Source organism: Hyalangium gracile (assembly GCF_020103725.1).
Taxonomy (GTDB): Bacteria; Myxococcota; Myxococcia; order Myxococcales; family Myxococcaceae; genus Hyalangium; species Hyalangium gracile.
In genome coordinates, this window is record NZ_JAHXBG010000003.1 from 1 (window position 1) to 115343 (window position 115343).

Annotated in this window: 90 protein-coding genes and 1 pseudogene (1 of these 91 running past the window's edge); 40 read left to right on the forward strand and 51 right to left on the reverse strand. The window is 69.3% G+C overall.

The window, feature by feature from the left end; genetic code table 11:
- On the reverse strand, nucleotides 1–2855 hold a 2855-nt coding region (locus tag KY572_RS06635), incomplete at its 3' end, for an immunoglobulin-like domain-containing protein (protein ID WP_224241525.1).
- Nucleotides 2856–3685: 830 nt separating this feature from the next.
- Between KY572_RS06635 and KY572_RS06640 the strand changes: the two genes are divergently transcribed.
- A complete protein-coding gene (locus KY572_RS06640; RefSeq protein ID WP_224241526.1) occupies nucleotides 3686–4327 on the forward strand; it encodes a prepilin-type N-terminal cleavage/methylation domain-containing protein in 642 nt (213 codons plus the stop codon).
- 279 nt (nucleotides 4328–4606) lie between these two features.
- Nucleotides 4607–5248 (forward strand): prepilin-type N-terminal cleavage/methylation domain-containing protein, encoded by a 642-nt coding sequence (locus KY572_RS06645; RefSeq protein ID WP_224241528.1) that lies wholly within the window; start codon nucleotides 4607–4609, stop codon nucleotides 5246–5248.
- Between the two features lie 125 nt (nucleotides 5249–5373).
- Here the strand turns inward: KY572_RS06645 and KY572_RS06650 are convergent, their stop codons facing one another.
- On the reverse strand, nucleotides 5374–10035 hold the full coding sequence (locus KY572_RS06650) for an immunoglobulin-like domain-containing protein (protein WP_224241530.1): 4662 nt from the start codon (nucleotides 10033–10035) through the stop codon (nucleotides 5374–5376).
- Between the two features lie 246 nt (nucleotides 10036–10281).
- Nucleotides 10282–11862, reverse strand: a complete 1581-nt coding sequence (locus KY572_RS06655; RefSeq protein WP_224241532.1) for a sigma 54-interacting transcriptional regulator — start codon at nucleotides 11860–11862, stop codon at nucleotides 10282–10284.
- Between the two features lie 221 nt (nucleotides 11863–12083).
- Here KY572_RS06655 and KY572_RS06660 point away from each other — a divergent pair, with 221 nt between their 5' ends.
- Entirely contained in the window at nucleotides 12084–12638 is a 555-nt protein-coding gene (locus tag KY572_RS06660) for a peroxiredoxin (protein WP_224241533.1), read from the forward strand.
- Nucleotides 12639–12644: 6 nt separating this feature from the next.
- Nucleotides 12645–13169: a carboxymuconolactone decarboxylase family protein gene (locus tag KY572_RS06665; RefSeq protein ID WP_224241535.1), complete on the forward strand. Its 525-nt coding sequence runs from the start codon at nucleotides 12645–12647 to the stop codon at nucleotides 13167–13169.
- A 134-nt stretch (nucleotides 13170–13303) separates the two neighbouring features.
- Here KY572_RS06665 and KY572_RS06670 read toward each other — a convergent pair whose 3' ends face one another.
- The 5 genes from KY572_RS06670 to KY572_RS47715 form a co-directional block, all read right to left on the reverse strand.
- Nucleotides 13304–14644, reverse strand: a complete 1341-nt coding sequence (locus KY572_RS06670; protein WP_224241537.1) for a hypothetical protein — start codon at nucleotides 14642–14644, stop codon at nucleotides 13304–13306.
- Nucleotides 14641–16761, reverse strand: coding sequence for a hypothetical protein (locus tag KY572_RS06675; RefSeq protein WP_224241538.1), 2121 nt, complete (start codon nucleotides 16759–16761; stop codon nucleotides 14641–14643). Before KY572_RS06675 ends, KY572_RS06670 begins: the two co-directional genes overlap by 4 nt.
- Nucleotides 16762–16894: 133 nt before the next feature.
- Nucleotides 16895–17824 (reverse strand): thioesterase domain-containing protein, encoded by a 930-nt coding sequence (locus KY572_RS06680; RefSeq protein WP_224241540.1) that lies wholly within the window; start codon nucleotides 17822–17824, stop codon nucleotides 16895–16897.
- Nucleotides 17821–21201, reverse strand: coding sequence for a non-ribosomal peptide synthetase (locus tag KY572_RS06685; protein ID WP_224241541.1), 3381 nt, complete (start codon nucleotides 21199–21201; stop codon nucleotides 17821–17823). Before KY572_RS06685 ends, KY572_RS06680 begins: the two co-directional genes overlap by 4 nt.
- Entirely contained in the window at nucleotides 21198–25547 is a 4350-nt protein-coding gene (locus tag KY572_RS47715) for a type I polyketide synthase (RefSeq protein ID WP_224241542.1), read from the reverse strand. The genes KY572_RS06685 and KY572_RS47715 overlap by 4 nt, the downstream gene beginning before the upstream one ends.
- Nucleotides 25548–25944: 397 nt before the next feature.
- On the opposite strand from KY572_RS47715, the gene KY572_RS06695 reads away from it, so the two are divergent.
- The 4 genes from KY572_RS06695 to arsS are packed head-to-tail and all read left to right on the forward strand — an operon-like array spanning nucleotide 25945 to nucleotide 29527.
- A complete protein-coding gene (locus tag KY572_RS06695) occupies nucleotides 25945–26757 on the forward strand; it encodes a hypothetical protein (RefSeq protein WP_224241543.1) in 813 nt (270 codons plus the stop codon).
- 46 nt (nucleotides 26758–26803) lie between these two features.
- Nucleotides 26804–28081 carry a pyridoxal phosphate-dependent aminotransferase gene (locus tag KY572_RS06700; protein WP_224241544.1) on the forward strand — a complete coding sequence of 426 codons (1278 nt, stop codon included), beginning with the start codon at nucleotides 26804–26806 and terminating at the stop codon, nucleotides 28079–28081.
- Nucleotides 28082–28129: 48 nt separating this feature from the next.
- Nucleotides 28130–28468 (forward strand): arsenosugar biosynthesis-associated peroxidase-like protein, encoded by a 339-nt coding sequence (locus KY572_RS06705; RefSeq protein WP_224241545.1) that lies wholly within the window; start codon nucleotides 28130–28132, stop codon nucleotides 28466–28468.
- A 9-nt stretch (nucleotides 28469–28477) separates the two neighbouring features.
- Nucleotides 28478–29527 (forward strand): arsenosugar biosynthesis radical SAM (seleno)protein ArsS, encoded by a 1050-nt coding sequence (gene arsS, locus KY572_RS06710; RefSeq protein ID WP_224241546.1) that lies wholly within the window; start codon nucleotides 28478–28480, stop codon nucleotides 29525–29527.
- Here arsS and KY572_RS06715 read toward each other — a convergent pair.
- Nucleotides 29470–30252, reverse strand: coding sequence for a hypothetical protein (locus tag KY572_RS06715; protein ID WP_224241547.1), 783 nt, complete (start codon nucleotides 30250–30252; stop codon nucleotides 29470–29472). The genes arsS and KY572_RS06715 overlap by 58 nt on opposite strands.
- 437 nt (nucleotides 30253–30689) lie before the next feature.
- Between KY572_RS06715 and KY572_RS06720 the strand changes: the two genes are divergently transcribed.
- Both KY572_RS06720 and KY572_RS06725 read left to right on the forward strand, forming a co-directional pair.
- Nucleotides 30690–31919, forward strand: a complete 1230-nt coding sequence (locus tag KY572_RS06720) for an MFS transporter (protein ID WP_224241549.1) — start codon at nucleotides 30690–30692, stop codon at nucleotides 31917–31919.
- A 13-nt stretch (nucleotides 31920–31932) separates the two neighbouring features.
- Nucleotides 31933–32901, forward strand: a complete 969-nt coding sequence (locus KY572_RS06725; protein ID WP_224241551.1) for a lipase family protein — start codon at nucleotides 31933–31935, stop codon at nucleotides 32899–32901.
- 27 nt (nucleotides 32902–32928) lie between these two features.
- Here the strand turns inward: KY572_RS06725 and KY572_RS06730 are convergent, their stop codons facing one another.
- Together KY572_RS06730 and KY572_RS06735 are read right to left on the reverse strand one after the other, a co-directional pair.
- Entirely contained in the window at nucleotides 32929–33306 is a 378-nt protein-coding gene (locus tag KY572_RS06730) for a hypothetical protein (protein ID WP_224241553.1), read from the reverse strand.
- 15 nt (nucleotides 33307–33321) lie between these two features.
- Nucleotides 33322–34470 carry a zinc-dependent alcohol dehydrogenase gene (locus tag KY572_RS06735; protein ID WP_224241555.1) on the reverse strand — a complete coding sequence of 383 codons (1149 nt, stop codon included), beginning with the start codon at nucleotides 34468–34470 and terminating at the stop codon, nucleotides 33322–33324.
- A 145-nt stretch (nucleotides 34471–34615) separates the two neighbouring features.
- On the opposite strand from KY572_RS06735, the gene KY572_RS06740 reads away from it, so the two are divergent.
- Complete coding sequence (locus tag KY572_RS06740) at nucleotides 34616–35296, forward strand: phosphoribosyltransferase (RefSeq protein WP_224241557.1); 681 nt, start codon at nucleotides 34616–34618, stop codon at nucleotides 35294–35296.
- Here the strand turns inward: KY572_RS06740 and KY572_RS06745 are convergent.
- Genes KY572_RS06745 through KY572_RS06755 form a run of 3 tightly spaced genes read right to left on the reverse strand, consistent with a single transcriptional unit; the run spans nucleotide 35191 to nucleotide 38046 of the window.
- A complete protein-coding gene (locus KY572_RS06745) occupies nucleotides 35191–35961 on the reverse strand; it encodes a DNA-3-methyladenine glycosylase family protein (RefSeq protein ID WP_224241558.1) in 771 nt (256 codons plus the stop codon). The two genes, KY572_RS06740 and KY572_RS06745, sit on opposite strands and share 106 nt — an antisense overlap.
- Before the next feature lie 43 nt (nucleotides 35962–36004).
- Complete coding sequence (locus KY572_RS06750) at nucleotides 36005–36493, reverse strand: hemerythrin domain-containing protein (RefSeq protein WP_224241560.1); 489 nt, start codon at nucleotides 36491–36493, stop codon at nucleotides 36005–36007.
- Nucleotides 36490–38046: an FAD-dependent oxidoreductase gene (locus KY572_RS06755; RefSeq protein WP_224241562.1), complete on the reverse strand. Its 1557-nt coding sequence runs from the start codon at nucleotides 38044–38046 to the stop codon at nucleotides 36490–36492. Before KY572_RS06755 ends, KY572_RS06750 begins: the two co-directional genes overlap by 4 nt.
- A gap of 222 nt (nucleotides 38047–38268) precedes the next feature.
- Here KY572_RS06755 and KY572_RS06760 point away from each other — a divergent pair, with 222 nt between their 5' ends.
- From KY572_RS06760 to KY572_RS06775, 4 genes are read left to right on the forward strand one after another with little or no spacing between them, the layout of a single operon-like run.
- A complete protein-coding gene (locus KY572_RS06760) occupies nucleotides 38269–38478 on the forward strand; it encodes a hypothetical protein (RefSeq protein WP_224241564.1) in 210 nt (69 codons plus the stop codon).
- Between the two features lie 4 nt (nucleotides 38479–38482).
- A complete protein-coding gene (locus KY572_RS06765) occupies nucleotides 38483–40171 on the forward strand; it encodes a PAS domain-containing sensor histidine kinase (RefSeq protein ID WP_224241566.1) in 1689 nt (562 codons plus the stop codon).
- Complete coding sequence (locus KY572_RS06770) at nucleotides 40168–40560, forward strand: response regulator (protein WP_224241567.1); 393 nt, start codon at nucleotides 40168–40170, stop codon at nucleotides 40558–40560. The genes KY572_RS06765 and KY572_RS06770 overlap by 4 nt, the downstream gene beginning before the upstream one ends.
- A gap of 8 nt (nucleotides 40561–40568) precedes the next feature.
- Complete coding sequence (locus KY572_RS06775) at nucleotides 40569–41252, forward strand: GvpL/GvpF family gas vesicle protein (RefSeq protein WP_224241569.1); 684 nt, start codon at nucleotides 40569–40571, stop codon at nucleotides 41250–41252.
- A 6-nt stretch (nucleotides 41253–41258) separates the two neighbouring features.
- On the opposite strand, the gene KY572_RS06780 is transcribed toward KY572_RS06775, so the two are convergent.
- Nucleotides 41259–42095, reverse strand: coding sequence for an ion transporter (locus KY572_RS06780; RefSeq protein ID WP_224241571.1), 837 nt, complete (start codon nucleotides 42093–42095; stop codon nucleotides 41259–41261).
- A 67-nt stretch (nucleotides 42096–42162) separates the two neighbouring features.
- Nucleotides 42163–43041: a LysR substrate-binding domain-containing protein gene (locus tag KY572_RS06785; protein ID WP_224241572.1), complete on the reverse strand. Its 879-nt coding sequence runs from the start codon at nucleotides 43039–43041 to the stop codon at nucleotides 42163–42165.
- 140 nt (nucleotides 43042–43181) lie between these two features.
- Here KY572_RS06785 and KY572_RS06790 point away from each other — a divergent pair, with 140 nt between their 5' ends.
- Genes KY572_RS06790 through KY572_RS06805 form a run of 4 tightly spaced genes read left to right on the forward strand, consistent with a single transcriptional unit; the run spans nucleotide 43182 to nucleotide 46800 of the window.
- Nucleotides 43182–44081, forward strand: coding sequence for a DMT family transporter (locus KY572_RS06790; protein WP_224241574.1), 900 nt, complete (start codon nucleotides 43182–43184; stop codon nucleotides 44079–44081).
- 60 nt (nucleotides 44082–44141) lie between these two features.
- On the forward strand, nucleotides 44142–44543 hold the full coding sequence (locus KY572_RS06795) for a GFA family protein (protein WP_456077661.1): 402 nt from the start codon (nucleotides 44142–44144) through the stop codon (nucleotides 44541–44543).
- 33 nt (nucleotides 44544–44576) lie between these two features.
- On the forward strand, nucleotides 44577–45902 hold the full coding sequence (locus tag KY572_RS06800; protein ID WP_224241576.1) for a hypothetical protein: 1326 nt from the start codon (nucleotides 44577–44579) through the stop codon (nucleotides 45900–45902).
- Between the two features lie 31 nt (nucleotides 45903–45933).
- On the forward strand, nucleotides 45934–46800 hold the full coding sequence (locus KY572_RS06805; protein WP_224241578.1) for a CPBP family intramembrane glutamic endopeptidase: 867 nt from the start codon (nucleotides 45934–45936) through the stop codon (nucleotides 46798–46800).
- Here KY572_RS06805 and KY572_RS06810 read toward each other — a convergent pair.
- Both KY572_RS06810 and KY572_RS06815 read right to left on the reverse strand, forming a co-directional pair.
- Nucleotides 46712–47539: a helix-turn-helix transcriptional regulator gene (locus KY572_RS06810; RefSeq protein WP_224241580.1), complete on the reverse strand. Its 828-nt coding sequence runs from the start codon at nucleotides 47537–47539 to the stop codon at nucleotides 46712–46714. The genes KY572_RS06805 and KY572_RS06810 overlap by 89 nt on opposite strands.
- Nucleotides 47540–47618: 79 nt before the next feature.
- A complete protein-coding gene (locus KY572_RS06815; RefSeq protein ID WP_224241581.1) occupies nucleotides 47619–48293 on the reverse strand; it encodes an HAD family hydrolase in 675 nt (224 codons plus the stop codon).
- 76 nt (nucleotides 48294–48369) lie between these two features.
- On the opposite strand from KY572_RS06815, the gene KY572_RS06820 reads away from it, so the two are divergent.
- Nucleotides 48370–48942, forward strand: a complete 573-nt coding sequence (locus KY572_RS06820) for a tetratricopeptide repeat protein (protein ID WP_224241583.1) — start codon at nucleotides 48370–48372, stop codon at nucleotides 48940–48942.
- 227 nt (nucleotides 48943–49169) lie between these two features.
- Nucleotides 49170–50000 carry a hypothetical protein gene (locus KY572_RS06825; protein WP_224241586.1) on the forward strand — a complete coding sequence of 277 codons (831 nt, stop codon included), beginning with the start codon at nucleotides 49170–49172 and terminating at the stop codon, nucleotides 49998–50000.
- Nucleotides 50001–50031: 31 nt separating this feature from the next.
- On the opposite strand, the gene KY572_RS06830 is transcribed toward KY572_RS06825, so the two are convergent.
- From KY572_RS06830 to KY572_RS06875, 10 genes are all read right to left on the reverse strand, one after another.
- Nucleotides 50032–51720, reverse strand: a complete 1689-nt coding sequence (locus KY572_RS06830) for a sigma 54-interacting transcriptional regulator (RefSeq protein ID WP_224241588.1) — start codon at nucleotides 51718–51720, stop codon at nucleotides 50032–50034.
- Nucleotides 51721–51880: 160 nt separating this feature from the next.
- Complete coding sequence (locus KY572_RS06835; protein WP_224241589.1) at nucleotides 51881–52690, reverse strand: tetratricopeptide repeat protein; 810 nt, start codon at nucleotides 52688–52690, stop codon at nucleotides 51881–51883.
- Complete coding sequence (locus KY572_RS06840) at nucleotides 52687–54279, reverse strand: serine/threonine-protein kinase (protein ID WP_224241591.1); 1593 nt, start codon at nucleotides 54277–54279, stop codon at nucleotides 52687–52689. Before KY572_RS06840 ends, KY572_RS06835 begins: the two co-directional genes overlap by 4 nt.
- A gap of 181 nt (nucleotides 54280–54460) precedes the next feature.
- Nucleotides 54461–57013, reverse strand: a complete 2553-nt coding sequence (locus KY572_RS06845; protein WP_224241592.1) for a LamG-like jellyroll fold domain-containing protein — start codon at nucleotides 57011–57013, stop codon at nucleotides 54461–54463.
- Between the two features lie 127 nt (nucleotides 57014–57140).
- Nucleotides 57141–57368 (reverse strand): FmdB family zinc ribbon protein, encoded by a 228-nt coding sequence (locus KY572_RS06850; protein WP_224241593.1) that lies wholly within the window; start codon nucleotides 57366–57368, stop codon nucleotides 57141–57143.
- A 28-nt stretch (nucleotides 57369–57396) separates the two neighbouring features.
- Nucleotides 57397–58491: a hypothetical protein gene (locus tag KY572_RS06855; protein WP_224241594.1), complete on the reverse strand. Its 1095-nt coding sequence runs from the start codon at nucleotides 58489–58491 to the stop codon at nucleotides 57397–57399.
- A complete protein-coding gene (locus KY572_RS06860; protein WP_224241595.1) occupies nucleotides 58488–60344 on the reverse strand; it encodes a DUF4350 domain-containing protein in 1857 nt (618 codons plus the stop codon). Before KY572_RS06860 ends, KY572_RS06855 begins: the two co-directional genes overlap by 4 nt.
- Complete coding sequence (locus tag KY572_RS06865; protein WP_224241596.1) at nucleotides 60341–61063, reverse strand: ABC transporter permease; 723 nt, start codon at nucleotides 61061–61063, stop codon at nucleotides 60341–60343. The genes KY572_RS06860 and KY572_RS06865 overlap by 4 nt, the downstream gene beginning before the upstream one ends.
- Nucleotides 61060–62004 (reverse strand): ABC transporter ATP-binding protein, encoded by a 945-nt coding sequence (locus KY572_RS06870; protein WP_224241597.1) that lies wholly within the window; start codon nucleotides 62002–62004, stop codon nucleotides 61060–61062. Before KY572_RS06870 ends, KY572_RS06865 begins: the two co-directional genes overlap by 4 nt.
- Before the next feature lie 60 nt (nucleotides 62005–62064).
- Nucleotides 62065–63495 (reverse strand): TIGR01777 family oxidoreductase, encoded by a 1431-nt coding sequence (locus KY572_RS06875; RefSeq protein WP_224241598.1) that lies wholly within the window; start codon nucleotides 63493–63495, stop codon nucleotides 62065–62067.
- A gap of 63 nt (nucleotides 63496–63558) precedes the next feature.
- On the opposite strand from KY572_RS06875, the gene KY572_RS06880 reads away from it, so the two are divergent.
- Both KY572_RS06880 and KY572_RS06885 read left to right on the forward strand, forming a co-directional pair.
- Complete coding sequence (locus KY572_RS06880; RefSeq protein WP_317987824.1) at nucleotides 63559–64500, forward strand: L-threonylcarbamoyladenylate synthase; 942 nt, start codon at nucleotides 63559–63561, stop codon at nucleotides 64498–64500.
- 55 nt (nucleotides 64501–64555) lie between these two features.
- Nucleotides 64556–65527, forward strand: coding sequence for a hypothetical protein (locus KY572_RS06885; RefSeq protein ID WP_224241602.1), 972 nt, complete (start codon nucleotides 64556–64558; stop codon nucleotides 65525–65527).
- Here the strand turns inward: KY572_RS06885 and hemH are convergent.
- From hemH to KY572_RS06905, 4 genes are all read right to left on the reverse strand, one after another.
- Complete coding sequence (gene hemH, locus KY572_RS06890; RefSeq protein WP_224241603.1) at nucleotides 65472–66569, reverse strand: ferrochelatase; 1098 nt, start codon at nucleotides 66567–66569, stop codon at nucleotides 65472–65474. The genes KY572_RS06885 and hemH overlap by 56 nt on opposite strands.
- 4 nt (nucleotides 66570–66573) lie before the next feature.
- Nucleotides 66574–66957: a Co2+/Mg2+ efflux protein ApaG gene (gene apaG / locus KY572_RS06895; RefSeq protein WP_224241604.1), complete on the reverse strand. Its 384-nt coding sequence runs from the start codon at nucleotides 66955–66957 to the stop codon at nucleotides 66574–66576.
- A 124-nt stretch (nucleotides 66958–67081) separates the two neighbouring features.
- On the reverse strand, nucleotides 67082–67816 hold the full coding sequence (locus tag KY572_RS06900; protein WP_224241605.1) for an immunity 52 family protein: 735 nt from the start codon (nucleotides 67814–67816) through the stop codon (nucleotides 67082–67084).
- Nucleotides 67813–68130: a hypothetical protein gene (locus KY572_RS06905; protein WP_224241606.1), complete on the reverse strand. Its 318-nt coding sequence runs from the start codon at nucleotides 68128–68130 to the stop codon at nucleotides 67813–67815. The genes KY572_RS06900 and KY572_RS06905 overlap by 4 nt, the downstream gene beginning before the upstream one ends.
- 73 nt (nucleotides 68131–68203) lie before the next feature.
- Here KY572_RS06905 and KY572_RS06910 point away from each other — a divergent pair, with 73 nt between their 5' ends.
- Nucleotides 68204–68407, forward strand: coding sequence for a hypothetical protein (locus KY572_RS06910; protein WP_224241607.1), 204 nt, complete (start codon nucleotides 68204–68206; stop codon nucleotides 68405–68407).
- Nucleotides 68408–69363: 956 nt separating this feature from the next.
- On the opposite strand, the gene KY572_RS06915 is transcribed toward KY572_RS06910, so the two are convergent.
- Nucleotides 69364–70098 (reverse strand): immunity 52 family protein, encoded by a 735-nt coding sequence (locus KY572_RS06915; RefSeq protein WP_224241608.1) that lies wholly within the window; start codon nucleotides 70096–70098, stop codon nucleotides 69364–69366.
- Between the two features lie 9 nt (nucleotides 70099–70107).
- Nucleotides 70108–71721, reverse strand: coding sequence for a Tox-REase-5 domain-containing protein (locus KY572_RS06920; protein ID WP_224241610.1), 1614 nt, complete (start codon nucleotides 71719–71721; stop codon nucleotides 70108–70110).
- A 205-nt stretch (nucleotides 71722–71926) separates the two neighbouring features.
- Between KY572_RS06920 and KY572_RS06925 the strand changes: the two genes are divergently transcribed.
- A complete protein-coding gene (locus tag KY572_RS06925; protein ID WP_224241612.1) occupies nucleotides 71927–72148 on the forward strand; it encodes a hypothetical protein in 222 nt (73 codons plus the stop codon).
- 961 nt (nucleotides 72149–73109) lie between these two features.
- Here KY572_RS06925 and KY572_RS06930 read toward each other — a convergent pair.
- A complete protein-coding gene (locus KY572_RS06930; protein WP_224241614.1) occupies nucleotides 73110–73844 on the reverse strand; it encodes an immunity 52 family protein in 735 nt (244 codons plus the stop codon).
- A gap of 10 nt (nucleotides 73845–73854) precedes the next feature.
- A complete protein-coding gene (locus KY572_RS06935) occupies nucleotides 73855–75474 on the reverse strand; it encodes a Tox-REase-5 domain-containing protein (RefSeq protein ID WP_224241616.1) in 1620 nt (539 codons plus the stop codon).
- A gap of 688 nt (nucleotides 75475–76162) precedes the next feature.
- Between KY572_RS06935 and KY572_RS06940 the strand changes: the two genes are divergently transcribed.
- A complete protein-coding gene (locus KY572_RS06940; protein ID WP_224241618.1) occupies nucleotides 76163–77968 on the forward strand; it encodes a tetratricopeptide repeat protein in 1806 nt (601 codons plus the stop codon).
- Here KY572_RS06940 and KY572_RS48075 read toward each other — a convergent pair.
- The 3 genes from KY572_RS48075 to KY572_RS06950 all read right to left on the reverse strand — a co-directional run bounded on the left by KY572_RS48075 (nucleotide 77859) and on the right by KY572_RS06950 (nucleotide 81342).
- Nucleotides 77859–78257 carry an Imm52 family immunity protein gene (locus KY572_RS48075; protein WP_407659912.1) on the reverse strand — a complete coding sequence of 133 codons (399 nt, stop codon included), beginning with the start codon at nucleotides 78255–78257 and terminating at the stop codon, nucleotides 77859–77861. The two genes, KY572_RS06940 and KY572_RS48075, sit on opposite strands and share 110 nt — an antisense overlap.
- 80 nt (nucleotides 78258–78337) lie before the next feature.
- A complete protein-coding gene (locus tag KY572_RS06945) occupies nucleotides 78338–79285 on the reverse strand; it encodes a DUF2381 family protein (RefSeq protein WP_224241620.1) in 948 nt (315 codons plus the stop codon).
- Between the two features lie 104 nt (nucleotides 79286–79389).
- A complete protein-coding gene (locus KY572_RS06950) occupies nucleotides 79390–81342 on the reverse strand; it encodes a serine/threonine protein kinase (RefSeq protein WP_224241622.1) in 1953 nt (650 codons plus the stop codon).
- Nucleotides 81343–81739: 397 nt separating this feature from the next.
- Between KY572_RS06950 and KY572_RS06955 the strand changes: the two genes are divergently transcribed.
- Complete coding sequence (locus KY572_RS06955) at nucleotides 81740–81979, forward strand: helix-turn-helix domain-containing protein (protein ID WP_224241623.1); 240 nt, start codon at nucleotides 81740–81742, stop codon at nucleotides 81977–81979.
- Nucleotides 81976–82326: a helix-turn-helix domain-containing protein gene (locus KY572_RS06960; RefSeq protein ID WP_224241624.1), complete on the forward strand. Its 351-nt coding sequence runs from the start codon at nucleotides 81976–81978 to the stop codon at nucleotides 82324–82326. Before KY572_RS06955 ends, KY572_RS06960 begins: the two co-directional genes overlap by 4 nt.
- A gap of 49 nt (nucleotides 82327–82375) precedes the next feature.
- On the opposite strand, the gene KY572_RS06965 is transcribed toward KY572_RS06960, so the two are convergent.
- The 5 genes from KY572_RS06965 to KY572_RS06985 form a co-directional block, all read right to left on the reverse strand.
- Nucleotides 82376–83581 (reverse strand): serine/threonine-protein kinase, encoded by a 1206-nt coding sequence (locus KY572_RS06965; RefSeq protein WP_224241625.1) that lies wholly within the window; start codon nucleotides 83579–83581, stop codon nucleotides 82376–82378.
- Nucleotides 83582–83780: 199 nt separating this feature from the next.
- Entirely contained in the window at nucleotides 83781–84770 is a 990-nt protein-coding gene (locus tag KY572_RS06970; RefSeq protein ID WP_224241626.1) for a TerC family protein, read from the reverse strand.
- Nucleotides 84771–84862: 92 nt separating this feature from the next.
- Entirely contained in the window at nucleotides 84863–87013 is a 2151-nt protein-coding gene (gene glgX, locus KY572_RS06975) for a glycogen debranching protein GlgX (protein ID WP_224241627.1), read from the reverse strand.
- On the reverse strand, nucleotides 87010–90102 hold the full coding sequence (treY, locus tag KY572_RS06980) for a malto-oligosyltrehalose synthase (RefSeq protein ID WP_263451462.1): 3093 nt from the start codon (nucleotides 90100–90102) through the stop codon (nucleotides 87010–87012). Before treY ends, glgX begins: the two co-directional genes overlap by 4 nt.
- 179 nt (nucleotides 90103–90281) lie before the next feature.
- On the reverse strand, nucleotides 90282–90614 hold the full coding sequence (locus tag KY572_RS06985; RefSeq protein WP_224241628.1) for an SWIB/MDM2 domain-containing protein: 333 nt from the start codon (nucleotides 90612–90614) through the stop codon (nucleotides 90282–90284).
- A gap of 365 nt (nucleotides 90615–90979) precedes the next feature.
- On the opposite strand from KY572_RS06985, the gene KY572_RS06990 reads away from it, so the two are divergent.
- The 4 genes from KY572_RS06990 to KY572_RS07005 are packed head-to-tail and all read left to right on the forward strand — an operon-like array spanning nucleotide 90980 to nucleotide 98739.
- On the forward strand, nucleotides 90980–91645 hold the full coding sequence (locus KY572_RS06990; protein ID WP_224241629.1) for an HAD family hydrolase: 666 nt from the start codon (nucleotides 90980–90982) through the stop codon (nucleotides 91643–91645).
- 11 nt (nucleotides 91646–91656) lie between these two features.
- Entirely contained in the window at nucleotides 91657–93270 is a 1614-nt protein-coding gene (locus KY572_RS06995; protein ID WP_224241630.1) for a lactate racemase domain-containing protein, read from the forward strand.
- A gap of 28 nt (nucleotides 93271–93298) precedes the next feature.
- Complete coding sequence (locus KY572_RS07000; RefSeq protein WP_224241631.1) at nucleotides 93299–97714, forward strand: AMP-binding protein; 4416 nt, start codon at nucleotides 93299–93301, stop codon at nucleotides 97712–97714.
- On the forward strand, nucleotides 97711–98739 hold the full coding sequence (locus KY572_RS07005) for an NAD-dependent epimerase/dehydratase family protein (protein ID WP_224241632.1): 1029 nt from the start codon (nucleotides 97711–97713) through the stop codon (nucleotides 98737–98739). Before KY572_RS07000 ends, KY572_RS07005 begins: the two co-directional genes overlap by 4 nt.
- Nucleotides 98740–98760: 21 nt before the next feature.
- Here KY572_RS07005 and KY572_RS07010 read toward each other — a convergent pair whose 3' ends face one another.
- Together KY572_RS07010 and KY572_RS07015 are read right to left on the reverse strand one after the other, a co-directional pair.
- Nucleotides 98761–99846 carry an ATP-binding response regulator gene (locus KY572_RS07010; protein WP_224241633.1) on the reverse strand — a complete coding sequence of 362 codons (1086 nt, stop codon included), beginning with the start codon at nucleotides 99844–99846 and terminating at the stop codon, nucleotides 98761–98763.
- The gene (locus KY572_RS07015; RefSeq protein ID WP_224241634.1) at nucleotides 99843–101312 is read right to left on the reverse strand and encodes an ATPase domain-containing protein; all 1470 of its coding nucleotides are present in this window, start codon (nucleotides 101310–101312) and stop codon (nucleotides 99843–99845) included. The genes KY572_RS07010 and KY572_RS07015 overlap by 4 nt, the downstream gene beginning before the upstream one ends.
- 222 nt (nucleotides 101313–101534) lie before the next feature.
- Here KY572_RS07015 and KY572_RS07020 point away from each other — a divergent pair, with 222 nt between their 5' ends.
- Nucleotides 101535–102827 (forward strand): DEAD/DEAH box helicase, encoded by a 1293-nt coding sequence (locus KY572_RS07020; protein WP_224241635.1) that lies wholly within the window; start codon nucleotides 101535–101537, stop codon nucleotides 102825–102827.
- A gap of 18 nt (nucleotides 102828–102845) precedes the next feature.
- Nucleotides 102846–104048, forward strand: coding sequence for a pyridoxal phosphate-dependent aminotransferase (locus KY572_RS07025; RefSeq protein WP_224241636.1), 1203 nt, complete (start codon nucleotides 102846–102848; stop codon nucleotides 104046–104048).
- A 22-nt stretch (nucleotides 104049–104070) separates the two neighbouring features.
- On the opposite strand, the gene KY572_RS07030 is transcribed toward KY572_RS07025, so the two are convergent.
- From KY572_RS07030 to KY572_RS07040, 3 genes are all read right to left on the reverse strand, one after another.
- Nucleotides 104071–105024: a universal stress protein gene (locus tag KY572_RS07030; RefSeq protein WP_224241638.1), complete on the reverse strand. Its 954-nt coding sequence runs from the start codon at nucleotides 105022–105024 to the stop codon at nucleotides 104071–104073.
- Between the two features lie 2 nt (nucleotides 105025–105026).
- Nucleotides 105027–106337 carry a cation:proton antiporter gene (locus KY572_RS07035; protein WP_224241640.1) on the reverse strand — a complete coding sequence of 437 codons (1311 nt, stop codon included), beginning with the start codon at nucleotides 106335–106337 and terminating at the stop codon, nucleotides 105027–105029.
- Between the two features lie 114 nt (nucleotides 106338–106451).
- Nucleotides 106452–107333 (reverse strand): GGDEF domain-containing protein, encoded by an 882-nt coding sequence (locus tag KY572_RS07040; protein WP_224241642.1) that lies wholly within the window; start codon nucleotides 107331–107333, stop codon nucleotides 106452–106454.
- Nucleotides 107334–107482: 149 nt separating this feature from the next.
- On the opposite strand from KY572_RS07040, the gene glgC reads away from it, so the two are divergent.
- Nucleotides 107483–108823 carry a glucose-1-phosphate adenylyltransferase gene (glgC, locus tag KY572_RS07045; protein WP_263451465.1) on the forward strand — a complete coding sequence of 447 codons (1341 nt, stop codon included), beginning with the start codon at nucleotides 107483–107485 and terminating at the stop codon, nucleotides 108821–108823.
- Nucleotides 108824–108830: 7 nt separating this feature from the next.
- Entirely contained in the window at nucleotides 108831–109373 is a 543-nt protein-coding gene (locus KY572_RS07050; protein WP_224241646.1) for a GNAT family N-acetyltransferase, read from the forward strand.
- A 45-nt stretch (nucleotides 109374–109418) separates the two neighbouring features.
- Here the strand turns inward: KY572_RS07050 and KY572_RS07055 are convergent, their stop codons facing one another.
- Entirely contained in the window at nucleotides 109419–109871 is a 453-nt protein-coding gene (locus KY572_RS07055; RefSeq protein ID WP_224241647.1) for a hypothetical protein, read from the reverse strand.
- A gap of 188 nt (nucleotides 109872–110059) precedes the next feature.
- Here KY572_RS07055 and KY572_RS48325 point away from each other — a divergent pair.
- Nucleotides 110060–110241, forward strand: a pseudogene (locus tag KY572_RS48325) (AHH domain-containing protein); the annotation flags it as partial.
- 394 nt (nucleotides 110242–110635) lie between these two features.
- Nucleotides 110636–111199, forward strand: coding sequence for an imm11 family protein (locus tag KY572_RS07060; protein WP_224241648.1), 564 nt, complete (start codon nucleotides 110636–110638; stop codon nucleotides 111197–111199).
- 40 nt (nucleotides 111200–111239) lie between these two features.
- Here the strand turns inward: KY572_RS07060 and KY572_RS07065 are convergent, their stop codons facing one another.
- Complete coding sequence (locus tag KY572_RS07065; RefSeq protein WP_224241649.1) at nucleotides 111240–112664, reverse strand: RtcB family protein; 1425 nt, start codon at nucleotides 112662–112664, stop codon at nucleotides 111240–111242.
- Nucleotides 112665–112997: 333 nt separating this feature from the next.
- On the opposite strand from KY572_RS07065, the gene KY572_RS07070 reads away from it, so the two are divergent.
- Entirely contained in the window at nucleotides 112998–114677 is a 1680-nt protein-coding gene (locus KY572_RS07070) for a hypothetical protein (protein ID WP_224241650.1), read from the forward strand.
- 3 nt (nucleotides 114678–114680) lie between these two features.
- Nucleotides 114681–115343, forward strand: partial view of a murein transglycosylase A gene (gene mltA, locus KY572_RS07075; RefSeq protein WP_224241651.1) — the 5' portion only. Its footprint extends 534 nt past the window's final position; the window shows 663 of its 1197 coding nt (coding positions 1–663); its start codon is at nucleotides 114681–114683; its stop codon lies beyond the right edge, outside the window.

Sequence of the window (115343 nt, forward strand, 5' to 3'; positions counted from 1 at the left end):
TTCGGGTTGGCCGTGGTGGTGGCCACCGCCGGCAGCGCCCCGGCGCACGCGTCGTTCGCCGTCGCGCCCGGGTCCGTGTAGGCGGCACCGCACTCCAGCGGCACCGTCGTCGGGCCGTTGAGCGACACCGTCGGGGCCAGGGTGTCCTGCACCGTCACCTGGCGATCGGCCGTGACGCTGTGGCCGTTGCCGTCGCTGACCGTGTAGCGCAGCGAGTAGGGCCCCGGAGCCTGCGAGTTCACCGTGCCGGTCTTCGTAATCTGCGCCGTCAGGTTGCCGGCGCACTGGTCGCTGGCCGAGGCCCCCGGGTCGGTGTACGGCGAGCCGCACTCGAGCGTCGAGGGAGACGAGCCCAGCAGCGTCAGCGTCGGCGGCAGCGTGTCGCTCACCGTCACCGAGCGCGTGGAGGCCGAGGTGGCCTCGTTGCCGGACGGATCCTTCGCGCTGTAGGACACGGTGTAGTTGCCCGGCGCGTTGGCGTTGGCCGGCCCGTGGACGATGACGGGCACCGCACCGGCGCACGCGTCACTGGCCGTGGCGCCCGGATCCGTGTACGCGCCGCCGCACTCCACCTGCTGGCTCAGCGGGCCCGTGACGGTGATGTTCGGCGCGAGGGTGTCGCCCACCGTGACGGTGCGCGTCACCTCGGGGGCGGCGTTGTTCTTGGCGTCCTTCACGTTGTAGCGCAGCGTGTAGGGGCCCAGCGCCATGTTGTTCACCGTGCCGGTCTTCACGATGGCGCTGGTCAGGTTGCCTTGGCACTGGTCGTTGGCCGTGGCGCCCGGATCGTTGAAGGCCGTGGCGCACTCCAGCGGCATCGCGGCCGGGCCCACCAGCGCCAGCGTCGGCCCCTGCGTGTCGGCCACCGTCACCGTGCGGTTGCCCGAGACGCCCATGTTGCCCGACGGGTCGATCGCCCTGTAGTTGATGGTGTAGTTGCCCGGCGCGTTCAGGTTGAGGTTGGTGGAGTTGACCACCGCCGTCAGCGTGCCAGCGCAAGTGTCCGTCGCCGTGGCGCCAGGATCCGTGAAGGTGCCACCGCACTCGATCGTCTGGCTCGCCGGGGCCACGAGCGTCACGGTCGGCTTCACCCTGTCGCGCACATAGACGGTGCGCGTCTGCTCGATCGCGGCGTTGTTCTGCGCGTCCTTCACGTTGTAGCGAATGGTGTAGTCACCCAGCACCGCGGTGTTCACAGCTCCGGTCTTCACGACCGTGAGCGGGCCCTGGCACTGGTCATTGGCCGTGGCGCCCTGGTCGACGTAGTTCCCACCGCACTCCTGCGTCACCATCTCCAGGCCGAGGCGCGTGATGACCGGCGCCAGCGTGTCGGCCACGGTGACCCTGCGCGTCACGGTCGCGGACTGGTTCCCGGACGAGTCCTTGGCGAAGTAGGACAGCGTGTAGGTACCAAGCGTCCCCATCGTCACCGTGCCGCTCTTCGTGATGCTGCTCTGGGGCAGCGGGCCCTCGCACAGGTCGCTCGCCGTGGCGCCCGGGTCCGTGTACGTGCCGCTCTTGACGCACTCCACCGACTGGTTGGCCTCGCCGATGAGGGCCACCGTCGGCAGCACCTTGTCCGTCACCGTCACGGTGCACGGGGAAGAGGTGGCCACGTTGCCCTTCGCGTCGGTGCACGTCAGCGCCACCTCCGTGTCGCCGATGTTGTACGGGCCGGCCGGGCTCGCGGTGCAGCCCACCAGGTCGCCGTCCTCATCGTAGGAGCCGTTGTTGATGTCGGCGGCCACGCCGCAGGTGTTCGTCGCCTGCACCGTCACGTTCTGGCAGACCGCGACCGGCGGGTGATCGGCCGGAACGGGGATGTTGGGGATCTTGCAGAACGAGGTGCACGTACCGATGGCACCACTGGTGTCACCCGTGCGGCCGTTCTTGATGCCGTTGTCGCACTCCTCGCCGAAGTCCACGTCCACCTTGCCGTCGCCGCACCAGTCGTGGTGGCACGACCACGAGCAGAGAGACGCGGGGTTCTGGTTGCCGGTGTTGGGCTGGCCGTTGCCGGTGTCGCCCAGGTCGCATTCCTCACCCGAAGGCATCGCGGGCAGGCCGCACCCGGCGCCGACAGCCATGGCGCCACGCACCAGGACGTAGGGCGTACCCACGTAGTTCGTCTCGAAGCCCGGGTCGATGGTGTAGTCGATGAAGAGCTTCGCCCCGGGAATGGGCGTGGGGGGATCGTTGTAGCTCGTCGCGATGGCCACGAACGAGAAGGTGCGGTCCGGATAGGACGTGAACACTGTGCGCGTCGCGCACCCATCCTCGCCCACGAAGGCGCCGTCATAGGTGTCGCGGGACATCAGGTCGCCCTGCATCTGGAACGTGTGCTGCCACTCGGCGCACACGTCCATGCCCTGCACCTTGAAGTCACCGAACGGCTCGAGCAGGGTCACGTGCGTGTTGGCCGGAGCATCCTGGTAGGCGCAGCCCAGCGCGATGTACATGCCCGTCAGGTACTGCACGGAGTTGAGCACGTAGCGGACGCCGTTCTCCACCAGCTGCGCCGAGTTGGCGCTGGTCGGAGCCGCGGCGATGATCGCCACGTCGCCATCGACGATGGCGCCCCAGGTGTTGCGGTTCTCGATGGCCGCCTGGAACGCCGCCGTGCCGCTCTCGCACGCCGCGTCACCGATGATGATGGCCTTGTAGGACATGAACTGCTCGGCCGTCATCGCGCTCCACTGCGACGGCGTCACCACGTGGATCTCGGCCGTGGAGTAGTCCCTCACGGCCTGGGCCTCGCGGCTGTCGAGCCCGCCATTGACGCTGCTGCCCAGGATCAGCACCTTGTTGGTGCTGCGGACCTCCTGGCGTGTCGTATGAGCGCTCGCCGGGGTCACGTCAGGCGGTGGCGCACCATCCTCTTGGTCGCAGGAGCTGGCCGCCAATGCGACCAACACCAGCGATGCTCCCCATACGCCTTTGAGTTTCATGCTGTACATCCCCCACGGCTTGATGAACGACGCGATCGAAAGAACACAGTGCTCGGCATCCCACTGACGGCTTGTTACGGCGTGAAAGATTCACTCGCAGTCGGCGATGTGGGCGCAACCGGGTGGCCCGGTACCTCACGCCAGCATCTCCTAGCTGAAAGTTCCACTTCAGCCGCCTCGCAATTTTCCCTTTTAAGCGGAGCCAAGCAAGTAGATATTTTCTTGCTTTATTCGAATTCCCCGGATGTGTCGCAGGAACTGGGACATGGGCCTACTCTGTCCTAGCTCCTTCGGGCTGCAACCTCGAGGAGCGGTGCGTCATGAGCCACGGCCCTCGCGGTGTGTCTCCTCCTGGATGGAGTTGCGCGCAGCCCTCGAGTGTGGATCGCCCGGCATCGAGCGCTGAAGCACGTCACTGACGGCCCTTCATGAGTCGCGTGCTGGCTCCGGCGCGTTGATGCAGGCTGATGGCACCTGCACCGCAGTGGCATTTCCCAGCAGACGCCGCCTCCCGAGGATGCCATCCGCGGCTGCCATCAAGACGGACCATGCGCGGCATTCGCGGGTGAGTGCCCAGACACGTCACTGACTGCCGTGCTTCGTCGATCCGCTTGCGAGCGTCTCACGCCAACCTCTCGCAATCCTATGGCATCCCCCCTTTTTCTCGCGTGGCCCGCGACTTGCTCTGCTTCCTCCTCGTTGTCCTTCCCCTTCACTCACCCAACGAGGAGCACTCCATGTCCACGCGTCGTCGCCACTCTGGCTTCACCCTCATCGAGCTGATGATCGTGGTGGCCATCATCGGCATCCTGGCTGCCATCGCCATTCCCAACTTCGTCCGCTTCCAGGCCCGCGCCCGCCAGTCCGAGGTGAACACCAACCTCAAGAGCCTCTTCACCGGCCTGCGCACCCAGCAGCGCAAGCCCCCGTATGCCATCCGCAGCACCGGCTTCTCTCCCGAGCGCGGCAACCGCTACGGCTACCACCTCGAGGACAACTGCTCCTCCTACGAGGACCGCTCCGGCGTCGACGCCGTCCAGAACAACAGCGACACCTGCATCGGCGTGGACACCTTCAAGTTCAACAGCTTCCCCAGCACCTTCATCGTGGAGTCCCTGGGCGCCGCCGCATGGAACTCCAAGGCCGTCAACAACGGCATGACCGTCAGCGCTGGCATCTATGGCACCGAGGAGAGCTGGGACTTCCTGGCCTACGGCGCAGGTGATGTGGACAACAAGCCGGCCAATGACAAGGCCGACTCCTGGGTCATCTCCTCCTCGGATGGACAGCTCATGGCCAACTGCCCCGCGACCGGCGCCCCCGAGAATGTCGCCGCGGGCGAGCCGTTCAACACCTACAACGACGTCAACTGCGACTGAGCTGAGCGTCCGCGGATGAAGTCTGAACCCCCGAGTGCGGCGAGGCACTCGGGGGTTTCTCTTTGCGGGCCTCGCGGGCCAGCTGCTCGCGGCTCGCTACGCCCGCGCTGAAGTGCCCAGGCACGTCACTGACTGCCGCGCTTCGTCGCTCCGCTTCCGCGCCCCTCACGCCAACCTCTCGCAATCCGGTGGCATCTACCGTTCCTCTCGCGTGGCCCGCTGATTGCTCTGCTTCCTCTTCGTTGTCCTTCCCCTTCACCCACCAACGAGGAGCACCCCATGTCCACGCGTCGTCGCCACTCCGGCTTCACCCTCATCGAGCTGATGATCGTGGTGGCCATCATCGGCATCCTGGCCGCCATCGCCATTCCCAACTTCGTCCGTTTCCAGGCACGAGCCCGCCAGTCCGAGGTGAACACCAACCTCAAGAGCCTCTTCACCGGCCTGCGCACCCAGCAGCGCATGCCCCCCCCCACCATCCGCAGCACCGGCTTCGCCCCCGAGCGCGGCAACCGCTACAGCTACCACCTCGAGGACAACTGCTCCTCCTTCGAGGACCGCTCCGGCGTCGACGCCGTCCAGAACAACTACGACACCTGCATCGGCGCGGACACCTTCAAGTTCAACAGCTTCCCCGCGGTCTTCACCGTGGAGACCCTGGCCGGCGCCACCTGGAATACGAAGGCCACCATGAACGGCATGGCCGTCAGCGCCGGCATCTACGGGGGCGTGGATGATTGGGACTTCCTGGCCTACGGCGCCGGTGACGTGGACAACACGCCTCACAACGACAAGGCCGACACCTGGCTCATCTCCTCCTCGGACGGCCAGCTGATCGTCACCTGCCCCGCGACCGGCGTCAGCGAGCACGTCTCCGCCGGCGAGCCGTTCAATGTCTACAACGACGTCAGCTGCGACTGACAGGCGTCGTTCACATGAACGGGAAGCCCCCGAGCGCGGCGAGGCGCCCAGGGGCTTCTCCTGACGGAACGGCCCGTGCCCCCACCAGGGACACGGGCCGTCGTCCTCCACACCTCTTCCCGCGGCTACAGCCCCGTGCGGCGCGCCACCGGCGGAGGCGGCACCACCGTGTAGCCCGAGGCCGAGCCGCTGTCGGTGGCCAGGCCTCCCTCCGTGAGCGGCACATGCACCTTGCAGAGCCCCGTCCGGGCGTTGCCTGTCTGATCCTTCAGCTCGAAGAGCACCCCGTACACGCGGCCATCGCCATCGCTCCGGCGCTCCGCGCGCAGCTTGAAGGTGCTCTTGCCCGTGATGACAATGTCCTCGGTGGTGCTCCCATCGCTGGAGTCCACCGCATCCTCGGGCTCGTCGCTGTAGATGGAGAGGATGGTGCCGTTGTTGGGCAGCGCGAACCCATCACACGCGTCCGTGGCCGTGACACAGTCGGACAGCGAGAAGTTGCGCATGGCCTGGTCCGCCGGCCACACGTTGTTCTCACGGCACTCGAGCGTCGGCGCCTGCGTGTCCACCACCTGCACCGTGCGGGTGAGCGTCGCGGCCTTGAGCAGCGCGCTGTCCTGCACGTTGTACGTGAGGGTGTAGTTGCCCCGCGCCCAGGCGTTCACGCTGCCCGCCTTGGTGATGGCGCGCGTCAGGTCGCCATAGCACGCGTCCGCCGCGGTGGCTCCCGGGTCGACATAGGCGCCGCTGGCGCACTCGTGCCGCACCGTGGCCGAGCCCACCAGCGAGAGCGTGGGAGGCAGGCGATCCACCACCTTCACCGTGCGCAGCGCCATGGTCGTGTTGCCCGAGGCGTCCCACACCCCGTACTGGATGCTGTACGTGCCCACGGCGCTGGGGTTCGCGCCGCTGCCGTAGGTGTTGAGCTGGCTCGTCATGTCTCCCTGGCACGCGTCATACGCCGTGGCGCCCAGCTCCGTGTACGTGTCCATGCCGCACTCCAGCGTCATGTTGGCCTCGCCGCGGATCGTCACCACGGGCGCCTTCGTGTCCCGGACGGTCACGCTGCGCGTGACGCTCTCCGCCGCGTTCCCGGACGGATCCGTGACGTTGTAGGTGATGGGGTAGGTGCCTGGCGCGACGATGTTCTGCGTGCCCGAGATGGTGATGCGGTGGGTGATGTCCCCGGCGCACAGGTCCGTGGCCGTCGCCCCCAGGGCGACGAAGGCCTCCCGCGAGCACTCCATCACCGGCGCGGCCGCGCCCTCGAGGGTGATCGTCGGCTTGCGCGTGTCCACCACCTTCACGTCCCGCACCTTCTCCGAGGAGTTCCCATGGCCATCCGCCACGCGGTAGAGCAGCGGGTAGGCGCCCGGCACGTTCGTGTCCACCGCGCCCGTGACTTCGATGGAGCTCGTCCGGTTCCCCGCGCACAGGTCCGACGCCGTGGCGCCCGGATCCGTGAACGTGTCCACCTTGCACTCCAGCGCGATGGTGGCGGCGCCATTCAGGGTGAGCTGCGGCTCGAGGGTGTCCTGGACGATGACCTGACGCGTAGCGGTGATCACGTTGCCGCCGCTGGCCTGCGCGCTGTAGGTGACCTGGTACGTGGCCGGCGTGTTCGTGTCGATGACCGGCTGCTCGATGGTGACGGGGAGCGCCCCGGCGCACCCATCCACCGCCGTCGCGCCCTGCTCGGAGTACGTGTCCCGCCTGCACTCGAGCAGCACGGGGCTGGGGCCATTGAGGGCGATGACCGGGCCCTGGGAGTCACGCACCGTCACCGTGCGCGTCACCGGCGTGGCGGCGTTGCCAGAGGGGTCCGTCGCGCCGTAGGTGAGCACGTAGGAGCCCGCGTGCGTGGGGTCCACCGAGCCCGTCACCGTCACCCGGCTGCTCACGTCCCCGCGGCACGCGTCGATCGCGGTGGCTCCCGGATCCACGAAGGTGGCGGAGCAGTCGAGCGTCAGCGAGGCCGGGCCGTTGAGCGCCAGGCTCGGGCCCTGGGTGTCCGTCACCGTCACCGTGCGCGTCACCGACGGCGCCGCGTTGCCCGCCGGGTCGGCCACGCTGTAGGTCCGCGTATAGGTGCCCGGCAGCGCCACATCGACGGAGCCGGACGCCACCACCGCATTGCTCAGGTCGCTGGCGCACACGTCGCTCGCCTGCGCGCCAGGGTCGACGTAGGAGGAGCCACACTCCAGCGCCAGCTGGGCCTCGCCATTGAGGACCAGCGTCGGGGCCTGCGTATCGGACACCGTCACCGCGCGCGTCACCGAGGCGGAGGCATTGCCCGACGGATCCACCACGCTGTAGGTCCGCGTGTAGCTGCCCGGCTGCCCCGGGTTGACGGTGCCGGTGGCCACCACCTGGGCCGTCAGATCGCCCACGCACGCGTCGCTCGCCGTCGCTCCGGAGTCCACGTAGCTGGAGCCGCACTCCAGCGCCTGGCTGGTGGAGCCGAGCAGCGTGAGGGCGGGCGCCTGCGTGTCCGCCACGGTGAACGGCGCGGAGCAGCTCGCCGCGTTGCCCGAGGTGTCCGTCGCGGTCCAGGTCAGCGACGTCGTGCCCAGCGGGAAGCTGGCCAGCCCCGGCGCCTGCACCGTCGCCGGCGCGCACACGTCCGTGGCGCTCGCCGAGCCCAGCCCGCTGTTGGTGGCTCCACCGCCCACGCACTCGGCGGTGGTGGGAGCCGGACAGGTGATGGAGGGCGGCAGCGTGTCCTGCACCTGCACGAGGGTGGTGCAGGTGGCCGTGTTCCCCGCCGCGTCCGTCGCCGTGTACGTGACGGACGTGTTGCCCAGCGGATAGGAGGCCAGGCCGGGACCGCTCACGCTCACCGTCGAGCACGAGTCCGTCGCGTCCGCCCCGCCCGCCGACACCGTGGCCGACTGGTTGCCCGTGCACTCGGCCTGCACGGGCTCTGCGCAGGTGATGGCGGGCGGCTCGCAGTCGCGCACCCGCACGCTGGCGGAGCAGCTCGCGCTCAAGGAGGCATCGGAGACGGTGAGGCTCACCGCCCGTGAGCCGATGGCATACGGGCCCGCGGGCGACTGGGCCAGGGAGATGGCGTCTCCGTCCGGGTCATACGAGCCGTCGTTCACGCTGACCTGCGCGGTGCACGTCGGGCCCGCGCAGACGTTCTGGTCCTGGCACTGGGCCACCGGCGCCTGGTTGCCGGAGAGGATCGTCAGATCGCTGAGCACCGGGTCCGGGCCGAAGTTCTCGGAGCGCAGCGTGGCGCGGAGCTCGACATAGCGGCCCCGGATGTTGGACAGGCTCCCGTTGTTCGTCGCGGTGGCGAACGCCTGGGTGGCCAGCGCCTCGACCGTGTTGGCCGCCCTCACCTCCACGGTGATGCTGGTGCTCGCGGGCACGGTGCCCTGCGACTCCTGGTTCCAGCGAACCGCGCCCCAGCTCCTCCCCACCAGTCCGCTGTCATGCACCACGCTCCACGAGCCCTGGCGCACGACGAAGCGGTGGTGGTGGGAGCCCGTCATGTCCCCGTACGTGTACGGCAAGGTTCCCGAGACATGGGCCGTGACATCGTTGGGGACCGCTGGATCGATCACGGACAGGTTGTCCATCCCCGGGACAGTGGCCCAGATCTTCCCATCCGAGGCGACCGCGACGCCCTCGGGCCGCATGCCCACGTACCAGTAGCTCTTCGCGACGCCATTCGAGTCGAGACGCAGCACGCGGCTGTTGCTCCAGCACGCCGCCCAGATGTCCCCCGTGGCATCCACCGCGATGCCCTTCGTGCGGCCGCTGCAGCCGCCAGCGCCGCCCACCTGCTGGATCGAGTCCGCCGCGAAGTCCGCCCGCACCACGCCCAAGGCGGAGTCCGCGTCCGCGCCGAGCCACGCCACGCCGCTGCCATCCACCACGAGCCCGAAGGTCGGCACCGACGACGTGAGCGTGTCCACCACGTACGGTGCCGCCGTCCTCCTCGGATCGATCTTCCAGAGACGCCGCGTGGTGGCGTTGTCCGAGGTATAGAGATGGCCATCCGGCCCGATGGCCAGCGCATGGATGCCCGCGGACACGCCCGTCTCCGCGGACAGGTCGATGGTCTTCATGTGCGCGCCGGTCTGCCCGTTCAGCTGGTAGAGCTTCGACGTGGTGAAGCCCGCGGCCCACACGTTCTGTTGCGCATCCACCACGATGGCGCGGCCCGGGTCGCCCGCGGGCGCGAAGTTCTTCGTCCAGAGGATGCACTCGTCCGCCTGGCCCGGAAACTCGGCGGTGTCGCTCAGGTTGATGCTGCCGTCCGCGTTGACGTCGGTGGACGTGTCGATGCGTCCGTTGCCGTTGCGGTCCACGCAGTACGCCAGCGAGCCCGCGTAGCGGGTGATGGAGGCCGAGCCGCCCGAGCAGTTGGTGCGGTTGACGACATAGGCGTCGCCGCGCGCATCCACCGCGGTGACCACCGGGTAGTTGCACCCGTCACGCGGTGGCCGCACCGCCGGCACGCTGTTGTCCCAGTTGCGCGTGAGCACCGAGTCGTACCGCGCCACCTGGCGCCCCGTGCGCGTGTCCACCTTGGTGACGGTGCCGGTGCCTGCGTTGGCCATCCACAGGAAGGGCGGCACGCTCGCGCCGGTCTCGATGCGGAGCTCGCCCGCGCTGGGTGCTCCCGGCCGCGTTCCCGCGAAGGTGCCGAGCGCAAAGTCCGCGTCCGTGGTGAAGGTTCTTCCCTCTTCGCCTCCCAGGTCCTGCGCCAGTGCCACCGGCGAGGCCCAGAGCAGGCTGCTCAAAACGACGTACGTCGCTGCGCGAGTTCTCATACAGCGTGCCCTCAGGGTGGAGACTGCGTTGGCTGCCCCCCCGTGTGTCGGGCGTCCGGACGCTCGCTCCGCTACACGTGGAGCCGTTGCGAATTGTAGCGATACGTCTCGCGCGAAAGCAGCCACCCTTCTCACGCAACGCTGTGCGAAGAACGGTGTCGCGCTCTCACCGAATCACTACCGAGACAGGATTTTTTCGACGTCGATCTCTACGCGAGGCGTAGGGCCATCACCACCCACCCCGGGTCAGGTCGGACCTTCGATGGTGAAGTGTTCCTGCCGAGCGATTCGGAGCTTCTTCATGCGGCTCTGCAGCGTGGAGGGCTTGAGGCCCAGCAGCTGCGCCGCGCCACCCGGTCCGTAGATGCGTCCCTTCGTGAGCGTGAGCACGCGGAGGATGTGCTCGCGCTGCACCGCCTCGAGCGTGAGCACGGCCTCGCGCTTCGCGACGGGCGCGTGCACGCGAGGCTGCTCGGCCTGAGCGCGTGCGGGCAGATCGAACGCATCCGCGCCCAGCTCCACGCCGGGCGAGAGGATGGTGGCGCGCTCGAGCACGTTGGCCAGCTCACGCAGGTTGCCGGGCCAGCCATATGCCTCGAGCCGCTGCAGTCCCTCGGGCGTCACGCGCATGCCTCGCCGCCCCGTGCGCCGCGACTGCTCCTCGAGCAGGAAGGCGCAGAGCTGAGGCAGATCCTCGAGCCGCTCGCGCAGCGGCGGCAGGCGCAGCGGGAAGACACTCAGCCGATAGTAGAGGTCCTCTCGGAAGCGCTTCTGCGCGATGGCCTGCTGCAGGTCCACGTGCGTGGCCGCCAGCAGCCGCACGTCCGCGCGCACCGTGCGGTCGCTGCCCACGGGCTCGAACGTCTTCTCCTGCAGCGCGCGCAGGAGCTTGGCCTGCAGCTCCACCGGCAGCTCCCCCACCTCGTCCAGCAGCAGCGTGCCGCCGCTCGCCATCTGGAAGCGACCGGCGCGATCCTTGGTGGCTCCGGTGAAGGCGCCCTTCACGTGGCCGAACAGCTCACTCTCCAACAGCCCGGCGGGGATGGCCGCGCAGTTGATGGTGACGAAGGGCTGGTCCGCCCGCGCGCTCCAGCGGTGGATGGCTCGCGACAGGCGCTCCTTGCCGGTGCCCGTCTCGCCCAGCAGCAGCACCGGCGTGTCCGTCTCCGCCACCTGCCGCGCCCGCCGCGCCAGATCCCTCATGACGGGGCTCAGGCTCGTCTCGAGGATGCCCTCCGAGTCCCCGCCGAGCTGCGACTCCAGGAGCTTGGCGTGCTCGTGGTCCTGCCGGTGCAGCCGCTCGAAGGCGGCCTTCTGCTCCGCGTTCTGCAGCGCGGTGGCCAGCAGCTGCCCGTACACCTCCACCAGATCCACCACGGACTGCGGATACGTCTCGCACTCGGCGCGATCCAGCGTCAGCACGCCATAGCGGCGATCGCCCGCGCACAGCGGCACCACCATGCACGAGTGCCCTGGCGGTAGATCCAGCACGCCATCGAAAGGATCGCCCTCGCCGGTGTGGTCCTCCTCCGTGAAGGCGCGCGCCCGCCGCGTCTCCAGCGCCTGGCGCACCATGGGGAAGTTCGCGAGGTTCAACACATGCCCGCGCACCTTGGCGTTGGCCAGCGGGCCGCGCGCCGCCACGGCCACCAGCCGCTCGTCCCGCAACAGGAAGAGCGTGGCCAGGTCGAACCGGGTGATGCGAGTGAGCCAGTCCAACCCACGGCGTAGCAGCTCCGACACGGCCTCTTCCGTGCCCGCCAGCTCGACCAGATCCCTTGCTTCCTTGGCCAGCGACGGGCCGGCCGCCACGATTTCGTCCGCCATGGCCAACGAATAGTCAGTGCCCACCGAAATTGCAGTGGCGAAGCGCACCGAGATTTCGTTATTCACCCATCAGGCGGCGTCGTTCTGGAGGGTTGAATGGATAACCTCCTGAAAAGACTGGACCCGTTTTTCTGGCACGGCGCCTGCTCTAGTGGTAGCTGGCAAAACCCTTTCGGGCTCGTCCACAGGGGATGGGCCCCCTACCCCACAAGGAGTCGAGCATGCTGACCGTTGGCGACAAGCTTCCCAACTTTTCCGTGAAGGCCACCGTGAGCCTGGAGAAGGGCAAGGAGTTCACGACCATCAACCAGGATTCGTACAAGGGGAAGTGGATCATCCTGTTTGCGTGGCCCAAGGACTTCACCTTCATCTGCCCGACGGAGATCGCGGAGTTCGGGAAGAAGAACAAGGACTTCGGTGACCGCGACGCGGTGGTCCTGGGCCTGAGCACCGACAGCGAGTTCGTGCACCACGCGTGGCGCACGCACCACCCGGACCTGAAGAACCTGCCCTTCCCGATGCTGGCGGACATGAAGCACGAGCTGTGCAACGCGCTGGGCATCCTGCACAAGCAGGAGGGCGTGGCTCTGCGCGCCACCTTCATCATCGACCCGACGGGCATCATCCGCCACGTGTCGGTGAACGATCTGTCGGTGGGCCGCAACGTGTCCGAGGTGCTGCGCACGCTGGACGCGTTCCAGACGGACGAGCTGTGCCCGTGCAACTGGCAGAAGGGTGAGGAGACGCTCACCAAGAAGCTGGCGAAGGCGGGGTAACACGTCATGGCCTCGCTCGAAGTCGTCCGCGGTGAGCTGGCGGACGCCCACAAGGACACCCGCCTCAACCTCCAGGCAGTGCTGGAGGGCGGCAGCCTCACCCCCGAGCAGCGCTGGGGCGTGGCCGTCGCGTGCGCCTTCGCCGCCCGGAACGAGCGGCTGAAGGAGGCCATCCTCAACGAGGCGAAGAAGGCCCTGACCAACCCCGAGCCGGTCATCGAGGACGCGCGCGCCGCGGCGTCCCTGATGGGGATGAACAACGTCTACTACCGGTTCCGCCACATGGTCGGGAAGGAGAGCTACTCGACCAAGCGGCCGGGGCTGCGGATGAACCGGCTGGCGCAGGTGCTGACGAACAAGGTGGACTTCGAGCTGGTCTGCCTCGCGGTCAGCGCCATCAATGGCTGCGAGATGTGCGTGCAGTCCCACGAGAAGGTCGTCATCGAGGGCGGCCTCTCGGAGGACCAGGTGCACGACGCGGTGCGCATCGCGTCGGTCATCCACGCGGCGGCGGTGGGCCTGGAGTCGTAAGGACCACTGAAGCCCGGCGGTAACGAGCGCCCTCCGGTGAGCCCACCGGGGGGCGCTCTGTTTTTCGGGCTCGCCCCTGCGTGAGGCCTTGCTCGTCACGCCATCGGGGCGAGGTGACGTATCGGGCCACCTGCTCAGCCCCGGTGTCGCTCGGCCACTCGGTACAGCTGGGTGAGCGAGAAGTCCAGCAGCGACTGGCGAGAGCGCAGATAGCGCTGGGCGCGCAGGAAGGGCAGCCAGACACGCTGGCCCACACGCACCTGCGCCTCTTCCAGTTTCCCACGCGCCATCCACTGCCCGCCCAGGCGGCGTACGAGGACCTGCCCCAGGTAGGCGCCCACCGCCGGCACCGCGCGCGCATCGAGGTGGTGCCGCTCGAAGACTTCCGGGAAGTTCTCCGCCCAGAGCTGAGCATCCACATCGGTGAGCGACTCGGCCGTCTGCTCGAAGATGGAGGGCACCCGGGTGTGCAGCAGCGCCACCAGTTGCTCGGCCAGCAGCGCGTAGTTCTCCAGCGCTGCCTTCGTGTCGGGCACGTCCGAGGGCAGGGCCGCGCTGGCGGGCAGCCACTCCTCCGGCGCTGGTGGCTGGTAGGCATTCAGCTCCGCGATCCGCGTCTGGCGCTCACCGATGGCGACCGTGTCCGCCAGGCGTGCCAGCAGGGGTGCCACGTCCGGGTGAAAGTGGGGCTCCACGGGAACGAGGGCGACGCTGCGCGCATGCAGCGTGCGCAACACCGTGTCGAAGTCCAGCTCCGGGCGGAGATGAACGAGCGCGCGGGCCTGGGCCTGGCGTGCCTCTTCGCGAGAGAAGTCGGCCGCGGTAGGCCACGTCACCAGCAGCACCGAGCCGTTGGGCAGCTCCTCCACGCGGTGCGCTGGAGTGGACAGCATCCGCTCGCGGCCCACCGTGTCCACCAGCTTCGGACCAAACACGTTGAGCCAGAACACCTCGTAGATCTTGTCGAACCCATTCTGGAATCGGGTCTCGTCATCCCGGCCAAAGCTGGGAAAGTCCGCCAGCTGCCGGTCCGCCTTGCTGTGCGCCGTCGCGTAGGCAACCGGGTACTGCAAGGCCCAGGCACGCACCAGCTCCACGAAGGCACGACAGCGCTGCGCCTGCGTGAAGAAGGTGAGTGGCTGCACATGGAGGTCGACTCTCATCTCCCGGGGGAGCTGCGCGAGCAGGAGGTAGAGCGTCAGTGACACCGCGGGTGCGGCGGCGCGATGCATGCTGATCACCGAGCCGGACTCATCGAGTCGCTCTTCCACTGCCGTCCAGACGGCGGCCTGGGAGTACTTGCGCCTCCGCTTTCCCTTGACGGTGTCGGGCATCCACTCCCCAGCATGTACCTCCAGCGCCTGGAGAAACGGCTCCACCGCACGCTCGAGCGTCATCCGGGGATCGAAGGCCCCATCCAGGGAGAGGGCCAGGCTGTCCTCCACATTCAGCTCCCGCAGCTTCGACGCCTTCATGGAAACAGGACCTCCACGCCATTGATCTCCTGCCTGATGGTGTCCACGGCGCGCTTCAGATCGTCCCCCTTCATGGGAATGAGTTCCCCACCCTCGTAGACGAGGCGAACCCGCTGCACCCGCGCGCGGATCCTGAGTGAGGGCCGCAGAATGTCCAACGTCCCGCCGTAATAGGTCACGGCGGCACGCGCATCCATCCTCATCTGGGCCACGAGGTCCCCACCTTCGAGGGAAGCGAGGTAGCGGCTCTTGAAGCTGAAGGTCTCCACCCGGGGGCTCTGTCCCGCGGGTGGCTGCTCTTCGATGATGAGCACGTCCGCGAAGCGCATGCCGGGCACGCCCGGCTTCGACACGCCCACGTGCACCTCGACGCGTGGCTGGGAGAAGCCCTTGAGCCAGCGACGCCGCGCTGGCGGCAGGAGGGCATCCGCACGTAGCAGGGCCACCATGGCGCGCTCGAAGGACAGCCCTCGAGCGAATGCACTCCGCATCCGCTCGTACGGCTCCCACCGCAGTGGCCCTTCCGGCACCTTGCCTTGCCGCAGATCCGCCAGGCGCCTCTGCCGGTAGGAGACGTACTCGCTCCACAGGGCGGAGCCTTGCGGCACTCCTGGCGGCGGCGAGCTCAACGTGGAGCTCAGGCGCTGGAGCAACGCCACGTCCGCTGGCAGGCGTGGGCCCGAGGCGTCCAGTTCCGCCTGGTGGAGCCTGGCCTCCACGACTTCCGCGCTGTAGCCGGCGGCCTCATCCACCAGCGAGGCCAGCCCGCCCGGAGCCCTGCCGGTGCTGGCCCTGGGCTCCGCGGCTCCCACGCGCTCGGGTGGAGCCTCGGACAGCCATGCCTGTGCCCGCGCGACGTTTCCCCGCGCTTCATGCAACGCCACGGCAGCCGGCTCGCCCCCGGCAGCCACGAACACCGCCGCTTCCCGGCTGGCTCGAATGTAGCGCGCCAGCGTTCCCAGCCCCTCCACCCCCAGGCGCTCCCCCACCCTCCACGCCACCTGCTTCAGCGCCTCCATCCTCAGCGCCGGCGAGGAGCGCCACGCTCGCGCCTCGGCTCCTTCCACCCCAGCCAGGTACCGTGCTCCCCTGCCTCCCGCGTACAGCGCCACGAGCAGCGCCGCGGGCGCCAGCTCACGCGTGGCTTGCTCATACTGCCCTTGCGTCAGCTCCTTCACCCCATGCGCGGTGCCAGCCACCAGGTGGTAGAAACCCAGCGGAACACCGAACGTCAGCTGGTCCATGCCGCCCAGAGCCATGTTCCCGGCCGTGTAGTGCTCGCTCACCAGCGCCCGTTCCACCTCCTCCAGCGCCTGCTGGTAGGCCGGCGGCAGCTGCGCGCGCTGCGCGGACAACCGCTGGTAGCGAGCCCCGTCGCTCACCGGAGTGCCGCTCAGCGCGTCTCTCGCCGCGCGCTCCAGTCCCCGAAGGATGTCCTCTGCCCGTTCGTCTCGGTCCGAGTAGTCCTCCAGCTTCAGCCCGCGCTCCGCCAGTTCCTGGCGCACGGGCTCCAGCGGACCCAACGTCTGACCCAGCTGCTTGTCCCGCGCGAGCGCTCGCAGCAGCAGGTCCAGCTCGTCATCGTAGGCCGCGTGGATGATGAAGAAGGCGAACACCTGGGCGTAGGCCCCGTAGTCCTCCGTGGCCTTCAGCAGGAAAGAGACCCTCTTGCCGTTCAGTACCCGCGAGGCGCGCGCGTCCACCAGCGGTCCGAACGCGCCCAGCCGCACCGCGCTCCAGTCCCCCAGCCTCTCCACCACGCGCGCCATGTTCACGCCGCGCTGCGCCGCCAGGAAGTCCGCCACCGTGGAGCAGCCCAGCAATGGCGCCAGAAGCTCCGCGTCGCTCGCGGCCTCCTCCGGCCACCCTTCCGGCTTCCGAGGACAACCTGAAACCGGCAGCGCCCCTTGCTCCGCCTCCTGCCATCCCCTCTCCGTCACGAGGACCGCAGCCGGAGCAGGCGCATCTCCGGGAGTGCTCGGCCGGTAGCGCAGCGCCTCGAACATCATCATCCCGCCCAGCGGAGCTTGCGCTCTGCTGGTGGCGCACCCCGCCAACAACAGCCCCCACACCAACCCCCACCCGCTCCAGGCGGCACGGGATGCGAGCGGCTTCAAACGGCCCCCACACATGGCTCCTCCCCCTCCGCTCATCGGCCCAGGAGCGGAGACAGGGAGCAGTAGAGTCCGGCCCTCGGGGGGAAGACCACGCCCCCCGAGGTTGCACCGCGCCGATGAGGCTCGGACCGGGCTACTTGATGAACTCGGCCATGGCGCGGGAGATGGCTCCCGTGTCCGGCTCGCCGCCGCTGAAGAGCGTGCCGGCGTCCGCGTTCAGTCGGTGGTAGCGGATCTGCTCGGGCGGCAGCGCGCGCAGGTGCACCGTGTAAGAGGTGTTCATGTCCAGCTCGAGCTCGTTCTTCTCCTTGCGGCCCACGAGGATGACGTCCACGTGGCCACGCAGCCGGTTGCGCGGCTTGTAGTTGAGCATCGAGCTGAGCCCCGCCTCGTACATCTTCATCCGGTGCCGGAACAGGTGCTCCTCGGCGGGCCCCTTCAGGTAGCCCTCGTCACGCACCAGGCCCGTGACGTACTCGTAGCGCTCGGTCTCCGGCAGCGAGCGGATCTTCTCCATCGGCAGCGGCACGTGGATGCCCAGCAGGCGCTCGAAGATGAAGTGGTGATCCTCGATGGCCCGCAGCTGCAGCGCATCCGTCCCGGGCAGGCACGCCCACGGACGCAGGAACACCGGCATCACCTGCACCAGCACCGCCACCTCCTCGCCCTCCTCCTGGAGCCGGCACGCCAGCTCGTAGGACGGCAGCCCTCCCATGCAGAAGCCGCCGATGTAGTAGGGCCCGTGCGGCTGGAGCGCTCGCACGTGGCGCATCCCGTAGTCGACCACCTCCTCCACCGTGCGCAGGGGCTCGCGCTCCTCGTCGAAGCCGGGCGCCTGCACGCCGTAGAAGGGCCGGCGCTCGGGCAGGTACGGCACCATGTGACGGAAGTAGGAGACGCCTCCATCCGTGGCGGGGAAGAAGAAGAAGGGCGGTACCCCCGCCTCCCCCTTCCTGAACTGGATGAGGTTGGAGGGTGTGTCCTTGGATCCGGATTCGCGGTTCTGGATGAGCGCGCGAAGGAGATGCTGCTTGGCCTGCGAGAGGGGTGCTGATGCCGTCATGGACGTACCTCCTGGGTGGGAACGAGTCGGGAAAGCATGGACTGGGCCTCCTCTTCGCTGAGCTCCGCGACGGCGGCCTCCAGCGCATCCACGTCACCGCTGCTCGCCGCGGACTTCAGCCGTGCGAACTTGAGCGCACCGGCGAGGCCCTTCACGGTGGGATGGATGAACAGCTCGGACATGGGCACGGACACACCCAGCCGCTCGCGAGCGGCATACAGCAGGCGCGCCGCCATCAGGGAGTGGCCTCCCAGCGAGAAGAAGTCATCGCCGCGCCCAGGGCTTCGGCCCGGCAGCAGCTCGCCGAAGAGCGCGGCCACCGCCTCCTCCATGGCCCCCACCGGCGCCTCGTAGGCCATCTCGGCGGGCAGCAGGGCGTGTGAGGAGGGTGGCAGCGCCTGGCGGTGCACCTTGCCGTTGTGGGTGCGCGGCAGCTCGGTCAGCAGCACGAAGTGCGCGGGCACCATGTACGCCGGCAGCCGTCCCTTGAGCCAGCTGCGCAGCTCCTGCACCTTCGGATCCGCCCCCGGCGCGGGGCAGAGGCAGGCGATGAGCTCCTTCTCCCCGTCCGGCCCGACGCGCGCCACCACGGCCACCTCACCCACCTTCGGGTTCTGGCGCAGCACGTGCTCGATCTCCCCCGTCTCGATGCGGTAGCCGCGGACCTTCACCTGATCGTCCAGTCGCCCGAGGAACTCCATGCGCCCATCACCGCGCTGGCGCACCAGATCTCCCGTGCGGTAGCAGCGCAGGGGCTGGGGGAGCACGCCCCCGGGGTTGATCGTGACGAAGCGCTCGGCGGTGAGCTCCGGCCGGTTCCAGTAGCCCAGCGCCACGCCCTCGCCGCCGATGTACAGCTCCCCGGGCACGCCCGGCCCCACCGGCAGCCCCGACTCGTCCAGCACGAAGAGCTGCGTGTTCTCCAGGGGCAGCCCCGCGAGGATGGGGGCTGCCTCCACCAGCTTCTCCCGAAGCGACCAGATGGTGGTCTCCGTGGGGCCGTACAGGTTCCACAGCTCCGCGCAGCGCGAGGCCAGCCAGTCCACCAGCTCGCGCGAGGGGTGCTCGCCGCCGCACAGCGCCTTGAAGCGCGGGTTGCCCTGCCACTCGCACGCCCTGAGCAGCGACCAGGTGGAGGGCGTGCCCTGCATGGCGGTGACACCCTGCTCCGAGAGCAGCCGGGCCAGCCGCTCCCCGTCGCGCACGACATCGGTCTCGGCGATCACCAGCCGGGCCCCCGTCACCAGCGGCAGGAAGAGCTCCAGCACCGAGATGTCGAAGGACCACGTGGTGACGGCCAGCAGCACATCCTTCGCGCCGAGCCCCGGCTGGCGCGCCAGGGCCCACAGGCAGCTCACGACGTTGCGGTGGCGCACCACCACGCCCTTGGGCCTGCCGGTGGAGCCCGAGGTGTAGAGCAGGTACGCGGGAGCCTCGGAGGTCTGCGCCACGCGCGGGGGCTCCGCGGCACGCAGCGGCTCCAGCTCTCGCAGCGTCAGGACGGGAACACCCGCGGGCACGGCGCTCGGAGCCGACTCCTCGGCCAGCACGAGCCGGGCCTGGCTGTCCTCCAGCATGAAGCGCAGCCGGTCCTCGGGCAGGTCCGGATCCAGCGGCAGGTACGCCGCGCCCGAGCTCAACACTCCGAGCACCGCCGCGAGCAGCGAGGAGGAGCGCTGCCCCAGCACCCCCACGAAGTGGCCTGGACCGATGCCTCGCCGGGCGAGCTCCTGGGCAATGCCGTGCGCCCGCGCCATCAGCTCCACGCGAGGCAGGGTGCGGCCCGCGTACGTCACCGCGGGAGCGTCCGGGGCCCGAGCCGCCTCCTGACGCACCCACTCGTGAAGCGTGCGCTCACGCGGCCAGTCCGCCTGCGTCTGGTTCCACTCCACGAGCACCTCGCGCGCCCGCGCCTGGCTGAGCAAGCCCGCCGCGTCCACCGGCGCCTCCGGGGCCGCGGACAGCCGCGTGGCCAGGGTGGTGAAGGCCTCCGAGAAGCGCGGGCCGAACTCCTCCGAGAACAGCGACGTGCTGATGAGCAGCATGCCCCGGGTGCCCGTGGCGCTCGGGGTGAGGTGGCACTCCAGATCGAACTGGCAGAGCTGCGAGTCGAAGGGGTATTCCGCGCAGTCCACCCCCGACAGCCGCAGCGGGCGCGAGGCGTTCTGCATCCCGAAGAGGATCTGGATCAGCGGACTGCGCGAGGGATCCCTTCGCTGCCCGGCCAGCTGCACCAGCTGCTCGAAGGCCACGCCCTGGTGCTCGGAGGCCTCGAGCGCATGGCGGTGGACCGCTCGCACCAGCTCCGTGAAGGGCATCCCCGGGGAGATCTCCGTGCGCACCACCAGCGTGTTCACCATGCAGCCGATGAGCGGCTCCAGGCCGCGATCCCCGCGGTTGGCGTGCGGCGTGCCCACCACCACGTCCCGCTGGCGGCAGAAGCGCTGCAGCGTCACCATCAGCACCGCGAACAGCGCCGCGAAGGCAGTGGCCCCCGCCTCCGCCGCCACGCGCGCGAGCGCCGCGTCCACCTCGGGAGTCAGGCTGAAGAGGTGCTGCCGCCCCCGGTAGTGCGTGATGGGCGGCCGGGGGAAGTCCGTCGGCAGCTCCATGGACTGCAGGCGGTCCAGCCGCGAGCGCCAGTAGTCCAGCCCCGTGGAGGCGCGCTGCACCTCGCGCTCCCAGTCCACGAAGTCCGCATAGCCGAGCTTCAGCTCGGGCAGCGCCGCGGGCCCGCCCTCTCGCGCGGCGCGGTAGAGCGCCTCCAGCTCCGCGTTGAGCAGCCCGAGCGACCAGCCGTCCGCGACGAGGTGGTGCAGCCCGATGCCCCAGATGTGGTGCTCCGGCCCCAGCTCCAGCAGGCAGGTGCGCACGGGCGGCTCGCGCTCGAAGTCGAACGGCCCCGCCAGCGCCTCGCGCAGGGCCTGCTGCACCCGCGCCTCGGTGGGCGGGCCCTCCAGGCGGATGCGCCGCAGCGGCAGCACGTGGTGCGCGGCGAAGAACTGGACCAGGTGGCCCTCCAGCTCGCAGAAGGTGGCGCGCAGCGACTCCTGGCGCTCCACCACCTGCCGCAGGGCGCGCTCGAGCAGCTCGGGCCGCAATGGGCCTCGCAGCTCGAAGGCCTGCGAGACAAGGTAGGCGTTCTGATCCGGTGCCAGGCGCGTGAGGAACCACAGCCGGCGCTGCACGCTCGAGAGCCCCACGGCGGTGCGCCCCTCCAGCAGCGACAACAGCTCCGCCTTGTGCGTGCGCAGCGCCTCCTTGTCCTCGGCCGAGAGCACTCCACCCGCCGCCTTGAAGCGCAGCTGCCCCTCGGCGGCCCACAGCCGCACGCCCTTGCTGGTGAGCAGCCCCAGCAACCCCCTGGCAGTCGTCACAGACTTCCCTCCTCGAGCGCCTCGGCCATGGCCTCGGCATTGATGGCAGGCGCACTCGCCTGCCGCACGTGCGTGCACAGCGCCTGGGCCAGGGCTCGAAGGCTCCGGTCCTCCAGGTAGAGCGACACCGGCACCTCCACCCCCACGAGCGCCCGCATCCGGTTGTTGAGCTGCATGGCCAGCAGCGAGTCGAGCCCGAGCCGCTTGAGCGACATTCCCTCGGAGATCGCGGTCTCGGTGAGCTGCAGGATGGTGACGGAGTAGCGGCGCAGCAGGGACTCGACGAGCCCTGGCTCCGGCGTCGAGGCCGAGGCGCGCAGGGCCTGCTCCAGGCGGAGCAGCTCGGGAGGCTCGGGCGTGGCGGCCTGGGCCTCGGTCACGCTCGGCATGCCGGAGGCGGCGCCCTCCAGGCCCTCGGGCCAGCAAGGGATGCGCTGCCACGGGTAGGCCGGCAGGGAGATGATGCGCCCGCCCCGCCGCTGCACCGCGGCCCAGTCCAGCTCCACGCCTCGCTCGTAGAGCTGCGCGAGCGTCTCGTAGAAGTAGCGCTGCCCCTCGCCGCGCCGCAGCGAGTGCAGCACGCCGCCCTTCGAGCCCACCTCCGCCAGGGTCTGCTCGCAGGCCAGCCCCAGCAGCGGGTGAGGCCCTACTTCGAGCAGCAGATCGATGCCGTCGCGCACCAGCGCGCGCACCTGATCGTAGAAGCGCACCGGCTGGAGCACGTTGCGCACCCAGTGCCGCGCATCCAGCTCCGAGCCCTCCGCGATGTTGCCGCTCGTGGTGGAGTAGATCGGAATGGAGCCGACGCGCGGCGCCAGCCCCTCCAGCTCCCGCATGAGGGGCCCCTGGACGGGCTCCACCTGGGGGCAGTGCGACACGGGGAACTCGGCGCCCAGCACCCGGGCGAACAGGCCGCGAGCCTGCAGCTCGGCGGCGATGTCCTCCAGGGCCTCCCGCTCTCCCGCCAGGGCGAAGCTGCGCGGGCCGTTGCGCGCGGCCCGGCTGGCACGCCCCTGCCACCGCGCGAGCGCCGCCTCCAGCTCCTCGGGGGCGCACTCGACCACGGCCATCGTCCCCCGGCCTCGCACGGCCTCCAGGTGCCGGCTTCGAGCGCTGATGAGGCGCGCCGCGTCCTCCAGGCTCAGCGCGCCCGCCACGTGCGCGGCAGCCACCTCGCCCATGCTGTGGCCGACGACGGCCGCCGCCCTCACCCCCAGCGACTCCCAGAGCCGGCACAGCGCCACCTGGAACGCGAACAGCACCGGCTGGGCCACGTCGGCCCGCTCCAGGACGGTGGAGCCCTCGGCCAGCTTCGCCGCGACGGACCAGCCCGTGTAGCGGGCAATCGCCGCGTCGCAGGCCAGCAGCGCCTGACGGAAGACGGGCTCACGCTCCAGCAGCTCCCGGGCCATCCCGTCCCACTGGCCGCCCTGGCCGGGGAACACGAAGGCCACGCGCGGCGGGTGGGTGGGCGACAGCCGCTCCTCGCGGGGCTGCGCCAGGGCCGCGGCGAGCCGGTCCTTCAGCACGGTGCGCGAGGTGCCGACCACCGCCATGCGGTGGGGCAGGTGGCTGCGCCCGCAGGCGGCGGTGTAGCAGAGGTCGTCCAGCGCCACGGACGGCTGGGACTCCAGCATCTCCAACATCCCGGCCACCCGCGCCTGCAGGGCCCGGGGCGAGTGCGCCGACACCGCGAGCACGTGCGGTGGGCTCAGGGTCTCCTCGTGCGAGGCCCTGGGGCTGACAGGCACGCCGCAGGCCTGCAGCGCGCTGGCGGCCTCGAGCAGCGTCTCCCACTCCGAGCCCTGGCGATGGGTGGAGGTGACGACCATGCCGTCACGGCCCGCGTGCGTCAGGCACTGCTCCACGAAGCGGGCGAGCGCCGGCTGCGGCCCCACCTCGAGGAAGAGATCCTCGCCGCTCTGGGCGAGCATCTCGATGGCCGCGGCGAACTCCACGGGCTCGCGCAGGTTGCGCGCCCAGTAGTTGCCGTCCAGCTCGCGCCCTTCCATGAAGCGCCCCGTCATCGTGGACAGCAGCGGGGTGTGCGTGGGCTGCGGCGACAGCTCGCGCAGGCCCTGCACGAACTCGGGGAGGATGGGCTCGATGAGGGCGCTGTGCGAGGGGAACGCGGCGTCCACGAACGTGCAGCGCACGCCCGCGGCCCGCTGCTCGGCGGCCAGCTTCTCCAGCACCGGGTGCTCGCCCGCCACCACCGTGGAGGTGGGGCTGTTGCACACGGCGATCGACGCGCCGGGCGTGTGGGCGAGGATCTCCTCGACCTGCTTGCGCGAGCGCTCCATCAGCAGCAGTCCGCCATGCCCCACCAGCCGACCCGTGAGCTGCCCGCGCAGGCACACCAGGCGCACGGCATCCTCGAGGCTCAGCGCCCCGGCGACATGCGCCGCCGCCACCTCTCCGAGGCTGTGCCCGAGCACCATCCGGGGCACGACGCCCCACGAGCGCCACAGCTCCGCCAGGGCCACCTGCACGGCGAAGATGGCCGGCTGCACCACCTCCGGCTCGTGGAGCCGGGACTGTCCCGGGGGCGCCAGCAGCTCCGGCAGCAGCGCCCAGCCCGTCTGCGCCTGGATCTGCCGCTCGCAGGCCTGGAGGCTGGCGCGGAACAGCGGCGAGGCCATCAGCAGCTCGCGCCCCATGCCGACCCACTGCGAGCCATGTCCCGCGAAGAAGAACACCGGCTGGCGGCCCTCTCCCACGCCCTGGGAGACCAGCTCGCGCAGCAGCTCCTCCATCTGCGGGGTGGAGGGCGGGTGCGACTCCTCCAGAATCACGTGCGCGTTGGTGCCGCCGAACCCGAACGAGCTGACACCCGCGCGCGCCGGCCCGTCGCGCCGGGGCCACTCGGTCAGCCGGGTGTGCACCTCGAGCCCCAGGCCGGCGAAGTCGATCTGGGGATTGGGCGTGTGGAAGTGCAGGCTCGGCGGGAGCTGCCGGTGACGCAGGCCGAGCGCGAGCTTCATCAGCCCCGCGATGCCCGCCGCGGCCTCCGCGTGGCCGATGTTGCTCTTCACCGAGCCGATGCGCAGCGGGCGATCCGAAGGCCGGCCCTGGCCATAGACGGCGCCGATGGCGGAGGCCTCGATGGGGTCTCCCAGCCGGGTGCCCGTGCCGTGCGCCTCGACGTAGTCGACGGAGGAGGGCTCCACGCCCGCGCGCGCGCACGCCAGGCTGAGCACGGCGCGCTGGGCCCGAGGGCTCGGCGCCGTCAGCCCGTTGCTGCGCCCGTCATTGTTGATGGCGGTGCCGCGAATCACGCAGGCGATGGGGTTGCCGTCCGCGATGGCTCGCGACAGGCGCTTGAGCACCACGAGGCCCGCGCCCTCGGCCCGGACATAGCCGTCTCCGTCCGCGTCGAAGGAGCGGCAGCGCCCGGTGGGGCTGGTGGCGCCGAAGCGCGCCATCTGCACCATGCTGTCCGGCGCGAGGATGAGGTTGACGCCCCCGGCGATGGCCAGCGTGGACTCGCCGCTGCGCAGGCTCTCGCAGGCCTGGTGCACCGCGACGAGCGAGGCGGAGCACGCCGTGTCGATGGCCATGCTGGGCCCCTCGAGCCCCAGCGAGTACGAGATGCGGTTGGCGATGATGCTGTGGTGCAGGCCGGTGACGCTGTGAGGCGCGATGGCGCTCAGCCCCAGGCGCCCCAGCAGCAGGGCGAAGTCACTCCAGATGGCCCCCAGGAAGACGCCGGTGGCCGAGCCCGCGAGCGAGTACGGCGGAATGCCCGCGTCCTCGAGCGCCTCCCACGTCAGCTCCAGCACCACGCGCTGCTGGGGATCCATGTGTGAGGCTTCGCGCGGCGAGATGCCGAAGAACGCCGGGTCGAAGCCCATCACGTCGGGCAGGAAGCCGCCCTGGCGCATGGGGATGGTGCCGGGCCTGGAGGGGTCCGGGTGGTAGAGGGCCTCGACGTTCAGACGCTCCGGGGGAATCTCCGTCACCGCGTCCTGGCCCGAGCGCAGCAGCTCCCAGAACGCGGAGGGCGAGTCCGCGCCTCCCGGGAAGCGGCACGCCATGCCGACGATGGCGATGGGCTCCTGCGCGGCGGCCCGAGGCAGCTCGTGGAGGGAGGGAGCGCTCGCCTTCCCGCCCAGGTGCGCGGCGAGCTCGGAGATGCTCGGGTGCTCCCACAGCAGGGTGAGAGGCACCGGCCGTCCCAGCCACGTGGACAGCCGGGCGGCGAGTGCGCCCGCGCCCAGGGAGTCCAGGCCGAGCCGACGAAAGCTCGCATGGGCATCCACGCGCTCCGGAGGCACGCTCAGAGATTCCGCCAGCGCAGCGATGAGCCACCGGCGGATGCTGTCCTGTCCGTATAGGTTGGGCACGAAAGATAGGAGGTGGTGGAGCCTTTACAGCCCGCATAGCCCACCATGGATGTGAGGCGCGGTTCAACCTCACATGCGCGCAGTTGCACGCAGATGTGACTCTCCACCTCGGAGAATCACCCATGAAAACCTGTTTCACATGTTTCAAATGGCTCTCGGTCATCGCCGCGACACAGGCAGGGTGATGAGGGCAGCGGACGCGAAGAGCGCCCGTTAGTGATGCTCGACGAGCGCCTGGAAGGGACCTTCCCGTTTGTGCAGCTTCCTGCACGGAGGTTCACAGTCGAGCCTTACCCGGGGCTCCTTCTCTCGCGGGGTTGGCGCGGGCATGAGGGTTGCTGAACCGGATGTGCCTCCGCCGCCCAAGCGGCCGAGCCACTCCGAGGAGCCCCCCCACATGATTCGCCGCCCCCTGTCCCTCGCTGCCCTCACCGCTCTCGCCGCCGCCTGTGGAGGCGAGCCCCCCACGCAGGAGGAGATCGACGAGGCCCATGGCCGGGTCGACCTCGCGCTCAGCGTGGCGAAGCAGGCCCGCTCGGCGCTGGAGCTGCTCGGCATCCTCCCGGTGTACGAGTGCGGTGAGTCCCGGCGGAGCTTCGTGGGGCGAGCCACCGAGTCGCTCCAGGCGCAGGTGAGCTGCGTGAGCGCGCGGACCGAGGCCCTGGATGCCGCCACGGACGCGGTGGTGCTCTCCTTCGAGGAAGGCGGCTGCGAGGTTCGCGAGCACACCGTCACCGGCCAGACGGCCTTCAAGTACTCGGGAGGCCAGGACCGGATGGACATGAAGGCCGACCTGCGCGGGCTGCGGGTGGACGGCGACCCGCTCCAGGTGGAGGTGGGCTACGGCACCTGCGGCGACGAGTCCCGCTACTACGCGCTGGCGGAGGGCCCCCTGCCCCGCCGGCCCGAGTACTCGTACCGGGTGGACGGCCGGGTGGGAAAGCGCGACGGCCCGCCGCTGATCGGCAGCAGCTCGCTGGTGCTCGACGGCCCGGGCGAGTTCACCGGCCCCTCGGGCACGAACCGGCTCACCTTCACCGGGCTCGAGTACGAGCTGGGGGAGTACGCCCCGAAGGAGGGCGAGGCGCTGCTGGAGACGGCGGATGGCCGCTCCGTCAAGGCGTCCTTCAGCCAGACGCTCTGGCGCCTGGGGAAGATGGAGCTGACGGTGGATGATCGCGAGCCGGTGACGGTTCCCATCGTTCGCTGAAACCTGGGTGAGGCGCGCGGGCCCGACCTCCGGTAGGGTGCGCGCCGTGAGCGACGACTTCTCCATTCCAGCGTTCCGCGCCGTGCCCCGCACGGGCGTCATCTACGTCACCACCGAGGCCAGCCGCCGGGGTTACCGTCCAGGAGACCCCGAGTGGTGCAACCTGGGCCAGGGCCAGCCGGAGACGGGCGATCTGCCGGGGGCCCCGCCCCGGGTGGGCAAGGTGGCGGTGGACGTGGCGGACCTGGAGTACGCCCCGGTGGCGGGGCTGTGGGAGGTGCGCGAGGCGATCGCGGGCCTCTACAACAAGCTCTACCGCAAGGGGATGCCCAGCCAGTACAGCGCGGAGAACGTGAGCCTGTCCGGCGGTGGCCGCACCTCGCTGACGCGGGCGGCGGCGAGCCTGGGCATGGTGAACCTGGGCCACTTCCTGCCGGACTACACCGCCTACGAGGAGCTGCTGGACGTCTTCAAGGCGTTCACCGCCATCCCCATCCTGCTGGAGGGCGAGCGCGGCTACGCCTTCACCCACGAGGATCTGCGGCGCGAGGTGCAGGGGCGCGGGCTGTCCGCCCTGCTCTTCTCCAACCCGTGCAACCCCACCGGCAAACTGGTGCAGGGTGACGAGCTGGCGCGCTGGGTGGGCGTGGCGCGCGAGCAGGAGTGCACGCTGCTCATCGACGAGTTCTACTCGCACTACGTCTGGACGGGGCGCCCCGGACAGCTCCCGGTGGAGAGCGCGACGCGCTACGTGGAGGACGTGAACCGCGATCCAGTGGTCGTCTTCGACGGCCTGACGAAGAACTGGCGCTATCCAGGCTGGCGGATGACGTGGACGGTGGGGCCCAAGCAGGTCATCGAGGCCGTCTCCAGCGCGGGCAGCTTCCTGGATGGCGGAGGCAGCCGTCCCCTGCAGCGCGCCGCGCTGCCGCTGCTGGACGAGCAGACGGTGGTGGCCGAGACGCTGGCCATCAACGCGGCGTTCCGCGAGAAGCGGGACCGGTTCCACTCGCGGCTGGAGCGGCTGGGCATCCGCAGCGATCGCCCGCCGGATGGGACGTTCTACGTCTGGGGCAACCTGGCCGGGCTGCCGGCGCCGCTCAACGACGGCATGGGCTTCTTCCGGGCCGCGCTGGAGCAGAAGATCATCTGCGTGCCGGGCGAGTTCTTCGACGTGAACCCGGGCAAGCGCCGCGCCCGCTCCTCGCGCTTCCGGCAGTACGTGCGCCTGTCCTTCGGCCCTTCCATGGATGTGCTGGACAAGGCGCTCGAGCGGCTGGAGGCCCTCATCCTGCGCCACATGCAGGCGCCCCCGCAGCCGTGATGCGGGCCCCTCCTCATCCGTATCCACCCGAAGCAGGAGGTCCCCACCATGGAGCACCCGCACTACTACCACTCGCATGATCTGGCCCGCTTCCCCGAGATGGGGAAGAACCGGCCGGAGCTGGCGCAGAAGTTCTTCGACTGGTACGGCGCCGTCTTCGCGGAGGGCGCGCTCTCCGCGCGGGAGAAGTCGCTCATCGCCCTGGCGGTGGCGCATGCCGTCCAGTGCCCGTACTGCATCGACGCCTACAGCAAGGACGCGCTGGAGAAGGGCTCGGACCTGGACCAGATGACGGAGGCGGTGCACGTGGCGGCGGCCATCCGGGGAGGCGCCTCGCTGGTTCACGGCGTGCAGATGCGCAACCACGTGGACAAGGTGGGCATGTAGGGCCCCACCATGGCTACGAACACGCCTCCCTCCCTGCTGTCGCGTCGAGCACCGCTCGCCTCTCCGGCCACCCAGCTGGAGACGCTGCACCGGCTGAAGCTGCCGCGAGAGTTCGACGACGCCCTCCGGGAGGCGGGGCTCCATCCGCTACGGCCCATGCGGCTGGACATCCTCCAGATGAACCTGGGGAAGATGTGCAACCAGACGTGCCGCCACTGCCACGTGGACGCGGGGCCGGACCGGCGCGAGGTGATGAGCCGGGAGACGATGGAGCAGTGCCTGGCGGCGCTGGCGAAGACGGCCATCCCCACGGTGGACCTCACGGGCGGCGCGCCGGAGATGAACCCGCACTTCCGCTGGCTGGTGGAGGAGGCGCGGAAGCTGGGGCGGCACGTGATGGACCGGTGCAACCTGACCATCCTCGAGACGGCGCCGCACGCGGACCTGCCGGAGTTCCTCGCGCGGCACCGGGTGGAGGTGGTGTGCTCGCTGCCGCACTACCGGGCGCTGAACACGGACAAGCAGCGCGGCGAGGGCGTGTACGAGAAGTCCATCCGCGCGCTGAAGCGGCTCAACGCGCTGGGCTATGGAGACGGCCAGAGCGGGCTGCGCCTGGTGCTGGTGACCAACCCCGTGGGCGCGTACCTGCCCGCGGGCCAGGCCTCGCTGGAGGCGGAGTGGAAGCGCGAGCTGCTGAGGAACCACGGCGTCCGCTTCGACGCGCTCTTCACCATCACCAACATGCCCATCAGCCGCTTCCTGGAGTGGCTGGAGCAGTCAGGCAACCTCGCCGCGTACCTGGAGCGGCTGGTGACGGCGTTCAACCCGGCGGCGGCCCCAGGGGTGATGTGCCGCAACACGCTGTCGGTGGGCTGGGACGGCCAGCTCTACGACTGTGACTTCAACCAGATGCTCGACCTGCCGGTGGAGGCCGGAGCACCTCGGCACATCCGGGACTTCGATCTGGCGAAGCTGGAGGCCCGGAGCATCGTCACGGAGCGTCACTGCTTCGGATGCACCGCCGGGGCGGGCTCGAGCTGCGGCGGCGCCACCACCTGACCTTGCGGTGACTTGGAGAAGACCGAGCTGGCGGCTCGCGGCGAGATGCGCTGGTAGCGGGCATAGGCGTCCACCAGCGCGGAGCGGATCGCCCCCGCCTCCTCAGGCCCGTGGCGTGCCACGGCCGCCGCCAGCTCTTCGAGGAGGTACGCCTCGGGAGCCATCATCGTTCGAGTGAGCACGATCGGCCGTGCGCCGACGGCTCGCAGCACTGGCCCGAAGAACTGCTCGCTCATGCAGGCCAGGACCACGACGGGACGGGGCGTGGCGTCGGTACCGGGCCGCGTCTCGGGCGGTGTCCGGTCCATGAGTCGATCATGTCCGGCCCAGACCACGAGATCCGCCGAACTTCCCCCCGCCGCCGCGCGCAGAAAGTCCTCCAGGGCGGTGTCGATCCGGTCCCCCGCGTAGGCGTGGAGTGAGAGCCGCACGGCCCGCTCCCCATGGGCGGGAGCCCGCTCGAGGACGAGCTCGCGCAGCACCGCGGAGTCAGACGCGCCGTCTCGGCGGCTCCGCACCTGGAAGCCAGGGGCTCGGCGCAGGAAGCGCTCCGCGCCATAGGCCGCGCCCCAATAGAGGTTCGCCTCCAGGGAACGGGGATCGCCCGCAGCCGCGCGACCACAGGCGATGAGGGAGTTGTCGCACAGGGGCACGAACACCTCGATCTCTACCGCCTGCGCCGGCGCCGCGGCGAGCAGGCTCAGCAGGCTCAGCGTGAGCACCATGAGAAGCCTCCAGGAACGACCTCCTGGGACGCCGATGGGGCCCGAGGCGTTCCCTTCCCTCGCCACCAGGCGCTAAGCAGGTCCGAAGAAGTCTTTTCACGCCCCCATCAGAGGCTGCGCCACCTGAAACCAGCACAGGGTCCGAGTCCGCCCCCGCGTCCGGTGCCCCCTCCTGCCGGGCGCACTTTGCCCGTACTGGTCTGCTTGTCATACCAGTTGGTACCGGTTCGCTCACAGAGCGCCTCCCCGGCCAGACCGTAGCCTTGGCACAGGAGCCTCTCTCTGGTGTGGAGCTGAAGCGCCGTGGGCTCTGGCACCTTGTGCGTCTTCGTGTGCGGTCGCCACGGCGGGCGTCTCCAGGTTCTCCAGTGATGGCCTCTCCATGGGCACTCCACGATAATGCGTCCCGTGATGGCGTTCATGCCCCCCGGCCAGCCTTGAAGCTCTCTCCCCGCAAGCTCGGCCTGCTCAGCGCGCTCTACTTCGTCCAGGGAATGCCCTTCGGCTTCCAAGCCATCGCGCTCCCGGTCTACCTGCGCACCCAGGGCGTGTCCGTCCTGGCCCTGGGCTTCTTCCTCCAGCTGCTTGCCCTGCCCTGGCTGTTCAAGGCCCTGTGGGCCCCCCTGGTGGATCGCTACGGGTCGACCCGGATCGGGCGGCGCAAGTCGTGGATCCTCCCCCTCCAGCTCTCGCTGGCCGCCACCTGTGTCGTCGCGGCTTTCGTCCCCGCCCAGGGGGCACTGCCTCTGCTGCTGGGGCTCATCCTGCTGATGAACCTCATCGCGGCCACGCAGGACGTCGCGGTGGACGGGTTCGCCGCGGACTCCTTGCGGGCCGAGGAGCTGGGTCTCGGCAACACCGCGCAGGTGGCCGGCTACAAGCTGGGGATGATCACGGGCGGAGGCATCCTCGTGTGGGCGAGCCAGTTCATCGGCTGGAAGGGCTTGTTCCTGTCCATGGCGGCGCTCTGCCTCGTCGTGTTCGGGGTGATGCTCTTCGCACGCGAGTCCGCGCCTCGGGAGCGCGCCTCCCCCCGCACGAACTGGCGCGAGGTGCTCGGCCAGATCAAGGAAGCGCTGCGGCTGCCGGGGACGGTGTGGCTGCTCCTCTTCATCGGCACGTACAAGTTCGGAGAGACGCTGTCGGACGTGCTCTACAAGTTCTTCCTCGTCGACGCGGGCATCCGTCCAGAACAGATCGGTCTCTGGGTGGGGACGTGGGGTACGACCACCTCGTTGCTGGGCTCCGTGGTGGGCGGCGCTCTCGCGACCCGGATGCCGCTGCTCGGAGCGCTCACCCTCACCGCGACGCTGCGGGTGTTCCCACTGGTGGGACGGTGGTGGCTGGCGACGGCGGGCGTCACGGACGAGGGCGTCATCGGCGTCACCATGGCCGAGGAGTTCTTCGGTGGAGCGCTGACCACGGTGATGTTCGCCTTCATGATGTCGCGCGTGGACCGCCGCATCAGCGCCACCCACTTCACGCTGCTGGCCAGCGTGGAAGTCGCCGGCAAGTCTCCGGGAGGCCCGCTCGGAGGACTGCTCGTGGAGAAGGCGCACTGGAGCTATGCCCAGGCCTTCCTCCTCGGCGTGGGGCTCTCCGTGGCATTCCTCTTCCTGCTCCTGCCGCTGAGAAGGAAGGCAGACTCCCCTACCCCGCAGCCCTGAAAGGTACGCACAAATGACGCAGCCCACCCTCCCAGCCATCGCCATCCCCATGGGCCAGGCCAACGTCGCCGCCTTCGCCGCCTTCCAGAAGAAGTCCTGGACCGCGCCGTCCGGCTGGAAACAGGTCGACCAGGTCACCGGCTGGGACACCATCTTCAGCGTCCTGGGCTCCGAGGAGCTCTACGCGTTCCTGTGGCAGTCGACGTCCGACTCCTCGCAGTTCCTCATCGGCTTCCGCGGCACCGCCAACCCCACGGACCTGGAGGACGACACGTTCTACTTCACCACCTCGTTCTCGGCATGGAATGCGTCGAGCACGCCGACCCCCACGCCGCAGGTGGCCAAGGGCTGGTACGGCATCTACACGAAGACGGGCGGCTCGATGACCGCGTCGATGCAGGCGCAGCTCTTCGCGCTCATCAGCAAGTGGAACATCCAGACGCTCTACATCAGCGGCCACAGCCTCGGGGGCGCGCTCGCGGAGCTGTTCGCGCTCGATCTGGCCGTGAGCCTGCCCTCGGTCTCCGCGACGATCCTCACCTATGCCGCGCCGATGGTGGGCATCGAGTCCTGGACCAGCGCGTACGCGGCCAACTCCACCACCGCCGCCACGATTCGCGTCGTCAACCAGTACGACATCGTCCCCGCGCTGCCGCCGAGAACGGTGGCTCCCAACTATGGCCAGGTGGGTCAGGAGTTCGACGTCTCGTTCCGCGACCCGAACGAGAGCATCCTCCACGAGCTGCGAAACCTCGAGATCCGCCACGAGATGTTCAACTACCTCACCGTCGTCACCACCTTGCTGCTGAACCCGCCGCAGCAGTGGCCCTTCTCGTTCACCGATGGGGTGTACAACGGCCAGAACGGCCAGCCCCTCATCACCGACGAGGCCTACCAGCCATCCAGCGCCGCGGTGCAGAACCGCGACGCGCTGCTGGCGGCTCGGCGGCAGTCCAAGGCCAGGACCGCCGCCGCGAGCTGAACCTCACGCGTCCGAGCCCCCCGGGGCTCAGCGCTTGAGCAGCTTCACCGCGAGGCCGCCGGCGACGACGACGGCCGCAAGTGGAAGGATCCTCCGCAGGTTGTGCTCCCAGGAGTCCACCCGGTCCGCCATCAGCAGCATCATCCAGTGGCGGGCCCAGTGGTCGGGGTAGTGGTAGGCCGCCTTGCGCAGCACGCCGCTGAGCCCCTTGGGCGGCGCCGCCGTGCCGAACACCGGCGGCATCTTCTGGCTGCCACCGTGCCGGAACACCGGGTAGTCCGACTGCTGCGGCGTGATGGGCAGCTCCGCGCCCGCCAGCGGCTGCGGCTCCAGCTCCATGGGGATGCCGGGGCGCTGGCTCGGGTCCAGGTCCGCTCCCCTGCCCTCGATCAATTGCTCGTTCATGGCTGTCTCCTCTCGTCAGGCGTGGCCGTGGGGAGCGAGGACGCACTTGATGCAGCCGTCCCGCTTCTGGGCGAACAGGTGGTAGGCGTGCGGCGCGTCCTCGAGCGGGAAGCGGTGGGTGATGATGCCCTTGGCGTCGATGCGCCCCGCGCGGATGTGCTCCAGCAGGTGCGGCATGTACCGGCGCACGTTGCACTGGTTCATCCGCAGCGTCAGGCCCTTGTTCATCGCCGTGCCGATGTTGATCAGGTTCCACGGCGGGCCGTACACGCCGATGATCGACACGTTGCCGCCCTTGCGCACCGCGCTGATGCTCCAGTTGATCGCCGTGGGCGCGCCGGCCTCCAGCTTCGCCAGGCCCAGCATCTTGTGCATCGTCGAGCCCTCGGCCTCCATGCCCACCGCGTCGATGCACACGTCCGGCCCGCGGCCGTTGCACATCTCCCGCAGGTGCATCACCACGTCACCCACCTCCTTGAAGTTCACCGTCTCCACCTTGGCGTACTGCTCGGCGAAGGCCAGCCGGTAGGGCAGGTGGTCCACGGCGATGACGCGCCCGGCCCCCATCAGCCACGCGGACTTCATGGCGAACAGGCCCACCGGCCCGGCGCCGAACACCACCACCGTCTCGCCGCCCTTGATCTCCCCCATCTCCGCGCCCTGGTAGCCCGTGGGCAGGATGTCGCTGAGGAAGAGCACGGACTCGTCGTCCATGTCGTCGGGGACCTTCATCGGCCCCACGTCCGCGTAGGGCACGCGCACGTACTCGGCCTGGCCTCCCTCATAGCCGCCGGTGGTGTGCGAGTAGCCGTACACTCCGCTGGCCAGATCGCTGGACGGGTTGGAGTTCTCGCAGAGCGCCGTCAGCCCTCGCTGGCAGTAGAAGCACCCGCCGCAGGAGATGTTGAAGGGCACCACCACGCGGTCGCCCTTGCGCAGGCTCTTCACCTCGCGGCCCGTCTCCTCCACCACGCCGACGAACTCATGTCCGAAGGTGCAGCCCACGCGGGTGTCCGCGATGAGCCCGTGCAGCAGGTGCAGGTCCGATCCACAGATCGCCGAGCGGGTCACCTTCAGGACGACGTCCTGCGGGTGCTCGATGGTCGGATCCGGCTTGGTCTCCACGCGAACCCGATAGGGTCCCTGATACGTCAGTGCGCGCATAGGCAATGAGCTCCTTTGCCTAAGGGGTGCGGACGCCTGCGCTTCCGGGCAAGGCATGCACCCCTGCCCCCCACTGGGCGCTAGGCCGGCCGAGCGGCCAACCTGCATTTGCAGACAGCTGTCCGGCTCCTCACGTTCCGCCCAAATGATCACTCCCTTCTCCCACCGGGCTCACGCGGGTGAGGTGCTCGCCCGCTCGCTCGCGCGGTTCGCAGGACGGCACGACGTCACCGTGCTCGGCGTCCCCAACGGCGGGGCCGTCGTCGCCTTCGAGGTCGCGCGTCACCTCGCCGCGCCGCTGGATCTCTGCTTCCTGGAGCCCATCAGCCCCGCCCAGGGAGAGGCCACCCTCGGGCTGCTCGGCTGGCCGCCGGCGCAGCAGCTCCACGAGCCCGTCATCAACGCGCTCGGAATGAGCGACGAGCCGCTGCGGCAGGCCACCGCCCGGGCCTGGCGGCGGCTGCGCCAGCGGATCCACGCCCTGCGTCCTCCCTCGCCCCCACCCTCGCTCCATGGGCGCACGGTGATTCTGGTGGACGAGGGCGCGGCCCAGGGCGTGCTGCTCCAGGAGCTGGCGGGGCTGGTGCGCCGCACGGGAGCGCGCACCGTGGTGGCCGCGGTGCCCGTGGGAGCTCGCGAGGGGCTGCGGCTGCTCGCCCCGGACTTCGATGACGTCGTCTGCCCCTGGCAGCCCGTGCCCTTCGACGTGCTCCCGTCCTTCTACGGCGACTTCCGGCCCGTGACGGAGGAAGAGGTGCGCGGCTTGCTCCTCCGGGCCTGGGGCGACTGGGGACGCCTGGACGCCGCGACGCTCGACGTCTCCTGAGCCGCGGGCGTATCCAGGGAGCGCCAGAGGTACCAGCTCGCCACCGTGCGCCAGGGCCGCCAGCGCTCGCCGTACTCCAGCACCTCGCGCGGGCGCGGCGACTCCTCCAGGCCCCGCATCAGCATGAAGCCCTTGCGGATGGCGAAGTCATCCACCGGCAGCACGTCCGGCCGTCCGAGCCGGAAGATGAGCAGCATCTCCACCGTCCACTGACCGATTCCACGCACCTGCGTGAAGCGCTCGATGAGCTCCGCGTCGCTCAGCCGGCGGACCTCGGCCAGCGTGGGCACCGCGCCCTCTCGCGTCTTCCGCGCCAGGTCCTTCACCGCCGCGGCCTTGGCGGCCGACAGCCCCGCCTCGCGCAGCGCCGTGTCCGGGGTGGCCAGCAGCGCCTCGGGCGTGAAGCCGGGCCCCTTGCCCACCCGCTCGCAGAGCCGGCCGAAGATGGTGGCCGCCGCGCGGCCGTGGAGCTGCTGGTAGACGATGGACTCGGCCAGCGCCGCGAACGGGCTGTGCAGCGGCCGCAGCTCGAGCCGGAAGGGCCCCACCCGCCGCATCAGCTCCGCCAGGTGGGGATCCGCGCGGCCCAGCGCCCGGCGGGCCGCGGGAGTGAAGGCTTCAGGAAGCAGCGGAACAGCGGCGACTGCGCGCGAGGTGGCGGACATGGCGAGCCATGCTGCCACCCCGGCGCGAGGACTGCACGCAAGTTCAGATGGGAGCCGCCTCGTCCGTCTGCATCGGCACTTCGTTGCGCGGCTCGGTCTTCATCAGCTCCTCGAACTCCGCCTTCATCTGGACGCCGAGCGCCAGGAGCTGGTCGTCGTTGAGGATGCGCCGCACCATCGGGAAGAGCTCCTCCTCCTCCTCCTCGACGTGGTGCTCGACGTTCTCCTTGAGCACCTTCATCTTCGCGTCGAAGTTCTCGTCGGTCGGCGCCATGTCGAGCAGGTCCGCGATGAAGCGCTTGACGCCCAGGTGCTCCTCCAGGGCCTCGCGGACGAGAGCCTCGCTCTTGTCCGTCTTGATGGAGGGATAGAAGTACTGCTCCTCGATGGTGGCGTGGGCCGAGAGCCGGTCGGCGATCATGATGAAGAGCTCTCGGCGCTCGGCGGAAGCTCCGTCGTCCAGCTTCTCGAACTTCTTGAAGAGCTTGCTCACCTCTTCGTGCTGTTCCTTGAGCAGATCAAGCGCGTTCATCGGTCGTCTCCGTGCGTGGTGTTGGGTGAAGCATTCGAGGCCTCCGCGGGCAGCTTCTTGGAGGCGAGATCCTTGACGGCCGGGCCGTTGAGCACCTTGCCGGTGGGGCTGTAGCGGGCGCCGTGGCAGGGGCAGTCCCAGGAGCGCTCGGCGCGGTTCCAGTGCACGTGGCAGCCCAGGTGCGTGCACACCGGCGAGACGGCATGGCAGGCGCCGCCCTCCTCGCGGTAGACGGCCACCTTCCGCCCCTCCACCTCGAGGATCTTCCCCTCGCCCGGCGCCACCTCGGACAGCGCGTGCCCGGCCGGCCGCGAGAGCCGATCCGCGACGAAGTGGAAGGCCACCTCCGCGTTCTCCTGGATGAAGTCCCTGGCGCCCGCCCTCACCTTCACGCGCGTGGCGTCATGGAGCGCGGCGTACGGGTTCTCCCGCCCGAGGATGAGATCCGAGAGGATCATCGCGGACAGCGTGCCCCACGTCATGCCCGTGCCGGAGAAGCCCGTGGCCACGTACGTGTGCCGCGAGGCGCTGTTCCGGCCGATGTACGCCAGCCCGTCCGCCGGCTCGATGACCTGGCCGGACCACCGGTGGGTGATGCGCGTGACGGGGAAGAGCCGGCGCGTGTACGCCTCGAGCGCCGCGAAGTGCCGCTCCGTGTCCTCCTCCGTGCCGACCTTGTGGTCCTCGCCGCCGACGATGAGGTAGTCCGCCCCGTCGATGCGCTGCGTGCGGATGTAGTGGTACGGGTCCTGGCTGTCGTAATAGAGGCCCGGCTCCAGCGGCGCGTTGAGCGGCCCCGCCACCGAATAGGTGCGGTAGGGGTAGAGCTTGGTGTGCATGAACACGCGGTTGAGCGGCGTGGTCGTCGCCTCCACCACGTCCGTGGCCAGCACGGTGCCGTGCTCGGTGACGACGCGGCAGGGCGCGCCGTCCTGCACGTCCACCACGCGCGTGTCCTCGTAGATGAGGCAGCCTTCCTTCTCGAGGCGCTCGGCCATCGCGAGCAGGTAGGACCGCGGGTGGAAGAGCGCCTGGTTCTCCAGTCGCAGCGCGCCCTTCACCGGGTACGGCAGCGGCACGTCCCGCGAGAAGCTGGCCTGCAGCCCCAGCTCGCGCGCCGCGGCCACCTCCTTCTCGATGTCTCGCAGCTGACTGTCCGTCTCCGCGTAGCGGAACATCGGCACGCGCTGGAAGCCGCAGTCCACGCCCAGCTCCTCCACCAGCGCGGCGATCTGCTCGATGGACGCGCGGCTGGAGGCGGCCGCCAGCCGCGCCCCCTTCTCCCCGAAGTCCGAGCGCAGCGTGTAGTAGGGGGTGTCCAGCAGCTCGGTGAGGTGCGCGGTCGTCTGTCCGGTCTGCCCGGTGAGCAGCCGGTTCATCTCCAGCACCACCACCTTCTTGCCCGCCCGCTGGAGGAGCCACGCCGTGGTCAGGCCCGCGATGCCAGCGCCCACCACCGCCACGTCCACCGTCAGGTCCCCCGCCAGCGCCGGAAAGCGGCGGCCCGGGGCCGTCGTCGTCCAGAGCGATTTGTGGATCCGCTCTTCGGTCATGCCCCAAGGCTAGGGATCCCCCCAGGGGCTGGTAAGCCAGCAGCCATGGCTCGCACGCCCGCCTGCCCGGCGGGCCCGACATTGGACAGGGTGTGTGCGAGGCAACAGACTGAGACAGGAGCTGTTGGCAATTCACGCGCTTGCGCCGAAACCCTGGAGTGGCTGGGGGGACGACGCGGTATGAAGGAGACGGGTGGTTGGCCCCACCGCCAGGAGTGCAGGATGCCTGTCGCGAGAAACCCAGGAAGCACCAGTCTCGTCGATATCCTGGATCGGGTCCTGGATCAGGGCATCCGGTTCGAGGGCGGGGTGCGCCCCCCGCTGATGGAGGGCCGCACGCCCGAGGAGCAGGGCCGCATCGTCGTCGCGGCCGTGGAGACCCACCTGGAGCATCCCCAGAGTGCACCGGGGAAGACGGGAACCGGAGCCTAGCGCCTTGCCGTCCACCGCCCCCCTGACGCCCCCCTCCGCGCCTGGGCTCGAGGCGCGCTCCGAGTCGAGCCCCGCCGGGTCCGATCCCGAGCGGGCCTTGCTGCGGCACCTGGTGGACGCGGTGTCGGACCCGCTGCTCTTCACCGGCCCCGAGGGGAAGATCCTCATGGCCAATGCCCGCGCCCGCGAGCTGCTCGTGGCGAGCGAGGGAGCCAGCGAGGGCCGCCGCCGCGCCGTGGAGCTCAACCAGCAGCTGTTCCACACCGCGCTGGTCAGCGCCGCCACCGGGGGCGCCTCGCCCGTGCGCCGCAGGGACCTGTCCCTGCTGGACCCCATGGAGGGCACGGATCTGCTCTTCGAGCTGGACTGCACCCCGGTCCAGGAGCCTGGCAGCCCTCCGGGGCGGGTGTGCGTGCTGCGCAACGTGACGGACCTGGGCCGCGCCACCCGGGCCCTGGGCGAGAGCTACCGGCGCCTGCGGGCCTCGGAGCAGGAGGCGCGCTCGGAGCGGCTGCGGCTGGATCTCGTCCTGGACTCGGTGGCAGACCCCATCATCCTCACGGATCCTTCCGGCGGCACGGTGCTGATGAATGATCCGGCCGAGCGCCTCTTCGCCGCCTCGCATGACAGCGGCGAGGCCACGCGGCGGCGCGCGCACACCAACGACGCGCACCTGTCCTCGTTCCTCTCGCACCTGCTCTCCCCGGGGGGCATGCGGCGCTGGCGGGGCGAGCTGACCCTGGTGGAGCCGTCCACCGGCGCGCCGCTGCCCATGGAGGCCGTGGCCACCCAGGTGCTGTCGGACCAGGGCGAGCCCACCTCCATCGTCACCCTGCTGCACGATCGGACCGAGGCGCGAGAGAAGGCCCGGCTCCTGGAGCAGCTGACGACCGCCTCCAACGAGCTGGAGGCCAAGGTCCACACGGCCACCGCGGAGCTGGCCGAGCAGAACGAGAAGCTGCGGCGGCAGGCGCTGCAGCTCGAGCAGGCCAGCGCGGCCAAGTCCCAGTTCCTGGCCAACATGTCCCACGAGTTCCGCACCCCGCTCAACGCCATCCTCGGCTACACGAGCATGCTCCTGCAGGGCGTCAACGGAGAGATGACGCCCCAGCAGAAGCGCAACCTGGGGCGCATCGACTCCAACGGCCGGCACCTGCTGCAGGTCATCAACGAGATCCTCGACATCACCCGCATCGAGGCGGGGCGGATGCCGCTCAACGAGACCGACTTCATGCTCCCGGAGCTCATCCAGGAGGTGATGGCGGAGATGGACCCCATCATCGCGCGCACGAAGCTGGCGGTGAGCACCTCGCTGGAGCCCGAGCTGCCGGAGCTGCACAGCGACCGGCAGAAGGTGAAGCAGATCGTCCTCAACCTGCTGTCCAACGCGCTGAAGTTCACCCACGAGGGGTCCGTGCAGGTGATCGCCGCGTATGAGCTGGCGACCTCCACCGTCACCATCTCCGTGAAGGACACGGGCATCGGCATCGCGCCGGAGCACCAGGAGAAGATCTTCGAGGACTTCCAGCAGGTCGACAGCTCGCCCACGCGAGCCTACGGGGGCACGGGCCTGGGTCTGTCCATCTGCCGACGTCTCGCCGCGATGATGGGGGGCCGCGTGACGGTGCAAAGCGGCCTGAGCCAGGGTTCCAACTTCACACTGCACCTGCCCCGTCGTATGAGGCGCCCATGACGAATTCTCCGGCTGGAGACAAGCCGCTGGTGCTGGTCGTCGACGACTACCAGGACGCCCGGGAGATGTACGCGGAGTACCTGGAGTTCTCCGGCTTCCGCGTGGCGGAGGCGAAGAACGGGGCCGAGGCGCTGGACAAGGCCTTCGAGCTGCTGCCGGACATCATCCTGATGGATCTGTCGCTGCCGGTGATCGATGGCTGGGAGGCCACGCGCCGCCTGAAGAACGACGAGCGCACGAAGAAGATCCCCGTGGTGGCGCTGACCGGCCACGCGCTCGGCCAGAACGAGGGGGCGCAGGTGGGCTGCGACGCCTTCGTCATCAAGCCGTGCCTGCCAGACACGCTCGTGGCGGAGGTGAAGCGGGTGCTGGCGACACGGGCGGGGTGAGCGCGCTCATGGATCCCTGGGCCGAGCCCTCGGGCTCTCGCGGCGTCTATGTCTATGGGGTGCTGCGCTCACGAGAGGACCTGAGCTTTGGCGCCATCGGCCTCGGCACACCTCCGGCGGAGGTGGGGACGGTGTGCGAGGGAGGCCTGGCGGCGGTGGTGTCCGCGGGGCCGGCTGGCGTGCCGGACCCGACGCGGGACAACGTGCTGGCCCACCACCGCGTGCAGGAGGCGGTGATGCGCGAGCACACGCTGCTGCCCACGGCCTTCGGCCTCACCGTCTCCGGGCGCCAGCAGGTGGTGGAGCTGCTGCGCTCGGCCCATGACGCCTTCACGGACGTGCTGGCGCGGCTGGAGGGGCAGCTGGAGCTGGGCCTGAAGGTGCTGTGGGATCGCGACCTGATTCCCATGGAGGCGGCCCGGCACGACGCGCAGACCATCGTGGAGGCCCTGAGGCCGCACGCCACGGCGACGCGGGTGGTGAGCCCCATCGGGGAGCGGATGATCCTCAACGTGGCCTTCCTCGTGGCGCGAGAGCAGGCGGTGAGCTTCGACGCGAAGGTGCGCTCGCTGGCCGCGCGCTTCGAGCTGCTCACGTTCCAGTACACGGGCCCGTGGGCGCCCTACCACTTCACGGACATCCGCCTGCGGCGCGAGCCCGGGGCGCCAGCCCTCCCGTCCGCCTCGGACTGAGGGCGCTCAGCGCGGCCCCAGCGCCGTGCCGCAGTGCTTGCAGTACACGGCGTCCTGATCGTGGCCGTACGCGGCGCAGCCGGGGCAGGCCTGGGTGTCCACGTGCCTGCGGGAGGCCGCGGCCAGCTCCACGGAGACGATGCCCGTGGGCACCGCGAGGATTCCGTAGCCGGCGACCATCAGCAGCGACGCGATGAACTGCCCCACCACCGTCTTGGGGGTGATGTCGCCAAAGCCCACCGTCGTCATGGTCACCACGGCCCAGTACATGCCGCGCGGGATGCTGTCGAAGCCGTTCTTCTCGCCCTCCACCAGGTACATGAGCGCGCCCATGATGACGACGGTGCTCATGACGCCGCAGAGGAAGACGATGATCTTCTGACGGCTGGCGCGCAGCGCCGTGAGGAGGATCTCCGCCTGCCCCAGGAAGCTGGCGAGCTTGAGCACCCGGAAGATGCGCAGCAGGCGCAGCACCCGGATGACCAGCAGCGACTGGGCCCCCGGCAGCAGCAGGCTCAGGTAGGTGGGGAGGATGGCGATCAGGTCCACCACCCCGAAGAAGCTGGTCGCGTACCGCCAGGGCTTGAGGACGGACACCAGCCGCAGCAGGTACTCGAAGGTGAAGAGGACGGTGAAGCCCCACTCCGCCGCGCGCAGCTCCTCCCCGAAGCGCTCGCGGATGGGGGCCACGCTCTCCAGCGCCACCGTGGCGACGCTCAGGAGGATGGCGCACAGCAGGACGACATCGAAGAGCTTTCCAGCGGGTGTGTCCGCCTCGAAGACGATCTCGTGGAGGCGGTGCCGGAAGCCGCTGGGAGGACTCTGCTCGGAGTGCGTGGCCACGGGTCCAGTCTACCCGGAGCCGGTGGCGGGCCACGCATTCCTCTGGAGGCGTGGCCTCGCGGGCAGCTCAACGCAGCGTCATCAGCCAGTCCACGAAGACTCGCGCCGATGCCCGCAGTCGTCGATGGGAGGGATACACCACGTAGTACCCGAACCTTGCCTTCACCGACGGCCCCGGCAGCCGCACCAGCCGCCCCTCGGCCAGATACGGTGTCGCGATCTTCTCTCGAGCCAGCGCCGCGCCGAGCCCGAAGGCGGCCGCGTTCAAGGCATCCGTCGTGTCGCTGAATCGGTAACGCTCGTCGAGTTTGACGCCATGCACGCCGACGGCGCGGAACCAGTCGTGCCAGCCCTGCCGCGAGAGATCAGCGATCAACGGCAGCCGCGCGATGTGCTCGGGCTCCGTGATGCTGGCCAACCCCGGCAGCTTCGGCGAGGTGACCGGGAACAAGGTCTCGTCCATGAGGTGATGGGCCGTCAGCCCCGGCCAGTGCCCGGCCCCATGGCGGATGGCCAGATCAGGTCCCCCATCCTCGAAGCGCGTCAGCGCCGCCTCGGTATCCACGGTGAGCCGGATGCGTGGCTGCGCGGCCATGAACGCCGGCAGGCGCGGCAGCAGCCAGCAGTAGGTCAGCGAGTGCAGGGTGGAGATGCGCACGACATCCTGCTCCTCTCGCGCCGCGCGCAGGCCCCGCAGCACGCTGTCCACGTCGGCCAGCGCGGTGCCGGCGGCGTCGGCGAGCTGGCGCCCCTCGGCGGTCAAGGTCACCCCCCGCGCGTGGCGCTGGAACAGGGGCACCTCCAGCTGCGCTTCGAGCCTGCGCACATGGTGGCTGACGGCGCTCGCCGTGAGGTGCAGTTCCTCGGCGGCGTGGGCGAAGTTCTGGTGGCGGGCGGCGGCTTCGAACGCCGCAAGGGCTGGGAGCCAGTCGGGACGCAGGGCCATGGATGAGCCTCAAATCTGGTTTGTGTCTGACCTCAATAGGATGCGCTTGTGCCTCTAATTCGCGCCGACTAATCAGTACGCAGTCTAGCCACAAAGCGAATGGTTGCCGCAGCCTTCGCTCATCTCACCGGAGTCCTCCCATGCGCTCGATCGATGCAGTCCCGGTTCCCCTGGACGCGCCCAACACCCAGGCCTGGAGGACCCCGCTGGAGCTGGCCCTGCTCGGCGCCATCTGGGGCGCGTCCTTCATGTTCATGCGCGTGGCCGCCAAGGACTTCGGCGCCGTGCCGCTCGTCGAGCTCCGGCTGGGGCTGGGGGCGCTGGTGCTGATGCCGTTCCTGTGGCGCGCGCGCGCCTCGATGACCCTGAAGCACTGGCCCATGCTCGTGCTGGTCGGCGCGATCAACTCGGCCATCCCCTTCGTGCTGTTCGCCTGGGCCGCTCAGCGCGCGCCAGCGGGCGTCGGCGCGATCGCCAACTCGATGGCGGTGCTGTTCACAGCGCTGGTGGGCTTCCTCTTCTTCGGGGAGAAGATCGGCACGCGCCGCGCGATCGCGCTGGCGGCCGGCTTCGTCGGCGTCGTGGTGCTCGCCAGTGGCAAGGCCGCGGGCGCGAGCGTTGGCTCGGCGGTGGCCGCGGGCGCGACCGCGGCGTTCCTGTACGGTATTGGCGGGAACCTGGTGCGCAGGCACCTGAGCGGTCTGCCGCCGTCCGCGGTGGCCGCCGCCACGCTCGGCACCGCGGCCTTGATGGTGCTGCCGTTCGCCATCACGCAGTGGCCGCAGCATGAGATCCCCGCCAGGTCGTGGTTCGCCGCGGGGATGATCGGCGTGCTCTGCACGGGCGTCGCCTACGCCATGTTCTATCGCCTGATTCAGCGCATCGGCGCCGGCAGCGCGGCCACCGTGACCTACCTCGTCCCGCTGTTCGGCGTGGCGTGGGCGTGGCTGCTGCTCGACGAGCCTTTGACGTTGACCATGGGCATCGCCGGCTCGATCATCCTCGGCAGTGTGGCGCTGAGCCAGCGCTCGACGCGCTGACTCGCCGCGCCGCCTTCCCGGCGCACCCATGGCGTGCGCCTGAAGCGCTCCGAGGAAGAGATGACCTTGCGTCGTGCATCCTGCAGTTGCGGTCAGTTGCAGGTGGTGTGCACCGGCGAGCCCGTCCGGGTGTCCATGTGCCACTGCCTCGCATGTCAGAAGAGGACGGGGAGCGTCTTTGGGACCCAAGCGCGGTTTCGCCGCCAGGACATCTCCTCCATCGAAGGGCGCTCCACCTCGTTCTCCCGAGTGGGGGACAGCGGAAACACCGCCACCTTCCATTTCTGCCCGACATGCGGCGCCACCGTGTACTGGGAGCTCGGCGCCATGCCGGACTTCGTCGCCGTCGCTGTTGGCGCCTTTGCCGACCCCAGCTTTCCTGCTCCGAAGATCTCCGTGTACGAGGAGAGGCGCCATGCCTGGGCGCTGCCTACGGGGATCGAGCTCGAGCACATGGACTGAGCCGAACCAGGCGAGTGGCATAGAGTCACGGCCGTGACGGCGATCATCTACTCCGACCGCGCTGCAACCTCTCCCCATGGCCGGTTCCTTCTCGAGGCCCGCTCGCCTCACAACGGGACGATCCCCGATCAAGAGGGGCGATGGGCGACCGAGAGCGACTTCTCGTTCCGGTACCGCCAGCACCAGAGAAACTTCCGCTACCGCCTGCTCGAGCCTTCACCCGGGAGTGTCGAGCCTCGTGTCATCTGGACGCGGTGGCAGGGCGAGGAAGAGGACTCGCCAAACGAGCTCGTGGTGTCTGACGCGGGGTGGTCGGCCCTCCGGACCCACGGCTTCCGCCCCGAAGTGATCGTGGTGTCCCCATCCGGGCAAGACGTCGCCCGGGTGCGGATCCTCGACACGCGCGGCAGGCTGGAGGACGACGAGGACGACGAGAAGCCGAAGCCACGGGAGGGACGACAGCTCGAATGGCGAGTCCGGCATCTCGTCCTGTCGACCGGGGGGACGTTCTGGGCGAACCACTCGTGGCCGTACTTCTTCGAGCATGACGCCACGGCCTTCTTCGTCTGGCGGACGTACTCGGGGCAGCGACTGCTCCTCGACCTCACCCATGCGACCCTCATCCCGGAGGGCGACCCGGCATGGGCCACCCTCGAGCGCTCGATGATCGACGCCGAGAGGCGGAGCGCGTACGAGCTGCTGGCGAGCTTGTCGACGCGGATGGATGAGGTCCAGAAGCTCCTGGCGCCACGCGACTCCGAGGAGGAGGAGCAATCGCCTCTCCCGCTGAGGGAAGAGCTCGGACGCGTCGTGGCCGCCCTCCACCTGGTGGGAGTGCATCGCATCCAGGAGGGCCTGCCCTTCCTCCGGCAGTGGGAGGCGATCGATTGCCCGCTCTACTCCACGGGCAGTAATGCCTTCGGAGATCGCATCTCGGCCTGGATGCAGGTCCAGAACTTCCGCCCCATCGCCCAGCACTCCCTTCGACTGCTCGGCGAACGGCCCCAAGGGTATGCGGCGTACCACTTCCTCATCCGTGGCCAGGGACGGTTCCCGGTGCCCGAGCTGATCTCCGATAGGCGCCAGCGAGCGGCGGAGCTGGACTCCAACATGTCGGCGGAGCAGGTCCTCCGGTTGCTCGGCTCGCCGGACCACATCCGGCGACGGTCGCGCCCGGTGGGCAAGCTGCACCGCTCGTCGGAGGAGTGGGAGTACGACTTCCAGGATGGGGAGCACTGGCTGACGCTGCGCATCACCTGGGAGGAGCACCGGAGGCAAGGCCGGATCACCTCCATCGAAGAGGTGCCCGCCGATTGGCTCCGGACCGATGAGCGCGTACTGGAGTTGCTGGGCCACTAGTCCTCGTGCCGTTACAGTGGTGGCAGACACCATGCCCCCTTCCCCCGCCGCAGCTCCTTCCGACACGACACCGGGCAAGCGCTTCCTGCAATTTCCGCTGACTCGAATCGTGCTCGCCACGTTCGTCACAGCGCTCTCCGTGGGCCTGGCCGTGTCACTCGCCAGCGCCGTTGCCGGTGAGGCCGAGCGCAGCATGTGGCCGCAGTTGCTGGGAGCCGGCGCCGCGCTGGCGTCCTATGCCCTCTACGTGCGCCTCGTGGAGAAGCGGCCCGTCTCAGAGCTCTCCCCGACAGGAGCGTGGCGTGAACTCGGCATAGGGCTGCTGCTCGGGGCATTGCTGGTCGTGGTGGTGATAGGCGTGCTCGCGGGGCTCGGCGCCTACGAGGTGGTCGGCAGCAATGGCTGGAGCATGAAGCTCCTCAATCCCCTGGCGGAGATGACCCTCGTCGGAGTGCTCGAAGAGCTCCTGTGCCGCGGCATCCTCTTCCGGATCACCGAAAAGGCCCTGGGAAGCTGGATTGCGCTGGGGATCTCGGCGGTCCTGTTCGGTGTGGCCCACCTGCCGGGAGCCGGTGCCGGGATGCTGGCCATCGGGATTGCGGTGGTCGCGGGCGTGTTCTTCGCCACGGCGTTCATGGTGACACGCCGCCTCTGGCTGTGTATCGGCATCCATGTCGCGTGGAACTACACCCTGGGCACGATCTTCTCCGTCGCGGTCTCCGGGCATGAGAGTACCGGGCTGCTGCAGGGAAGCCTGACCGGTCCGGACTGGCTGGTCGGCGGCCGGTGCGGCCTGGAAGCCTCGGTGCTCACCTTGCTCGTGCTCGTCGTGACAGGGGCCTGCTTCTTGTGGAGAGCCTGGGCGAAAGGACATTTCGTTGCTCTGTCGTCCCCATGAGGACGATGCCGCTGGGCGCGTAGCCGAGCAGGCGGCGGCACGTGCGCGAGAAGTGGGCCTGGTCCGAGAAACCCGCCGCCACCGCCGCCGTGGTGAGCGAGACGCCCGTCAGCGTGATGCGCAGCCCGTGCACGAGCCGGTTCCACAAAAGCCAGGCGCGCGGCGAGATGCCGATGTCACGAAGGAAGAGCGCACGGAAGTGCTGAAGCGTCACGCCCAGATGCGACTCCAGCCCGAGCTCCTCGCCGTCGGGATCATCGAGCCGGGCGCGGAGGCGCTCGATGGCACGCTCGACGCGCATGTCGAAATCCACGCGGAGGCGGGTGCTCGGAAACGCGATGGCTTGCAGCTCCTCACCGAGCCCATCCAGGTGCAACGGGCTCTCGAGATGGCACCGCGCCGACCAGACCGCTTCACGGAGCCGGAGCGCCAGGGCCGGCTCGATCGGCGCCGCGGCACCCAGCGCCCGCGTGCGCGCGTTCGGCTCGCGATTGGTCTCCGGATCGAGCAGTACCGTGATGGCCGGACCTTGGCACACCACGCTCGAGGCGATGTCGCTGGGAATCACTACCGCCGGAGAACATACGCGGCGGCCGGAAGGCTCGAGCACTGATACATCCGCGTCGAGCCCGATGAGCAGCTTGATCACGTGCGATTGATGAAGGCTGGTGTCGACATCGAGCGAGAAGCGGGTGCCGCGAGCGTGGTTGATCGTGATGAGGGGCTGTTGTTCGATCATGTTTGCCACTGTCTCTGCCTCTCCCGGTTTTCCCGCGTGTCGATGCCAGATTAAGGACCACGGCTGACACAGGGAGATGTCAGGACTCGAGCAGCGCGGGGAGCTCCGCCATGTCGGTGAAGATCCGCACCGCGCCGGCCCGACGCAGGACTTCGGGCGCATCGTGGCCGGCCTCTGGAGGGCTGTAGCCGAACACCGTGGCGCCTGCTGCCACGCCGGCCGTCACGCCGGTGCGGGTGTCCTCCACGACAGCGCAGCGCGCCGGTTCCACGGACAGGGCGCTCGCCGCCGCCAGGTACACGTCCGGAGCGGGCTTGGAGCGCGGCTGCTCGACGCCGCTGAAGATCCGCCCGTCGAAGTACTTCATGAGGCCGACCTTGCGCAGCTGAAGCTCGATCTTGCCGCGGTCCGCGCCCGAGGCACAGGCGATGCGTCCCTCGTACCGCTCATGGATGGACTCCACCGCCGCGTGGATGTTGCGGATCGCCACCAGGTCGCGCTCCAGGGCCTCGTTGCGCCGCTGCCGGAACCGGGCGAGCCACTCCTCCGTCAACGGCTTGCCGGTGCGCGCCTCGATGATGGCCGCCTCGTCCTTCACCATCTTGCCGATGAACAGCGCCATGCACTCCAGCAGGCTGAGCTTCCAGCCCTGCTCCTCGAGCATGTCGCGCAGGACGCTCAGGGTGATGGACTCGGAGTCCACCAGGACGCCGTCACAATCGAAGAGGACTGCCTCGAACCGCCGTGAAGTCATGAGCACCAATTCATCCCATGGAATCGACAGAAGCGATTCTGATAATATGGAGCCGCCAGATACGAGGAGGACTGCCATGGGACGGTTCAAGCTGTTGCTCGGCACCATCGCGCTCGTTGGAGCGACCCTCGTTCCCGCGCATGCGGAAGCCTCCATCAAGGTGCTCGGCAACGGGTTCGGTCGCATCTGCTACGAACACGCCAAGGCCGGCCAGGCCTCGGACTCGGGGCTCGAGGCTTGCGACCGGGCGCTCACCGAGCAGCGCCTGACACCGAGCGATCGCGCCGCGACCCTCGTCAACCGCGGCATCCTCCAGATGCATGCCAGGAAGCACGCGCTCGCGCTCGCCAGCTACGAGGAGGCGCTCAAGCTGAATCCAGACCTCGCCGAGGCCTACGTCAACAAGGGCGTCGCGCTGGTAAACCTCGGCCGGGACGCCGAGGCAGTGGAGGCGATCGGCAAGGCGCTGGAGCTGAACACCGAATGGCCCGAGATCGCCTACTACACGCGAGGCATCGCCCACGAGATGCTCGGCAACGTCCGCTCCGCCTACAACGACTACCGCCAGGCCGCGGCGCTCAAGCCCGAGTGGCAGGAGCCGCAGCGGCAGCTCCAGCGCTTCTCGGTGGTTCCCAAGGGCCGGGGTTGATGCCGCGGGTGGGAGTGATTGCGCGCAAGGCTCGCGCCCTCCTGCTCGCACTGGGGCTGGCCGGGTGTACTTCGGGCTCCGCCCAGCAGGGTCCGCTGACGGATGTGCCCGCTGCGTTACGCGGGACAGCGCCGGAGCAGGCCGTCACCCTCCTACCGCTCGGTGGTCCTCTTCGAAGCAATAGCGCCGAGCTCTCCGGACTCGCCTGGTACCGAGAGCACCTCGTCATGCTGCCGCAGTATCCCGACTGGGAGGATGACGACGCCCCCTGCCTCTATACCGTCTCGAAGGCAGACATCCTCGCGCGGCTCGAGCGCACCACCTCGGAGCCCCTGACGCCCCGCTGCATTCCCTTCGACAGCGCCGGCATCGAGAAGCGCATCCCCGGCTTCGAGGGCTACGAGTCCATCCAGTTCGCCGATGAGCAGGCGTACCTGACCGTGGAGACCCGCAAGAGCACCGGAAAGGCCTTCCTCGTCACCGGACACATCGCGCCGGACCTGAGCGTGCTGAAGCTCGAGCCGTCGCCCCAGGCCTCGCTTTCCCTGCCGTCCGACGTTTCCAACGCGGGCTTCGAGGCGCTGGTGGTGAGCGAGGATCGCGTGCTGGCCCTGTACGAAGCCAACGGCGTCAACGTGAACCGCGCCCCTGCCGCCGAGAGCTTCGATCGATCGCTCTCCCCTTCCGGGAAGCTGGCTCTCCCCTCGATCGAGCACCGCACCACCGACGCCACCTCCATGGATGCGGCGGGCCGCTTCTGGGTGATGAACTACAGCTTTCCGGGGACCTCTGCCGCCTACAAACCAGCGTCGGATCCCCTCCTGGCCCGTTACGGCACCGGCCCCACCCATGCCCGGATGCCCCAGGTGGAGCGGCTCATCGAGCTACAGGTGCAGCCCTCTGGCATCGTGCTCACCGATCGGCCGCCCCTCCAGTTCCAGCTCTCCAGCGAAGCGGCACGAAACTGGGAAGGAGTGGTGCGGCTGGACGAGCGCGGCTTCCTGCTCGTGACCGACAAGTTCCCTGGGACGCTGCTCGGCTTCGTGCCAGGGCCATGACCGGCCGCGGCGAGCGCGGGTGCCCAAAGGCCTACTCGGGCTTCTTCACGCCGAGCACCTTCAGCCGATACGACAGCGTCCGCACCGCCATGCCCAGCTTCTTCGCGGCTTCCGCCCGATTCCAGCCGGTCGCGGCCAGGGCCTCCTGGAGCACCCGGGCCTCGAACTGCTGCACCCGGGCACGGGCCTGCTCCGGCTCCTGAGCAGCGAGAGCCGAGGCCTTGCTCGACCCCGCCTCGGGACGGTGCTCCCCGGTACGCAGCCGCACGGGCAGATCCTCCGGCCTGATGAGCCCTCCCTGGGAGACCACCACCGCGCGCTCAATCACGTTGCGCAGCTCGCGGACGTTGCCGGGCCACGAGTAGGCCTCCAGGAGCGCGAGCGTCTCCGGGGAGATGCCCTCCACCCGGCGCCCATTGGCCTTGTTGGCGGCCAGCAGGAACCTGCGTGCCAGGGGCTCGATCTCGTCCCGGCGCTCACGCAGCGGTGGAATCTCGATGACCACGCCGCTGAGCCGGTAATAGAGATCCGAGCGGAAGGAGCCCTCCTCCGCCATGGTCTCGAGATCGCGGTGCGTCGCGGCCACGATGCGCACGTCCACTTCGAGCTCACGGTTGGAACCCACGCGGTTGAAGGTCCCCACCTCGAGGACTCGCAGCAGCGAGACCTGCGCCGCGGGGGGAAGCTCGCCGATCTCGTCCAGGAAGACCGTGCCGCCGTCGGCCTCCTCGAACACGCCTTTCTGCTGCTGCAGGGCGCCGGTGAAGGCCCCTCGCTCGTGCCCGAAGAGCGTGCTCTCGACCAGGTCCCTGGGGAGCGCTCCACAGTTGACGCGGACGATGCGGCGGTCCTTGCGAGGGCCGCTCTCGTGGATCAGCTGCGCGAGCACCTCCTTGCCCGTGCCTGTCTCTCCGTGAAGGATGACCGGGATGCGCGAGGTGGCAACGCTCGCCACCGTCTCAAGCACCGGGCGCATCACCCGCCCCACGACGAGCGACCCCTCGGGGCTCTCCCCTCGCGCGAGCCTCGCGGCCGGGCCGCTCTCCACCGGGTGCTCGGGCGAGGCCCGGTGAGCCGCATCGCGAGCGGCCTCGAGCAGCACGTCCGCGGTGCCGCCGGAAGCGGGATAGAGGGCAAGGCCCACGACCAGCGGGCGGCTCCCACCCGCCCGAGAGGCCGCCATGGCCCGGGCAATGCGATGGGCCTCCTCGGCGCCCGTCTCCGGCAGCAGCACCTCAAGCGCGCTGGAGCCGTAGAGCGCCATGAGATCGACCGGGCGGAGATGACTGCGCACCTCCTCGATCCAGGTCCCCTCTTCCGACTCTGGCGGAGCGGCTCCTCCCGCGGAGAGCACTCGCACCATGAGCAAGGCGAAGGGACGGTTGAACTGCCGGGCGCGCGTGAGCTCCTCCTCCAGGTGGTGGTGGATCAGCTCTTCCCGAACGAGGCCGAGGGAGTCACCCCGGGCCCCGAGGGCCTGCACCTGCAGGGCAACGCCGCCCAGGACGATCTCATCTCCAATCGTGAGTTCGATGCGGGCGACGCGGCTGCCCAGGAAGTGGGTACCGTTCTTGGAGCCGAGGTCCTCCACCAGGACCCGCGAGCCGGAGAGCACGAAGCGGGCGTGCTCTCGCGACAGGGTCTGGTCATCGATTCGGAGCCCCGCCTCCGGAGCGCGCCCCACGATGAGAGGCGTGTCCGGCGAGAGCAGGCGCGTCACCTTGTTTCCAGCGTGGTTCGCGATCAATGCGACACGCAGCCTGACCGTCGGTTGGTACGCACGAACCAGGAGCCCCTCCAGGCTCGCGGTCTCCTGGGAGTCACCCTGCGCTGATGGGTTCCTGGGCATGGGCTCTCTTCCATTCGCGGCAGGGCTGCTGTCACGGCACGGGTAGAGAGAAACCGAGCCCCGCCTGGGCTGTGACGGCGAAGCGGTAGCGACTATTCGGGCGGGTGAAGAAGTAGTCGGCTCCGAAATCTACCACGCCCACGAGACCCGCTGGCAGTGCGATACGGCCCCCCACCACGGGCCCCGCGCCATAGGTATCGATCCCAGGAAGCAGGCTGGCGCGTAGGCCCAGGAAGGGCCTGAAATCGCCCTGGCCTGGCAGCACTCCGCCTTGGAGCTGGAAGACCGGCGGATCACCCAGCATGACGCGGACACTGCCCTCCAGGGACTTGCGCCGGAAGGCGAACCCTGCTCCCACGGTCCATTGCCGATCCAGGGCCTCAATGAGGCCGAGCACCTCGGGCCTCAGCTCGATGGAAGCGGCCTTGGCGGCACGACGCCGCTCCTCCTCTCGCGCCTGTTGAAGCTCGGCCTCTCGCGCCGCGAGCTGCCGCTGCTCGGACTCGACCTGCTGGCGGATGAGCTCGGCGAGCACGACCAGCTCTGGCGGGAAGCGCACGGGATCCACCCTCTCCTCGGGGTGCTCGCGCGCCAGCGCCTCGAGCGGTTTCCGAGCCTCCTCCACCTGGCCCAGGGCGTACAACGAGGCGGCCAGGTACATCCGGGTCAGCGCCCGACGCGCTGGGGGCAGGTGGGAAGTGGCCAGCTCCTGCTCGAAGAGCCGGGCCGCTGCCTCGAAGTCTCCGTACTCGTAGTGCTCGATGCCTGTCGTCTGCGCCCAGGCGGCCCCGGACACGAGCAGGAGCGCCACCAGCAGCCACAGCCCAGGCCGGAGCTTCATGGCGAGACGGACTGAGCCTCGGCGCTCAGGTCCGCCACGTGCTGAAGCTTGCCGCCAGAGGGGATGACGAGTGTTCTCCGATAGGTCGCGAAGGCCGGGTTGCGAAGCTCGAGCGAATGCTCGCCCGAGCTCAGCGTGTAGCTGTGCAGAGGGGGCACACGCCCGAGCTTCTGCCCATCCACCCAGACATCCGCCCAGCTCCCTCTCATCACCAGATGGAGGGTACCGGTGGCCACGGGCAGCGCAGCGGGCTCGGGCGCAGCGGGCTCGGGATCCACGGGAGTTGCCTGGGCAGTGACGATAGGAGGAGCAGCAGGCGGAGGAGCCACGAGCGCCTTCTTGCGGCGCGTGGCTGGCGCCGGGGGCACAGGGACGGGAGCCTGAATCGGCTCAGGCTCGACGCTCGGCACATGAACCACCGGCCTGGCAACGGAGGTGCTCGTCTCGGGCTGGACCACGGGTGGCGGCGCGGGGTTGATGGGGGCAGGCTGCCTGGGCCCGCGAGCCATGACCGCGCCTACCCCGAGGACCAGGGTCAGGACGCCGCCTGCCACCGCGCCCCGCTGCCAGAGCGTGCCGCGCCTGGGAGACGCTGGGAGCGGCGTGACCATGGGGCCCGGCATGCCCGCGGGTGATTGCAGGGTCGCGGTGGGAGGCAGAGCGGGTGTCTCGGCCGGTGGAGCCTCGAGGAGGGCGGACACCTGGGAACCACGCATCCCCGAGGACAGGCTGGAGCCGTCCCGCGTCAGGAGCATGCCCCTGAGCTTGCGCGCCACCTCGCTGGCCGAGCCTGGACGCTGCCGGGGCTCCTTGGCGAGAAGTTGGAGGATGAGGGCATCCACTTCGGAGGGCAGCTCCACGAACAACGAGGGAGCGGGCGGCGCCGTCCTCAGATGGTGCGCGACGATCTCCATGGGAGAGCGGCCGGTGAAGGGCCGCTGCCCGGTGAGCAGCTCGAAAGCAATGACACCCACCGCATACAAATCAGTCTGGGGCCCCACGTCCTCGCACAGGGCCTGCTCTGGCGACATGTACTGAGGAGTGCCGACAACCACGTCCGAGTGCGTCTGGGGAGAGGTGCCCTGGGGCGTCGCACTGCGCTTGGCGAGCCCGAAGTCGAGCACCTTGATGGACTCGGTCCCATCGGACTGCCGGGCCACGAAGATATTGCTCGGCTTGAGGTCCCGATGGATGACCCCCACGGCGTGCGCGGCGGAGAGCGCGTCGAGGACCTGGCAGAGCAGCGCCAGGGCCTCGGCGAGGGGCAGGGACACGCGCGCCCGGAGCAGCTCGCTGAGGGGAATGCCCTCGAGATACTCCATGACGAGATACTGGCCGACGCCCGGCTGCTGGCCGATGCCGAAGATGTCGATGATGCCGTGATGACGGATGGCGCTGGCGGCGCGAGCCTCAGCCAGCAGCCCGCGGGCCTGGGGCCCCTGGGAGTGCTCCTCGCGGATGAGCTTGATGGCGACCTTGCGGCCGATCGTCAGGTGCTCACCCTCGTAGACCAGGCCCATGCCGCCGCTGCCGATGTGCCGGCGCACCACGTACTCGCCGAGGTGCTGGCCCACCAGGGCGTCGGGCACGAGCGTCCCATCGTGAGGACACGCCAGCGCTCCCTGGGACACGGCCTGACCACAGGTGCTGCAGGAGCGAGGTGCGCGCGCGCTCATACGTGACGTGGAAGAGAGGGCCTCATCCAGGTCATATCACGGCGATGCGTCCCCCGATGGCGGGTGGGGTGCCTGCTCGCTCGGCATTACCGCCTCAATGTAACGACCCTCCATGGAACGGACGGGAGCGCGGGCGCAGCAGCCCGAGCAGCAACAGGGCCCATGGCCAGGAGCCCTGCCAGGAGGAGGCGTGGGTGGAACACCCCAGGCCGTAGGCGCTGCGCCGGGAGGTGGAGAAGGGCACGGCGGAGAGAAGGTCGCTGGTATTGCCCGCCTTGTCGGTGGCCAGCGCCGTGGCGCGGTGCTCGCCCCAGGGGAGCGGCGACCCGGGTTGGCTCCACCAGACGCCTCGCTCATCGGCTCGAGCCGAGCCAGCTTCGACGCCGTCGACAAAGAGGGACACCGTCGCGCCCGGCTCCGCCGTACCGAAGAAGCGTGGCCTGTCCGTGAAGAGTTTCTGGCCGGCGGCAGGCTCCTCGACGACGGGCTCCAGGGGCGCCACGTTATCCACCCTCCAGGAATAGCGGGCGGCGTCGGGGTCCACGTTGCTGGCCTCATCGCGCGCCCGGACGACGAGCTGGTGGTCACCATCGGCCATCGCGGGGAAGACGCCAGGACACTCGGTGAAGGGGGCCTGGTCGAGGCTGCACTCGAAGGTGGAGCGCGGCTCGTTGGAGGAGAACATGAAGGAGGGCACTCGCTGGCGGGTCTCCAGCTCGGGAGTCGAGGCGAAGCTCGTCTCGGGCGGTGTCTTGTCCACCCTCCAGGAGAACTCCTTGGGCGAGCTCTCCACGTTGCCCACCGAATCGCGAGCCTGCACACGAAAGGTATGGCTGCCTTCGGGAAGAGACTGGGGGATGAACGGCGAGGTGCAGGGCTGGAAGGTGGCCTCATCCAGGCTGCACAGGTAGCGGAGCCCCGTCCCGTTGGCGCTGAACACGAATGGAGCGCTGTCCTCGTTGGTGGGGTTGGCCGGCCGATCACTGAAGCTCGTCTCCAGCTCCCGGGGGGCGGCTCCCGCGTTGAAGTGGGCGGCGATGAGGCTCGGCGACAGGACCGTCCGGTAGATGCGGAACTCCGAGAAGGCGCCCTTGAAGGGGCCGCCCAGCTGCCATGGGTGGCCCAGGTAATTGCCCAGGTAGGCGCCCAGATCGGCCGGAGTGGACTTCGAGGCCTTCCGCCCCACCTCCAGGCCATTGACGTACAAGCGAGTGAGCTCTTCCCTGGAGTCGATGGTCACCACCACATGGGTGAGCACTCCCTTCGGGAACGAGCGGTTGAGCGATTCCACACTCACCTTTTCCATGGAGGAAGAGATGACGAAGAGGGACGTGGAGTCCGCGTGCACCAGCAGCAACATGCCGCTCCCGTTGGTCCTGAAGTCGAAGAGGGTGGTCGTGGTCTTCGGCTCGAGAGTGTCCCACCTCACCCAGGCTTCGAAGGTCGCGTCATGGAGGGTGGCCAGGGTGCCGCTGATGGGCAGGCTCACGTAGGCGTCCTCTCCATTCAGGGCCACCTCGCCCTGGGTGATTCTGGCGCCCCCCTCGAGCGTGCCATGCGCGCCGCCCACCGAGTCTTCCGCGCTGGTGGTGAAGCGATAGTTGTGGACCAGCTCTGGAGCGGGCGCCACGGCGGATCGCCAGTTGAGCCGCAGGAGACCGCCGAGGACGCCCATGCCACCGCAGTACCCCCCTCCCTCGAGGTTGACGCTCTGGCTGCCGCTGAAGGTGGCCGAGCCCGCCGCTCCAGATCCCGCGAGCACGAACTGCCCGGGAACGATGTCGAAGGGGGTGCCCGTCAGGTCGACGTTGGCGTGACCGCGCTGGGAGTTGTCGGCCACACAGTCCCCCGCGCTCGCCAGCGGGCGGGCGTCACTCAAGATATCTCCGAACTTCACCCAGCCCTGGGTCGTGGAGAAGGTGACGTCATCCACCAGGAGCGCGAGCATCGCGGGATCGAGGCGCGCCCGGGTGAACCACGTCGTCTGCCCGCCAGGAGACGTGTTCGCCCCCTCGCCGTAATGGGAGTAGTTGGTGGTGCTGCCCGTCCTGGGCAGGGCGAGAAACTCCCGAGGCGTGCCAGCCATGTCATGGCAGTACACGGACACCGACCGGCCGCCGAGCGTGAGGGGGTAGGTGCCATCTCCAGCCGAGGGGTCCTGCTTGCGAAGCTCGGCACAGGTGGCAGCGGCGAGGCTGGTGCCAGGCAGCACCAGCAAGGCCGCGGCGGTCAATGCCAGACATAGCGGCTTCCAGTCGGAGAAGGAGCGAGCCAGGAATGGCATGTCGAGGAATCCTTTGAGCAGGTCCGCATGATACGGGCTTGCCGCCGTTCCAGAGCATCCTCCATGCCAGCGACCCGAGGGCCTGCTTGGGAAGCGGCCGTCACGGTCCTCCCGGGGACTCGAGCTTCGGCGGCAAGTTCCTACCAGCGGGCAGCTACTCCCCGGCAACTTCTTGCCGTGGCCAGCGGCCTCCAGCGCGGGGACATAGGTCGACTCATCGGCGGAGTTCGCCACGGCGACGATGATGTCGATGATGGGCTTCGCCATCAGCCCGGGGACCGACGTCGAGCCGGCGTGCTCGATCATCAGCGCTCGGTCCCCCAGCGCCGCGCGGATCCTCGCCGCCTCTCGCGCGAACAGCACCGGCTACTCCGGATCGTAGTCGACGATCCGGATCTGCCCGTTGACCGGGGTCGGGGCACCGATGGTCGCCTGCCGCAGTTCTTCTTCGGTCGTCGGCTACTTGGACCTGTCTCGCCCGGTCATGCCCTCAATTTAGCGCGCAGGAGCCGGGGCCGCGCGGGTCTCCACATGAGCCGCAGGGCCCCGCGGCCATCTTCGGCGCCGGCTCGGCGCCCGAGGCGTTCACGGCGAAGACGGAGAAGAGCTTCTCCAACGACTCGCCCTGGCAGGACGGGCACCGGGCGCGGTCATCCCCGCGCACCAGCGCCTCGAACTTCTTGGAGCAACCCTGGCAGCGATACTCGTACAGCGGCATGACGCTCTCCCTCCGTGCCTCGCCGGGCTCAGGTCCCCGTGGCGACCTTGACGGCCTCGTTCACCACCGTCTCCAGGCCGCTGTGGAAGCGGACCCACCCCGCGGAGTGCTCGGTCTTCGCGTAGAACTCGCCCTTGGCGCCGCGCGCGACGGTCAGGAAGCCCAGCACCTTGTCGCCCTTGCGGTACTCCACGCGGAACACCTCCTCCGGCACTCCGCCCTCGGGCTCCTCACCCCGCCCGAGCACGTCCATGGCCAGCATCCGCCAGATGCGGTCGTGCCAGTTGTGGACGAACTCGTCCGGCTTGTCCGGCGCGGTTTGCGGCGCCACCGTCACCGCCCCGGGAGGCTTGCCGCTCACCACGAAGGTGCGCGCGTTCTTCCCCTGGGACACGGTGAAGGTGTCGAAGTCCTCGCCCTCGAAGGTGTGCAGCCGGCGGTCCACCAGCCGGTTCATCCCGCCCTCGAAGTCCGGGAGGATGGCCGAGCCCAGCAGGAAGACCTTGCCGTCCCCGCGCAGCGCGTAGGGGCTGCCCCAGCCGATCCCGATCGGCGCCGCCAGCGTGAGGACCTCCTCCCGGCCGTCCACCGTGAACGTCAGCTTGCGCGGGCTGTTCACCAGCCCCAGCTCCTCGAGCTTCTTCGCGTCCAGCTCGCCCAGCGACCGGGTGCCCTTCAGCGGCGCCAGGCGGTTGAAGAGGCTCTCCGCGTTCTGGTTGGCGCGCAGCTCCTTCGGAGGCGCAGGCGGCGCGGGCGGAGCCGCGGGCCCCGGAGGCACCCCGGCATCGCTGGCGCCCGCCGTGGCCACCACCGCGGGCCCCGCATCGGACGCTCCCGCCGCCACGCCTCCATCCATCACCCCACCGTCGGCCGTGGCCCCGGCGGGCGCGGGCGGCTTCGGCTTGTCGCCGATGCGCACCCAGAGCTCCCCGTCCTTCTCGCGGAACACCTCCACGAAGCGCGTCGCGTCGTCGAAGCGCGCCCGCTGGAGCGCCCGCTTGGAGATGTCCAGCACCGTCACCTCGCCGGGCAGCCCCTCCGGCTCCCGCTGCCAGGTGAGCAGGGCCGCCAGCAGCCCCAGGGCCGCGAGCCCTCCCTGCAGCGCTACCCCTCGCGCGTTCATCGCGCACCTCCTTCCGGCACGGCCGGCGCACGCCGACCCCGCCGCCGCGTCACGAAGAAGCCCGCTCCGAGCACCACCGCCGGCGCCAGCAGCACCGTCGCCCAGAACCAGATGACGTCCTGCTCGCGCGTGTGCTGGATGGCCACGTCCTCCTCGGTGGACACGGTGCCGGAGATGGCCTCCTCACCCGTGAGCCAGCGCAGCGTGTCCAGCGCCAGGTAGGCATTGCCCAGGTTCGGCAGCACGCCGTCCGCCAGCGCATCCGAGTCTCCCATCACCACCGCGCGTCCCGGATCCTTTCCACCCGTGTCCTTCTTCTGCACCGCCACTACCAGCGCCCAGGAGTTCCGCTCCTCGCCCTGATCGCCGTTGAAGTTGTGGTTGGCGTCCGGGAACGTCGCCTCGTGCGAGCGGATGGACACGTCGTGGGTGATGCCCTGCGGCGGAGGGACGCGCGGCTCGATGGCGCCCGCGTTCAGCATGGCCACCGGCGCCTGCTGGCCCAGCTGCGCCAGCGTGGAGATGGACGGGTGCGAGGAGTAGTTCGCCGTCCCCAGGTTGGCGCGATCGCTCTGCTGACGCGTAGCCCGGAAGTACACCTGGTCGTTGGCCAGCGTCGTGTTCAGGTACTTCACCCCCAGCGCCTCCAGCAGCGAGTCGTACGACGGTCCGTCCGGGTCCAAGGCGATCCACAGCCGCCCGCCCTTGTTGAAGTACTCGCGCAGGGCCGCCACCTCCTCCGGGAGGAACTCCTTCGTGGGGCCGACGATGACCACCGCCGCCGCGTCTCGCGGCACCTCCGAGCCCAGGCCCTGGGCCGCGCTCGTCGTCTGCACCTCCACGTTCTGCCCGCGCAGCAGCTCCTTGAGCTGGGAGACTCCGGGGCGCGGCGTCTGCCCTGGCGCCGCCCGATCATCGCTGCGCTCGCCATGGCCCTCGGTGAGGTAGATGACGCGACGCGGCCGGGCCACCGTGAGCATCCGCTTCTGGACCTCCTGATCCAGCCGCGCCAGCTGCCCGCGCGCCCGCTCGATGTCCAGGCCCGCCGTGTACACCTCTCGCTGCTCGCCGCGAGACAGGACGACGACGCCGTTGGTGGTGACGCCCAGCGTCCGTGCCCGGGCCGGCTCCACGGCCTGGTCCAGCTGCTCCACCTGGAGCTGCGGGGACTCCTGGCCCAGCTCGCGGAAGTACTGCGCCACCGCCTCGCCCACCTCGTTGGCCGGCGGGAAGAAGAGCGTCACCTGCAGCGGCTCGGTCAGGCCCTGGACGATCTTCCGGGTGGACTCGCCCGGCCTCGCGGTGCGGAAGTAGGACAGGTCCCACGACTCGTCCCGCTGCGTGGCCACGTACATGATCGAGAAGGAGAAGATGAGCACGAAGGCCGTCCCCAGGCCGGAGAACAGCGCCCCGCGCGCCCGATCCGTCTCCATCACCGGCGCGCGCACCATGGCCGCGGCCGACGCCTCCAGCAGCGCCAGCGGCACCAGCGACAGCACGAGCAGCGCCGGGAAGAGCACCTGGAACGTCACCGCCAGCTTCGGCGAGGACTGCGACAGCGGGGTGTCCAGCAGCCGCGCCCCCAGCTCCGACTGGGCGGTGAACAGCAGCAGGCCCACGAAGCCCACCACGTAGCAGGCCAGCACCCAGCGCCACAGCACGCGGCGCTCGGCGGTGGCCTGGGCCATCTTCAAGCCACCCCAGGCGATGATGCCCAGCAGCAGCACGGTGCGCACAGCCACGGTGACGGTGAGCGCGGTGCCCGCGCCGGCGATGCGCTCGGCGATGAGGCCCACCACCACCACCACCGCGAAGGCGATGCTCAGGAAGAGACTGCTCGCACGGGAGTTCATCGCCACCTCCGCGCCTCGAGCACCCGGGTGGCACCGAACAGCGCCACGTAGGTGAGCACGAGGTAGTAGGCCACGTCTCGCACGTGCACCACGCCCGCCTGGAAGGGCGGGAAGTGCTGGTTCCACAGAGACATGGCACTGAACACGCCCGCCAGCGGCTGCTCGGTGATGCGCGCCAGCAGCCAGCAGAGGATGAGCGCCACCAGCATGACGGCGGTGAGGATGGCCGCCATCACCTGGTTGCGCGCCAGCGCCGAGCCGAACGTGCCCACCGCCAGCGACGCGCTCCCCAGCAGCAGCAGCCCCAGGTAGCCCGCGAAGATGTGCCCCGCGGACACCTTGCCGTGCACCGCGATCAGCAGCGGCATGTACAGGGTGCACACCAGGTACACCGCCAGGAACACCAGCCCCGCCAGGTACTTGCCCAGGACGATGTCCCTGTCCCTCAGCGGAGAGGAGTACAGCAGCGGCAGCGTGCCCGCCTGACGCTCCTCGGCCAGCAGGCGCATGGAGATGAACACCGAGGCGACGATGGTGAAGCCGCTCGAGTAGTAGAAGAAGTTGGACAGCACCGTCGCGGAGCGCTCGGCCGCCTTGCCCAGCGCGAACGCGTTGAAGAACAGCCCGTTCAACGCGAGGATCGCCGCGATGATGATGTAGCCGCTGAGCGTGCGCAGGTAGCCCGCCAGCTCGCGGCGTGCGATCAGCAGCGCCTTCACGATGCCACCTCCGGGGCCCTGGCCCCACCGCCCGTCTGCGTCAGCCGCAGGAAGATGGACTCCAGCCGCTGCGCGCCTCTATCCAGTCGCAGCAGCTCCAGCCCCGCGCCCACCAGCGCCTGCGCCACCCTCGGCCGCATCTCCGGCGAGGCCTCCACGTGCAGCGAGAGCACCCCGCCGTCCTCGGAGGCGACGCTCACCGGGCCCACGCCCGCCAGCGCCTCCAGCGCCTTCGCCTTGTCCCCGCGCACCTCCACCTCGATGGAGCCGCCGCCCATCTTGCGCGCCAGCTCCTCCTCCGCGCCCTGCGCCACCAGCTGCCCGTTGTGGACGATGAGCAGCCTGTCACACGTCTCGCTGATCTCCGGGAGGATGTGGCTGGAGACGAGCACCGTGTGCGTGCCCTTCAGGCCGCGGATCAGCTCGCGCATGCCGCGGATCTGCGCCGGATCCAGCCCGCTGGTGGGCTCGTCCAGGATGAGGAAGGCGGGCCGGTGCACCAGCGCCTGCGCCACCCCCACACGCTGCCGGTAGCCGTGGCTGAGCGTGGAGATGAGCGCCCCGTCCATGTCCCGCAGGGCCGTCTTCTCCTCCGCCTCGGCCACCCGGGAGCGCGCCTCGTTGGGCGGCACCCCGCGCAGCTGGGCGACGAACGCGAGGTACTCCCCCACGGTCATCTCGTCATAGAGCGGCGGCGTGTCGGGCAAAAACCCGATGCGCTTGCGCACCTCGTGCGGATCGCGCACCGCGTCGTACCCGTCGATGACGACGCGCCCCGAGGTGGGCAGAAGCACACACCCCAGGATCTTCAACGTCGTCGACTTCCCGGCGCCGTTGAGGCCCAGGAAGCCAATCACCTCACCCTTGCTGATGGTGAAGGCGAGATCTCGAATCGCCACGTGCTCGCCGTAGTACTTGGTGAGCCCTTCGACCTGGATCATCGGGGACCTTCTGTGCCCTGCGAAAAAAGCGGGTCTTAATTCAAACAGCTGGGAAATTTGTCAAGGCGCAACCTGCGCCGGCCCATGGGTGAACTGGGGCCCCTGCGTGGTGAGGCCCAGCGTGAAGCGCAGGGCGGACTCCAGCTCGGGGAGCATGAAGTGGAAGCCCTGGCGCTCGGCGGCCTCGGGGCGGACGTGGGCGCCCTCCAGCACGGTCTCCTGGCCCATCTCTCCAAAGAGGGTGCGCACCGCCACCGCCGGCAGCGGGAACACCGCCGGACGGGAGAGCACCCGCCCCAGCGTCCGCGCGAAGTCCCCCTGGCGCACCGGCTGGGGGGACACGGCATTCACCGGCCCGCGCAGCTCCGGGGTGAAGAGGGCGAAGTGCGTCAGGCCCACCACGTCCTCGAGCGAGATCCAGCTCATCCACTGCCGGCCGCTGCCCAGGGGCCCGCCGCCGCCCATGCGGAAGGCCGGCGCCATCTTCGCCAGCGCCCCTCCCCGCGCGTCCAGCACCACGCCGGTGCGCAGGTGCACCACCCGGATGCCCGCCTCCTCCGCGGGCGCCGTGGCCGCCTCCCACGCCCGGCAGACGGTGGCCAGGAAGCCCTCGCCCGGGGGGCTCACCTCCGTCACCACCTCGTCCTGGCGGTTGCCGTAGAAGCCGATGCCCGTCAGGCACACCAGCACCCGAGGCTTCTTCTGGAGCCGGGCCAGCCCCTCGCACAGCACGCGCGTGCCGTCCGTCCGGCTGCGGAGGATGGTCTCCTTGGCCTGGGGCGTCCACCGCTGGGCCACGTTCTCGCCCGCAAGGTGCACCACCGCGTCCACGCCCTCCAGCGCCGCCACGTCGAGCTCGCCCTTGGCGGGGTTCCACGCCACGTCCCCCCGCGCCGCGTTCGGGCGGCCTCGCACCAGCCGCCGCACCTGGTGCCCGCCCGTGGTGAGGAAGGGCACCAGCGCGCCTCCCACCAGCCCGGTGGCTCCCGTCACCGCCACCGTGAGCGGCCCCTGCCCGGCGAAGGCCGCGTGCCGCCGCAGGTCCTCTCGCGTCAGCGCGTGCCGGTACGCGAACATCCGCTCCAGCCGGCGGCGAATCATCCCGCCACCGAAGGCCCGGCCCGCGGCGCCCAGCGGCGGCGCGTACACCACCTCGTCCTCCAGCACGGAGGAGTCCGGAGGCTCGGGCCACACCCGGTGGGTGTGCACCCAGCTCGCGAAGGGCCCGGACACCTGCTCGTCCTGGAAGAGCGAGCCCTCGATGTACTTCGTGTGCCGCGCCTCCCACCGCTGGGCCACGGGCCCTATCCGGATGCGCACCACCACCCGTGCGCCCTCCTGGATGCCGTCCCCGCTGCGCTCCAGCACCTCGGTCGTCTCCCAGGGAGGCGTCAGCCGCTCGAAGGCTCCCTCCCGGGCATGCCAGGAGAACAGCTCCGAGGCAGGCACTGGCATCCGGCTGCGTGCGTCGAACATCAACGACTTGCCCATGACCCCTCCAGGCCGCGACAGTGAAGGCCGCGCATGCTTACTCCGGAGCTTCTGAAACGCGCAGTGGAAATCCTCCGCCAGGGAGGCGTCGTCGCCCTGCCCACCGAGACCGTCTACGGCCTGGCCGCCAATGCCGAGGACGAGCTGGCGGTGCGCCGCGTCTTCGCCATCAAGGGGCGCCCTGCCACCCACCCCCTCATCGTCCACCTGGCGGGCGTCGACGCCCTGCCGGACTGGGCCCGCTCCATCCCGGAGGAGGCCCGGCGCCTGGCCGCCGCCTTCTGGCCCGGCCCCCTCACCCTGGTGCTGCCGCGCACCTCCCGCGCCACGGACGCCGTCACCGGAGGCCAGGACACCGTCGCCCTGCGGGTGCCCGCCCACCCGGTGGCCCTCGCCGTGCTCCGCGAGCTCGGGGGTGGGCTTGCGGCCCCCAGCGCCAACCGCTTCGGCCGTGTCAGCCCCACCACCGCCGAGCATGTGCGCCATGATCTCGGAAACGACGTGGACCTCGTCCTCGACGGAGGCCCCTCCATCGTGGGCGTCGAGTCCACCATCGTCGATCTCAGCTCCGGAGCCCCCGCCATCCTCCGCCCCGGAGGCCTGGCCGCCGAGGAGCTGGAGCGCGTCCTCGGGTACCCCGTCCCGGTACGCACCGCGTCAACGGTGAGGGTTTCCGGTACTTTGGCCTCCCACTATGCCCCCCGGGTGGGCGTGGTGCTCGTCGAGCCCTCCGAGGCGCTCGCCCGCGTCGAGGCCCTGCGCCTGCAGGGGCTCCAGGTGGGATTCCTGGGCCCCTCCACCCTCTCCCTGCCCAGGGAGCTGATCCGCCTGGACATCCCCGAGGACCCGGCCGGCGCCGCCCGGCTGCTCTACCTGCGCCTGCGCGAGGCGGATGTGGCGGGGCTGGACGTGCTCGTCGCGTGCCTGCCGCCGGCCCAGGGGCTGGGGCTGGCCGTGAGGGATCGCCTCTCCCGCGCCGCGGCGCCGCGCACCCCTGAGGCTTGATGCGCCGCTCGCTCTCCGATATCCCGCCACTGCCTGCTCCAAGGAGCGTATCGCCGTGACGCGACGTCTGCTCAGTCTCTTCCTCACCCTGGGTACCCTGGCCGCGTGCAACGACAAGCCGCCCGGTCAGCTCGAGCCCATTCCCCGCCCCGCCGACTACAAGGAGCCCGCCAAGGCTGAAGCGCCCAGGCCGGCCCCGAAGGCGCCTCCGGCCGATCCCAACAAGGTGATGCTGCGCTGGAACCTGGCGCCGGACGCACCCGTCGCCTACCGCCTGGATGGCACTCCGACCACGGCCACCTTCTATGCCCTCCAGCGGCCCAAGCAGGGAGACCTGCGCGTGCGCATCGGCGTCCAGGGCGCCAAGGACGCGCTGGACCAGGGCACCTTCAGCGAGCGCGGCTTCATCCTGGACGGCCTCGGGGGCGTGCACCGGAACGTCGCCACGCTGCTGCTGGAGCTACCCAAGGAGGCCGTGGGCGTGGGCGACACCTGGTCGCTGGGCGCGGACCTGGTGGACACCACCCTCCTGGGGCGCTCCTTCGTCGAGAAGAAGGCGGACCGGCGCAACACCGTGAAGCTGGTGGCCATCGCCCCCGAGGGGGACGATCGGGTCGCCACCATCGAGTACGATCTCTTCGAGAGCCTCAGCGGCAGCTTCCCCCCGGCCCTGGTGACCAGCGCGGAGGAGCCCGCGGAGGAGCCCGCCGAGACATCCCCGCTCAAGCCCGCGAAGGACAAGGGCAAGGGCAAGGGCAAGGACAAGGAGCCCGCCAAGGCCGCCACGAGCGTCTCGCCGGAGCGGCCCCTCACCGCCGAGGCGACGTTCACCGGCAAGGGAGAGTTCCTGGTGAAGGCCGGCCGCTGGCGCTCCTGGGAGGGCACCCTCTCCTCGAAGCTGGAGGGCTATACCCCGCCGTCCCCGGAGAAGAGCCCCACGCAGGTGCCCCCGGGTACGCTCCAGCTGAAGCTCACCGCGCTGGACGCGGTTCCCCCGGCGCTGCAGGAAGCCGAGGCGAGGAAGTAGCAGGGACCGCGGCCCCGTCCGCCTCGCGCACGAGGCGGACCACCGCGTCCACCCACGTGGGGTGGGCATTGAGCGAGGGCACGAGCGTCAGCGACTCGCCTCCGCACGCGAGGAACTGCTCGCGGGCGCGCATGCCCACCTCTTCCAGCGTCTCCAGGCAGTCGGCGACGAAGGCCGGGCACATCACCGCCAGCCGCTTCACGCCCCGCTTCGCCAGCTCGGGCAGCACCAGATCCGTGTACGGCTGGATCCACGGCGTGCGGCCCAGGCGGGACTGGAACGAGACGGTGTGGGCCTCCGGGGACAGCCCCAGCCGCTGGGCCAGGGCGCGCGTGGTGGCGAAGCACTGCGCGCGGTAGCAGTGCCGGTTCACGTCCGTGAGCACGTCACAGCAGCCGGCCGAGGCCAGGCAGTGGCGGCCGGACGGATCGCTCTTGCGCATGTGGCGCTCGGGCAGCCCGTGGTAGCTGAAGAGGACGTGGTCCGCGCGAGCCTCGGCGATGACGGGCCGGGCCACCTCGGCGAAGGCGTCCAGGAAGCCCGGGTGGTCGTGGAAGGCCGGCACCACGCGCACCCCCGCCACGTCCCAGGCGTCGGCCAGCACCTCGTAGGCGCGCGCCAGGGTGGAGCTGGTGGAGCTGGTGGCCTCCTGCGGATAGAGCGGCAGGAGGATGAACTCGCGCACCCCGCGCGAGCGCAGCGCCTGCACGGCGCTGGGCAGCGACGGGTTGCCGTAGCGCATGGCCAGCTCCACCTCGTACTCGCCCTGGAGACGCTCGGTCACGGCGGCCGCCAGGGCCTTGCTGTGGACGAGCAGCGGCGAGCCCTGCTCCGTCCAGACCTTGCGGTACGCCTCGGCGCTGCGGGCCGGGCGGACGGGCAGGATGATGAGGTTGAGCAGCATCCAGCGCCCCACGGGGTGGATGTCCACCACCCGCGGATCATTGAGGAACTCGCGCAGGTAGCGGCGCACCGGCCCGGACTCGGGGGCATCCGGCGTGCCCAGGTTCACCAGCAACAGACCCTTCTTCGGAGTGGGCATGGGCTCAGTGCAGGGCGTTGGGCAGGGTGAGGGCGAACTCACCGATGCGGGCCTCGAACTGCTGCCCGTTGGTGCGGACCATCTGGTAGCTGCCGCGCATGGAGCCGAAGGGGGTGCGGAGCATGGCCCAGCTGGTGTACTCGAAGCGCTCACCGGGCCCGAGCCGGGGCTGCTTGCCCACCACGCCCTCGCCCTTCACCTCTTCCACGCGTCCGTTGGCGTCGGTGATGACCCAGTGGCGGCTGCGCAGCTGCGCGGGCTGGGTGCCCACGTTGGAGATCTCCACCGTGTACATGAACGCGTAATGCCCGGACTCCGGAGCGCTGCGCTCCGGCCAGTAGGCGGGCTTCACGGTGATCCGGATGCCCTCGGTGGTCGTCGTGGACATGCGCTCCACATTTGGCCGGGATAGGCCCGGGTTGCAAGGAAAACGCCTGGGGTGACTCCGAGCTCCGAGGTCCAGGCAGTTCGACAGCGGCGGCTCGGACTCTACCCTGCATCCGCGAATGGGCCTACTTCGCAGGGGGCGGCTTGCGTTGGAGCAGGCCGGCCCGCTCCAGCAGCTCGCGGACGCGATCGGCCAGCGCCACGTGCTCCGGGTTGGCGGCGGTGAAGCGTTCGGGGGTGAGGATGACGAGCGTGCCCTGGTCCTCCACCGGCTCGATGCGCACTGGCGCTGGCAGAGGTGGCACCCGGCCCAGCCGCCGCGAGAGGTACGTCACCCAGCCTGGCCACACCTCCGGGTACTTCGGCTCGATCATTTCCCGGTGCGCACGGGAATTAGCCACGCCCCAATCTGGGTCCCACGCCGTGGCGAGCGCTCGCAGCGCTTGGACCTGGAAGGAAGTCGTCAGCACCCGCTCCGAGCCAGGCCCCTCATCAGGAGCCTCCAAGATACAGTTGTTACCCACCCACTCCGAATACCCTCCGCAGCCCATCCGCAGCCAGGCGTCATTCCCCGCCTGCCTCCCGTTCCACAGCCAGATGCTGAAGCCCAGAGCTTCCATGGGCTGGCGCCTGTCGTCGCGCATGACCTTGCTTTGGACGTACTTGATGAGAACGGGAAGATCGAGCTCCAGTGGGCGTTTGAGGGACTCCTTGAGGGACTTTGCGCTCTTGAACCAGCTGGCGAAGAGTGGATCCACCGGTTGCAGCAACTGAACCACCGTCGCCAGGCGCCGCGCGCACTCCTCCGCGTCCTCCTTCCTCGCTCCCCAGTACGCACCGATGTAGTACGTCTCGATCATCGGGCCTTTCTTATGGCAACGCTGGACACCACCTCCAGCCCTCGGCCTGTCGCCCCCACCGTGCGCGCCGTGCTTGCCGCCGTCCCGTACGTGCACAGCAGCGTCGTGCCCAGCTTCGACAGCACTCGCAGCTGCTCTCCTCGCGTCATCCACCGGAAGCGCTCCAGGTACTCCGGCGAGCTCTTCAACAGCCCCACCACCGCCGTGGGCAGCTGCTCCAGCTCCGCCATGCTCCTCAGCGGATGGCTCACCAGACTTCCCATCGCCACCGCCAGCTCCACCACGGCCTCGATGCACACCGGCGCTGACCGCATCGGCGTGGACGCTGCGCCAGCCGGTTGTTAGCGTCGCCGGGCTTCGCGGGAGGCACGCATGCGGTGACGCCACGTGGCGGTAGGAATCCTTTCAGCCCTGGCGCTGACCGGCTGCCCCTCGGAGTTCGGCAAGGACGGCCGCGTGGCCAAGGCCGTGCACAAGGACGCGGAGGAGCAGGTGCTGGAACTCACGCGTTGCTCGGAGGCGCGTCGCAGGGAGGTCTGCGCCCCGGGCAAGCAGTCCTCGGACGAGTGTCGTCGGTGCGGAGGGCCGTGAGTGCGGAAGGAGAACTGGCGCAACCTCGTGGCTGTCTTCGCAGGCGTCCTGCTGCCACTGCCGCTGCTGTTGCTGTGGGGGCTGCTGAGGCCAGCGCTACCAGCGAATGCGCCAACCGGAGTGCGCATCAGCCCCATCCTCACCCAAGCGCAGCGCATGCGGCTGGTGACGTACGGGCGGCGCTGTGGTCCGAACAACGAGAAGTGTGAGCCACCCCTGGGCTGCTTGTTCGACGTCCGCTTTCCACGGACACCCTGCACCGACAGCGAGTGCTTGACGGATGCGCAGTGTCTGGAGGGCGAGGTGTGCCGAAACCTTGCCACCTGGGGAGACACACCCCAGGTTCGCCGCTGCATCCCCATTGGCCCACGCCAGGAGGGAGAGGGCTGCGTCGAACTTCCGCGCGACAAACGCAACTCCTGTGCTCCTGAATGGCTATGCAGTGGCCGTGATGAAGCCTGGTGCGCCCGGCCCTGCCGCCTGGGCGACAGCGAGGATTGTCCCGAAGGCTTCTTCTGCGCGGACACCGTTCCACAGCCCGCCTGTCTGCCCACGTGCGACAAACGCGGATGCCCCCCAGGTCAGCAGTGCATCCCGTTCGGGGAGGGCACCTCGATGTGCGCGCAGGTGTATGGCCCCGACTGCCGGACGACTCCCTGCCCTGAGGGTCGCAAGTGCGACGTTGCCAGAGAGCCACCCTATCCAGGCAAGGTGTGGATGGAATGTGTCCAGGAGTGCGGCGAAGACTTGCCCCCCTGCGGCACCGGCAACGTCTGCGACGGCTGGCATTGCCTGCCGGCCTGCGACCCTCACGGCCCTCCGGACGCGTGTGGCGAGGGCTATCACTGCAGCCGCAGCTGGGAGCAGGGCCCCTTCTCATGCCAGCCGCTCTATTGGGATTGGACGATGGGCATCTGAAGCACACTCACCTCTGGATTGCGCACGGCGGCGCAGCCCTACTTCGCGGGGTGCGGCTTGCGTTGGAGCAGGCCCGCCCGCTCCAGTAGCTCGCAGACGCGATCGGCCAGCGCCACGTGCGCCGGGTTGGTGGCGGTGAAGCGCTCGGGCGTGAGGATGACGAGCGTGCCCTTGTCTTCCACCGGCTCGATGCGCACTGGCGCTGGCAGCGGCGGCACACGTCCCAGCCGCCGCGAGAAGTATGTCACCCAGCCTGGCCACACGTCCGGGTACTTCGTCTTGATCATGTCACGGTAGGCGGATGAGACGGCCGCGCCCCAGTCCGGTTCCCATGCAGTGGCCAGGGCTCGCAGCGCCGCGACCTGGAAGGACGTCGTCAGAACGCGCTCCAACCCCGGCCCCTCGTTCGGCGCATCCAGCACACACCGGTTGGTCCCCTGCTCCCAATATCCCCCGCAGCCAATACTCAACCACGCGTCGTTCCCCCCCTGATGTCCATTCCACAGGCTGAAGCTGAACCCCAGGTCTTCCATGGGCTGGCGCCTGTCATCGCGCATGAGGTGGCGCTGGATGTACTGCTGGAGGCTGGAGACTTCGAGCTCCAACGGGCGCGTGAGGGCCTGCTTGAGCGACTTTGAACCCTTGAACCAGCTGGCGAAGAGCGGATCCACGGGCTGAAGCAACTGGACCACCGTCGCCAGGCGCCGCGCGCACTCCCCCGCGTCCTCCTTCCTCGCTCCCCAATACGCGCCGACGTAGTACGTCTCGATCATGGGCCGTTCTTATTGCAGTGCGGGAGTGTGAACCACCTCGATCCCCTTGACCTTTGCGTCCTCCAAGAGCTTTCGGATGGCGGCTGCCGCCTTCTCCTCCGCCACATGCCACCGAATGGGAACCCCCGGGATAGCTCGGAGCTGGCGTTGAGCCTGCTCGACGAGTTGCTTGGCTCCCGAGTCCTTGAACCAGCGTTTGGGGGCAAGGTTGTCGGTGAACTTGTTGGCGTAGCCGGGCCCCTTGGCCTCCAACAGCACTCCCTCCTCGAAGCCGTCGAGCTTCACCCCTCCGCTCTTCATGTCCTTGCCTCCCACCCAGTACGCCTCGCTCGCCGCGTGCCCACTGATCTGCTCCTGGTAGCGCGCCGCGCGCCTGCTCATCACCTCGTGCGCTGGCCCCCACTGCCCAGGACCTTCTGGCGCCGCCGGCTGTCCTCCTCTCGCCGCGTCGTTGGCTCGATGAAGGATGAGGGCCGCTCCGGGCCCGCCGCGCAGCGCCGTCACCACCCGCCCCACCGGCACCGCCACTCGCTCCACCGCCAGCGCTCCCTCGGCCGTCAGCCTCAGCGCCGGTACCGACACCACCTCCAGCCCTCGGCCTGTCGCTCCCACCGTGCGCGCCGTGCTTGCCGCCGTCCCGTACGTGCACAGCAGCGTCGTGCCCAGCTTCGACAGCACTCGCAGCTGCTCTCCTCGCGTCATCCGCCGGAAGCGCTCCAGGTACTCTGGCGAGTTCTTCAGTAGCGCCACCACCGCCGTGGGCAGCTGCTCCAACTCGGCCATGCTCCGCAGCGGATGGCTCACCAGCCTTCCCATCGCCACGGCCAGTTCCACCACGGCCTCCTCCGCCCCCTCCATCACCCGGCTGAGCACATCCGCGTCGTCGTACACCTCCGCCAGCACTCCGCCCTGCCTGCTCTCCCTCAGCTCCTCATCCACCTCGAAGAAGGCCATGCCGTTGCGCCCCGAGTAGAAGCGCCCCACCTCGAAGCCACGCGCTCGAAACGCTCCCTCCTTCCACTCCACAGGCGCCACGCGCTGCTGCGTCTCTCCCGTGAGCGCCCACGCCAGGTACCCGTCCGGCCTCAGCACTGCCAGCCCCCGGAAGCGCTTCACTCGCTCCAGCAGCTCCTCGCGCCCTGGCTCCTCTTCCCCCTCCATCACCTCTCTCAACAAGTAGCTGGCCACCAGCCGTGGGCCAAAGCCGGCCAGCGTGACGGGCTTGCCCAGCAGCACCTCATACAGCTGCGCCGCTTCCTCCGGCGTCAATGGCTCCCCTCGCGCCGGCAGCTCGTTGAGGTTGTCCAACCCGCCCAGCAGCAGCACCGCCTCGAAGCCATCCACCTGCACCAGCCCGCCCATCACCGCGCGCGCCACCAGCCCCGCGGGGCCACTGCTGCCTTCGCGGCCCGACGGCTGCGCCTTCTCTTTGCTCGCGGCCACCGGGCCTGGCGCGTCCTGGGGGGTGGCTGGCCGGTAGCGCAGCCGCTCCAGCATCGCCACCCCTCCCAGCGGCGGCCCGCCCCGGCCGCTGGCGCAGCCCGCGACCACCGCCCACAGCACCACCACCGCCCATCCCTTCGTGGCTCGGGGCACGTGCCGCTTCTCTCGGCTCTCCTTCATCTCTCCTCCCCCTCCGCTCTCCGGCTCCAGCGCGGATTCAGCACTCAGTAGAATCCTCTGCCGCAGGGGACTCCATGCCCTCCCGCGTGAGAATGCGAGCGTGCTCTGCTCCTCCACGGCCTCGATGCGCACCGGCACTGGCAGCGGCGGCATGGACGCTGCGGCAGCCTGTTGTTAGCGTCGCCAGGCTTCACGGGAGGCACTCATGCGGTGGCGCTACGTGGCGATAGGAATCCTTTCAGCCCTGGCGCTGACCGCCTGCCCCTCGGAGTTCGGCAAGGACGGCCGCGTGGCCAAGGCCGTCCATCAGGATGCGCAGGAGCAGGTCATCATCATCAGCAAATGCGAGGAACGTTACCGCAATCGGGTCTGCGCCCCTGGCAAGGAGACCTCGATGGAGTGTCTCGAGTGCGGAGGGCCGCCTTAGGTGCGGACGGGGAGTTGGCGCAAGTGGGTGGCTGTCTTCGTGGGAGTGCTGCTGTTGCCTCTGCCCCTGCTGGTCCTGCTGTGGGGGCTGCTCAAGCCAGAGGTGCCAGCGGATGGCCCCCCAGGGGTGCGCGTCAGCCCCATGCTCACTCACGACCAGCGCATGCGCTTGGTGACGTACAGGCGGCGCTGCGGTCCGAGCCAGGAGAAGTGTGAGCCCCCGCTGGGCTGCTTGTACGACTCTCGCTACCCACAGACCACCTGCGTCGACAGCGAGTGCCTGACGGATGCACAGTGTCTGGAAGGCGAGGTGTGCCGCCGCCTTGCCACCTGGGGAGACACACCCCAGGTTCGCCGCTGCGTCCCCGTGGGCCCGCGTCAGGAGGGAGAGGGCTGCGTCAGGCTTGCATGGGACAAAGTGAATGCTTGCGCTCCTGAATGGCTGTGCAGCGGCCGTGACTGGGAGTGGTGTGCCCGGCCTTGCCGCCTGGATGACAGCAAGGGCTGCCCTGAGGGCTTCTTCTGCGCGGACACCGTTCCCCAGCCCGCCTGCCTGCCGACGTGCAAGGCACGCGGATGTCCCCAGGGTCAGCAGTGCATCCCATTCAGTGAAGGCGCTTCCGTGTGCGCTCGGGTCTATGGCCCCCAGTGCCAGCAGACTCTCTGCCCGGATGGCCGCAAATGTGAAGTGATCCACGAGCCGTCGCATCCAGCCCAGGTGTGGATGGAGTGTGTCGAGGAGTGTGGTGACGGTTTACCGCCCTGCGGCGCTGGCAAGGTCTGTGATGGCCGGCATTGCCGGCCGGCGTGCGATCCCCATGGCCCAGAGGTGTGCGGCGAGGGCTATCACTGTAGCCGCCGTGGGGAGGACAGGCCCTTCGCATGCCAACCCCTGTCCTGGGATGAGACGATGGCGAACTGAGCGAGGCAGTGGCTTCTGCTCGCGGCTTCCATGTATGGGCCTACTTCGCGGGGGGCGGCTTACGTTGGAGCAGGCCGGCCCGCTCCAGCAGCTCGCAGACGCGATCGGCCAGCGCCACGTGCTCCGGGTTGGTGGCGGTGAAGCGCTCGGGCGTGAGGATGACGAGCGTGCCCTGGTCCTCCACCGGCTCGATGCGCACTGGCGCTGGCAGCGGCGGCACACGGCCCAGCCGCCGCGAGAAGTATGTCACCCAGCCCACCTTCGCCCCCAAATATTGCGTCTTGCTCATGTCACGGTAGGCGGTGGAGATGGCCGCGCCCCAGTCCGGGTCCCATGCGGTGACCAGGGCCCTCAGCGCCGCGACCTGGAAGGGCTCCGTCAGGACGCGCTCCACCCCCGGCCCCTCGTTCGGCGCGTCCAGGACACACCGGTTGGTCACCTGCTCCCAATACCCCCCGCAAGCAATGCTCAGCCAAGCGTGGTTCTCCCCCTGCTTCCCATTCCACAGACCGAAGCTGAAGCCCAGATCTTCCATGGGCTGGCGCCTGTCGTCGCGCATGAGGTAGCGCTGGATGTACTGCTGGACACTGGAGACTTCGAGTTCCAGCGGGCGCGTCAAGGACTGCTTGAGCGACCTGGCGCTCTTGAACCAGCTGGCGAAGAGCGGGTCCACCGGCTGCAGCAACTGGACCACCATCACCAGGCGCCGCGCGCACTCCTCCGCGTCCTCCTTCCTCGCTCCCCAGTACGTGCCAATATGGTACGTCTCGATCATCGGGCCTTTCTTATTGCAGCGCCGGGGTGTGGACCACCTCGATCCCCTCTACCTCTGCATCCTTCAAGAGCTTTCGGATGGCGTCTGCGGCCTTCTTCTCCGCCACATGCCACCGGATGGGGACACCCTGCGCTACCCTGAACTGGCGTTGAGCCTGCGCGATGAGTTGCCTGGCTCCGGAATCCTTGAACCAAGGTTTGGGTGCGAGATCGTCGGTGAACTTGTTGGCGTAGCCGGGCCCCTTGGCCTCCAGCAGCACTCCCTCCTCGAAGCCGTCGAGCTTCACCCCGCCGCTCTTCATGTCCTTGCCCCCCACCCAGTACGCCTCGCTCGCCGCGTGCCCGCTGATCTGCTCCTGGTAGCGCGCCGCGCGCCTGCTCATCACCTCGTGCGCGGGCCCCCACTGCCCAGGGCCTTCTGGAGCCGCCGGCTGTCCTCCTCTCGCCGCCTCGTTGCTTCGCTGGAGGATGAGGGCCGCTCCAGGCCCGCCGCGCAGCGCCGTCACCACCCGCCCCACCGGCACCGCCACTCGCTCCACCGCCAGCGCTCCCTCGGCCGTCAGCCTCAGCGCCGGTACCGACACCACCTCCAGCCCTCGGCCTGTCGCTCCCACCGTGCGCGCCGTGCTTGCCGCCGTCCCGTACGTGCACAGCAGCGTCGTGCCCAGCTTCGACAGCACTCGCAGCTGCTCTCCTCGCGTCATCCGCCGGAAGCGCTCCAGGTACTCCGGCGAGCTCTTCAGCAGCCCCACCACCGCCGTGGGCAGGTGCTCCAGCTCCGCCACGCTCCGCAGCGGGTGGCTCACCAGCCTTCCCATCGCCACGGCCAGCTCCACCACGGCATCCTCCGCACCCTCCATCACCCGGCTCAGCACATCCGCGTCGTCGTACACCTCCGCCAGCACTCCGCCCTGCCTGCTGTCCCTCAGCTCCTCATCCACCTCGAAGAAGGCCATGCCGTTGCGCCCCGAGTAGAAGCGCCCTACCTCGAAGCCATGTGCCCGAAACGCTCCCTCCTTCCACTCCACCGGCGCCACGCGCTGCTGCGTCTCTCCCGTGAGCGCCCACGCCAGGTACCCGTCCGGCCTCAGCACCGCCAGCCCCCGGAAGCGCTTCACTCGCTCCAGCAGCTCCTCGCGCTCAGGCTCCTCTTCCCCCTCCATCACCTCTCTCAACAAGTAGCTGGCCACCAGCCGCGGGCCAAAGCCGGCCAGCGTGACCGGCTTGCCCAGCAGCACCTCGTACAGCCGCGCCGCTTCCTCCGGCGTCAATGGCTCCCCTCGCGCCGGCAGCTCGTTGAGGTTGTCCAACCCGCCCAGCAGCAGCACCGCCTCGAAGCCATCCACCTGCACCAGCCCGCCCATCACCGCGCGCGCCACCAGCCCCGCGGGGCCACTCCCGCCTTCACGGCCAGGCGGCGGCTGCTGCGCCTTCTTCTTGCTCGCGGCCACCGGGGCTGGCGCGTCCTGGGGGGTGGCCGGCCGGTAGCGCAGCCGCTCCATCATCGCCACCCCTCCCAGCGGCGGCCTGCCCGGGCCGCTGGCGCAGCCCGCGACCACCGCCCACAGCACCACCACCGCCCAGCCCTTCGCGGCTCGGGGTACGTACCGCTTCTCTCGGCTCGCCTTCATCTCTCCTCCCCCCTCCGCTCTCCGGCTCCGGCGCGGATTCAGCGCTCAGTAGAATCCTCTGCCGCGGGGAACACTACGCCTTCCAGCGTCACATGGCGTGCCACCCGCCGCATACAGAGGCCATCCATCAAGACGCGCAGGACCAACTGGGTATCGTGAGTTGCTCGGAGGCGCGGAACCAGAGGTATACGACGGCCGCAGAGGTGTTCCTTGTCGCCTTTGTTGGTGGTCATCAAAAGGCGCGGAAATCTGGTCATGGTCGGTTCGGGGTCTTGACATTGACCTGGCGCCCCTCGGGCGCCAGACGATCAGCCCCAGCCGCCGTGCGCCCGACGAGTCATAGGGGCGCCTTGGAGGCGCCGAGCGAAGCGAGCTTGCCCTTGACGCGGCGGGCGTGCGGTGGCCCGCCAATCCCGGAAACCCGGTCGAGCGATGACCCAGTTCCCGCGCTTTCTCATGTCGGCCAACACGCCTTGCCGGGTCGCCGTGTAGTTTGCACGGACGCACCATGCACACCCGCTTCTCCTCTCTGCTGGAAGTCCCTCTGTTCCTCTCAGCGTTTACGCGGTGCCCCCCTCTTCTGTGGGTGGTGTGTCTCGGCGTCCTCTGCTCGCAGACGGCCATGGCAGAGCGGACGTCCTCGTCTGGGGATGCTGCAACCCTTGCGGACCTCCAGCACGAGGTCGCCATGCTCAAAGAGACGAGCACGTTACGATTGGAAGCACAAAAAGAAAGCCTCCAAAAAGACTTGCAACTTCTGCAAAAAGACCTGCAGACCTTACAAGCAAACATCGACAAGCAGAACCAGCGGATAGAGGACATCAATGCCGCGACAAATCGGTTCTCGATAGCGCTGACCGGATTCGGGATCCTCATCACCCTGGTTGTTGCGATAGCAGGTGCGGCCGCTTGGTATAGCGCAGGAACAAAAGCAAAGGAGGCTGCGCAGGACTGGGTCAGAAGCCATGAAACGGAATTGCTTGAGCAGGTGAAGCGGGCACAGGCGGAGGTGGAGGCCAAGGTCGGCATCTTTGAGACTGCGGTGGCCCAAGCCAGCCAGCATCTTCAAAGTCAAATTGATGCCATCAAGGCCACGGTTGATGCCATTGGCGAGAAAGCAGCGCAAGTCAGTCAGCGCATGCAGACACATGAAGACGCCGTCAAGCAGGAGGCGGAAGGTGCGAAGGCTCAAATTCGAGCGGCGGTCGCTGCCGCCACTCCCGCTGCGCCAACGGCGGAGCAGAAGAGTGCGCTAAGGGAAGAGGCAAAGCGGATCACGCAGAAACCCGAGGCTGATTATACATTCAAGGATTGGGAGTCTCGTGCCCTGAATGCCTATAATGAAAGCGATTGGGATACCGCTGCACTGTTCTTTGGCAATGCCGCTAGATCCATTTCCGCGCCCCCTCTCGGAGTTGCACGGTCGTTGTTTGGCCGAGCCATAGCGCTTGGCCTGAAAGGCCACAGCGGGGAGGCGGTGGCCAGCTACGAGGAGGTGGTGCGGCGCTTTGGCGAGGCCGCGGAGGTCCCCCTGAGGGAGCAGGTGGAGGTCCCCCTGAAGAAGCAGGTGGCCATGGCGCTGGTCAACAAGGGCGTCACGCAGGGGCAGTTGGGGCGCGCCGAGAAGGAGGTGGCCAGCTACGAGGAGGTGGTGCGGCGCTTTGGCGAGGCTGCGGAGGTCCCCCTGAAGGAGCAGGTGGCCAAGGCGCTGGTCAACAAGGGCGTCACGCAGAAGCAGTTGGGGCGCACCGAGGAGGCGGTGGCCAGCTACGAGGAGGTGGTGCGGCGCTTTGGCGAGGCCGTGGAGGTCCCCCTGAAGGAGCCGGTGGCCACGGCGCTGTTCAACAAGGGCGTCGCGCAGGGGCAGTTGGGGCGCGCCGAGGAGGCGGTGGCCAGCTACGAGGAGGTGGTGCGGCGCTTTGGCGAGGCCGCAGAGGTCCCCCTGAAGGAGCAGGTGGCCATGGCGCTGGTCAACAAGGGCGTCACGCAGGGGCAGTTGGGGCGTGCCGAGGAGGCGGTGGCCAGCTACGAGGAGGTGGTGCGGCGCTTTGGCGAGGCCGCGGAGGTCCCCCTGAAGAAGCTGGTGGCCATTGCGCTTAATAGTTTGGGTTTTGATTTGTTACTAAAAACCAAGCGCTCTTGGTCTGATAGTGGCTCTCGCAAGCGGGATTTGGGACTTGCCGAAGCACGATTCCTCAGCGCACATGAATATGCTTCAAGCAACTCCATGGTGATGGGAAATCTAGCGTATGTTTATTTCCTGAGTGGGCGGAGAGAACTTGTGAGCGAAATGCTTCAGCGCGCCCTGCAAGCGGGTGGTGAGGAACTCTACAATGCTACGATCCAAGACACCAAGACGGACTCTGTGCCAGAAGATGCTGAATTCAGAGCAATCGTAGAAAAGACATGGGTTCAATTACAGACGCAGGCCGCCAAAAAGGTGGTCCCGCGTCCCTCAGAGGAAGGAACGGGGGGCCTTCCCTCCTCTGAGTGATGAGGACAGTGGCGCGGGCTACGCCTTCGCCGCCGTCGGGCTGCGATCTGACTGGAGGCAACCATGAGGAAGCGCGGCGTAGCGATCGCGGCGACGAAGTTCGGTGCTTCCGGCAGATCGTCTCCACTTCGAGTTCCAGCGGGCGCGTCAGGGACTGCTTGAGCGACCTGGCGCTCTTGAACCACCGGGCGAAGAGTGGATCCACCGGCTGCAGCAACTGGACTACCTTCACCAGGCGCCGCGCGCACGCCTCCGCGTCCTCCTTCCTCGCTCCCCAGTACGCGCCGATGTACTACGTCTCGATCATCGGGCCTTTCTTATGGCAGCGCTCGGGATGTCTCCTCCCTCCTCATCGGCACCGGCGCGGAATCAGCGCGCAGTGGAATCCGGAGCCGCAGGGAACACTACGCCCTCCAGCGTCACACTGCGCGCGCCACCCGCCTCCCACAGCCTGAGGGTGTATGTGCCCTGGAGTTCCCGCTCAGACGCTTCGGCTTCCACCACCACACTCCCGAACTTCCCCAACGCGATCGGTGCGGACTGCCACAGCGGCAGCACCTGCACCTCTCTCCCATGCGCATCCGCCAGCGTGGCGCCCTCGGCCCCCCATGGCTGCGCTCCAGACAGAAGATGTAGCTGCAATTCCACCGCCCCCCGGGTACTCGCTCGGTAACTCCACACACCCGTCGGACTCAGCGCGCTGCCCTTACGCACGATGAAGCGCGGCGTAGGCCAGGAGAGGTTCTCGGACGCGACACCTCGGCTTTTCGTGCCCATGATCCCCGCGCTCACCAGGCCCCGCAGCCCCTCGGGACTGCCCTGAGAGGCGCGCAGCTGGGCGTTCTCCTCCTGGCAGCGCCGCGCCGCTTGTCTCTGCTCGACCAGCTCCCGCTGGTAGGACTCCGCCGTGCGTGCCTGACGGTGCACCTCCACCTGCCGCGCCGCTCTGGCTGGGTGCACGTAGAGGAGCACGGTGGCCACGGCTGGCGCCACCCCATCCCCGAAACGCACCGTCAGCTTGCGCCACTCGCCGGGCAGCAGGAGCGCCGTGGGAAGGAGTGCCACGAGCTGCCGGCCCTGCACCCGTTGCACCTCTTGCTCCGTGGCCTGCACCTCCACCGCCCCGGGCGCCAGTGGCGTGTCGAAGAGCAGGGTGGTGGCCGTACCCGGGCTGAGGCAGAGCACGGGCGGTGCGCTCGGCTCGGCGGAGAGCTCCAGGGGCCGGGGCGCGGCTTCACAGTCGGGTGGGTTGGGCGAAGCCTCCAGGCCTGGCGTGGCGGCGAGCACGGCGGACAACAGCGGCAAAGCGGTGAGCACGGCGAGGTGACCTCCGAGGGTGGCAGGCGGCGGCGTGTCCTGGCACGTCGCCTCTACCACGCCTCACCCGTGCGGCGTGCTCACCTCTCGCGATGCGCGGTGTCTCACTCGAACTTGCGAACAGCTTGCAGGGGAACGTAGGAGGAGACTTCGCCCTCGTCGTTGCGTGGGTGCCGATACGCGATGCAGACAGGGTACGTCTTGCCCTCCTGGGTAGTGGCCTGAACGAAGTGCCCCCAGGCGTACTTCTCCGAGAGGAGGATCCGCCCCGAGAGCAGCACCAGTTGACCGAGTTGACCGAGGGGTTCGCTAAGTTTCACCGTCGTCCACCCCTCTTTGATGGGGACAGGCCGCGCTGGCCCGTCGTACCACGTGAACACCCCCGCTCCCTGGTCGCCGATACGGATGCCCAGCTGCTCCATGGCCTCCAACGAGCCCGGCGGACACGGCTCGGCCGTCACCGGCGGAGGGCGCACTTCCGCGCCAGGCCCGGTGCAGGCCAGGGTGGTGCAGGTGGTGAGCAGGGCCGCCGCCTTCCTTGCGGACCCCGGGCGCTTGGGTTGCTTCTGCTGCTCTGTCTTCACGGAAGCCTCAGGCTCTTGAGCCGTGGCGCCAGCGGCCACGGACGCGGCGAGAGCCCCCTCGGTCTCGAGAGGAACCGCGCGCTCAGCTTCCGGTGGTTTCAGAGGAGGCGCCACTTTCCCACCGCTCCACCAGGTAGGCAGGCTCCCATCCCACCCGAGCAGAGGGTTCGGGGCCGCGGACGCCCCCACTGTGGAGCTCCGCGCAGCCGGAGCCAGAGCCGTCACCTGCCCCCGTGACGCGAGCCACGCGGCCAGCCATCCCAGCGTGAGGAGCAGGCCCACCGCCGTCACTTCCACCGCACGTCGCCGCCATGGCGAGGCACGCAGAGCAGGAGCCGAAGCGGATGCGGAGACAGGAGCGACGGGAACACCGTCCGGCCTGAAGGACTGCTCCCGCTCGGCGGAGCCAGCTGGCTCCAGCGCCACCGCGAGGGCCGCACGCTTGCCACGGCGTGGCCTGGAAGAGCCCCTGGCCCACCGCTCCTCCTCGTCCATGTCCTCCTCCTCGGGAGGACCAGCAGGCTCGACGTGAGGCTCGCACAGCGGCGCTTCCCACTCCGACCCCTCCCGCCTGAGCAGTTCCTCCACCCCCTGCCCCAACGCCGCCGCGTCCGGCCTGGCCTCGGGATGCTTCGCCAGCAGCCGCAGACACAGCTCGCTCAGCTCGCGCGGCACTCGCGGGTTGCGCTCGTGCGGCGGCACTGGCGCGCGGCTGAGCACCGCCTCCACGTCCGCGCCCTCCTCCACCGAGAAAGGCACGTCGTCCGTCAACAGCCAGTAGAGCACCACCCCCACCGCGTACACGTCATCCGCCGGCGTGGGCCGGTAGCGCGCCCCCTGCTCGAAGCCGTGCTCCCGCAGGAAGCGCCAGGCCTCGGGGCTGCGGTACTCCCAGGTGCCCGGCGGCACCACCCCTCGCGTCACCCGCGCGGCCTGCTCGCAGCCGCTCACGCCGAAGTCCACCAGCACCGCCGCGCCGTCCTCCTCCCTCACCAGGACGTTGGCCTCCTTCACATCCCGGTGCACCACGCCGGCCGCGTGCACCGCGCCCAGCCCCTGGCTCAAGTCCCGCAGCAGGTGCAACACCCGGCGCGCGCAAGGGTTCTCCTCGCGGACCCACGCGTCCAGCCGCCGCCCCGCCACGTACTCCATCACCACCACCAGGTAGCGCGGCTGCGCCTCCGGCCACTGCCAGAAGCCGCGCAGGCTCGCCACGTGGCGGTGGTGCACGCGGCTGAGCACCACCACCTCGCGCTCGGCCCACCCGGAGTGGTGCTCCAGCGACAGGAACTTCAGCGCGTGCGCTTGCCCGCCGCGCCGCGCCAGGAACACGGTGCCGAAGCCACCCGCTCCCAGCCGCCGCGCCACCACATAAGGCCCCACCTCCGTGCCGGGCTCGAGCCGCACCCCGGAGGTGTGGCGCCGCCTCCGGCGCCCCTGGGCCATGGCGGGCCTGACGGTGGGTTCACTCATGGCGGACCTCTCTGAAAAGGGGCAGGGAACCACAACCGCTCAGGTAGGTACGTCCGGGCCTCCACGACACGGACTTCCCACCCCAAGGTAGGCCCTCACCCACACGGGGGGATGTCCAAACGTTTGGACATGGGGGGAGATGTCCGGACGTTTGGACATGGGGGAGATGTCCGGACGTTTGGACATGGGGGGATGACCGGACGTCCGGTCATCAGGGCGAGGGAGATGACCGGACGTCCGGTCATCAGGGCGAGGGAGATGACCGGACGTCCGGTCATCAGGGCAGGTAACCAACAAGGTTGGACGGACTAACGCACGAGGTATACACCCTGACTAACCCATGCATACAACCCACCGCCGCCGTCCCCGGCGCGGACACGCGCAGGAGAGTCACTCCATGTCGTTGAGGCTCGCAGAGAACATCGGCACCGCCACCCGCGAGGCGCGCACGCAGGCAGGGCTTTGCCGCCAGCAGGTCGCCGAGGCCATCGGGCTGTCACTCCCCGCCTACGAGAGGCTGGAGCGAGGACGGCTGCTCCCAGGTGTCACCACCCTGTGCCGCCTGGCCCAGGCGCTGAACACCTCCGTGGATGTCCTCGTGGGCCGCTGGCCTCTCCTCCCGGTCCGCGCGCCATGAGAGAGCAGATCGCCTCGAGGCTCAGCAATGCCGCCCGCGCCGCGCGCGAACGCCTGGGCCTGACCCAGGCCGAGGTCGCCGGGCTCATGGAGCTGTCCCCCATCGTCTACAACCGCCTGGAGCGCGGCAGGATGCTCCCCAGCGTTCCGACGCTCGTCCAGCTGTGTGAGACCTTGCGCATCTCCCCCGCGGAGCTGCTCGGCTTCCCCCGCCCGGAGAAGGCACGCAAGGCGGTCCTCTCGGAGGAGGAGCCCCCCTCGCTTCAGCAGCTCCTCACCCTGGCCAGGCGGCTGGACGACAGCCAGCGCCAGGTGCTCATCACCGTGGCCAAGGCCCTCCTCCGCTGAGGCCAAGGGCCGGGACACCACCTCCTCGCGCCCCCAGCCCGGCCCCCGCTCACCCCTCCGCTTCGTCGCTGTCGAGCAGCTCGGGGTAGAGACCACCCTCCACGGGCTCCCCCACGTCACGCAAGGCGCTCGCGTCACGGATCAGCCGCTCCACCTCCTCGGCTGCATCCTTGCGCCCGTAGCTCGGGGCCAGCGCGGCGAGCTGGGCGAGCAGCTCCCGCCGCAGCTCCCCGACCGTCGCGTGGCGCCGGGCCGGATCCCGCTGGAGCGCCTTGCGCAGCAGGGCCGCGAGCCCCTCCGGCAGGCCCGCCGCCGCACGCTCGACATCCTCCGGGCCGTAGCGCTCCACCCGCGCCAGCATCCGCTCCAGCGGCAGCGGTGGGGCCTCATCCGCCCGCACCTCCCTCCCCGATGACGACGCGGACACCTCCTCCTGCTCGCCATCGAAGAGGTGGTGGCTCGTCAGTGCCTCGAGCAGGACCAGTCCCAGGGAGAAGACGTCCGAGCGGGCATCCATGGGAAGGCCCAGGAGGTACTCGGGCGAGGCGTAGAGCAGATCCCCTTTCTTGAGCAGCTCGGGCGTCTCCAGCCGGCCCACCCGCTTCGAGTACGCCGCGCCGAAGTCCGTCAGCTTCACCTCGCCGCAGCGGCGGCCCACGCGGATGTTCCGAGGGCTGACGTCCCGGTGGATGATGCCCAGGGGGCGGCCTCCGTCCTCCCGGTCGGTCAGCGTATGCGCATAGTCGAGCGCGTCCGCCACCTCCGCCGCGACGTAGAGCGCGAAGGGGGCCGGCAGCGGCTGGCGCCGCAACGCCGCCGTGCTCAGCAATGACTCGAGCAGCGGACCGGCCACGTACTCCATGACGACGTACGGGCTGCCCCCGAACACCTTGAAGTGATGGACCTGGGCAATGGCTGGATGGTGGAGCCGGAACGCCAGCTGCACCTCCTCCTTCAGGCGCTGGCGCAGCTCGGACCGCCGAGGGGACTGAAGGCGCTTGACCACCACGTGGCCGGCCATGCCCCGGGGCAGCGACCGCTCGAAGAGGAGCAGCTGCACCCCGTTCTTCCGCTCCTCCAGGACGCGCAGGAACTTGAAGGTGACCGGCCCGGCACGGAAGGACTCCCGCTGCTGAATCAGCCGGGACAGCCGCTCCATGCCCTCGAGCACCTCGGCGAGCTCCCGCCGAGCCTCCGGCGACAAGCCTTCCTCCGGGGCCGCGGGCGTTTCCTCCTCATGCTTCCTGTCACTCATGGCGTGCTCCGGATGAACAACCTGCCACATCATCAACCTCCCTGGTTAGCTAACCTGACGAGTTAGCACACAGGCCGAGGCGAGAGGAAGCAGCCGGCACGCTGTTCAGCGCAGTCCTCACGCGTGTTGCGCGGGCAACTCCACGCCTACGAGCACTTTCTGGAGATGAACCGGGCGAAGGCGCCGAATCGACGCGCCCTCAGCCCTTCACGCGCTCCTGGTCCTGCTTGGGCTCCGGCGGCTTCACGCCCTCCGGAAGGGGCTCCTCCGCGGCCTTGGGCCAGAGGAGCGAGGCCCCGATGCTGCTGGCGAGGATGAGGGCGATGATTCCCAGGGACACGGCCTCGTGGAAGTGGAACTTGATGGAGGTGAGCAGCATCTTCACCCCCACGAAGCACAGGATGATGGACAGGCCCACCTTCAGGAAGTGGAACTTCTCCATCAGCCGGGCCACCAGGAAGAACAGCGAGCGCAGCCCGAGAATCGCGCACACGTTGGACGTGTAGGCGATGAACGGATCCTGGGTGATGCCCAGCACCGCGGGGATCGAGTCCAGCGCGAACAAGAGGTCCGTGGCCTCCACCACCAGCAGCACCAGGAACAGCGGCGTCACCTTGGTGCGGTTGTCCTCCTTCACGAAGAAGTGGCTGCCGGTGCCCTGCCGCGCCACCGGCAGCACGCGCCGGGCGAACTTCACCACCGCCTGCTGCTCCGGGTCCGCCGCCTCTCCGTCCTCCTTGGACAGCAGCATCTTCACGCCGGTGAACACGAGGAAGGCGCCGAAGATGTAGATGAGCCAGTGGAAGCGCGTCACCAGCGCCGTGCCGGTGATGATGAGCGTGGCGCGCATCAGGAACGCGCCCAGGATGCCCCAGAAGAGCACCCGGTGCTGGTGCTCCGGCGCCACCCGGAAGTAGCTGAACACCACCAGGAAGACGAACAGGTTGTCGACCGAGAGCGCGTACTCGACGACGTAGGCGGTGAGCCACTGCAGCCCCAGCTCCGAACCGCGGAAGAACCCGATGCCCAGGCAGAACAGCAGGCTGATGCTGATCCACACCGCCGTCCAGATGCCCGCTTCCTTGGGCGAGACCGCGTGGTCCTTGCGGTGGAACACACCGAGGTCCAGGGCGAGCATCGCCACCACGAAGACATGAAAGCCGACCCAGAGCGCGACTTGGCTGTTCACAGACCTTCCAGGGTTGACACGGAGCGGCGAGCACCCTACTCGGCCTGACCGCCTTCCGTCGACTCCTGCCTAACTCTTCCGGGGGCGAACCGCTACAAGTCCGTGGCCGGCCGGCGCAGCACCATGAGGGAGCGCCCCGCCACCTGCACCTTGCCGCCCGCGGGGGTATGGGCGTGGGAGCAGTCCTCGGCCGTGGTGGTGTCCACCAGCAGCTCCCAGTCCGCGCCCCACTCGATGGCGGGCAGCGCGAACGTCATGGGCTCGTGGTGCGCGTTCATCAGCACCAGCAGCGTGTCTCCCACCTGCCGCTGGCCCTCCTCGTCCAGGGCGGCGATGGCGTCCCCGCCCAGCAGGAAGCCCAGCGCGCGCACATAGGGCTTCTCCCAGTCCTCCTTGCGCATCTCCTTGCCGTCCGGGCGGAACCACGCCAGGTCCTTCAGCTCGCTGTCCCAGATGTGGGCGCCGCGGAAGAAGCGGCGCTTGCGCAGCACCGGCTGCTCGCGTCGCAGCCGGCTCAGGCGGATGGTGAACTCCAGCATCTCCCGCTGGCGGGAGCTCAGCTCCCAGTTCATCCAGGACAGGGGGGTGTCCTGGCAGTAGGCGTTGTTGTTGCCCTTCTGGGTGCGCTCCAGCTCGTCGCCCGCCACCAGCATGGGCACGCCCTGGGACAGGAAGAGGGTGGCCAGCAGGTTGCGCTGCTGCTGCGCGCGCAGGGCGTTCACCACCGGGTCGTCCGTCTCCCCCTCCACGCCGCAGTTCCACGAGTGGTTGTCGTTGGCCCCGTCCCGGTTGCCCTCGAGGTTCGCCTCGTTGTGCTTCTCGTTGTAGGTGACCAGGTCGTGCAGGGTGAAGCCGTCGTGCGCGGTGACGAAGTTCACGCTCGCGGTGGGCATGCGCCCGGACAGGGCGTACAGGTCCGACGAGCCCGTCAGCCGGTAGCCGATCTCCGCCGCCTGCCGGTCATCCCCCTTCCAGTAGCGGCGGATGGTGTCGCGGTACTTGCCGTTCCACTCGCTCCAGAGGACGGGGAAGTTGCCCACCTGGTAGCCGAAGTCCCCCACGTCCCAGGGCTCGGAGATGAGCTTCACGCGCTGGAGCACCGGATCCTGGTGGACCATCTGGAAGAAGGCCGCGCGCGTGTCGTAGCCGTGCCTGTCTCGGCCCAGCGTGGTGGCCAGGTCGAAGCGGAACCCGTCCACGTGCATCACCTCGACCCAGTAGCGCAGCGAGTCCATCACCAGCTTGAGGGCGTACGGGTGCGTGGCGTTCCACGAGTTCCCGCACCCGGTGAAGTCCATGTAGAAGCGCGGGTCCTTGTCGGTGAGCCGGTAGTAGGCGCCGTTGTCCAGGCCCTTGAAGGACAGCGTGGGCCCCAGGTGGTTGCCCTCGCAGGTGTGGTTGTACACGACGTCCAGAATCACCTCGATTCCGGCGCGGTGCAGCGCCTTCACCATCTGCTTGAACTCGGTCACCTGCCCGCCCAGCGAGCCCGAGCCGCTGAAGCGCGCGTCCGGCGCGAAGAAGCCCAGGGTGTTGTAGCCCCAGTAGTTGGTGAGGCCCTTCTTCACGAGGAAGGACTCGGGCACCGAGGCGTGGATGGGCAGCAGCTCCACGGCGGTGACGCCCAGCTTGTGCAGGTGCTCCACGACGGCCGGGTGGGCCAGCCCCGCGTAGGTGCCGCGCTGCGGCTCGGGCACCGCCGGGTGGAGCTTCGTGAAGCCCTTCACGTGCAGCTCGTACAGCAACGAGCGGTTGAGCGGCGTGGCTGGAGAGCGGTCCCCCTCCCAGTCGAAGTCGTCCGCCAGCACCACGGCCTTGGGCATGCCGGCGGCGCTGTCGCGCTTGTCCATGACGAGGTCGGCGTCCTTGTCGCTCTCGTCTCCCGTCTTGTAGCCATGGACGGGCGCGGCGTAGTCCACCTGGCCGTGCAGGGCACGGGCGTACGGGTCCACCAGCAGCTTGTGCGGATTGAAGCGCAGGCCGCGCTTGGGCTCGTAGGGGCCGTAGGCGCGCAGGCCGTAGAGGGTGCCGGGCTTCAGCCCGGGCACGTAGCCGTGAAAGACCTGGTAGGTGGTCTCCAGCAGCGGAAAGCGACGGGTCTCCTGCGAGGGATCCGCCGCATCGAAGAGGCAGACCTCCATCTTCCGGGCATGCTCGGAGAAGACCGCGAAGTTGACGCCCTCTCCGTCATAGGTGGCGCCCAGGGGAAACGGCTTCCCAGGCAACACCTCGGCCCTTCTCATCCGGTGCTCCTCTCCAGCAGGACGACCGGGAAGCCCGCGAGGAGCGGCGAGAGGGGCAGCACCACGCCACCCGTCGTCCCGCGCTCCGCCCGCACCTCGCGCCCGGTGAAGACGTCCCGGAACATCATGCCCGCATAGGCGTCCGGAAGCGTCACGAAAGTGCCTTCATACGCCTTGGAGAGCCCGCCCTGCTCCTCCAGCGCGCCCAGCGTGAAGCGCGGCACGACGGAGAGCACCACCGAGCCCTCGTGCTCCCGGGCCAGGGCCAGCGCCGCCGTCTTCCTGGGTCCTTCCAGCCCCAGCTCCCGGTAGCCACCGGTGCGGAAGAGCGGGGCCTGGCGCTGGCGCAGCCGCAGGCCCTGGGCGAGCGTGTAGAGCTTCACCCGCCCATCGTCCATGCTCGCCGTCAGCCGGGAGCACAGGCCGGGCGCGTCCGCGGCGGCCTCGCCGTCCAGCGACTCCAGCAGCCGCGCGCGCAGCGCGTAGTCCACCGGGCGGCGGTTGTCCGGATCCACGAGGGACAAGTCCCACAGCTCGCAGCCCTGGTAGGTGTCCACCACGCCGGGCGAGGCCAGCTTGAGCACCAGCTGCCCCAGGGCGTTGAGCTGGCCGGCCTTCTCGATGCGGCGCTTGAGCTGGCGCACGTCGTCCAGGAAGGCGCCGCTCTTCTTCCGGTCGAAGCACGCGTCCACGAAGCGCGCCACCGCCGTGTCGTAGTCGCCGTCCGGGTTGGTCCACGAGGTGCGGACCTTGGCCTCCTTGATGGCCTTGGCCATGTACTCGCGCACGCGGCGCTGGAAGTCCGCAAGCTCCGCCTCGGAGAGGGACTCGCCCATGGGCCAGGCGCCCGCCACCGTCTGATAGAAGAGGTACTCGTCGTTGCGCGAGGGCGCATGTCCGCTCGGCAGCGTGCTGACGTGGGCCGCGTTGAGCCTGGCCCAGTGCGCCACGCGCTGGCCCCACTCCTCGGGCAGCTCGGTGAGCACGTTCAGCCGCGCCCGCACGTCCTCGCTGCGCTTGGTGTCGTGGGTGCTGGTAGTGAGCAGGCTGGCCGGCCAGTGCTCCGCGCGCTCGCCGTTGCGCTGGTGGAACACGTCCGGCTGCATGCCGAAGTGCTCGGGCTCCCCGCCCACCTCGTTGAGCGAGACGAGCCGGTTGTAGATGTAGAAGGAGGTGTCCTCCAGGCCCTTGGCCATCACCGGCCCCGTCACCTGCTGCAGCTTCATGGCGAAGCGGAGCATGACGGCGCGCTCCGTCTCGTTCACGTGCTCCGGGTAGCGCCGCAGCAGGATGTCCCGCAGGAAGTCGTAGATGCTGGCGTTGGTGGTGGCGTTGCGCTCCTTGGCGCGCGCGATGGTCCACTCGATGTACTGCACGTCCCGAGCGTCCAGCTCCGGCCGCCACCCGTCCACGTAGGTGCGGTAGACGGGGAACAGCGCGATGAAGTCCACCAGCGCCCGGCGCAGGCTGTTGAGCGTGAAGTCCCGCGTCCGGCGGTTCATCTCCGAGATGCGGTTCAGCTCGTAGGCGAGCATGTTGATCTCGCTCGACATCGCCGTGCGCATGATGAGCTGCTTCTTCTGGCGGACCAGCTCCTCGAAGTCGACCGCCTCGCCGATGAAGCGGTGGTACGTCTCCGTCAGGGGCTTCTCGGCCGCGGGCTGGACGAAGACGCCGGACACCGCGTTGGCGAAGCGGTAGCCGGTGGTGCCGTGCACCGCCCACGCCTCGGGGATGCGCTCACGGCCGCCCTGGATCTTCTCCACCACCACGTAGAGCGCCTTGCGCAGCGGCGAGCTGGCGTCCTCGGCCACCTCCGTGCGCCAGCGCTCCGCCAGGCGCGGCTCCACCACGCCCCAGCGGGTGTCGCTGTCACCGAACTCCTCCTGGAAGCGCGCGCGCGCCCGATCCAGGAAGAAGCGCTCCTGGAGCCGCAGGAAGTAGGCGGTGGGATCGAACAGCCCGTCCGGATGGTCGATGCGCAGGCCCGTGACGCTGCCGTCGCGCAGCCAGTCGAAGATGCGCGCGTGGGCCTCCTCGAAGACGTCCGGATCCTCCACGCGGATGGCCGCCAGCCCGTTGATGTCGAAGAAGCGGCGGTAGTTGATCTCCTCGCCCGCCACGCGCCAGTGCGCCAGCCGGTAGCTGCACCCGGCCAGCAGCCCGTCCAGCCTGTCGAACGAGCGCGGGTTGCCCGCCGTGCCGTTGCAGGCGTCCACGCAGGCGTTCACGAAGGTGGCGATCTCGGGGCTGGCATCCACCACCATCGCGAGCCGCCGCTTGATGACCTCCTTCTCGCGGGCGCGCTCGATGACCTTGGCCCGCTCCGTCTCCGTGCGCGCGGGCAGGTGCTCGATGGCGGTGAGGATGGACTGGAGCTCGATGAGGTGCGCGTGGTGCTCGCCCAGCCGCGCCTCCAGCTCCCGCAGGCCCGGCCGCAGCACGTTGCCGTACTGCCGGGGCGCCAGCGGGAGCAGGTGGTCGTAGTAATGGATGAAGAAGGCCCCGTTGCGGTAGCGCAGCTTCAGCTCGCCGTTCTCCAGGACGATGCCGTACTGGTCTCCGAGGATGGGCAGGAGCACCTTGTCCCGCAGCTCCGACTTCACCGGCGCCCAGTCGATGTCGAAGTACTTCGCGTACACGGAGGACGGGCCGTTCTCCAGCACGTCGAACCACAGGGCGTTGAAGCGCTCGATGCCCATGTGGTTGGGCACCACATCCAGCACCTGCCCCATGCCCTTCTCGCGCAGCGCCTGACACAGCGCCTTGTGCTCCTCGGGCGAGCCCACCTCGGGGTTGAGGTGCTGGTGGTCCACGCAGTCGTACCCGTGGGTGCTGCCCGGCGTGGCCTTGAGGTACGGCGAGGCGTAGAAGTCACTCACCCCCAGGCGCGACAGGTACGGCACCACGGCGCGGGCGTCCTGGAAGGTGAAGCCCTGGTGGAGCTGCACCCGGTACGTGGATAGCGGAGTGGTCCGGGCCAGCAGCTCGTCGCGAACCCGCGCGAACAGCCTGTCGGCGATGGACACCCCACGCTCCGCCGCCCCTGCCGCGGCGGTACTCCCCTCTTCCAGCCCTTGGCGCGACATGGGCAGCAGAAGTAGGAATTTCCGAGGGCGTTGGCCAGTGCGCAGGTGCGCTTCCGCCCTATATCCAACGCTCGGCGGGCTGATCGCCGCGCGAGCGGGCCCGCAAAAGCAGAGGGCCCGCCGTGCGTGGCGAGCCCTCGATGCAACGCGCGCCCCGCTGAGGGCTGCCGCGTGGCGGACTACTCCTTCAGGTGCTTGAAGGCCCCGGCGACCTCGGTCATCTTGATCTGCTTCTTGTTGCCGTAGACCTTCTTGAGGTTGTCGTCCAGGTTGATGAGCTGGCCCTGGTTCAGACCGTTCTTCTTGAAGTAGTCCCAGAGCTTCTTGATGACCGCGGTGCGCGGCAGCGGCTTGTCGCCAACGACGGCGGCGAGCTCGGCCGTGGGAGTGAACTCCTTCATGAACGCGGCGTTCGGCTTGCGCTTGGCGCCACCAGCGGCCTTCTTGGCGGCGGGAGCCTTCTTCGCAGCAGCAGTGGTCTTCTTCGCAGCAGCAGCCTTCTTAGCGGCCATTCTGTGTCTCCTCCCCTCCGAAGGGGACGTGGATTACGGCGTGGAACAACCTAAGCCGTGGGCGGCGTAGTAGCACGCCCCGAGCCGAAAAACAGCCCTTCCGTGCGTATTCCCCTCTGAAAACCGCTCCGTGATCGCTGCCTCACACTCGGGAATAGGGGGGTGAGTCAGCGTTTTTCCCTCGGAGAAACGCAGGTTACCCACTGGATTTCCTCTTGAAGGCTCCACAGCTTTGGACTTGAAGGCGGGCTCATGATCGCCCTGCTCACCGCGGCACGTGACCCGCTTGGGTTGACCTGCGAATTCCCACCCATCCGGCATCGTTGACACACCCGTACAGGAGTGTCAGGAAGCCCGCCAGCCCCATGCCCGCCAAAGCTGCCTTCTACGATGTCGACGGGACGCTCGTGAGGACGAACATCGTCCACGTCTACGCCTATTACGCCATGAACCGGGGTTCGCTCCTGGGCACGGCCGGGCGCAGTCTCGTGACGGCCGCCAGCCTGCCCCTGTTCGGCGCCCTGGACGTCATCAACCGCAAGGTCTTCAACGAGTTCTTCTACCGCTACTACGAGGGCCTGACCGAGGACCGCCTGCTCACGGTGGCCGAGGACATGTTCGAGGACGTGCTCAAGCCCGCCCTCTACGAGCAGTCGAAGGACCTCATCGCCGAGGCCCGCCGCGCCGGCTGCCGCATCGTCCTGGTCACCGGAGCGCTGGACTTCACCATGCGCCCGCTCGCCCGCTACCTGGGCGCCGACGAGCTCATCGCCAACAAGATGCAGTTCGTGGGCGGCCACGCCACCGGCAAGGTGATTCCCCCCATCATCGAGGGGGCCAACAAGGCCAACGCCATCCGGGACTACTGCGCGCGCGAGGGGCTGTCGCTGGCCCACTGCCACGGGTACTCGGACAGCGCCTCGGACTACGCCATGCTGGCCATCGTCGGCCGGCCCACGGCGGTCAACCCGGACATGCGCCTGCGACAGCTGGCGCGGGCCTACAACTGGCCCATCCTCGACCTGAAGTGACGAAAACTCCCATGCGCCCCATCAAGACGCTCCAGAAGCTCTACGACGAGGAAAGTCAGGTCGTCATCACCGAGAAGGGCAGCCCCCCGCGAGTGCTCTTCTCCGGAGAGAACTTCCTGCAGGAGGACCTGCCGGTCGGCACGCGCGTCATCTTCCCGCGGCCGCCCATGGCCGGCGTGCCCAACGTGAAGGCCGCCATCCGCTGGGCCATCAACCACCCGGAGAACATGGAGCCGCTGCACGCGCTCATGCGCCCGGGCATGAAGCTCACCTGCGTCATCGACGACATCTCCGTGCCGCTGCCGCCCATGGTGACGCCGGACGTGCGGCAGACCATCCTCGAGGTGGTGCTGGAGCTGGCCGCCGACAGCGGCGTGGACGACATCCACCTGGTCATCGCCAACGCCCTGCACCGCCGCATGACGGAGGCGGAGATGCGGCGCATGGTGGGCGAGAAGATCCACAACGCCTACTACCCGGACCGCTACTACAACCACGACGCGGAGGACCCCGACGGCATCGTGGAGATGGAGCGCACCCTGCACAACGAGGTGGTGGCGCTCAACCGCCGCGTGGCCGAGAGCGACCTGGTCGTCTACGTGAACGTCAACTTCGTGCCCATGAACGGCGGCCACAAGTCCATGGGCACCGGCGTGACGAACTACGCCAGCCTGCGCGCGCACCACAACCCGAAGACCATCCGGGACTCGGACAGCTACATGGAGCCGAAGACGAGCGCGCTCTACAAGAGCAACTCGCGCATCGGCACCGTCATCGACAAGAACCTCAAGGTCTTCCACATCGAGACGACGCTGAACAACCGCATGTTCGGCGCCCCCCTGGAGTTCCTCGGCAAGAAGGAGGAGGACTACACGGAGGCAGACCGGCTCAGGCTCCAGGCGTTGCTGTTCGGCCTGAAGCACGCCCCGCGCGCGGCGGCGCGGAAGATCTTCAACGCCGTGCCGGCCCCGTACGAGGTGACGGGCGTGTTCGCCGGCGCCACCGAGCCCGTCCACGCCAAGACGCTGGAGATGAGCTGGAAGCAGTACTCCGTGCCGGTGGAGGGGCAGAGCGACATCGTCATCTTCCCCATCCCCTTCATCTCGCCCTACAGCGTCAACTCCATCCTCAACCCGCTACTCTTGCAGGTGATGGGGCTGGGCTACTTCTTCAACCTGAACCGGGGCGTGCCGCTGGTGAAGAAGGGCGGCGTGCTCATCCTGCTGCACCCGGCGTTCGACGAGTTCGATCCCGTGCAGCACCCCAGCTACATCGAGTTCTTCAACCGGCTGCTGCCGGAGACGCGCGACTCGATGAAGCTGGAGCACAAGTACGAGCGGGAGTTCGCGGAGAACCCCTCGTACGTGCACCTGTACCGCAAGGGCAACGCCTACCACGGCGTGCACCCCTTCTATATGTGGTACTGGGGCGAGAACGGCCGCCAGCACGTGGGCAAGGTCATCGTCGCCGGTGCCGAGAACAACCACGTGCCCGAGCTGCTCGGCTGGGACCGGACGGACACCCTGACCGAAGCCATCGAAGAGGCCCGCGGCTTCATGGGTCGCTCCGCCACCATCAGCCTGCTGCGCATCGCGCCAACCCTGCTCGCGGACGTGAAGCTCTGAGCCACGTCCCGCGGCGCCCGAGTTTCACATGACTCAGCTGCCCGAACTGAACGTCTCCCAGGTCTTCACCGGCAAGCGCCTGCTGTTCGCCGGCTCCACGGGCTTCGTGGGGAAGGTGACGCTGTGCATGCTCCTGGCCCGCTATGGGCAGGAGCTGGACAAGCTCTACGTGCTCGTGCGCAAGGGCAGTGCCGCCTCCGCCGAGCGCCGCTTCTTCGACAAGGTGGCCACCAGCGAGCCCTTCCAGCCGCTGCGTGACGCCTATGGCGAGGAAGGCGCCCTGGAGTTCATCCGCAAGAAGTGCGAGGTGCTGGACGGCGACATCACCGATCCGCTCATGGGCCTGGAGCCGCCGCAGGCCGAGGCGCTCACCGGCAAGGTGGCCGCCATCGTCAACTGCGCGGGCCTGGTGTCCTTCAACCCCTCGCTGGAGGTGGGCCTCAACGTCAACACCCACGGCGTGAAGAACGCGGTGGAGCTGGCGCTGAAGTGGAACGCCCCCCTCATCCACATGTCCACCGCCTTCGTCGCGGGCAACCGCAGCGGGCTCGTCTTCGAGGACGAGGAGGTGCTGGGCTACTTCCCCAAGAAGGACGAGCTGGACGGGCGAGACTTCAGCCTGGAGCAGGAGCTGAAGGACGCCGAGCGCATCGTCGCGCGGCTGCGCGAGCAGGCCGACGACAAGGCCCTCACCTCCCTCTTCCGCAAGAAGGCGCTGGACCGGCTGGAGGAGGAGGGCCGCGACGCCTCGGACGAGAAGACGCTGCGCCTGGCCGTGGGCCGTGAGCGCAAGCTGTGGCTGTCGGGCGAGCTGGTGCGCGCCGGCATGGAGCGCGCGCTGCACTGGGGCTGGCCCAACACGTACACGTACACCAAGAGCCTGGGCGAGCAGGTGCTGGCCGCCACGCCGGGCCTGCGCTACTCCATCGTCCGCCCCTCCATCGTCGAGAGCGCCCAGCACTTCCCCTTCCCCGGGTGGAACGAGGGCTTCACCACCTCCGCGCCGCTGGCGTTCATGGGCCTCAAGGGCCAGCGCAGCATCCCCGCCGGCGAGCGCACCATCCTGGACACCGTGCCCGTGGACCACGTGGCCGGAGCCACCATCGGCATCACGGCCCACGCGCTCACGGTGGAGGAGCGGCGCGTCTACCACATGGCCTCCGGGGACCTGAACCCCTTCTATGCCAGCCGCTCCGTGGAGCTGGTGGGCCTGTACCGCCGCCGCTACTACCGCAACAAGGAGACGGGCAACGCGCTGGTGAACGCGGTGCGCTCGCGCGTGGAGCCCGTGCCCGTGTCGCGCCAGGAGTTCGAGCGCTTCAGCGCGCCGGCCTTCATCAAGGGCGCCAGGCTGCTCAAGCGGGTCATTGACGAGGTGCGGCCCACCTGGGGCGCGCCCGCCGTGCAGGCCCTGCTGGACCGCACCAAGGTGAAGCTGGATGACGTCGTCGAGCAGGCCTCCAGCCTGTCGTCCCTGATCGATCTGTTCCTCCCGTTCCTCTGGGAGAACCGCTACGTCTTCCGCTGCGACAACACGCGCTCGGTGTACGCGCGCATGGCGCACTCCGACAGGGCGAAGATCCCCTGGAGCCCGGAGACGATCGACTGGCGCACGTACTGGCTGGAGACGCACCTGCCCGGCCTGGAGAAGTGGGTGTTCCCCGGCCTGGAGGAGGAGACGCAGCGGCGCACCGTCATCCCCGCGCACAGGGACTTGCTGGAGCTGTTCGAGGCCTCCGTGCACGCGTGGCGGCACCGGGTGGCCTTCCGCATGTTCGCCAAGGAGAAGGAGGAGCGCTTCACCTACGGCGAGGTGCACCGCTACGCCAGCCGCGTGGGCAGCGCCCTGCTGCGCGCCGGGGTGAAGCACGGGGATCGGGTGCTGCTCGTGTCGGAGAACCGGCCCGAGTGGGCCATCTCCTACTTCGGCATCCTGCGCGCGGGCGCCACCGTCGTCCCGGTGGATCCGGCGCTCACCGAGGCGGAGGTGGTCAACATCGTCCGCCGCGCCGAGGCCAAGGTGTGCCTCATCTCCGAGCAGGCCATGCAGGAGGACTTCCCGAACCTGGTGGCCACGCTGACGGAGGGCGAGCGCCCCACGCTCGTGCTCACCCTGGCCGAGGCCATGTCCGGGGATCCGGCGCACCCGGATCGCATCGGGCCGGTGCGCAAGACGGCGGCGGCCGATGACGTGGCCAGCCTCATCTTCACCTCCGGCACCACGGGCACGCCCAAGGGCGTCATGCTGACGCACCGCAACTTCGCCGCGCTGGTGGCGAAGCTGGCCGGGGCGTTCAACATCGGCGTGGGAGACGGGCTCGTCTCCGTGCTGCCGCTGCACCACACCTTCGAGTTCTCCGCCGGCTTCCTCACGCCGTTCTCGCGTGGCGCGGAGATCACCTACATCGACGAGCTGACGGCGGACCGGCTGGGCGACGTGTTCGAGACGGGCCGCGTGACGGCGATGGTGGGCGTGCCGGCGCTGTGGCAGCTCTTGCACCGGAAGATCACCCAGGAGATGGCCAGCCGCCCGGCGGTGGTGGAGCAGGCGCTCAAGGCGCTCATGGCCTCGCACGGGGAGCTGCGCAACCGCAGCTCGGTGAACCTGGGCAAGCTGCTGTTCTGGCCGGTGCACCGCAAGTTCGGCGGGAAGGTGAAGTTCCTGGTGTCGGGCGGCTCGGCGCTGCCGGACGAGGTGCACAAGGCCTTCCACGCGCTGGGCTTCAACATCACCGAGGGCTACGGCCTCACCGAGGCGGCGCCGGTGCTCGCGGTGGCCGAGCCCACCAACAAGCGCCAGCCGGGCACGGTGGGCAAGCCGCTGCCGGGCATCGAGATCCGCATCGATCAGCCGGACAACGAGGGCATCGGCGAGGTGCTGGCCAAGGGCCCCAACATCATGGCCGGCTACTTCGGGGACCGCGAGGCCACCGAGGCGGTCATCAAGGAGGGCTGGCTGCACACCGGAGACCTGGGGCGGCTGGACGCCGAGGGCCGGCTCTACCTGGTGGGCCGCAAGAAGGACGTCATCATCGACGCCAACGGGAAGAACGTGTACCCGGACGAGCTCGAGGATCTCTACGGCATCCACACGCACGTCAAGGAGCTGTCCATCGTCGGCCTGCCGGAGGACGGCGGGGGCGAGAAGGTCGCCTGCCTGTGCGTGCCGGACTACAAGGAGCGGCCGCGCGAGGAGGTACGCCGCGAGCTGGAGGAGCACTTCCGCAACGTGAGCGCGGACATGCCCTTCTACCGGCGGGTGAAGGTGCTGCGCTTCTGGGACGGCGAGCTGCCCCGCACCTCCACGCGCAAGGTGAAGCGCAAGCTGGTGGTGGAGGAGCTCAAGCGGCTGGAGCGGCTGGCCTCCTCGGGCGAGAAGGCCCGCGAGCGGGTGGCGCAGCCGGGCACGGGCGGGGTGAGCGACTGGCTCTACCCGCTCATCGCCGAGGTGGTGAACCGGCCGGTGGGGGACGTGCGGCCGGACGCGCGGCTCTCGGTGGACCTGGGCTTCGACTCGCTGATGCTGACGGAGCTCTCGGTGGCGCTGGAGCAGGCCGGCGTGCCGCTGCCCGCGGTGAATGACCTGACGCAGGTGCAGACGGTGGAGGACCTGCGCAAGCTCATCGTCGCCTCCGGGCGCCGGCCGGCGGCGGAGGCTCGGGCGAAGGAGATCTCCGAGGACCACAAGCGCACCGAGGAGATGGAGATCCCCGTGCCGGAGGTGGTGGCGAACGTGGGCCGCCAGCTGCTCAGCTTCGGGCAGAAGGTGCTGTACGGCGGCATGTTCGACGTGAAGGTGACGGGCAAGCAGTTCGTGCCGCAGAACCGGAACTTCCTGGTCATCGCCAACCACACCAGCCACCTGGACGCGGGCCTCATCCGCACGGTGCTGGAGGAGCAGGGCCAGAAGACGGTGGCGCTGGCGGCGCGCGACTACTTCTTCGACACGGCGCTCAAGCGGGCCTACTTCGAGAACTTCACGGACCTCATCCCCATGGACCGGCACGGCAGCCTGCGCGAGTCGCTGCGCCTGGCGGGCGAGTCGCTGCGCCTGGGCTACAACCTGCTCATCTTCCCGGAGGGGACGCGCTCCACCACCGGAGAGCTGCTCGAGTTCAAGCCGACGCTGGGCTACCTGGCGCTCACGTATGAGGTGGACGTGCTGCCGCTCTACCTCAAGGGCACCTTCGAGGCGCTGCCCAAGGGCACCATGTTCCCGAAGTCCAAGGAGCTCGAGGTGCACATCGGGCCGGTGCTGCGGTACGGGGACTTGAGGACGAAGACGCAGGGCATGGCGCGCTCGGAGAGCTACCGGTACGCCACGCGGCTGGCGGAGGAGGCGGTGAAGGCGCTGAGGGCCGGCCGGGTGCTGAACCTGGATGCGGCGGCGACGACGGAGGAGCAGCGGCGGGCGCTGGGCTCCACGGGAGGGCAGGACGCGTGAAGCTGCTCGTGACGGGAGGCACCGGTTTCCTGGGCACCCACCTGGTGCCCAGGCTGCTCGAGGCGGGCCATGAGGTGCGGCTCATCGGCCGGACACAGCCGTCCGCGCCCGGGCTGGCGAAGGCGGAGTTCATCCACGGCGACTTGAAGAGCCGGGAGATCGTCCGCCGCGCGCTGGAGGGCGTGGAGGCCGTCTACCACCTGGCGGGGCTCGTCTCCTTCCAGGACAAGGACGCGCGGCGGATGTACGAGCTGCACGTGGACGCCACGCGCGAGTTGCTGCGCGACGTGCGCGAGGCCGGCGTGAAGCGCGTCATCCTCGCGTCCACCTCGGGGACGATCGCGGTGTCGAAGGAGGAGCGGCTCGGCACCGAGGAGGACGACTACCCCATCACCGTGGTGGGCAGGTGGCCGTACTACCTGTCGAAGATCTACGAGGAGAAGCTGGCGCTGGAGTACTGCCGGAAGAACTCGATCCCGCTGGTGGTGCTCAACCCGAGCCTGCTGATGGGGCCGGGGGATGACCGGCTGTCCTCCACGTGGACGGTGGTGAAGTTCCTCAACGGGGAAATCCCGGCGATGCCCGGGGGCGGCATGTCCTTCGTGGACGCCCGCGACGCGGCGGAGGCGTTCCTCAACGCGCTGACGCGAGGCGAGCTGTACGGCCGGCACCTGATGGGCGTGAACATGTCCATGTCGGACTTCTTCGACCGGCTCGAGCGGCTGACGGGAGTGTCGGCGCCGCGGCTGCGCCTGCCCTCCCAGATGAACGTGATGGGCGCGAAGCTGCTGGAGAAGTGGGCGAAGTTCCGAGGCACCAAGCCGACGCTGGATCCGCAGGAAGTGGACATCGGCGAGCACTACTTCTACCTGGACGCCTCCAAGGCGGAGCGCGAGCTCGGCTTCCACGCGAGGGATCCGCACGCCACGCTGCACGACACGGTGCAGTACATCTACACGAAGATGCCGCCGAGGGATCTGCCGGGCATCAAGGGACGGCTCGCGGAGAAGCGCGAGGGCACCTGAGCCTCGCGCTCCTCCAGCGCCTCAGTGGGCCAGCGGCAGGGAGAGCGTGAAGGTGGAGCCCTCTCCCCGCTGGGAGCGCACCTGCAGGGTGCCGCCATGGAGCCGGGCCAGCGCCGACGCGATGTAGAGCCCCAGCCCATGCCCCTGCCCCGTGCTGCCCTCCGCGCGGTGGAAGCGATCGAAGATGCGCGGCAGCTCGGCTGCGTCCATGCCCTGCCCCTGGTCCGTCACCGCGATGACGGCACGACCGGGAGACAGCTCCAGCGAGAGCACCACCCGCGTGGACGTCCCCGAGTACTTCACGGCGTTCGACACCAGGTTGTTGAGGATCTGCCGGACCCGCTCGGCGTCGATCCAGGCGGTCACCTCCTCGGGAGGCAGCACCAGGCTGAACTCGAAGTCCGACCGCGTGTCCCGCCAGTACCGGGCCACGCCTGCGAGGAAGGCCTTCAGGTTGCACGGCTCGCGCTGGAGCTTGATGCGTCCGTCGGACAGCTGTGACGCCTCGAGGACCGAGCTGACCAGCGTGGACAGCCGGTCGAGCTGCTGGAGCGCCAGCGTGCCCCGCCTCCGCTGCGCGTCCGCCGCGTCACCTGCCAGGTGACGGATCATCATCTCGAGGTTCAGCCTGGCCGAGCTCAGCGGTGTCTTGATCTCGTGCGCCACCCAGCTCAGCATCTCCGCTCGCGCCAGGTTCAACCCGTTCTCGGGCGCCTGCGTCAGCGGCGCTCCCTCCGACCGATCCGCCCGCTTCCTGGCCGAGGCCCGCAGTTCTTCCTGCACCATCCGCTCGAACGCCTCCAGCGACACCGGCTTGGCCAGGTAGGCGTTCGCCTCATGGGCTCCCTGAGGCAACACCGCGCTGACCAGGATGAAGGGGGTGCCCGCCAGCCGCTCGTCCCTGCGCACCGACCGCAGGAACTCCACGCCGGTCAACCCCGGCATCATGTGATCACTGACGATGAGGTCCGGCTGGTGTGCCCGGGCGAGCCCCAGCGCCTCGTCCCCCGAGTGCGCGCTGAGCACGGTGTGGCCCAGATCCGTCACCACGGAGGCGAACACCTCCAGCAGCGCCTCCTCGTCTTCCGCAAGCAGGACGACCTTCACGGGAACGCACGCTCCTGGCGCGGTACGGCGACAGGACGCGCCACACCGGTCAACAACCCTTCGGCCGAGTGGAGGGGCTCCAGCACCCGCAGCCCCTCGTCGCGAATCTCGAACTCCCGGAGGCTCGTGTCGTAGCGGCTGTTGCGCAGGTTGAGGATGGACATCACCCGGTGGAGCCGACCGCGCAGCTCGACATGGCGAAGGAAGAGCAGGTTCTCGGCGATGGTCGCCAGCGGAGACTCGCTGAAGTCCAGCTCGGGCCCCACCAGCTTGGAGATCTTCCGGGTAAACAGCGAGGTGACCCCCATCGTCCTGAGCTGGATCAGCAGGGCGCCAAAGAACGCACGGGCCCGAGTGGGGCTCTCCAGCGAGCGCTCGAGCACATCCACATCCTCGAAGATCAGGCGCCTGGCTCCGGTGCGCTCGAGCTCCTCCAGCAGCATCGCGACGATCTCATCCGCCTCGAGCTCGAAGCAGTGATCGTAGCGGATGGTCAGCGCCCCGGAGGAGATGAGCGGCTGGAGCTCGAGGTTGACCCGCCTCGCCCTGGCGACGAGGCTCGCCGCGGGCTCCGCGGACGTGAACACGAGCGCCTTCTCTCCGCGCGCGGTCCCCGACGCCGCGAAGTGCAGCCCGAGCAGCGTCTTGCCCACCCCCGTGCTCCCGGCCACGAGCGCCGAGCTGTGGAGGGGCAGGCCGCCGTCGAACAGCGCGTCGAGCTCCGACAGCCCGAAGCCGGCGCGCCCCACGGGCGGGACGAAGTCCACATCCGGCGCGGTGAGCGCCTCCGCGCGAGGCAGGATGCGGACCCCGCTGCCCTCGATGCGCATCACATGCCGGCCGGGCAGGTGCCGCATGCCGCGCAGCTTCACCACCTCCGCGCGCCGGATGCGGCCGAGCCGGCCCTCATCGAAGGAGAGGGAGATGATGCCGTCCACCGTCGTCGACTCGGGGAACTCGATCAGCTTGCTGAGCGGATACTCGGTAATGAAGATGGCGGTGCAGTCCACGGTCGCCAGCCCCACCGCGAGCTCATAGAAGAACTCGCGCAGCTTCGCCTCGTCCTGCCACAGGTCTCGCACCGAGCGGAGCCCATCCACCACGAGCAGGCGGGCCTTCCGCTCACGAACGGTGTTGATGAGGATCTCCCGCGCCTCCCGGGCGCCCTTCTTGAGCCAGGCGTAGATGCTGAGGAAGAAGAGCTCCTCGCCCAACCGCGCGCGGCTGAAGAAGGAGAACCCGGACAGATCCTCGAGCAGCTTGGCCTGGGACTCGGAGGTCGTCGTGGCCAGCACCACCGGGGTCCCCCCCTCGGCGGCGTGGAAAGCGACCTGGCTGGCGAGGATCGTCTTTCCCGTACCGGGCTGCCCGGTAATCAACAAGGACTGGCGGACAGGCAGGCCCCCGCCCAGGAGGGCATCGAAGCCTGGCACTCCACTGGGGAAGACACTTCTGGAAGAACTCACGTGCACCTTTCGATGAGTGACGAACTGTTCTTGGGCAGCATCCTTTCTCAAGGGAACTGCTCACTCTCGGGACGGAAAAAATTCCAGTCTTCCGGCTATTCACCGGATAACGATTCGCTGGCGCCACGGCTCCCAGGCATGAACATGGGAGCAGTGCATCCCGACTCCCGAGCGACCGCGGAGAGCCTCCCTACCCGGCGCGTGGCATGGTAGCCCCACCCTGTGAGTACCTCCTTTGCCCAGCTGGGCCTGTCGCCCGAAGCCCTTGACGCCTTGCGCCGCGCGCGCTTCGCGCACCCCACGCCCATCCAGGCGCGGACCATTCCCCCCGCGCTCTCGGGCAAGGACGTCATCGGCTGCGCCGCCACGGGCACGGGCAAGACGGCCGCGTACGTGCTGCCCCTGGTGGAGCGCTTCGCGGGGAGCAAGGGCACGCTGGGGCTGGTGCTCGCCCCCACCCGCGAGCTGGTGCAGCAGATCGCCGAGCCCGTGCGCTTCTTCTCCGAGCCTCGCGGCCTCACCCACGCCGTGGTCATCGGCGGCGAGGACATGGCGGCCCAGGTGGAGGAGCTGAAGCAGCAGCCCTCCTTCGTGCTGGCCACGCCGGGCCGGCTGGTCGACCTGATCGACACGGGCGCCGCGAAGTTCCCGCGGCTGGAGGCCCTGGTGCTCGATGAGGCGGACCGCATGCTCGACATGGGCTTCCTGCCCCAGATCGAGCGCATCCTCGCGGCCCTCCCGCGCCGCCGCCAGACGCTGCTGTTCTCCGCGACGCTGGGGCCGGACGTCACCCGCTTTGCTCGCGAGCAGCTTCGCTCCCCGATCCGCGCGGAGGTGACCCGCAGCGGCACCCCCGCCGAGCGCGCCGAGCAGCGGCTCTACCGGGTGAAGCCAGAGGAGAAGTCCCCGCTGCTGCTCGCGCTGCTGGCGCGCGACGAGGCCACCGCGCTCGTCTTCACCCGGACGAAGGAGCGCGCCGACAAGGTGCACCAGACGCTGCAGCGCGCCGGCTATCGGTGCGCCGTGCTGCACGCGGACCGCACCCAGAACCAGCGCAAGCAGGCGATGGAGGGCTTTCGCAAGGGCACCTACCGCTGCCTCGTGGCCACCGACATCGCCGCACGTGGGCTGGACGTGGAGGACGTGGGCCACGTCATCAACTACGATCTGCCGCATGCGCCCGAGGACTACGTGCACCGCATCGGCCGCACCGCGCGAGCGGCGGCCAGCGGCGTGGCGTCCACGTTCGCCACCCAGAAGGAAGACGCGATGATCGCGCGCATCGAGCGCATCATGCGCGCGAGGATTCCAAAGGCGCCCGTGCCCCGCGAGGACCCCGTCTTCCAGGCGGAGTGGGAGCGGCTGCTCGCCTCCCAGCGAGATCCGGGCCCGCCGCAGAAGGATCATGGCGTGGCCCAACGCCCCCCTGGCCAGCAGCCAGGGCGCCACGCGCGCACGCACAAGCGCCGTCCTCCCAAGGACACGGGCCACTCGAACGGAGGAGGAGCCTCGTGACACTGGCTTGGAGGTAGGATGGCCGTGCACGCAAGCCAACCCCGCGAGCGGACTCCTCCCCCCACTGCTCCCATGCCGCGCCACCCCACCTACGCCCCCTCCGTCGCCAGCATGTCGGGCTCGGTCTACAGCACGCTCGCGAGCAAGCTCGCGCGCCTGGAAGGAGAGGTGTACCCGCTGCACGTGGGTGACACGTGGATGGAGCCGCCCGAGGGCTGCCGCATGGAGGAGCTGCGGACCGCCCAGTACCCCGGCATGCACCGCTACAGCCCGGTCGAGGGACACCCGGCGCTGCTGGACCGCATCGTCGAACATGTCCGCGCCCGCATGGCCGTGCCCACCGAGCGGGCCCACGTGCTCGTCACCACGGGAGCGACGGGCGCACTGGGCGCCATGCTGGGCGCGCTGCTGACCCCCGGTGAGGAAGTCCTCCTCCTGGCACCCTACTGGCCGCTCATCTCCGGCATCGTGCGCTCCTTTCACGGCGTGCCGGTACCGGTGCCCTTCCTGGGGCTGGACAGCGCCGAGGAGCTGGTCGAGGCCGTGCGCGCACGGCTCACCGAGCGCACCGTGGCGCTGTACCTCAACACCCCCAACAACCCCACGGGCCGTGTGCTCCCACGCGAGTGGATGGAGGCCCTGGCCGCTCTCGCCCGGCGCGAGGGCCTGTGGCTGCTCTCGGACGAGGTGTACGAGCACTACGTCTACACGGGCGAGCACGTCTACGCGCGCACGCTGGCGCCCGAACGCACGCTGTCCGCCTGGAGCTTCAGCAAGGCGTACGGCATGGCCGGCAACCGCTGCGGCTGGGTGGTCGGCCCCGCCGAGGCGGTGGAGCAGCTGCGCAAGGTGAGCACCCACGCCTTCTACAGCGCCCCCACCGCCTCGCAGCTCGCGGGGGTGCGCGCCTTGCAGGGGCCGGGGCTCGAGTGGGCCGCCGCCGCCGCCGCGCAGTACGCGGACACGGGCCGCAAGGTGGCGGCCCTGCTCGGCGTGCCCCCCCCGCAAGGCAGCACCTTCCTCTTCGTGGACGTGGCCCGCCACCTGGACGAGCGCGGGCTGTCGGGCTTCCTGGAGCGGTGCGTGGAGAACCACCTGCTGGTGGCGCCGGGGCCCAGCTTCGGCCCCTTCCCCCACCACGTGCGCCTGTGCTTCACGTGCTCGCCGCCGGACGTCGTGCTCCGCGGGGCGCAGGTGCTGGCCCGGCTGATGGGGCGCTGAGCCCCTCGCCGGGAGCGCCTGCTCACGCAGGCAGGGGCTCTCGCGCGATGAGCACATCGCACGCCGTCTCGCGGAGCACCCGGCCCGCCAGCGTCCCCAGCAAGACTTCCGCCAGCCCCATCGAGCGGCGCGAGCCCAGCGCGATCAGGTCGGGCTGACGCTTGCGCGCCATGGCCAGGACGCCCTCTTCCCGACTCCCGCCCAGCACCAGCGGCTCGAGCCGCGACGCTTCCTGGCCCACGCAGGCGAGCAGCCGCTCCAGCTCGGCCCGCGCGGCGGCCCGGGCTTCCTCCCGGTAGCGCAACACCTGCTCGGGCCGGCTCCAGACCTGGTGGAGCACCAGCTCGTAGGAGGTGTCGCAGACGTGGACAACCCCCACCTGGGAGGCCCTCGGACACACCAGGAGCGTCAGCTCTAGTGCCCTGCGAGCAGGCGGTGAGAAGTCCACCGCCACCAGGGGCCTGCGGTAGGCGGTGGCCTCTCGCGGGGCCACCAGCAGCAGGGAGGCGCTCACCCGCCTCAGCAGCCGCTCCTCCGGGCGAAAAGCGGTTCCCTGCCTCCAGAGGAAGCTCGGGTGGCGGGGCCTGCCCATGACGAGCAGCTCGGCGCCCACCTCCTCCATGCACCGCGCCACCTCCTCCGCGGGAGCTCCCTGTCGCAACACCGGAGAGACTTCCACGGCGGGCCCACCCCGCCTGGCCCGCCGGGCCATGGCGTGGGCGGCGGCGCGCAGCTCCCGCTCCACCACCTCGCGCTCCTGCGAGTCCAGCGGATCGCCCCGCGCGGAGGGGCCCAACACATGAAGCAGGTGCACCCGCGCGCCCGGACGCAGCGGCAGGCGCGCCGCCCGAGCCAGGGCCCGCTCCGACCGAGGAGAGAAGTCCGTCGCCACCACCACCCGAGACAAGCCCTCCGGGGGAGGGCTCCGGGTGGCCAGGGGACGCTCGGGGCTGCTCTGCATTCTGGAGTCTCGCATGTTCACTCCCTCCCCCCCGCTCCAGCGGAGGCGGTCGCTCCGCCCGCGAATCGACCCGAGAGGCGCGGGGGCCGCTCCCTCGAGGTCGTGGCCTGAAGCGGCGGCGTCCCCCGAGTCCGGGAGATGAGCCGCTTCACGGCGACGATGAAGACACCGGTGAGCAGCAGGTTGAGGGCCAGGGCCAGCATCGCCACCACGGTGGACATTCCCCCAATCCCGTAGCCGAGCGAGATGACCAGGACGCCCGCGCCCACCTCACCGCGTGGGAACAGCGCGATGGCCAGCGCCAGGCGCTCGCGCCTGGAGGCCTCGCGCCGGTAGCAGAACGCCGGGAACATCTTCCCCAGGTTGATCAGCAGCGTGACGACCAGCACGTGCAGCGCCACCCCTCCCCAGGAGACGCTCGAGCCGCCCCCCTCCTGTACCTGTGTCCCGGCCGCCGCCAGGAGCCCGCCGAGCGCCGGCATGGACAGGCCCACCAGCACCATGAAGCACGCGGAGACGACCGTGGCCGCGCGCTGCTCCGGGGGGTCGCCGAGCCCAGGCTCCTGCCCCTCCTCGGCGTCATTGTCGTGGGCGTGGGCCGGCTGGCGCATCACGCACCCCAGCACGAACGCGGGCAGCAGCACCTCGAAGTGGATGGGGCTGGTGGGATCCATCCACCCGCTCGCCAGGAAGAGGAGCTCCGAGGCGAGCGCGAGCGCGGTCGCGTACCCCAGCACCCAGGGCCAGCGGTGCGGCATCCGCCACTGGTGCAGGTAGCGCCAGGCCGCCCAGAGCATCACCGCCATCGACGCCACCACCGCCAGCAGTTGCCAGCGGAAGCCCACCAGCACCATCTGCAGCGGGATCATCAGCAGGATGGTGTCCAGGTCATCGAAGATGGCCAGCACCCGCGCCTTGCGGAACACCCACGAGGCGCCCAGGCCCGCGGCCGCGAGCATGGAGAAGAGCACACCGGCGGAGGTGGGCGAGGCGAAGCGCCCTTGCAGCAGCCCTTCCTTCCACAGCTGGGCCTCTCCCCATTGCTCGGGTGGGGCCAGCACGAAGACGAAGTAGAGCGTGGCCAGCAGCCACGGGAAGGCCGCCGCCGTGGCCGCCACCACGTAGTCCCACCCGTACCGACGCAGGTTGTTCTTGTCGAGCTCGAACTCCAGCCCGACGTGGATCATGATGAACGCCAGCCCCACCATCGTCAGCAACCGGATGACGTGCCGCAGCGGCTCATGGACGCCCGCCCCCAGGTGCGGCAGCGCCTGGGACAGTCCCAGTCCGAGCACGAGCAGCAGGGAATAGAGGATGACCTTGCGCATGCCGTGAGCCTCCTTGCTCAAGGGAAAAACCCTCGAGAATCAGGGGCTCCATCCAGAAATCGGACGGCGGCTCACGATTCCGGCGGCACGCCCGCGGCGAGTCTTCGCCGCGCCCTACCCGACCACCCGGTTGCGGCCCGCCTTCTTGGCCCGGTACAGGTTGGCGTCCGCCACCTTGATGAACTGGGTGGGCTCGGTCATGTCGTGCTCCATCTCCGCCACGCCGATGGAGATGGTGACCGGGATCTCCTTGTCCTCGAAGATGAACGCCTTCTCCTCGATGAGCTTGCGGATCTTCTCGGCGAACAGGCGCGCCTTGTCCGGCCCGTCCTCGGGCATCACCAGCGCGAACTCCTCGCCGCCGTAGCGCGCGAAGCACTGCTCGCGCCGCACCAGCCGCTTGATGGACTGGGCCAGCTCGCGCAGCACGTAGTCACCCGCCAGGTGCCCGTGCACGTCGTTGATCTTCTTGAAGTGGTCGATGTCGAACATCATCAACGACAGCGCCCGGTGGTAGCGGTGCGAGCGCCCCATCTCCCGCTCGAGGTACTCGAGGAAGTAGCGCTTGTTGTTGATGCCCGTGAGGCCATCCGCGATCGTCAGCGTGTAGATGGTCTCGTGGTACTGCGTCTCGATGTTGGCCCCGTCCAGGAACTTGAAGATGGAGCCACCCACCTTGATGAGGTCCCCGCTGCGCAGCGGCTGCGCCCCCATCACCTCCTGATCATTCAGGAAGGTGCCGTTCGTGGACTTCAGGTCCTCCACGAACATGCGGTCGTGACTGCCAAAGATGCGCGCGTGACGGCGGGACACGTTGTCCAGGTCCACGACGATCTGATTGTTCTCGTCGCGGCCGATCGTGTACTCCCTGTCGTCCAGCACGTACTTCTTGCCCAGCTCGGGGCCGTGGATCTGAACGAGGCAACAATCCCGGTTGACCGCGTTGGGAGCCTTGACCGTGGTGATCTTGGTGACCCGAGTCTCGTCGGAAGCCATCGAAAACGAGGAATACCACGCCTCGGCGGAGGGCACCATGTAGGCGGGCACCGACCCACCTGAGGGGTAGGCGGAAGGCCCCTGGAGCTTGCGGATCCACACCTACACCGTACCTGCCGGGTGCAGCCTGGGCGGAATGGCCCCGGGCGTTGGCCAGGCTCCACGCGGCGGACCAGGGCGGTTGGGCACTCAACGAAGGTGCGCGAGGCGGCGCGGGCGCTCTTGTCGCGCGGGCGCACGCGGCTAACGTCCGCCGCCATATGGCAAAGCTGCTGGCGATGATTCTGGCAGGTGGTGCAGGGACCCGGCTCGAGCCGCTCACGCGTGAGCGCGCCAAGCCCGCCGTCCCCTTCGGGGGCCGGTACCGCATCATCGACTTCGTGCTGTCCAACTTCGCGAACTCCGGCGTGTACCGGATGAAGGTGCTCACCCAGTACAAGAGCGATTCGCTCAACAACCACCTGTCGCGCGCCTGGAGGATGACGGCCTTCCTGGGCCACTACGTGGAGTCGGTGCCCGCGCAGATGCGCACCGGCATGGACTGGTACAAGGGCAGCGCGGACGCCATCTACCAGAACCTCAACATCATCACCGACGAGGAGCCGGATCACATCTTCGTCTTCGGCGCCGACCACGTGTACCGCATGGACGTGCGGCAGATGCTGGACTTCCACGTGGCCAAGAAGGCCGCGTGCACGGTGGCCGCCATCCCGGTGCCCATCGAGCAGGGGCGCGAGTTCGGCATCATCGACGTGGGGCCGGACGGGCAGATGCGCCAGTTCCTGGAGAAGCCCAAGGATCCGCCGCCCATGCCGGGCAACCCGAAGATGTGCCTGGCGTCCATGGGCAACTACCTGTTCTCCACGGACGTGCTGGTGCAGGAGGTGGTGCGGGACGCGGCGGACGAGGCGAGCGCGCACGACTTCGGCAAGTCCATCATCAGCGAGCTGTACAAGCGCGCGCCGGTGTACGTGTACGACTTCGCGCAGAACCGGGTGTCGGGCCAGGAGGAGAAGGAGCACGGCTACTGGCGGGACGTGGGGAACATCGACGTGTACTACCAGTCCAACATGGACCTGGCGGAGGTGGACCCCATCTTCAACCTCTACAACGACCGGTGGCCCATCTACACCCAGCCGCACAACCTGCCGCCAGCCAAGTTCGTCTTCGCCGACAAGGCCAACAAGCGGGTGGGCAACGCCACCGACTCGCTGGTGTCCGAGGGCTGCATCATCTCCGGCGGCTCGGTGAACCGCTCCATCCTCTCGCCGAAGGTGCGCGTGCACTCGTACTCGGAGGTGGAGGACTGCATCCTCTTCGAGAACGTCTCCATCGGGCGGCGGTGCCGCATCCGGCGCGCCATCATCGACAAGAACGTGGAGATCCCCCCGGGGATGACCATCGGGTACGACGTGGAGGAGGACAAGCGGCGCTTCCACGTCACCTCGGGCGGCGTGGTGGTCATCCCCAAGGGCATGAAGGTGGCGTGAGGGCGCGGTGGCACGAGGGCTCAGCCTGCGCCCGGCGACTCCGGGAGACCGGCGCGCACTGTGGCGGATCCACTCCCGCTCGGTGGAGGCGCTCTGCGAGGGCGCCTACTCGCCCCGAGAGGTGCGGACGTGGGTGGAGCTCTTGCGGCCGGACGGCTACCTGCGGCCGGAGCAGCCGCGCACGGTGCTGGTAGCCGAGCGCGGGCGGCACCTGGTGGGCTTCGGGCAGCTGGACGCGTTCCTCGGAGAGCTGGAGGCCCTCTACGTGGTGCCGGAGGAGGTGGGGCACGGGGTGGGCTCGGCGCTGCTGGCCTCGCTGGAGGACCTGGCGTGGCGGGCCGGCGCCAAGGTGATGAGCCTGGATGCCAGCCTCAACGCGGAGGACTTCTACCGCGCGAAGGGCTATGCCCGGCTCCACGCGGCCCGGCGCATCCTCACCCCGGAGGTGCAGCTGGCCTGCGTGCGGATGCGCAAGCAGCGGCCCGCTTCGCCGCTGCGCCTCGGGGAGCGCCGGAGCGAGGCCTTCACCTCGCCCCGCCCCGGGCCCTGAGCCCGGGCCCGAGCTGACTCGGACCGGGCATGGGCCGACGGCTCGCTACGACGGCCGGAAGGCGGACTTCACCTCGGGCTTGTTGAGGACGATCAGCGACCAGATGCCGATCGGGATGCCGATGCAGCAGCACGAGCCGATGCACGGGATGATGGCGATGATGGAGGCGGCCATGGCGAGCCCGAAGCTCTCCAGGTTCTTCATCTTCAGGCCACCGAAGACGGTGACGGAGCCGAGGGCGAGCTGGAAGAGGCTGCTGAAGATGCCGCCCTTGCTCATGGCCGCGATGGCGGACTTGGCGCCCTCGGGGATCTGCGGGTTGTTCATCATCTCCGCCATCGCCGCTTCGTTCGAGCCGACGAGGTTCTGCACGATGCCGAAGAGCGCGGACACGACGGTGATGCCGCCCACCACCATCAGCAGGATGGCGGGCGTGCTCACCATCTCGCGGGCATTGCCGCCCCCGCCAGCTGCGGGGTTACCAAAGTTCTCGTCCATCTTCCCCTCCCTGAATTCCCTACGATGGGTTGCGTGACGGGCACACGACCCGCACGGGGGTGATTCCACATGGAGGGGGCCGGCTTCGCCAGAGAATAAACGCGGGCAGGAGGGGATTTGCCCTCCCGCCCGGGCCGTGCTCAGGCCTGAAGGACGGAGCGGGTGGTGATGCTGGTGCTGGCGGGCCTGGGCAAACTGCGCAGGGCTTCGCCGCGAAGGTGACCACGCTGCCGGGCTCGGCACAGGTGGCCATGTAGGCCGAAGCCCAGGCGAGCCTCTGGCTGCGGGCGCTGGGCAGGTCGAGGAGATTGCCCTGAGCGCCGAGAGCGCCCCCCCACTCTGCCGTCCACTGCTGTGGCCATGATGGCGCGTGCCAGGCCTGCCAGGGGCCGAGTAGGTCCGAAGAAGTCTGTTCACGACTCCCGTTCGAGGCTGCGTCACCTGAAACAGGCAGAGGGCTCAAGCCCGCCCCTGCATCCGGTCCGCAAGCCTGCCGGGCGAACCCTGGCCGAACTGGTCTGCTTGTCATACCAGTTCGCCACCGGTCCGCTCACAAGACGCCTTCATGGCTGGCCGTTCCCGTGACACAGGCGCATTCCTCCAGGAGGCAAGAACCTCTTCGGACCAACTCAGGCCGCCACAACATCGTGGAATGCAGTGGAAAGCTCCAGAGGGAGCGCCACCCTCTGGCGAACCAGATCTCCACGCCTGGAACTGAACTGAACCAGTTCGTCACATGGCAACCAGCACGTTAAGTAGCGCGCATGCTCCAGCGTTTCTTCGAGTTCGCCGATGATGTGTACGTCCCTCATCGCTGGCATCTGGCGATGCCCAGAGACAGTCAGGACCGCAAGGTCGTGCACGGGCAGTTCTTCGAGGGAACCCCCGTCCACATCCAAGAGCGTTTGAGGGTTCCCGTGGAAATCCCGGGCCAGCCACTGGACTTCACAGAGGCCGGCATCAGTATCCCGGTGGTCCATGTCCGGGTCGCATCCCTGTTCTCACAGCGGGCGCCAGATGACGTGCAGCTGCTCCCCGTGGACGTGGACGGACACCCCGATCAGTACCTCATCCTCGTCGCCACACGCCTCATCCGCTGCATCGACGAGCAGTCCTCCAGAATCCGCCTGTGGACCCATGAGAATGGGGTGCCGCACAAGGTTGGACAGTACATGTCCGTACGGGACATGCGCATCGACAAGTCCAAGGTCGGCAGCGCCCAGGTGTTCCGATGCGAGGGCTGGGAGGGCCCTCTGATCGTCTCCGGTGACATCAAGTCCGCCCTGGAGGACCTGGGCGCCACCGGCACCCGCTTCACCGAAGTCTGATCCGAGGGCCCCCGCCGACAGCTTCCGGCGGCGGCTGTGCTCAGGCCTTGAACGTCAGCAGCGGGGCCAGCCGAGCCACCTCGCGTACGATGCCGGCCTCCACCTGAGAGGCCACCACCGGGCCGATGGGCTTGTACGCCGCGGGAGCCTCCTCGATGCGGCGCTCCTCACGCAGGGTGATGCAGTCCACGCCGGTGAGCCCCAGCGCCTCGTCCCGCCTGTCCGCCCCACCCCGCGCCATGGAGAAGCGCGAGCGAGCCCGCCCCGCGCCATGGGAGGCAGAGGCCAGCGCCGCCGCGTCGCCACACCCCACCATCAGGTAGGACGACGCCCCCATGGAGCCGGGGATGATGACGGGCTGGTCCGCCTCGGCCGGGCAGGCTCCCTTGCGCGCCAGCCACCCGCCCTCCCACGGCAGGGTGATGTTGTGGGGCACGTCGTAGACGAGCGGGGCCTCCACGTCGCCGAACAGCTCGCGCAGGGTGTGGCGCAGCAGCTCGGCCAGCAGCAGCCGGTTGAGAAAAGCGTAGTTGGCCGCGGTGGCCTCGGCCCGGAGGTACTCCGCGACCAGGGCCGGCTCCGCCAGCGGGAGGATGCCGCTCTCCGGGAAGGCAGCCCCCGCCGGCCACGCCGCCCGCGCCCGATCCAGCCACGCCATGCCCACGTGCTTGCCCACGTCCCGCGAGCCAGAGTGGATCATGAACGCGAGCTGGCCCTCGCGCACACCCCACTGCCAGGCCCGCGCCCGGTCCGCCACGGCCTCCACCCGCTGCACCTCGACGAAGTGGTTGCCACCACCGATGGTGGCCAGGCCCGCGTCCCGCACGACGCCCGGCTTGACGAGCCCCGAGGGGGCCCAGGCCGGATCGCCCTCCAGCGCACCGCCCAGGTGGATGCGGGTGGACTCCCGGTCGAGCTGCGCCAGGTCCGCCCGGGCCGCGCAGCCCAGCGGCTGCTCCATCGTCTCCAGGAGCCAGCCGGGGATGCCGTCGCGCAGGAGCGCCTCGGCGGCCCGCGAGGACATGGCCACATCCCGCGTGCCGAAGAAGTAGTGGCCCTTCATGCGCTCGACGAAGGCATCGCGCCGGGCGAGGAAGGCTTCCACGCCCAGGTCGGCGACGTGCAGGCGCATGCCGCAGTTGATGTCGGTGCCCACCGCGGCGGGCACCACCAGGCCCCGCGTGTGCACCACCGACCCGATGGCCACGCCGGAGTCTCCCGGGTGGAAGTCGGGGGTGGCGCGCACGCGCAGGACGGCACCACCACCAGGGTGCTTCAGGGCGGCGAGGTTGGCGAGCTGCCGGAAGGCCTTGCCCTCCACGGGCAGGTCCGGCGGGAGGAGGACCTCGGCGGGCGGCGAATGCGCGTCGCCCTGGAGGCGCAGGGTGTAGAGGCGACCGTCATAGGTCACCTCGAGCCCCTCGCGGGCAAGTGCCCGCAGGAGCCGATTCAGGTTCGGCTGCATGACCCAACTCGGAGCTACCTCGCGCCCGGAAGAACGCGAGGGGACGTGAACGATGGAGTGAGGGACCTCGGGTCAGCAGCCGCGGTCGCGGGACGGCGCGAGGCCGTCCTTCGAGCGCCCCGGACGCCGGCTCCCATGCGCCGCTGACAGCCCCGGCCCTCCTCCCTCGCGAGCCCAGGGGTGCTTCCAAGGGCCGACCGGCTGCCTCCCTTCCGGACGGACATCGTTGGATTCGCGCCAGAATGGGCTTTCAAGGGTAGAAAGGCACCCGTCCCCGACCGTGGCCACTGGACCCAGGGGTGGGTCCATTGCACGATGTGGGAGGAACTGCCCATGGCGACCAAGCAGAGGGGTTCTCTACCCCCGGTGCTATCCACCGAGGAGACTCGTGTCCGGCCTCCCGAGGAGGAGGACGAGGGAGCAGCGGAGCTGCCTCCCGAGCCTCCCACGTGGGACGAAGAGCGGGACTCGACACGGCTGCTCCCCAACACCGCCCCCCCTCAGGCCGACTGGGACGAGGAGGTGGATGACGCGACGCCGCCCATCCCTCGGAAGGTGGCTCCCGTTCCCTACTCGGACGATCCCGACGTCCAGGGGCCGGACGAGGCGACGCGGAACATTCCCCTCAACGCTGGAGCCCGCCCCGCCCCGAGGGATCCAGACGACTCGACCCGTCCCATCCCTCGCAAGACCGGGACTCGCCCGGCCGTGCAGGATCCGGACGACTCGACCCGTCCCATCCCTCGCAAGACCACCTCCCGCCCCGCGCAGGAGGAGGACACCGACGATGCGACGCGGAACATCCCCCGCAGGACCAGCAGCCGCCCCGCGCTGGAGGAGGACACCGACGACGCGACGCGGAACATCCCTCGCAGGACCAGCAGCCGCCCTGCGTTGGAGGAGGACACCGACGACGCGACGCGGAACATCCCCCGCAAGACCGGCACCCGCCCTGCCCTGCAGGATCCGGACGACGCGACGCGGAACATCCCTCGTAAGACAGGGATGCGCCCGGCGGTGCAGCCCTCGGACGATGCGGGGCGGAGCAGCGCTCGGAAGTCCGGCTCCGGTCCCTCGCTGACGCGGGAATCCCCCCTGCCCTGGGACTCGGGAGAAGAGGACGCGGCCGCGGTCCCCACCCGCGCCCAGTCGCTGCCCCCCATCACCTCGGGCCCTTCGCAGGCCCTCGTGTCGCCTCCGAGCGGGCCCCCGGTCCTGGTCCCCATCAACACGGAGCCCCACTACATTCCCCAGGCGCCCATCGTCCCGGTCGTCACCCAGCCCGGCTACGTCCCCCCGCCGCCGCCGGCCCCGAGCCCCGTCTTCACGGCGCCCAACTACGTCCCACCGCCGCCTCCCGTCCTGACTCCCCTCGTCACGGCGCCGCACCTCGTGCCGGCGACCCAGCCCATTCCCGCGGGGGCGACTCCGCCGGGAGAGGAGCTCCGGACGACGTTCTCGAACAAGGCGGCGATGGTCGCCGACCTCGTCAAGGCGACGTTCGCGCGCCGCAGCTATGGCGCCGCGCCCTACCGGCTGAAGATCGACGAGCCGGACGGTCCCAGCACCGCCGGTGGCCTCCATGCCCGGCAGCCCATCTCGCTCGTGGCGAACCTGGAGTCGGCTCCCGCGGTCGTCTGCGGCTGGGTGGACGTGGCCAAGAAGGAGGCCCAGCTCCGCAGCCATGGCGTCGTGGTGAAGCGGCACAACGCCCGCTACCCCCAGGCCCTGGACATCACCGAGGAGGAGTACGACCGATTCCTCAACGAGCTGGTGGAGACCCTGTTCTACGGCGGCATCAAGATCATGGTGCAGGTCCCGGATGATCCGGAGCCGACGCAGGCGCAGGGCTCGCAGGCGCAAGGGGCCCAGGCCAACAAGAGCCGGAGCTCGGGTGGCTCGAAGCTGGGGACGCTGATCCTCGTGCTGCTGACTTTCGCCCTGGGACTGGGCGTGGGCATGAACATGGAGCGGATCCAGGCCATGTTCCAGAAGACGGAGTCCGGGCAGTAAGCCATGACCTCGCGCTGCATGCGTCTCGTGTTCCTGCTGGCGGCCTGCTTCCTCGCGACGGGCTGCCCACGGCCCTGGACGCCGGCCACCAGGCCGGAGGAGGCCCTGCGCGAGCCGTCCCGGCTGATGGAGCTCCGGGATGATGGCGAGCCCGAGGCGCTAAAAACGGCAATCGCGGAGAGCCTGACGTGGCTGAACACCCGCTCGGCGGATGAGCGCTTCGTCTTCGGCCCCCGGACGGTGACGGCCCGCGAGCTGCGCGCCGCCCTGGAGCACCTGCGCTCGCGCATCACCGATGGCCTCACCTCCGCGGAGCTCACGACGCGAATCCTCGAGGTGTTCGAGCCGCTGGAGGCCGCCGGAGGCGAGGACGGCCTGGTGCTCTTCACGGGCTACTACGAGCCCTCGATCGAGGCGAGCCTCACCCGGACCGAGGAGTACGCCACGCCCATCTACGGGGCGCCGAAGGATCTGATCGAGGTCCCCCTGGAGCCCTTCGCCGAGCGCTTCAAGGCCGAGCGCGTCTTCGGGCGGCTCGACGGGCGGAGGCTGGTGCCCTACTGGAGCCGGGGGGAGATCCGGGGTGGGAAGCTGAGTGGCCAGGGGCTGGAGCTGGCGTGGGCGAAGGATCCAGTGGCGCTCTTCTTCGTGGAGGTGCAGGGCAGC

Excerpts from the sequence above, each read along its gene's own strand:
- KY572_RS06640 (WP_224241526.1), top strand. The coding sequence starts at position 3,686 with ATGTCCACGCGTCGTCGCCACTCTGGCTTCACCCTCATCGAGCTGATG.
- KY572_RS06645 (WP_224241528.1), top strand. The coding sequence starts at position 4,607 with ATGTCCACGCGTCGTCGCCACTCCGGCTTCACCCTCATCGAGCTGATG.
- KY572_RS06650 (WP_224241530.1), bottom strand. The coding sequence starts at position 10,035 with ATGAGAACTCGCGCAGCGACGTACGTCGTTTTGAGCAGCCTGCTCTGG.
- KY572_RS06655 (WP_224241532.1), bottom strand. The coding sequence starts at position 11,862 with ATGGCGGACGAAATCGTGGCGGCCGGCCCGTCGCTGGCCAAGGAAGCA.
- KY572_RS06660 (WP_224241533.1), top strand. The coding sequence starts at position 12,084 with ATGCTGACCGTTGGCGACAAGCTTCCCAACTTTTCCGTGAAGGCCACC.
- KY572_RS06665 (WP_224241535.1), top strand. The coding sequence starts at position 12,645 with ATGGCCTCGCTCGAAGTCGTCCGCGGTGAGCTGGCGGACGCCCACAAG.
- KY572_RS06670 (WP_224241537.1), bottom strand. The coding sequence starts at position 14,644 with ATGAAGGCGTCGAAGCTGCGGGAGCTGAATGTGGAGGACAGCCTGGCC.
- KY572_RS06680 (WP_224241540.1), bottom strand. The coding sequence starts at position 17,824 with ATGACGGCATCAGCACCCCTCTCGCAGGCCAAGCAGCATCTCCTTCGC.
- KY572_RS06695 (WP_224241543.1), top strand. The coding sequence starts at position 25,945 with ATGATTCGCCGCCCCCTGTCCCTCGCTGCCCTCACCGCTCTCGCCGCC.
- KY572_RS06705 (WP_224241545.1), top strand. The coding sequence starts at position 28,130 with ATGGAGCACCCGCACTACTACCACTCGCATGATCTGGCCCGCTTCCCC.
- arsS (WP_224241546.1), top strand. The coding sequence starts at position 28,478 with ATGGCTACGAACACGCCTCCCTCCCTGCTGTCGCGTCGAGCACCGCTC.
- KY572_RS06715 (WP_224241547.1), bottom strand. The coding sequence starts at position 30,252 with ATGGTGCTCACGCTGAGCCTGCTGAGCCTGCTCGCCGCGGCGCCGGCG.
- KY572_RS06725 (WP_224241551.1), top strand. The coding sequence starts at position 31,933 with ATGACGCAGCCCACCCTCCCAGCCATCGCCATCCCCATGGGCCAGGCC.
- KY572_RS06730 (WP_224241553.1), bottom strand. The coding sequence starts at position 33,306 with ATGAACGAGCAATTGATCGAGGGCAGGGGAGCGGACCTGGACCCGAGC.
- KY572_RS06735 (WP_224241555.1), bottom strand. The coding sequence starts at position 34,470 with ATGCGCGCACTGACGTATCAGGGACCCTATCGGGTTCGCGTGGAGACC.
- KY572_RS06740 (WP_224241557.1), top strand. The coding sequence starts at position 34,616 with ATGATCACTCCCTTCTCCCACCGGGCTCACGCGGGTGAGGTGCTCGCC.
- KY572_RS06745 (WP_224241558.1), bottom strand. The coding sequence starts at position 35,961 with ATGTCCGCCACCTCGCGCGCAGTCGCCGCTGTTCCGCTGCTTCCTGAA.
- KY572_RS06750 (WP_224241560.1), bottom strand. The coding sequence starts at position 36,493 with ATGAACGCGCTTGATCTGCTCAAGGAACAGCACGAAGAGGTGAGCAAG.
- KY572_RS06755 (WP_224241562.1), bottom strand. The coding sequence starts at position 38,046 with ATGACCGAAGAGCGGATCCACAAATCGCTCTGGACGACGACGGCCCCG.
- KY572_RS06760 (WP_224241564.1), top strand. The coding sequence starts at position 38,269 with ATGCCTGTCGCGAGAAACCCAGGAAGCACCAGTCTCGTCGATATCCTG.
- KY572_RS06770 (WP_224241567.1), top strand. The coding sequence starts at position 40,168 with ATGACGAATTCTCCGGCTGGAGACAAGCCGCTGGTGCTGGTCGTCGAC.
- KY572_RS06775 (WP_224241569.1), top strand. The coding sequence starts at position 40,569 with ATGGATCCCTGGGCCGAGCCCTCGGGCTCTCGCGGCGTCTATGTCTAT.
- KY572_RS06785 (WP_224241572.1), bottom strand. The coding sequence starts at position 43,041 with ATGGCCCTGCGTCCCGACTGGCTCCCAGCCCTTGCGGCGTTCGAAGCC.
- KY572_RS06790 (WP_224241574.1), top strand. The coding sequence starts at position 43,182 with ATGCGCTCGATCGATGCAGTCCCGGTTCCCCTGGACGCGCCCAACACC.
- KY572_RS06795 (WP_456077661.1), top strand. The coding sequence starts at position 44,142 with ATGACCTTGCGTCGTGCATCCTGCAGTTGCGGTCAGTTGCAGGTGGTG.
- KY572_RS06805 (WP_224241578.1), top strand. The coding sequence starts at position 45,934 with ATGCCCCCTTCCCCCGCCGCAGCTCCTTCCGACACGACACCGGGCAAG.
- KY572_RS06810 (WP_224241580.1), bottom strand. The coding sequence starts at position 47,539 with ATGATCGAACAACAGCCCCTCATCACGATCAACCACGCTCGCGGCACC.
- KY572_RS06815 (WP_224241581.1), bottom strand. The coding sequence starts at position 48,293 with ATGACTTCACGGCGGTTCGAGGCAGTCCTCTTCGATTGTGACGGCGTC.
- KY572_RS06820 (WP_224241583.1), top strand. The coding sequence starts at position 48,370 with ATGGGACGGTTCAAGCTGTTGCTCGGCACCATCGCGCTCGTTGGAGCG.
- KY572_RS06825 (WP_224241586.1), top strand. The coding sequence starts at position 49,170 with ATGCTGCCGCAGTATCCCGACTGGGAGGATGACGACGCCCCCTGCCTC.
- KY572_RS06835 (WP_224241589.1), bottom strand. The coding sequence starts at position 52,690 with ATGAAGCTCCGGCCTGGGCTGTGGCTGCTGGTGGCGCTCCTGCTCGTG.
- KY572_RS06850 (WP_224241593.1), bottom strand. The coding sequence starts at position 57,368 with ATGCCGCTGTACGAGTATCGCTGCCAGGGTTGCTCCAAGAAGTTCGAG.
- KY572_RS06855 (WP_224241594.1), bottom strand. The coding sequence starts at position 58,491 with ATGAACGCGCGAGGGGTAGCGCTGCAGGGAGGGCTCGCGGCCCTGGGG.
- KY572_RS06860 (WP_224241595.1), bottom strand. The coding sequence starts at position 60,344 with ATGAACTCCCGTGCGAGCAGTCTCTTCCTGAGCATCGCCTTCGCGGTG.
- KY572_RS06870 (WP_224241597.1), bottom strand. The coding sequence starts at position 62,004 with ATGATCCAGGTCGAAGGGCTCACCAAGTACTACGGCGAGCACGTGGCG.
- KY572_RS06875 (WP_224241598.1), bottom strand. The coding sequence starts at position 63,495 with ATGGGCAAGTCGTTGATGTTCGACGCACGCAGCCGGATGCCAGTGCCT.
- hemH (WP_224241603.1), bottom strand. The coding sequence starts at position 66,569 with ATGCCCACTCCGAAGAAGGGTCTGTTGCTGGTGAACCTGGGCACGCCG.
- apaG (WP_224241604.1), bottom strand. The coding sequence starts at position 66,957 with ATGTCCACGACGACCACCGAGGGCATCCGGATCACCGTGAAGCCCGCC.
- KY572_RS06900 (WP_224241605.1), bottom strand. The coding sequence starts at position 67,816 with ATGATCGAGACGTACTACATCGGTGCGTACTGGGGAGCGAGGAAGGAG.
- KY572_RS06905 (WP_224241606.1), bottom strand. The coding sequence starts at position 68,130 with ATGCGGTCAGCGCCGGTGTGCATCGAGGCCGTGGTGGAGCTGGCGGTG.
- KY572_RS06915 (WP_224241608.1), bottom strand. The coding sequence starts at position 70,098 with ATGATCGAGACGTACTACGTCGGCGCGTATTGGGGAGCGAGGAAGGAG.
- KY572_RS06920 (WP_224241610.1), bottom strand. The coding sequence starts at position 71,721 with ATGAAGGAGAGCCGAGAGAAGCGGCACGTGCCCCGAGCCACGAAGGGA.
- KY572_RS06925 (WP_224241612.1), top strand. The coding sequence starts at position 71,927 with ATGCGGTGGCGCTACGTGGCGATAGGAATCCTTTCAGCCCTGGCGCTG.
- KY572_RS06930 (WP_224241614.1), bottom strand. The coding sequence starts at position 73,844 with ATGATCGAGACGTACCATATTGGCACGTACTGGGGAGCGAGGAAGGAG.
- KY572_RS06935 (WP_224241616.1), bottom strand. The coding sequence starts at position 75,474 with ATGAAGGCGAGCCGAGAGAAGCGGTACGTACCCCGAGCCGCGAAGGGC.
- KY572_RS06940 (WP_224241618.1), top strand. The coding sequence starts at position 76,163 with ATGCTCAAAGAGACGAGCACGTTACGATTGGAAGCACAAAAAGAAAGC.
- KY572_RS06950 (WP_224241622.1), bottom strand. The coding sequence starts at position 81,342 with ATGAGTGAACCCACCGTCAGGCCCGCCATGGCCCAGGGGCGCCGGAGG.
- KY572_RS06955 (WP_224241623.1), top strand. The coding sequence starts at position 81,740 with ATGTCGTTGAGGCTCGCAGAGAACATCGGCACCGCCACCCGCGAGGCG.
- KY572_RS06960 (WP_224241624.1), top strand. The coding sequence starts at position 81,976 with ATGAGAGAGCAGATCGCCTCGAGGCTCAGCAATGCCGCCCGCGCCGCG.
- KY572_RS06965 (WP_224241625.1), bottom strand. The coding sequence starts at position 83,581 with ATGAGTGACAGGAAGCATGAGGAGGAAACGCCCGCGGCCCCGGAGGAA.
- glgX (WP_224241627.1), bottom strand. The coding sequence starts at position 87,013 with ATGAGAAGGGCCGAGGTGTTGCCTGGGAAGCCGTTTCCCCTGGGCGCC.
- treY (WP_263451462.1), bottom strand. The coding sequence starts at position 90,102 with ATGTCGCGCCAAGGGCTGGAAGAGGGGAGTACCGCCGCGGCAGGGGCG.
- KY572_RS06985 (WP_224241628.1), bottom strand. The coding sequence starts at position 90,614 with ATGGCCGCTAAGAAGGCTGCTGCTGCGAAGAAGACCACTGCTGCTGCG.
- KY572_RS06990 (WP_224241629.1), top strand. The coding sequence starts at position 90,980 with ATGCCCGCCAAAGCTGCCTTCTACGATGTCGACGGGACGCTCGTGAGG.
- KY572_RS06995 (WP_224241630.1), top strand. The coding sequence starts at position 91,657 with ATGCGCCCCATCAAGACGCTCCAGAAGCTCTACGACGAGGAAAGTCAG.
- KY572_RS07000 (WP_224241631.1), top strand. The coding sequence starts at position 93,299 with ATGACTCAGCTGCCCGAACTGAACGTCTCCCAGGTCTTCACCGGCAAG.
- KY572_RS07025 (WP_224241636.1), top strand. The coding sequence starts at position 102,846 with ATGGCCGTGCACGCAAGCCAACCCCGCGAGCGGACTCCTCCCCCCACT.
- KY572_RS07030 (WP_224241638.1), bottom strand. The coding sequence starts at position 105,024 with ATGCGAGACTCCAGAATGCAGAGCAGCCCCGAGCGTCCCCTGGCCACC.
- KY572_RS07035 (WP_224241640.1), bottom strand. The coding sequence starts at position 106,337 with ATGCGCAAGGTCATCCTCTATTCCCTGCTGCTCGTGCTCGGACTGGGA.
- KY572_RS07040 (WP_224241642.1), bottom strand. The coding sequence starts at position 107,333 with ATGGCTTCCGACGAGACTCGGGTCACCAAGATCACCACGGTCAAGGCT.
- KY572_RS07055 (WP_224241647.1), bottom strand. The coding sequence starts at position 109,871 with ATGGACGAGAACTTTGGTAACCCCGCAGCTGGCGGGGGCGGCAATGCC.
- KY572_RS07060 (WP_224241648.1), top strand. The coding sequence starts at position 110,636 with ATGCTCCAGCGTTTCTTCGAGTTCGCCGATGATGTGTACGTCCCTCAT.
- KY572_RS07065 (WP_224241649.1), bottom strand. The coding sequence starts at position 112,664 with ATGCAGCCGAACCTGAATCGGCTCCTGCGGGCACTTGCCCGCGAGGGG.
- KY572_RS07070 (WP_224241650.1), top strand. The coding sequence starts at position 112,998 with ATGGCGACCAAGCAGAGGGGTTCTCTACCCCCGGTGCTATCCACCGAG.